At 69.8% G+C, this 111,451-nt stretch carries 115 protein-coding genes and 2 riboswitches (1 of these 117 cut by a window edge); of the genes, 40 read left to right on the top strand and 75 right to left on the bottom strand.

Annotated elements, in window-relative coordinates; translation table 11 throughout:
• Together ispG and FXF51_RS34930 are read right to left on the bottom strand one after the other, a co-directional pair.
• Positions 1-448 carry the beginning of a flavodoxin-dependent (E)-4-hydroxy-3-methylbut-2-enyl-diphosphate synthase gene (gene ispG / locus FXF51_RS34935; protein WP_148438973.1) on the bottom strand. The gene continues 698 nt to the left of window position 1, outside the view, so the window shows 448 of its 1,146 coding nt (coding positions 1-448); it begins with the start codon at positions 446-448; the stop codon falls past the left edge of the window.
• Positions 436-2,184 carry a 1-deoxy-D-xylulose-5-phosphate synthase gene (locus tag FXF51_RS34930; RefSeq protein ID WP_148438972.1) on the bottom strand — a complete coding sequence of 583 codons (1,749 nt, stop codon included), beginning with the start codon at positions 2,182-2,184 and terminating at the stop codon, positions 436-438. Before FXF51_RS34930 ends, ispG begins: the two co-directional genes overlap by 13 nt.
• A 124-nt stretch (positions 2,185-2,308) precedes the next feature.
• Between FXF51_RS34930 and FXF51_RS34925 the strand changes: the two genes are divergently transcribed.
• From FXF51_RS34925 to FXF51_RS34910, 4 genes are all read left to right on the top strand, one after another.
• A complete protein-coding gene (locus FXF51_RS34925; protein ID WP_148439046.1) occupies positions 2,309-3,358 on the top strand; it encodes a polyprenyl synthetase family protein in 1,050 nt (349 codons plus the stop codon).
• Positions 3,359-3,373: 15 nt separating this feature from the next.
• On the top strand, positions 3,374-4,315 hold the full coding sequence (locus tag FXF51_RS34920; RefSeq protein WP_148438971.1) for a 4-hydroxy-3-methylbut-2-enyl diphosphate reductase: 942 nt from the start codon (positions 3,374-3,376) through the stop codon (positions 4,313-4,315).
• Positions 4,316-4,345: 30 nt separating this feature from the next.
• On the top strand, positions 4,346-5,755 hold the full coding sequence (locus tag FXF51_RS34915) for a family 2B encapsulin nanocompartment shell protein (protein WP_148438970.1): 1,410 nt from the start codon (positions 4,346-4,348) through the stop codon (positions 5,753-5,755).
• Between the two features lie 173 nt (positions 5,756-5,928).
• Positions 5,929-8,169 (top strand): terpene synthase family protein, encoded by a 2,241-nt coding sequence (locus FXF51_RS34910; protein ID WP_222871595.1) that lies wholly within the window; start codon positions 5,929-5,931, stop codon positions 8,167-8,169.
• On the opposite strand, the gene FXF51_RS34905 is transcribed toward FXF51_RS34910, so the two are convergent.
• Entirely contained in the window at positions 8,093-8,437 is a 345-nt protein-coding gene (locus FXF51_RS34905) for an STAS domain-containing protein (RefSeq protein WP_148438969.1), read from the bottom strand. The two genes, FXF51_RS34910 and FXF51_RS34905, sit on opposite strands and share 77 nt — an antisense overlap.
• 455 nt (positions 8,438-8,892) lie before the next feature.
• On the opposite strand from FXF51_RS34905, the gene FXF51_RS34900 reads away from it, so the two are divergent.
• Complete coding sequence (locus FXF51_RS34900) at positions 8,893-9,378, top strand: C40 family peptidase (RefSeq protein ID WP_187414728.1); 486 nt, start codon at positions 8,893-8,895, stop codon at positions 9,376-9,378.
• Between the two features lie 135 nt (positions 9,379-9,513).
• Here the strand turns inward: FXF51_RS34900 and FXF51_RS34895 are convergent, their stop codons facing one another.
• From FXF51_RS34895 to FXF51_RS34875, 5 genes are all read right to left on the bottom strand, one after another.
• The gene (locus FXF51_RS34895; protein WP_148438967.1) at positions 9,514-9,816 is read right to left on the bottom strand and encodes a hypothetical protein; all 303 of its coding nucleotides are present in this window, start codon (positions 9,814-9,816) and stop codon (positions 9,514-9,516) included.
• Positions 9,817-10,284: 468 nt separating this feature from the next.
• Positions 10,285-10,587: a hypothetical protein gene (locus FXF51_RS34890; protein WP_148438966.1), complete on the bottom strand. Its 303-nt coding sequence runs from the start codon at positions 10,585-10,587 to the stop codon at positions 10,285-10,287.
• 285 nt (positions 10,588-10,872) lie between these two features.
• Complete coding sequence (locus tag FXF51_RS34885; RefSeq protein ID WP_148438965.1) at positions 10,873-11,175, bottom strand: hypothetical protein; 303 nt, start codon at positions 11,173-11,175, stop codon at positions 10,873-10,875.
• A 333-nt stretch (positions 11,176-11,508) separates the two neighbouring features.
• A complete protein-coding gene (locus FXF51_RS34880; RefSeq protein ID WP_148439045.1) occupies positions 11,509-11,925 on the bottom strand; it encodes a MarR family winged helix-turn-helix transcriptional regulator in 417 nt (138 codons plus the stop codon).
• A 26-nt stretch (positions 11,926-11,951) separates the two neighbouring features.
• Complete coding sequence (locus FXF51_RS34875; protein WP_148438964.1) at positions 11,952-12,569, bottom strand: type 1 glutamine amidotransferase family protein; 618 nt, start codon at positions 12,567-12,569, stop codon at positions 11,952-11,954.
• Positions 12,570-12,630: 61 nt separating this feature from the next.
• Between FXF51_RS34875 and mads6 the strand changes: the two genes are divergently transcribed.
• Positions 12,631-13,977, top strand: coding sequence for a methylation-associated defense system protein kinase MAD6 (gene mads6, locus FXF51_RS34870; RefSeq protein ID WP_148438963.1), 1,347 nt, complete (start codon positions 12,631-12,633; stop codon positions 13,975-13,977).
• A 53-nt stretch (positions 13,978-14,030) separates the two neighbouring features.
• Here mads6 and FXF51_RS34865 read toward each other — a convergent pair whose 3' ends face one another.
• The gene (locus tag FXF51_RS34865; protein ID WP_148438962.1) at positions 14,031-14,837 is read right to left on the bottom strand and encodes an FKBP-type peptidyl-prolyl cis-trans isomerase; all 807 of its coding nucleotides are present in this window, start codon (positions 14,835-14,837) and stop codon (positions 14,031-14,033) included.
• A 93-nt stretch (positions 14,838-14,930) separates the two neighbouring features.
• Here FXF51_RS34865 and FXF51_RS34860 point away from each other — a divergent pair, with 93 nt between their 5' ends.
• Positions 14,931-15,974, top strand: coding sequence for a DUF2293 domain-containing protein (locus FXF51_RS34860; protein WP_148438961.1), 1,044 nt, complete (start codon positions 14,931-14,933; stop codon positions 15,972-15,974).
• Between the two features lie 10 nt (positions 15,975-15,984).
• Positions 15,985-16,359, top strand: coding sequence for an MmcQ/YjbR family DNA-binding protein (locus FXF51_RS34855; protein WP_148438960.1), 375 nt, complete (start codon positions 15,985-15,987; stop codon positions 16,357-16,359).
• Here FXF51_RS34855 and kynU read toward each other — a convergent pair.
• The 7 genes from kynU to FXF51_RS34820 all read right to left on the bottom strand — a co-directional run bounded on the left by kynU (position 16,352) and on the right by FXF51_RS34820 (position 22,114).
• The gene (gene kynU / locus FXF51_RS34850; protein ID WP_148438959.1) at positions 16,352-17,560 is read right to left on the bottom strand and encodes a kynureninase; all 1,209 of its coding nucleotides are present in this window, start codon (positions 17,558-17,560) and stop codon (positions 16,352-16,354) included. The genes FXF51_RS34855 and kynU overlap by 8 nt on opposite strands.
• Complete coding sequence (locus FXF51_RS34845) at positions 17,557-18,672, bottom strand: ABC transporter substrate-binding protein (protein WP_148438958.1); 1,116 nt, start codon at positions 18,670-18,672, stop codon at positions 17,557-17,559. Before FXF51_RS34845 ends, kynU begins: the two co-directional genes overlap by 4 nt.
• A gap of 13 nt (positions 18,673-18,685) precedes the next feature.
• Positions 18,686-18,817: a hypothetical protein gene (locus FXF51_RS62935; protein ID WP_262380040.1), complete on the bottom strand. Its 132-nt coding sequence runs from the start codon at positions 18,815-18,817 to the stop codon at positions 18,686-18,688.
• A gap of 151 nt (positions 18,818-18,968) precedes the next feature.
• Positions 18,969-19,484, bottom strand: coding sequence for a 3-hydroxyanthranilate 3,4-dioxygenase (locus FXF51_RS34835; protein WP_148438957.1), 516 nt, complete (start codon positions 19,482-19,484; stop codon positions 18,969-18,971).
• Positions 19,481-19,918, bottom strand: a complete 438-nt coding sequence (locus FXF51_RS34830) for a RidA family protein (protein WP_262380039.1) — start codon at positions 19,916-19,918, stop codon at positions 19,481-19,483. Before FXF51_RS34830 ends, FXF51_RS34835 begins: the two co-directional genes overlap by 4 nt.
• Positions 19,915-20,712 carry a 2-keto-4-pentenoate hydratase gene (locus FXF51_RS34825; protein ID WP_148438956.1) on the bottom strand — a complete coding sequence of 266 codons (798 nt, stop codon included), beginning with the start codon at positions 20,710-20,712 and terminating at the stop codon, positions 19,915-19,917. The genes FXF51_RS34830 and FXF51_RS34825 overlap by 4 nt, the downstream gene beginning before the upstream one ends.
• Entirely contained in the window at positions 20,705-22,114 is a 1,410-nt protein-coding gene (locus tag FXF51_RS34820; RefSeq protein WP_222871594.1) for an aldehyde dehydrogenase family protein, read from the bottom strand. The genes FXF51_RS34825 and FXF51_RS34820 overlap by 8 nt, the downstream gene beginning before the upstream one ends.
• Before the next feature lie 142 nt (positions 22,115-22,256).
• On the opposite strand from FXF51_RS34820, the gene FXF51_RS34815 reads away from it, so the two are divergent.
• From FXF51_RS34815 to FXF51_RS34800, 4 genes are all read left to right on the top strand, one after another.
• Complete coding sequence (locus tag FXF51_RS34815; protein ID WP_148438954.1) at positions 22,257-22,961, top strand: dienelactone hydrolase family protein; 705 nt, start codon at positions 22,257-22,259, stop codon at positions 22,959-22,961.
• A gap of 56 nt (positions 22,962-23,017) precedes the next feature.
• Entirely contained in the window at positions 23,018-23,572 is a 555-nt protein-coding gene (locus FXF51_RS34810) for a VanZ family protein (protein ID WP_148438953.1), read from the top strand.
• Between the two features lie 141 nt (positions 23,573-23,713).
• The gene (locus FXF51_RS34805) at positions 23,714-24,466 is read left to right on the top strand and encodes a GntR family transcriptional regulator (RefSeq protein WP_148438952.1); all 753 of its coding nucleotides are present in this window, start codon (positions 23,714-23,716) and stop codon (positions 24,464-24,466) included.
• 123 nt (positions 24,467-24,589) lie between these two features.
• The gene (locus tag FXF51_RS34800) at positions 24,590-24,832 is read left to right on the top strand and encodes a hypothetical protein (RefSeq protein ID WP_148438951.1); all 243 of its coding nucleotides are present in this window, start codon (positions 24,590-24,592) and stop codon (positions 24,830-24,832) included.
• Positions 24,833-25,060: 228 nt separating this feature from the next.
• On the opposite strand, the gene FXF51_RS34795 is transcribed toward FXF51_RS34800, so the two are convergent.
• A complete protein-coding gene (locus FXF51_RS34795; protein WP_148438950.1) occupies positions 25,061-26,131 on the bottom strand; it encodes a hypothetical protein in 1,071 nt (356 codons plus the stop codon).
• A 150-nt stretch (positions 26,132-26,281) separates the two neighbouring features.
• Between FXF51_RS34795 and FXF51_RS34790 the strand changes: the two genes are divergently transcribed.
• Entirely contained in the window at positions 26,282-26,803 is a 522-nt protein-coding gene (locus tag FXF51_RS34790) for a gamma carbonic anhydrase family protein (RefSeq protein WP_411268402.1), read from the top strand.
• Here FXF51_RS34790 and FXF51_RS34785 read toward each other — a convergent pair.
• Positions 26,775-27,677, bottom strand: coding sequence for a DUF1349 domain-containing protein (locus FXF51_RS34785; protein ID WP_148438948.1), 903 nt, complete (start codon positions 27,675-27,677; stop codon positions 26,775-26,777). The genes FXF51_RS34790 and FXF51_RS34785 overlap by 29 nt on opposite strands.
• A 53-nt stretch (positions 27,678-27,730) precedes the next feature.
• Here FXF51_RS34785 and FXF51_RS61125 point away from each other — a divergent pair, with 53 nt between their 5' ends.
• Both FXF51_RS61125 and FXF51_RS61120 read left to right on the top strand, forming a co-directional pair.
• Positions 27,731-29,047, top strand: a complete 1,317-nt coding sequence (locus FXF51_RS61125; RefSeq protein WP_222871593.1) for a hypothetical protein — start codon at positions 27,731-27,733, stop codon at positions 29,045-29,047.
• A gap of 214 nt (positions 29,048-29,261) precedes the next feature.
• Positions 29,262-29,423, top strand: a complete 162-nt coding sequence (locus FXF51_RS61120) for a hypothetical protein (RefSeq protein ID WP_020540796.1) — start codon at positions 29,262-29,264, stop codon at positions 29,421-29,423.
• 122 nt (positions 29,424-29,545) lie between these two features.
• Here the strand turns inward: FXF51_RS61120 and FXF51_RS34775 are convergent, their stop codons facing one another.
• From FXF51_RS34775 to FXF51_RS34745, 7 genes are all read right to left on the bottom strand, one after another.
• Positions 29,546-29,827: a metal-sensitive transcriptional regulator gene (locus FXF51_RS34775; protein WP_080044376.1), complete on the bottom strand. Its 282-nt coding sequence runs from the start codon at positions 29,825-29,827 to the stop codon at positions 29,546-29,548.
• A gap of 29 nt (positions 29,828-29,856) precedes the next feature.
• Positions 29,857-30,924, bottom strand: a complete 1,068-nt coding sequence (locus tag FXF51_RS34770) for a glycosyltransferase (protein ID WP_148438947.1) — start codon at positions 30,922-30,924, stop codon at positions 29,857-29,859.
• Complete coding sequence (locus FXF51_RS34765; RefSeq protein WP_148439043.1) at positions 30,921-31,715, bottom strand: hypothetical protein; 795 nt, start codon at positions 31,713-31,715, stop codon at positions 30,921-30,923. The genes FXF51_RS34770 and FXF51_RS34765 overlap by 4 nt, the downstream gene beginning before the upstream one ends.
• A 147-nt stretch (positions 31,716-31,862) precedes the next feature.
• The gene (locus tag FXF51_RS34760; protein WP_148438946.1) at positions 31,863-33,968 is read right to left on the bottom strand and encodes a (Fe-S)-binding protein; all 2,106 of its coding nucleotides are present in this window, start codon (positions 33,966-33,968) and stop codon (positions 31,863-31,865) included.
• A 139-nt stretch (positions 33,969-34,107) separates the two neighbouring features.
• The gene (locus FXF51_RS34755; RefSeq protein WP_148438945.1) at positions 34,108-34,689 is read right to left on the bottom strand and encodes a TetR family transcriptional regulator; all 582 of its coding nucleotides are present in this window, start codon (positions 34,687-34,689) and stop codon (positions 34,108-34,110) included.
• Positions 34,686-35,459 carry a class I SAM-dependent methyltransferase gene (locus tag FXF51_RS34750; protein ID WP_262380038.1) on the bottom strand — a complete coding sequence of 258 codons (774 nt, stop codon included), beginning with the start codon at positions 35,457-35,459 and terminating at the stop codon, positions 34,686-34,688. Before FXF51_RS34750 ends, FXF51_RS34755 begins: the two co-directional genes overlap by 4 nt.
• On the bottom strand, positions 35,456-36,265 hold the full coding sequence (locus FXF51_RS34745; RefSeq protein ID WP_148438944.1) for a sugar phosphate isomerase/epimerase family protein: 810 nt from the start codon (positions 36,263-36,265) through the stop codon (positions 35,456-35,458). Before FXF51_RS34745 ends, FXF51_RS34750 begins: the two co-directional genes overlap by 4 nt.
• A gap of 56 nt (positions 36,266-36,321) precedes the next feature.
• Between FXF51_RS34745 and FXF51_RS34740 the strand changes: the two genes are divergently transcribed.
• From FXF51_RS34740 to disA, 5 genes are read left to right on the top strand one after another with little or no spacing between them, the layout of a single operon-like run.
• Positions 36,322-37,020: a class I SAM-dependent methyltransferase gene (locus tag FXF51_RS34740; RefSeq protein WP_148438943.1), complete on the top strand. Its 699-nt coding sequence runs from the start codon at positions 36,322-36,324 to the stop codon at positions 37,018-37,020.
• A gap of 43 nt (positions 37,021-37,063) precedes the next feature.
• Entirely contained in the window at positions 37,064-37,432 is a 369-nt protein-coding gene (locus FXF51_RS34735) for a MerR family transcriptional regulator (protein WP_148438942.1), read from the top strand.
• 3 nt (positions 37,433-37,435) lie between these two features.
• The gene (trxA, locus tag FXF51_RS34730; protein WP_148438941.1) at positions 37,436-37,741 is read left to right on the top strand and encodes a thioredoxin; all 306 of its coding nucleotides are present in this window, start codon (positions 37,436-37,438) and stop codon (positions 37,739-37,741) included.
• A 30-nt stretch (positions 37,742-37,771) separates the two neighbouring features.
• Entirely contained in the window at positions 37,772-39,178 is a 1,407-nt protein-coding gene (radA, locus tag FXF51_RS34725; RefSeq protein WP_148438940.1) for a DNA repair protein RadA, read from the top strand.
• A 39-nt stretch (positions 39,179-39,217) separates the two neighbouring features.
• Positions 39,218-40,294, top strand: coding sequence for a DNA integrity scanning diadenylate cyclase DisA (disA, locus tag FXF51_RS34720; protein WP_148438939.1), 1,077 nt, complete (start codon positions 39,218-39,220; stop codon positions 40,292-40,294).
• A 555-nt stretch (positions 40,295-40,849) separates the two neighbouring features.
• Here the strand turns inward: disA and FXF51_RS34715 are convergent.
• On the bottom strand, positions 40,850-41,143 hold the full coding sequence (locus tag FXF51_RS34715; RefSeq protein ID WP_148438938.1) for a hypothetical protein: 294 nt from the start codon (positions 41,141-41,143) through the stop codon (positions 40,850-40,852).
• 115 nt (positions 41,144-41,258) lie between these two features.
• Entirely contained in the window at positions 41,259-41,552 is a 294-nt protein-coding gene (locus FXF51_RS34710) for a hypothetical protein (RefSeq protein WP_148438937.1), read from the bottom strand.
• Positions 41,553-41,687: 135 nt separating this feature from the next.
• Between FXF51_RS34710 and FXF51_RS34705 the strand changes: the two genes are divergently transcribed.
• A complete protein-coding gene (locus FXF51_RS34705; RefSeq protein WP_187414726.1) occupies positions 41,688-42,923 on the top strand; it encodes a helix-turn-helix domain-containing protein in 1,236 nt (411 codons plus the stop codon).
• A 254-nt stretch (positions 42,924-43,177) separates the two neighbouring features.
• On the opposite strand, the gene FXF51_RS34700 is transcribed toward FXF51_RS34705, so the two are convergent.
• On the bottom strand, positions 43,178-43,867 hold the full coding sequence (locus tag FXF51_RS34700; protein ID WP_262380037.1) for a hypothetical protein: 690 nt from the start codon (positions 43,865-43,867) through the stop codon (positions 43,178-43,180).
• A 229-nt stretch (positions 43,868-44,096) separates the two neighbouring features.
• On the opposite strand from FXF51_RS34700, the gene FXF51_RS34695 reads away from it, so the two are divergent.
• Positions 44,097-44,858, top strand: a complete 762-nt coding sequence (locus FXF51_RS34695; RefSeq protein ID WP_411268409.1) for an A/G-specific adenine glycosylase — start codon at positions 44,097-44,099, stop codon at positions 44,856-44,858.
• Between the two features lie 39 nt (positions 44,859-44,897).
• On the opposite strand, the gene FXF51_RS34690 is transcribed toward FXF51_RS34695, so the two are convergent.
• Positions 44,898-45,317 (bottom strand): cupin domain-containing protein, encoded by a 420-nt coding sequence (locus FXF51_RS34690; RefSeq protein ID WP_148438935.1) that lies wholly within the window; start codon positions 45,315-45,317, stop codon positions 44,898-44,900.
• Between the two features lie 13 nt (positions 45,318-45,330).
• Positions 45,331-45,708, bottom strand: coding sequence for a cupin domain-containing protein (locus FXF51_RS34685; RefSeq protein ID WP_148438934.1), 378 nt, complete (start codon positions 45,706-45,708; stop codon positions 45,331-45,333).
• Positions 45,709-45,769: 61 nt separating this feature from the next.
• Here FXF51_RS34685 and FXF51_RS34680 point away from each other — a divergent pair, with 61 nt between their 5' ends.
• Complete coding sequence (locus FXF51_RS34680) at positions 45,770-46,240, top strand: MarR family winged helix-turn-helix transcriptional regulator (protein ID WP_148438933.1); 471 nt, start codon at positions 45,770-45,772, stop codon at positions 46,238-46,240.
• Positions 46,241-46,308: 68 nt separating this feature from the next.
• Positions 46,309-47,496, top strand: coding sequence for a serine hydrolase domain-containing protein (locus FXF51_RS34675; RefSeq protein WP_148438932.1), 1,188 nt, complete (start codon positions 46,309-46,311; stop codon positions 47,494-47,496).
• Here the strand turns inward: FXF51_RS34675 and FXF51_RS34670 are convergent.
• The 8 genes from FXF51_RS34670 to FXF51_RS34635 all read right to left on the bottom strand — a co-directional run bounded on the left by FXF51_RS34670 (position 47,493) and on the right by FXF51_RS34635 (position 57,330).
• The gene (locus FXF51_RS34670) at positions 47,493-48,431 is read right to left on the bottom strand and encodes a sugar phosphate isomerase/epimerase family protein (RefSeq protein ID WP_148438931.1); all 939 of its coding nucleotides are present in this window, start codon (positions 48,429-48,431) and stop codon (positions 47,493-47,495) included. The genes FXF51_RS34675 and FXF51_RS34670 overlap by 4 nt on opposite strands.
• Before the next feature lie 484 nt (positions 48,432-48,915).
• Positions 48,916-49,146: a hypothetical protein gene (locus FXF51_RS34665; RefSeq protein WP_148438930.1), complete on the bottom strand. Its 231-nt coding sequence runs from the start codon at positions 49,144-49,146 to the stop codon at positions 48,916-48,918.
• A gap of 168 nt (positions 49,147-49,314) precedes the next feature.
• On the bottom strand, positions 49,315-51,816 hold the full coding sequence (locus tag FXF51_RS34660; RefSeq protein ID WP_148438929.1) for an ATP-dependent Clp protease ATP-binding subunit: 2,502 nt from the start codon (positions 51,814-51,816) through the stop codon (positions 49,315-49,317).
• Between the two features lie 523 nt (positions 51,817-52,339).
• Positions 52,340-52,960 (bottom strand): Clp protease N-terminal domain-containing protein, encoded by a 621-nt coding sequence (locus tag FXF51_RS63895; protein ID WP_222871592.1) that lies wholly within the window; start codon positions 52,958-52,960, stop codon positions 52,340-52,342.
• A gap of 775 nt (positions 52,961-53,735) precedes the next feature.
• Positions 53,736-54,068 carry a histone-like nucleoid-structuring protein Lsr2 gene (locus tag FXF51_RS34650; protein WP_148438928.1) on the bottom strand — a complete coding sequence of 111 codons (333 nt, stop codon included), beginning with the start codon at positions 54,066-54,068 and terminating at the stop codon, positions 53,736-53,738.
• A 513-nt stretch (positions 54,069-54,581) separates the two neighbouring features.
• A complete protein-coding gene (locus FXF51_RS34645) occupies positions 54,582-55,070 on the bottom strand; it encodes an RDD family protein (protein WP_148438927.1) in 489 nt (162 codons plus the stop codon).
• Positions 55,071-55,181: 111 nt separating this feature from the next.
• Entirely contained in the window at positions 55,182-56,663 is a 1,482-nt protein-coding gene (locus tag FXF51_RS34640) for an RDD family protein (protein WP_148438926.1), read from the bottom strand.
• A gap of 85 nt (positions 56,664-56,748) precedes the next feature.
• A complete protein-coding gene (locus FXF51_RS34635; RefSeq protein WP_148438925.1) occupies positions 56,749-57,330 on the bottom strand; it encodes an amino-acid N-acetyltransferase in 582 nt (193 codons plus the stop codon).
• Positions 57,331-57,596: 266 nt separating this feature from the next.
• Positions 57,597-57,748: riboswitch (cyclic di-AMP (ydaO/yuaA leader) on the top strand.
• A 6-nt stretch (positions 57,749-57,754) separates the two neighbouring features.
• Between FXF51_RS34635 and FXF51_RS34630 the strand changes: the two genes are divergently transcribed.
• Positions 57,755-58,798: an NlpC/P60 family protein gene (locus FXF51_RS34630; protein WP_262380036.1), complete on the top strand. Its 1,044-nt coding sequence runs from the start codon at positions 57,755-57,757 to the stop codon at positions 58,796-58,798.
• Between the two features lie 74 nt (positions 58,799-58,872).
• Here FXF51_RS34630 and FXF51_RS34625 read toward each other — a convergent pair whose 3' ends face one another.
• Positions 58,873-59,085: a LuxR C-terminal-related transcriptional regulator gene (locus FXF51_RS34625; protein WP_043615366.1), complete on the bottom strand. Its 213-nt coding sequence runs from the start codon at positions 59,083-59,085 to the stop codon at positions 58,873-58,875.
• Between the two features lie 184 nt (positions 59,086-59,269).
• Here FXF51_RS34625 and FXF51_RS34620 point away from each other — a divergent pair, with 184 nt between their 5' ends.
• The gene (locus FXF51_RS34620; protein ID WP_262380035.1) at positions 59,270-60,466 is read left to right on the top strand and encodes a cytochrome P450; all 1,197 of its coding nucleotides are present in this window, start codon (positions 59,270-59,272) and stop codon (positions 60,464-60,466) included.
• A 101-nt stretch (positions 60,467-60,567) separates the two neighbouring features.
• Here FXF51_RS34620 and lysX read toward each other — a convergent pair whose 3' ends face one another.
• Entirely contained in the window at positions 60,568-62,049 is a 1,482-nt protein-coding gene (gene lysX / locus FXF51_RS34615) for a bifunctional lysylphosphatidylglycerol synthetase/lysine--tRNA ligase LysX (protein WP_148438923.1), read from the bottom strand.
• Positions 62,050-62,207: 158 nt separating this feature from the next.
• Here lysX and FXF51_RS34610 point away from each other — a divergent pair, with 158 nt between their 5' ends.
• Positions 62,208-62,678, top strand: a complete 471-nt coding sequence (locus FXF51_RS34610) for a hypothetical protein (RefSeq protein WP_148438922.1) — start codon at positions 62,208-62,210, stop codon at positions 62,676-62,678.
• Between the two features lie 60 nt (positions 62,679-62,738).
• Here the strand turns inward: FXF51_RS34610 and FXF51_RS34605 are convergent, their stop codons facing one another.
• The 6 genes from FXF51_RS34605 to FXF51_RS34580 form a co-directional block, all read right to left on the bottom strand.
• Positions 62,739-63,521, bottom strand: coding sequence for a type III pantothenate kinase (locus FXF51_RS34605; protein ID WP_148438921.1), 783 nt, complete (start codon positions 63,519-63,521; stop codon positions 62,739-62,741).
• A 3-nt stretch (positions 63,522-63,524) separates the two neighbouring features.
• Positions 63,525-66,050 carry an L-aspartate oxidase gene (locus tag FXF51_RS34600; RefSeq protein ID WP_148438920.1) on the bottom strand — a complete coding sequence of 842 codons (2,526 nt, stop codon included), beginning with the start codon at positions 66,048-66,050 and terminating at the stop codon, positions 63,525-63,527.
• Between the two features lie 111 nt (positions 66,051-66,161).
• Positions 66,162-66,668, bottom strand: a complete 507-nt coding sequence (locus FXF51_RS34595) for a DUF6624 domain-containing protein (RefSeq protein WP_148438919.1) — start codon at positions 66,666-66,668, stop codon at positions 66,162-66,164.
• Positions 66,669-66,688: 20 nt separating this feature from the next.
• Positions 66,689-67,525: a pantoate--beta-alanine ligase gene (gene panC, locus FXF51_RS34590; RefSeq protein ID WP_148438918.1), complete on the bottom strand. Its 837-nt coding sequence runs from the start codon at positions 67,523-67,525 to the stop codon at positions 66,689-66,691.
• Positions 67,526-67,547: 22 nt separating this feature from the next.
• The gene (locus tag FXF51_RS34585) at positions 67,548-68,438 is read right to left on the bottom strand and encodes a Rossmann-like and DUF2520 domain-containing protein (RefSeq protein WP_148438917.1); all 891 of its coding nucleotides are present in this window, start codon (positions 68,436-68,438) and stop codon (positions 67,548-67,550) included.
• A 310-nt stretch (positions 68,439-68,748) separates the two neighbouring features.
• On the bottom strand, positions 68,749-68,979 hold the full coding sequence (locus tag FXF51_RS34580; RefSeq protein ID WP_148438916.1) for a chaplin family protein: 231 nt from the start codon (positions 68,977-68,979) through the stop codon (positions 68,749-68,751).
• Positions 68,980-69,171: 192 nt separating this feature from the next.
• On the opposite strand from FXF51_RS34580, the gene FXF51_RS34575 reads away from it, so the two are divergent.
• A complete protein-coding gene (locus tag FXF51_RS34575) occupies positions 69,172-70,134 on the top strand; it encodes an SAM-dependent methyltransferase (RefSeq protein WP_148438915.1) in 963 nt (320 codons plus the stop codon).
• Here the strand turns inward: FXF51_RS34575 and FXF51_RS34570 are convergent.
• A complete protein-coding gene (locus FXF51_RS34570; RefSeq protein WP_262380034.1) occupies positions 70,118-71,281 on the bottom strand; it encodes a cytochrome P450 in 1,164 nt (387 codons plus the stop codon). The genes FXF51_RS34575 and FXF51_RS34570 overlap by 17 nt on opposite strands.
• A 29-nt stretch (positions 71,282-71,310) precedes the next feature.
• Positions 71,311-72,054: a TerC family protein gene (locus FXF51_RS34565; RefSeq protein ID WP_148438913.1), complete on the bottom strand. Its 744-nt coding sequence runs from the start codon at positions 72,052-72,054 to the stop codon at positions 71,311-71,313.
• A 121-nt stretch (positions 72,055-72,175) separates the two neighbouring features.
• Positions 72,176-72,291, top strand: a riboswitch (SAM riboswitch).
• A gap of 45 nt (positions 72,292-72,336) precedes the next feature.
• On the opposite strand from FXF51_RS34565, the gene FXF51_RS34560 reads away from it, so the two are divergent.
• On the top strand, positions 72,337-73,629 hold the full coding sequence (locus tag FXF51_RS34560; RefSeq protein WP_148438912.1) for an aminotransferase class V-fold PLP-dependent enzyme: 1,293 nt from the start codon (positions 72,337-72,339) through the stop codon (positions 73,627-73,629).
• A 113-nt stretch (positions 73,630-73,742) separates the two neighbouring features.
• Here the strand turns inward: FXF51_RS34560 and FXF51_RS34555 are convergent, their stop codons facing one another.
• Positions 73,743-74,462, bottom strand: a complete 720-nt coding sequence (locus FXF51_RS34555; protein WP_148438911.1) for a DoxX family protein — start codon at positions 74,460-74,462, stop codon at positions 73,743-73,745.
• Positions 74,463-74,585: 123 nt separating this feature from the next.
• Here FXF51_RS34555 and FXF51_RS34550 point away from each other — a divergent pair, with 123 nt between their 5' ends.
• From FXF51_RS34550 to FXF51_RS34540, 3 genes are read left to right on the top strand one after another with little or no spacing between them, the layout of a single operon-like run.
• Entirely contained in the window at positions 74,586-75,731 is a 1,146-nt protein-coding gene (locus FXF51_RS34550; protein ID WP_148438910.1) for an NADH-quinone oxidoreductase subunit D, read from the top strand.
• Positions 75,728-76,855, top strand: coding sequence for an acyltransferase family protein (locus FXF51_RS34545; protein WP_222871591.1), 1,128 nt, complete (start codon positions 75,728-75,730; stop codon positions 76,853-76,855). The genes FXF51_RS34550 and FXF51_RS34545 overlap by 4 nt, the downstream gene beginning before the upstream one ends.
• Positions 76,848-77,030, top strand: coding sequence for a hypothetical protein (locus tag FXF51_RS34540; RefSeq protein WP_148438909.1), 183 nt, complete (start codon positions 76,848-76,850; stop codon positions 77,028-77,030). The genes FXF51_RS34545 and FXF51_RS34540 overlap by 8 nt, the downstream gene beginning before the upstream one ends.
• Here the strand turns inward: FXF51_RS34540 and FXF51_RS34535 are convergent.
• From FXF51_RS34535 to dacB, 11 genes are all read right to left on the bottom strand, one after another.
• Positions 77,027-77,482, bottom strand: coding sequence for a DUF3180 domain-containing protein (locus tag FXF51_RS34535; protein WP_148438908.1), 456 nt, complete (start codon positions 77,480-77,482; stop codon positions 77,027-77,029). The two genes, FXF51_RS34540 and FXF51_RS34535, sit on opposite strands and share 4 nt — an antisense overlap.
• Positions 77,479-77,982 carry a 2-amino-4-hydroxy-6-hydroxymethyldihydropteridine diphosphokinase gene (gene folK / locus FXF51_RS34530; protein ID WP_148438907.1) on the bottom strand — a complete coding sequence of 168 codons (504 nt, stop codon included), beginning with the start codon at positions 77,980-77,982 and terminating at the stop codon, positions 77,479-77,481. Before folK ends, FXF51_RS34535 begins: the two co-directional genes overlap by 4 nt.
• Positions 77,979-78,344: a dihydroneopterin aldolase gene (folB, locus tag FXF51_RS34525; protein WP_148438906.1), complete on the bottom strand. Its 366-nt coding sequence runs from the start codon at positions 78,342-78,344 to the stop codon at positions 77,979-77,981. The genes folK and folB overlap by 4 nt, the downstream gene beginning before the upstream one ends.
• Positions 78,334-78,780 (bottom strand): nuclear transport factor 2 family protein, encoded by a 447-nt coding sequence (locus FXF51_RS34520; protein ID WP_148438905.1) that lies wholly within the window; start codon positions 78,778-78,780, stop codon positions 78,334-78,336. Before FXF51_RS34520 ends, folB begins: the two co-directional genes overlap by 11 nt.
• On the bottom strand, positions 78,777-79,583 hold the full coding sequence (gene folP / locus FXF51_RS34515) for a dihydropteroate synthase (RefSeq protein WP_187414739.1): 807 nt from the start codon (positions 79,581-79,583) through the stop codon (positions 78,777-78,779). Before folP ends, FXF51_RS34520 begins: the two co-directional genes overlap by 4 nt.
• A gap of 120 nt (positions 79,584-79,703) precedes the next feature.
• Positions 79,704-80,282, bottom strand: a complete 579-nt coding sequence (gene folE, locus FXF51_RS34510; protein ID WP_148438903.1) for a GTP cyclohydrolase I FolE — start codon at positions 80,280-80,282, stop codon at positions 79,704-79,706.
• Positions 80,279-82,273, bottom strand: coding sequence for an ATP-dependent zinc metalloprotease FtsH (gene ftsH / locus FXF51_RS34505; protein WP_148438902.1), 1,995 nt, complete (start codon positions 82,271-82,273; stop codon positions 80,279-80,281). Before ftsH ends, folE begins: the two co-directional genes overlap by 4 nt.
• A gap of 238 nt (positions 82,274-82,511) precedes the next feature.
• Complete coding sequence (gene hpt, locus FXF51_RS34500) at positions 82,512-83,063, bottom strand: hypoxanthine phosphoribosyltransferase (protein WP_148438901.1); 552 nt, start codon at positions 83,061-83,063, stop codon at positions 82,512-82,514.
• Between the two features lie 10 nt (positions 83,064-83,073).
• The gene (tilS, locus tag FXF51_RS34495; protein ID WP_148438900.1) at positions 83,074-84,075 is read right to left on the bottom strand and encodes a tRNA lysidine(34) synthetase TilS; all 1,002 of its coding nucleotides are present in this window, start codon (positions 84,073-84,075) and stop codon (positions 83,074-83,076) included.
• A 271-nt stretch (positions 84,076-84,346) separates the two neighbouring features.
• Positions 84,347-85,423 (bottom strand): zinc-dependent metalloprotease, encoded by a 1,077-nt coding sequence (locus tag FXF51_RS34490; protein ID WP_187414724.1) that lies wholly within the window; start codon positions 85,421-85,423, stop codon positions 84,347-84,349.
• 45 nt (positions 85,424-85,468) lie between these two features.
• Positions 85,469-86,869, bottom strand: a complete 1,401-nt coding sequence (dacB, locus tag FXF51_RS34485) for a D-alanyl-D-alanine carboxypeptidase/D-alanyl-D-alanine-endopeptidase (protein ID WP_262380033.1) — start codon at positions 86,867-86,869, stop codon at positions 85,469-85,471.
• Positions 86,870-86,976: 107 nt separating this feature from the next.
• Here dacB and FXF51_RS34480 point away from each other — a divergent pair, with 107 nt between their 5' ends.
• Entirely contained in the window at positions 86,977-87,468 is a 492-nt protein-coding gene (locus tag FXF51_RS34480; protein WP_148438898.1) for an inorganic diphosphatase, read from the top strand.
• Between the two features lie 6 nt (positions 87,469-87,474).
• On the opposite strand, the gene FXF51_RS34475 is transcribed toward FXF51_RS34480, so the two are convergent.
• The 4 genes from FXF51_RS34475 to FXF51_RS34460 form a co-directional block, all read right to left on the bottom strand.
• Positions 87,475-88,575, bottom strand: coding sequence for a C40 family peptidase (locus FXF51_RS34475; RefSeq protein ID WP_148438897.1), 1,101 nt, complete (start codon positions 88,573-88,575; stop codon positions 87,475-87,477).
• 79 nt (positions 88,576-88,654) lie between these two features.
• The gene (locus FXF51_RS34470; RefSeq protein WP_148438896.1) at positions 88,655-90,073 is read right to left on the bottom strand and encodes a sigma-70 family RNA polymerase sigma factor; all 1,419 of its coding nucleotides are present in this window, start codon (positions 90,071-90,073) and stop codon (positions 88,655-88,657) included.
• A 124-nt stretch (positions 90,074-90,197) separates the two neighbouring features.
• Positions 90,198-90,998 carry a hypothetical protein gene (locus FXF51_RS34465; RefSeq protein ID WP_148438895.1) on the bottom strand — a complete coding sequence of 267 codons (801 nt, stop codon included), beginning with the start codon at positions 90,996-90,998 and terminating at the stop codon, positions 90,198-90,200.
• 64 nt (positions 90,999-91,062) lie between these two features.
• A complete protein-coding gene (locus FXF51_RS34460) occupies positions 91,063-92,673 on the bottom strand; it encodes an ABC-F family ATP-binding cassette domain-containing protein (RefSeq protein WP_148438894.1) in 1,611 nt (536 codons plus the stop codon).
• Positions 92,674-92,786: 113 nt separating this feature from the next.
• Between FXF51_RS34460 and FXF51_RS34455 the strand changes: the two genes are divergently transcribed.
• From FXF51_RS34455 to FXF51_RS34435, 5 genes are all read left to right on the top strand, one after another.
• Positions 92,787-93,920, top strand: coding sequence for a DUF4185 domain-containing protein (locus FXF51_RS34455; RefSeq protein ID WP_148438893.1), 1,134 nt, complete (start codon positions 92,787-92,789; stop codon positions 93,918-93,920).
• Positions 93,917-94,924, top strand: coding sequence for a DUF4432 family protein (locus FXF51_RS34450; RefSeq protein WP_148438892.1), 1,008 nt, complete (start codon positions 93,917-93,919; stop codon positions 94,922-94,924). Before FXF51_RS34455 ends, FXF51_RS34450 begins: the two co-directional genes overlap by 4 nt.
• Positions 94,921-95,709 carry an SDR family NAD(P)-dependent oxidoreductase gene (locus FXF51_RS34445; RefSeq protein WP_148438891.1) on the top strand — a complete coding sequence of 263 codons (789 nt, stop codon included), beginning with the start codon at positions 94,921-94,923 and terminating at the stop codon, positions 95,707-95,709. Before FXF51_RS34450 ends, FXF51_RS34445 begins: the two co-directional genes overlap by 4 nt.
• A 251-nt stretch (positions 95,710-95,960) precedes the next feature.
• On the top strand, positions 95,961-96,380 hold the full coding sequence (locus FXF51_RS34440; RefSeq protein WP_148438890.1) for a peptidase inhibitor family I36 protein: 420 nt from the start codon (positions 95,961-95,963) through the stop codon (positions 96,378-96,380).
• Between the two features lie 74 nt (positions 96,381-96,454).
• Complete coding sequence (locus FXF51_RS34435) at positions 96,455-97,291, top strand: hypothetical protein (protein ID WP_148438889.1); 837 nt, start codon at positions 96,455-96,457, stop codon at positions 97,289-97,291.
• Between the two features lie 35 nt (positions 97,292-97,326).
• On the opposite strand, the gene FXF51_RS34430 is transcribed toward FXF51_RS34435, so the two are convergent.
• The 10 genes from FXF51_RS34430 to FXF51_RS62920 all read right to left on the bottom strand — a co-directional run bounded on the left by FXF51_RS34430 (position 97,327) and on the right by FXF51_RS62920 (position 108,073).
• Positions 97,327-98,763: a S10 family peptidase gene (locus FXF51_RS34430; protein WP_148438888.1), complete on the bottom strand. Its 1,437-nt coding sequence runs from the start codon at positions 98,761-98,763 to the stop codon at positions 97,327-97,329.
• A 9-nt stretch (positions 98,764-98,772) separates the two neighbouring features.
• On the bottom strand, positions 98,773-100,005 hold the full coding sequence (locus tag FXF51_RS34425) for an enolase C-terminal domain-like protein (protein ID WP_148438887.1): 1,233 nt from the start codon (positions 100,003-100,005) through the stop codon (positions 98,773-98,775).
• The gene (locus FXF51_RS34420) at positions 100,002-102,935 is read right to left on the bottom strand and encodes a glycoside hydrolase family 38 C-terminal domain-containing protein (RefSeq protein ID WP_148438886.1); all 2,934 of its coding nucleotides are present in this window, start codon (positions 102,933-102,935) and stop codon (positions 100,002-100,004) included. Before FXF51_RS34420 ends, FXF51_RS34425 begins: the two co-directional genes overlap by 4 nt.
• Positions 102,932-103,744, bottom strand: a complete 813-nt coding sequence (locus tag FXF51_RS34415; protein ID WP_148438885.1) for a carbohydrate ABC transporter permease — start codon at positions 103,742-103,744, stop codon at positions 102,932-102,934. Before FXF51_RS34415 ends, FXF51_RS34420 begins: the two co-directional genes overlap by 4 nt.
• Entirely contained in the window at positions 103,741-104,589 is an 849-nt protein-coding gene (locus tag FXF51_RS34410; RefSeq protein WP_262380032.1) for a carbohydrate ABC transporter permease, read from the bottom strand. The genes FXF51_RS34415 and FXF51_RS34410 overlap by 4 nt, the downstream gene beginning before the upstream one ends.
• On the bottom strand, positions 104,586-105,836 hold the full coding sequence (locus FXF51_RS34405; RefSeq protein WP_148438884.1) for an ABC transporter substrate-binding protein: 1,251 nt from the start codon (positions 105,834-105,836) through the stop codon (positions 104,586-104,588). Before FXF51_RS34405 ends, FXF51_RS34410 begins: the two co-directional genes overlap by 4 nt.
• 18 nt (positions 105,837-105,854) lie before the next feature.
• Positions 105,855-106,553: a FadR/GntR family transcriptional regulator gene (locus FXF51_RS34400; protein ID WP_148438883.1), complete on the bottom strand. Its 699-nt coding sequence runs from the start codon at positions 106,551-106,553 to the stop codon at positions 105,855-105,857.
• Positions 106,554-106,616: 63 nt separating this feature from the next.
• Entirely contained in the window at positions 106,617-107,147 is a 531-nt protein-coding gene (locus FXF51_RS34395) for a DUF305 domain-containing protein (RefSeq protein ID WP_148438882.1), read from the bottom strand.
• A gap of 79 nt (positions 107,148-107,226) precedes the next feature.
• A complete protein-coding gene (locus FXF51_RS62925; protein ID WP_262380031.1) occupies positions 107,227-107,514 on the bottom strand; it encodes a hypothetical protein in 288 nt (95 codons plus the stop codon).
• A complete protein-coding gene (locus FXF51_RS62920) occupies positions 107,507-108,073 on the bottom strand; it encodes a hypothetical protein (RefSeq protein ID WP_262380030.1) in 567 nt (188 codons plus the stop codon). The genes FXF51_RS62925 and FXF51_RS62920 overlap by 8 nt, the downstream gene beginning before the upstream one ends.
• Positions 108,074-108,285: 212 nt before the next feature.
• Here FXF51_RS62920 and FXF51_RS34385 point away from each other — a divergent pair, with 212 nt between their 5' ends.
• Positions 108,286-109,188, top strand: a complete 903-nt coding sequence (locus FXF51_RS34385; protein WP_148438881.1) for an LLM class flavin-dependent oxidoreductase — start codon at positions 108,286-108,288, stop codon at positions 109,186-109,188.
• Between the two features lie 53 nt (positions 109,189-109,241).
• Here the strand turns inward: FXF51_RS34385 and FXF51_RS34380 are convergent, their stop codons facing one another.
• The gene (locus FXF51_RS34380) at positions 109,242-110,840 is read right to left on the bottom strand and encodes a sulfatase (RefSeq protein WP_148438880.1); all 1,599 of its coding nucleotides are present in this window, start codon (positions 110,838-110,840) and stop codon (positions 109,242-109,244) included.
• Between the two features lie 138 nt (positions 110,841-110,978).
• Between FXF51_RS34380 and FXF51_RS34375 the strand changes: the two genes are divergently transcribed.
• Positions 110,979-111,451, top strand: a 473-nt coding sequence (locus FXF51_RS34375; RefSeq protein ID WP_148438879.1) for a YcxB family protein, incomplete at its 3' end; no start/stop codon positions are given.

Below are 111,451 nucleotides of genomic sequence, written 5' to 3'. Positions count from 1 at the left end.
GGTCGAGCGAGCCGGCGTTGACCCCGATCCTGATCGGCACGCCGCTGGCAGCCGCCGCCCGGGCGATCTGCCCCACCTTGTCGTCGAACTTCTTGATGTTGCCGGGGTTGACCCGCACGGCCGCGCAGCCGGCGTCGATCGCGGCGAAGACGTACTTGGGCTGGAAGTGGATGTCGGCGACGACCGGGATCTGCGATCTGCGCGCGATGCCGGGCAGCGCGTCGGCGTCGTCCTGCGACGGCACCGCCACCCTGACGATCTGGCAGCCGGCCGCGGTCAGCTCGGCGATCTGCTGCAACGTGGCGTTGACGTCGGAGGTGACCGTGGTGGTCATGGACTGCACCGAGACGGGGGCGTCGCCGCCGACCGGCACGTCGCCCACCATGACCTGGCGGGAGGTTCTGCGGGGACGGCGGACGGACGGCAGCCCCAGCTCTACAGCGGCCATCGGTTCAGCTCCTTTCTGATGGCGTACGCGATGCCCTGGCCGGTCAGCCCGGCCTCGGCGAGCAGCTCGGCGCGGCTGCCCTGGCCGATGAACGCACACGGCAGGCCCAGGTTGAGCACGCCCTGGCCCTGCGCGCAGACCTGCCGGACCAGGGCGCCTGCTCCGGAGGCGGCGATGCCGTCCTCGACCGTGACGACCAGCCGGCTGCCGCAGACGACCTTGCGCAGGTCGGCGGAGACCGGGATGACCCAGCGCGGGTCGACCACGGTCACGCCGAGGCCGGCGGCCGACAACATCGCGGCGGCGCTCAGGCACGGCTCGGCCATCGGGCCGACGGCCACGATCAGTACGTCCTGCCCGCTGGAGGAGAGCACGTCCACCTCGCCGACGCTGCCCGCGGGCGGGATCTCCACCCCGGCCGCGGCCTTGGGGAAGCGCAGCGCCGTGGGGCCGTCGTGCTCGACGGCCTCCTCCAGCAGCTCGGCCAGCCGCACCGCGTCGCGCGGCGCCGCCACCCGCATGCCGGGCACGATGGACAGCGCCGCCAGGTCCCACATGCCGTGGTGGCTGGGCCCGTCGGGGCCGGTGATGCCGGCCCTGTCGAGCACCAGCGTGACGGGCAGCCGGTGCAGGGCGACGTCCATCAGCACCTGGTCGATGGCGCGGTTGAGGAACGTGGCGTAGACGGCGACCACCGGGTGCAGGCCGCTCATGGCCAGGCCCGCCGCCGAGGCCAGCGCGTGCTGCTCGGCGATGCCCACGTCGAAGGTGCGCTCGGGGAAGCGCCTGCCGAACTCGGCCAGCCCGGTGGGGCCCGGCATGGCGGCGGTGATGGCGACCAGGTCGCGGCGCCGCTCGCCGAGCGCGCACAGGTGGTGAGCGAAGGCGTGCGTCCAGGTGCTGGTGCGCGGCGACACCGGCCGGCCCGTCGCCGGATCGGTGACGGGGATCGCGTGCAGGTGCTCGTCGAGGTCCTGCTCGGCAGGCTCGTAGCCGAGGCCCTTGCGCGTCAGGCAGTGCACCACCACCGGCGCGCGCAGCTCGCGGGCCGTGCGCATGGCCTGCTCCAGCGCCTCCATGTCGTGCCCGTCCACGGGGCCGAGGTAGCGCAGGCCGAGGTTCTCGAAGACGGTGACGCCGGGGCCGGCGCGCAACCGGCCCAGGTGGTCGGCGCAGCCGCCGATCGTCGGCGCGTAGGAGCGGCCGTTGTCGTTGAGCACGACGATGACCGGCCGGTCCCTGGCCGCGCCGAGGTTGTTGAGCGCCTCCCAGGCCACGCCGCCGGTGAGCGCGCCGTCGCCGACCACGGCGACCACGGCCCGCGCGTCGCCGCCGAGCAGCCTGCGGGCCTTGGCCATGCCGTCGGCGTAGGCCAGCGCGGTGGAGGCGTGCGAGCTGGCCATGTGGTCGTGCGGCGACTCCTCCCGGCTGGGATAGCCGCTCAGGCCGCCGCGGCAGCGCAGCGTGTCGAAGCCGTCGCGGCGGCCGGTGAGGATCTTGTGCACGTACGCCTGGTGACCGGTGTCGAACACGATCACGTCGTCGGGCGAGTCGAACACCCGGTGCAGCGCGATCGTGATCTCCACGACGCCGAGGTTGGAGCCCAGGTGACCGCCCTTGGCGCTCACCTTGTCGATCAGGAAGTCGCGGATCTCGCGGGCCAGCCCGGGAAGCAGCTCGGCGGGCAGCGACCGCAGGTCATCGGGGGTGGAGACGTAGGGCAGCAGGGTCTTCATGACATCCCCAAATGGTGGGACTGCTGTGGCAAAAGAAAGCTTGAGCCGCAAAAGACACTTTACACGCTCCGTATTCAATGAGTAACTAGGGGTAGTGACCGACTGACCAGAAGGAGCCGTGCGTATGCCGGTGGGCTTCACTCAGCACTCCCTTGGTTCACGCATTGACAGGCGGCTGAGCGGGTTCCTCGACTCGTGGCGGAATCCGGTCTCCGACCCGGGCGTCGAAGCCGCGTACACGCTGCTGGCCGACTTCATCCTCGGCGGCGGCAAACGCGTGCGCCCGCAGCTGTGTTACTGGGGTTGGCGCGGCGCCGGCGGCGACGACTGTGAGGAGATCATCAGCGCCGCCGCCGCCCTGGAGCTGTGCCACGCGGGGCTGCTCATCCACGACGACATCATGGACGGCAGCCTGCTCCGGCGCGGGCAGGCCACCGTCCACAGGAGTTTGACGGACCTGCACCAGGGGCCCGGCGCGGAGGCGTTCGGGCGGGCGGGCGGCATCCTGCTCGGCACGCTCAGCCTGGCCTGGTCGGACACGCTGCTGTCGTCGTGCGGGGTGGAGGCGCCGCGGCTGCGTGCCGCCCACCACCTGTTCGACGCCATGCGCACCGAGGTCATCAGCGGCCAGTACCTCGACGTGCTGGCCCAGCTCCGCACGGGCGCGACCGAGGCCGAGGCGCTGACGGTGATCCGCTACAAGAGCGCCAAGTACACGGTCGAGCGGCCGCTGCAGATCGGCGGCGCGCTGGCCGGGGCTCCGCTGGAGCTGCTGGACGCGTACTCCAGGTTCGGCGTGCCGCTGGGTGAGGCGTTCCAGCTCCGCGACGACGTGCTGGGCACGTTCGGCTCGTCGTCGGAGACCGGCAAGTCGGCACTGGACGACCTGCGCGAGGGCAAGCAGACCGTGATGTACGCCTACGCCGTGCAGCACGCCTCCCCCGCGCAGCTCGACCACCTGAGGGCCTGGCACGGCAACCCGGAGCTGGACGAGGAGCGCGCCGCCGAGGTGCGGCAGATCCTCGCCGACACCGGGGCGCTGGCACGGGTCGAGCAAATGATCGAAGAACGCGTGCGCGAGGCCATGACCGCGCTGGCCGAGGCCCAGTTGAAGCCCGAGGCCGCCACGGTGCTGGCCATGATGGCCGACCGGCTCGCGCACCGCACCAAGTGAGGGGCGTCTTCCACCATGGGACAGGTACTACTCGCGGCTCCGCGCGGTTACTGCGCGGGCGTCGAACGCGCGATCATCACGGTGGAGGAGGCGCTGAGGCGCTTCGGGTCCCCCGTCTACGTGCGTAAACAGATCGTCCACAACACATTCGTGGTCAACGACCTGAGCCGCCGCGGCGCGATCTTCGTCGACGAGCTCGACGAGGTCCCCGACGGCGCGCTGGTCGTCTTCTCCGCGCACGGCGTCTCACCCGCGGTGAAGGGGGAGGCGGCGCGGCGCGGCCTGCGCACCATCGACGCCACCTGCCCGCTGGTGACGAAGGTGCACAAGGAGGCCGTGCGGATGGCCGAGGCGGGCTACGAGATCGTGCTCATCGGCCACGCCGAGCACGAGGAGGTCGAGGGCACACTCGGCGAGGCGCCGGAGCGCATCCACGTCGTGGACCCCGCCAGGCCCGGCGACCTGAAGGCCGCCGAGTCAGGGCGGCTGAGCTGGCTGTCGCAGACCACGCTGGCCGTGGACGAGACGCTGCAGGCCGTGGAGAAGCTGCGCGAGCGCTATCCCGGCCTGGTCGACCCGCCGAGCGACGACATCTGTTACGCCAGCCAGAACCGCCAGGAGGCGGTCACCAGCATCGCGCCGCGCTGCGAGCTGGTCATCGTCGTCGGCTCCGCCAACTCCTCCAACTCCCAGCGGCTGGTGGACGTCGCGCTGGCCGCGGGCGCGGGCGCGGCGTACCTGGTCGACAGGGCCGCGCACGCCGACGAGCGCTGGCTCGACGGCGTGTCCACCGTCGGGGTCAGCTCCGGCGCCTCGGTGCCGGAGGGGCTGGTCAGCGAGTTACTGGACTGGCTGGCCGCCCGCGGATACGCCGACGTGGAGCCGGTGACCCTGACCGAGGAGACCCTCACCTTCTCCCTTCCGCTCGAACTCCGATCCAACCGAAAGCCGGGCTAGAGCCCACACCGAGATTGGTGGTGCAGCACGATGACCGAATCGACCCACTCAACCGCGCCCGAGAACGGCAACGGGCAGCTCAGCCTCAGTACCGATGCCGCCAAACAACTCGCGACCACAACCAAGACAGCACCGCAGATGCAGGAGATCACCACACGGTGGCTGCTCAAGCTGCTTCCGTGGGTGCAGTGCTCCGGCGGTGTGTTCCGGGTGAACCGGCGGCTGACGTACACCTTGGGAGATGGCCGGATCACCTTCACGACGACGGGCTCCGAGGTGCGGGTCATCCCCGCCGAGTTGACGGAGCTGCCGATGTTGCGCGGCTTCGACGACATGGAGGTGCTCGAAGCCCTGGCCGACCGCTTCACCCAGCGGGAGGTGGAGCCGGATGAGGAGATCGTCTCCGAGGGCGGCCAGGTGGACCAGCTGGTGCTGATCGCCCACGGCCGCGTGGCCAAGGTCGGGCGCGGCGCGTACGGCGACGACCAGAACCTGGGCGTCCTGGCCGACGGCGACTACCTCGGCGAGCAGACCCTGGTCCAGGGCGGCGAGTTCCAGTACAGCGCGCGCGCCAAGACGGCGACCACCTTGCTCACCCTGTCCAAGGCGGACTTCGAGGAGGTCGCCGAGCAGGCTCAGGCGATGCGGGAGCACATCGAGGCCTGGCGCACCAGCGGCGACCGCGACCAGAACGACCACGGCGAGGCCGCGATCAACATGTCGGCCGGACACGTCGGCGAGGCCGTGCTGCCCGGCACGTTCGTCGACTACGAGCAGGCCCCCCGCGAGTACGAGCTGAGCGTCGCCCAGACCGTGCTGCGCGTGCACAGCCGGGTCTCCGACCTGTACAACCAGCCGATGAGCCAGCTCGACCAGCAGCTCCGTCTCACGATCGAGGCCCTGCGCGAGCGCCAGGAGCACGAGCTGGTCAACAACAAGGAGTTCGGCCTCCTGCACAACGCCGACTTCGGCCAGCGCATCCGCACCCGCTCGGGCCCGCCCTCCCCGGACGACCTCGACGACCTGCTGTCCACCGTGTGGAAGGACCCGTCGTTCTTCCTGGCGCACCCGCAGGCCATCGCCGCGTTCGGCCGCGAGTGCAGCAAGCGCGGCATCTACCCGCAGTCCACCGAGGTCGGCGGGCACCGGGTGCCGGCCTGGCGGGGCGTGCCGATCTTCCCCTGCAACAAGATCCCGGTCTCCAGCTCCCGCACCACCTCGTTCATGCTGATGCGGACCGGGCAGGAGAACCAGGGCGTCGTCGGCCTGCACCAGACGGGCATCCCCGACGAGTACCAGCCCGGCCTGTCGGTCCGTTTCATGAACATCAACGAGCGGGCCGTCATCTCCTACCTGGTCAGTGCCTACTACTCGGCCGCCGTCCTGGTACCGGACGCGCTCGGCGTGCTGGAGGACGTCGAGCTCGGCAGAAACGGCTGACGCAGCGCTCCTCTCGTCCGTCCGGCCCTCACGGTGCGGGCCGGGCGGCGGGGGGATGACGCGGGCGCCGACCTGCCCGCCGAGCGTCCAGGCCGTGCGCGAGCAGCACCATCCTCGTCATGCGGCCCTCGGAGCCCTGGAGAACGTCGAGGTACACGTGTGAAGGAGTGACGATGTCCCAGCCGTTTGAACTGCCGGATTTCTACCAGCCCTACCCTGCCCGCCTGAACCCGCATCTCGACGCGGCCCGCGTGCACTCCAAGCAGTGGGCGCGCGACATGGGAATGCTCGAAGGCTCGGGTGTCTGGGAGGAGGCCGACCTCGACGCCCACGACTATCCGCTGATGTGCGCCTACACGCACCCCGACTGCGACGCGGTGGAGCTCGGCCTGATCACCGACTGGTACGTGTGGGTCTTCTTCTTCGACGACCATTTTCTCGAGGTCTTCAAACGCACCGGCGACCTGCGGGGCGGGAAGGAGTACCTGGGCCGCCTGGCCCGCTTCATGCCGATGGGCGCCGACCTGTCCGTGCCGGAGCCGGCCAACCCGGTGGAGGCCGGATTGGCCGACCTGTGGCCGCGCACGGTGCCCAGCATGTCCCTGGACTGGCGGAGCCGCTTCGCGGAGAGCACGCGCAACCTGCTGAACGAATCTCTCTGGGAGCTGGCCAACATCAACACCGGCCGGGTGGCGAACCCGGTCGAGTACATCGAGATGCGCCGCAAGGTCGGCGGCGCCCCCTGGTCGGCCGGGCTGGTGGAGCACGCCGTGCGCGCCGAGGTGCCGGCCGGGCTCGCGGGCACGCGGCCGCTGCGGGTGCTCAAGGACGCTTTCTCCGACGCCGTGCACCTGCGTAACGACCTGTTCTCCTACCAGCGGGAGGTGAGCGACGAGGGCGAGCTGAGCAACGGGGTGCTGGTGCTGGAGAAGTTCCTCGGCTGCGGCACGCAGCAGGCGGCCGACGCGGTCAACGACCTGCTGACCTCGCGCATGCAGCAGTTCGAGCACACGGCGGCCTTCGAGCTGGGGCCGCTGTTCGCCGAGCACGCCGTCGATCCGCTGAGCGCGGCCGACGTGCTCGCCTACGTCAAGGGGCTGCAGGACTGGCAGTCTGGCGGGCACGAGTGGCACCTGCGCTCCAGCCGCTACATGAACGAGCGGGCGCGGGCCACCCGGCCGCTGGGCATGCGCTCGATGGTGGACCTGTCGGGGGCCAAGCGGCTGCGGAACTTCGCGCACGTGCCCTACCGGCGGGTGGGGCCGTCGGTGATCCCTGAGCTGTCCGCGCCGTACGACCTGAAGCTCTCCCCTCACCTGGACGCCGCCAGGCGCAACACCGTGCGCTGGGCCGCGGCGATGGGCATGCTCGAACCGCAGAGCGGGGTGGCCGGCTCGGCCGTGTGGGACGAGGCCAAGCTCATCGACATCGACCTGCCGCTGTGCGCGGCGGGCCTGCACCCCGACGCCTCGCCCGAGGAGCTGGACCTGGCCTCCTTCTGGCTGACCTGGGGCACGTACGGCGACGACTACTTCCCCGTCGTCTTCGGCCGGACCCGCAACCTGGCGGCGGCCAAGGTGACCGTGGACCGGTTCGGCCTGTTCATGCCGCTCGACGGCACACCTTCGCCGCCTCCCGCGAACGCGCTGGAACGCGGCCTGGCGGACATATGGGCGCGGACCACCCGGCCGATGCCGCCCGAGGACCGGGGCAAGCTGCGCGCGGCGGTCGAGGAGATGTGCGCGAGCTGGCTGTGGGAGCTGGCCGGCGAGATCGCGCACCACATCCCCGACCCGGTGGACTACGTGGAGATGCGCCGGGCGACCTTCGGCTCCCAGCTCACCATGAGCCTGTGCCGGTTGCGGCACTCCAAGGGGATCCCGGAGGAGTTCTACGCCAGCGGGCCCGTGGTGGCGCTGGAGAACGCGATGATGGACGCCGGGACGCTGATCAACGACGTGTTCTCGTACCAGAAGGAGATCGAGTTCCAGGGCGAGGTGCACAACTGCGTGCTGGTGGTGCAGAGCTTCTTCGACTGCGACTACCCGGCGGCGCTCGGCATCGTCAGGGATCTGCAGGAGTCGCGGGTGCGGCAGTTCCAGCACATCGTCGACAACGAGCTGCCGATCGTCTGCGACGACTTCGGCCTCGACGCTTGCGCGCGCCGCGACGTGGACGCGTACGTGACCGAGCTGCGCAACTGGCTGGCCGGGATACTCAACTGGCACCGCGACTGCTTCCGCTACGACGAGCCGACGCTGCTGCGCCACCACCTCCCGCCGCGGTGGCGGCTCGGCGGGCCCAGCGGCCTGGGCACCTCGGCCGCGGTGATCGGCCCTACAGGGGCGCGGGGTGGTCCCTGGGCTGGTAGAACCAGCCCATCATGCGCAGCAGCCTCCGCTGGTACGGCGTGACGTTGTGCAGCCGGATCCAGCGCTGTGAGACGGGCACGGTGGGCATGACGAGCACGCGCAGCCCCGAGACGTCGATGAAGCTCAGCTCGCCGATGTCGACGACGAGGTAGGCGCCTTGCCGGCAGCCGGCCAGCGTGGTGGCCAGCACGGGGCTGTTGGAGGCGTCGATCTCGCCGATGAGCGCGACGGCCGGCACCCCCGGCGGCGCCGCCGACATCACGATGGTCAGCTGCTGGTCCTGGTAGAGCAGCCGCTCCTGGACGCTCACGCTTCCTCGCACCCCCCAACACGCGCTCTGGGGGTCGTCTTGCCGAACAGGGATGACCGCCGGCACGGACCGGCGGTTTGACCCGAAATCCAGGCTACACGACAGATGTTTGCCGATGGATTTTTGCTAGGAAAATGACTGATTTTTCGGACAATCCTGAACATCTCCGTCAGGCCGGTTCTGTCACGCACCGACACGCCGTGCGGGGGCGCGGCTGCGGCGAACTTGCCGTGGATCTCCCGAGGCGCGACCGCCCCCATCCCACGCATCCAAATAGCACGAAATATCCGCTTATTGTGCGAGCCGTTCAATGGCGTTTTATCGCAATAGAAGCGAGAAAAGGACGCAGATAAGACAACTGCGTACAGGTCGGCGGTCATGCCCCCGGACGCCGCTCAAAACGGGAGCGCTGATGTGCCATGAAGGAGAAAGGGACACGACAGGTAAGAGCCGCGGTGTGCGCGATCGTGTTCGCGCTGATGTCGGGGACGTGCGCGTCACCGGCCGCGGCCGCGGCATCGGGCGGCATCGCCCTCAGGGCCGCGCTGGAGATGATCGGGGTGCCCTACTCGTGGGGCGGAGGCGGGGTGCACGGGCCCGGGTACGGCATCGGGCGGGGCGCGAGGACGAAGGGGTTCGACTGCTCAGGCCTGGCCGAGTACGCCTACGCGCGGGCGGGGATCTCCATCGGCACGACCACGACGGAGCAGTGGCGCTCGGGCGTCCGGGTGCCGGAAGAGCTGCTGGAGCCGGGCGATCTGGTCTTCTTCGACAGCGACGCGAAACGGCCGGGACCTGAGCACGTGGGGCTGGCGCTGGACGCCGGGCAGATGGTGCACGCGCCGTACACCGGCGCACTGGTGCGGGTCGATCCGCTGGACAGGCCCGACCTGCTCGGCGTGGTGCGGCCTGACATGGGCCGCGGTGACGTCGCGAGGTGAGCGTCCGTCATGCCGCCTGCCGTACGTCCCCCGGAAATGCCGGGGGACGTACGGCCGAATGCTTCGGTGTCCGGGAAGGCCGGGCCGCGGTCTCGCGAGTCACCACGGCCGGCGTTCCCACTCACCAGGAACGAGCTACTCGGCGCTGGCCTGGCCGTTCTCGATCTCGGTGTCCTTGTTGTGGTCACCGACGGAAGGCTGGTTGTTGTTCAGCAGCTGGACATCGACCTCGTCCAGGATGTTGATGATCTCGACCTCGAGGTTGTTGACCGAGTGGTTCAGCACGTCGTTCAGCGCGTCATCGATGATCTGGAACTGGGACAGCAGAGCCTGGCCCTTGTTGCTCGGGTTGGGGCCGACGTCGGCGATCGCGGCGGACGCGGAGAACCCGAAGGCGGCGGCCGCGATAGCGGCACCGGCCAGAATACGACGGATCATTGTTTGCTTTCCTCCATGGATCGGCGCTGGAGTACCGGCGCCGGGTTCATACGTGCATAGCTGTGAGGTGCCGTTGTCAACGATCGTGGCGGACATCGGAGATGGCAAACTCGAAATGCCCTCATGGAGGTCAAGGAGGCGCTTGGATTCTTTGGCACTGGATTTCGGCGACCGGAGAAGTCGTCGTTGAGTATCGGTGTCCGTGGATATCGGCGTCCGTGTCACTCACGATTCTTCCGGCGGTCCTGCACAAGGCTGGAAGCGTCTGCCGCACGTCCCCGGCGGACCTTCTTCAGGTCACGCCGGGGACGTACGGCCCCCGAACGCTTCAGTGCCCAGAAAGCCGCCCCGTGGCCTCGCGAGTCTCCACGATCAAGTTCTTTCGCGCACCTGGACGAAGGAGGGCGGTTGGCCACGCGGCCCGCTGCGGTGCGGTGCCGCCGCACTCCCCCGTCTGCGTCTCAAGCCTTAGTTGGACTTGGAGAAGCCGTTTTCGATCTCGGTGTCCTTGTTGGCGTCGCCGACCGAGGGCTGGTTGTTGTTCAGCGCCTGGACGTTGACCTCGTCGAGGATGTTGATGATCTCGACCTCGAGGTCGTTCAGCGAGTGGTTGGCGACGTCGTTCAGGATGTCGTCGATGATCTGGAACTGGCTCAGGATGGCCTGGCCGCCGTTGTACGGGTTGGGGCCGACGTCGGCGGACGCGGCGGACGCGGAGAACCCGAATGCCACGGCCGCGATAGCGGCACCGGCCAGAATACGACGGATCATGATTGCTTTCCTCCATGGATCGGCGCGGAATTCCAGCGCCATAGTCGTTCGTGCAGGGCTGTGAGGTGCCGCCAATAACAATTGCGGCGGGCGGCGGAACCCGCAACCCGGAAAGGCCTCATGGAGGTCAAGAAGCCGCCTCGATTTTTTGGTGACGGTACTTAAGTCTTTCCATGGCCTCGCGGATCGCCACCGCCGGCTCTTTCGCGTGCGCACGGGCAGGGGCAGGGGCAGGCCGGGTCACGGGGCCCGGCCGCCGCCTGCTTCGCCCGTGGACGCCCCGGCCTACTCGGCGCTGGCCTTGCCGTTCTTGATCTCGGTGTCGCTGTTGTGGTTGCCGACCGTCGGCTGGTTGTTGTTCAGCAGCGGGACGTTGACCTCGTCCAGGATGTTGATGATCTGGACCTCGATGTTGTTGGCCGAGTGGTTCAGCACGTGGTTCAGCGCGTCATCGATGATCTGGAACTGGCTGATGACGTCCGCGCCCTCGTTGCGCACGTTGGGGCCGACGTCGGCGGACGCGGCGGTCGCGGAGAACCCGAAGGCGGCGGCCGCGATAGCGGCACCGGCCAGAATACGACGGATCATGGTTGCTTTCCTCCGTGGATCGGCGCGGAATTCCGGCGCCATAGTCGTTCGTGCAGGGCTGTGAGGTGCCGCGAATAACCCTCACGGGATGCGACGAAAACCGCAACTCGGAAAGGCCTCGGCTAGGTCAAAGTGCCGCCTCTATTTTTTGGCCTCGGGTTTTCCCGGGCCATCGCGGCGCCGTCCTGCACAGGACTTCGACGATCTGCATTCAACCGGTGTTCCGCGCCGGCCAGACGTCCACGGGGAATTCGTTCACCGCTCTTTGGACAAAGATCGACCGGCTCTTTGACGACTCTATCTGCGCCGGTGTGTTTGCCGGCCGGAGGCGCGTTACGATTCTTCGGTCAGGCGGTCGAGGGCCGCCGACAGCCGCTGGAGCGCCGCCAGGCATTGCCTGGCGTCCTCCACTCCCAGCTCCCGCACCAGCCGGTCCGCGAACTTCTGGTGGCCGGGGTCGATCGTGGCGATCGCCGCCAGGCCGGCGGGCGTGGGCCGCAGCAGCTTGGCCCGCCGGTGCGCGGGGTTGGGCCGATACTCGGCCAGCCCCCGTTCCACGAGCAGGTCCGCGATTCGCTGCACGCCCTGCCTGGTCATGCCCATCACCCTGGCGATCCCCGCGACGGGCAGCGGCTCACCCAGGACCGCGCCGAGCACCTGCCACCACGCGGCTGTCATTCCCGACGGCCGCGCCAGCTCTTCCGCGACGTGCAGGAACTGCCCGTTGAGCCGGAAGGCGCCCAGCGCCATTCCCGACAACAACTCGCCGCTCTCGCTCACGCCGCCATCAACACCTCGAAAGCCGAGGCGTCGCTCCTGGCGAACAGCCGGAACCAGGCGTCCAGCACCTCGGGACGGAAGACGTCGAGCCTGCGGAAGACCTCCCTGGCGAAGGCGACCGGCTCGGTCGGGCCCGCCGTGATCAGATCGCCGTCGAGCACCGCGTCCCGGTCGAGGTAGCGGGCGGCTCCGCCGTACCCCTCCTGGGCCTGGAGGTACTGCGCCACGGCGCTGGTGTGGTCGCGCTCGTCGAGCAGCCCCTCGCGGGCCAGCCCCGCCGTGGCGCCGCAGATCGCGGCCACGGGCACCCCCGCGTCGAGGAACGCGCGCGCCTTGCGGGCGAACGGCACCAGCGAGTCTCCCGCGTCCCAGAGGTCGGCCCCCGGCAGGACGAGCAGCGCGCTGTCGGCCGGGGAGAGGTCGGCCAGGGCGAGATCGGGGGTCAGGCGCAGGCCGCCCATGGTGACCACCGGGTCGGTGGTGAGGCCGACGGTGACGATCTCGTAGCCGCCCGGTTCGCGCTGGTAGTTGCCATTGCGCAGGTGTGCGGTGAGGTGACCGGTCTCCCAGTCGGCGAGCGTGTCGTAGACGGCGTGATGAACGATTTTCTGCATGACAACATCTTGTCATTACGACAACATGCTGTCAATCCATTCCCATGGAAGGATAGACCGCATGGCAGAGATCGTCGGCGGAGGACGTCCGGTCAACGACGCCGAACGGCGCGTGATCGCTTATCTCCGTGACCGCGCGCCCGCCGACTGGTTGCTGCTGCACAACGTCGAGGTCCCGCGCGGCCACGACGTCTTCGAGGTCGACCTGCTCGTGCTGACGGGCCACTCCCTCGTCGTGGTCGACGTCAAGGGCACCAGGGGCCGCATCGAGGTGTCCGGCACCCGCTGGTTCCCGCCCCGCAGGGAGGCGTTCGGCTCGCCGGTCACCAAGCTGCGCGGCACCGCCAAGGCGCTCAAGGGCCTGCTGGTGTCCAGGGCCACCCAGCTCGAACGCGTCTACGTCGACAGCCTCGTCGTGCTCACCTCGCCCGACGCCGAGCTGGTCGACCCCGCCGGGCGCGACGCCGTCAACGTCACCGACCTGCCCGGCCTGCTGGCCACCCTCAGCGACACCTCCCGGGTCAGGCGCGGCTGCAGCCCCGACGCGCGGCCGTACCTCACGGCGATCCTCGACGCGCTCAACCAGACCGTGCGCCGCAGCACCGCCCCGCCCCGCTACGGCAACTGGGAGGTCGAGGAGCAGCTCGGCGGCGACGCCAAGGTCACCGAGTACCGCGCGTTCAACGTCACGCTGCCCGGCAGCGAGACCGTCCTGCTGCGCGTCTACCAGGCCGACCCGCTGGCCGACCAGCAGGCGCGGGCCGCCGAGCGGCAGCGCATCGCCAACGCCTACCAGACGCTCGCCAGGATCCCGCCGCACCCGAACGTGGTGCGCTCCCGCGACTTCTTCGCCATCGACGACGAGAGCCGCTTCGTGCTGGTGCTCGACGACGTCCACGGCGAGGCGCTGCACCTCGCGCTGGGCAAGTACGCGCCGCTCGGCCTGATCCAGGACCTGCTGCGCGGCCTCGCCCACGCCCACGCCCACGGCGTCGTTCACCGGGCCCTCACCCCGGCCGCCGTCCTGGTCACCGACGACGGGCACGCGGTGCTGACCGGGTTCGACTACGCCAAGCCCGGGCCGCGCAACTACACCGTGGCCCACGAGCTGGGCATCGTGCTCGACGCCGCCTACGTGGCGCCGGAGTGCCAGGAGCGGCCCGACCTGATGACGACCGCCTCCGACGTGTACTCGGCCGGGGTCATCGCCTTCCAGCTCCTCACCGGTCACCTGCCGACCAGCGGTGACGCCCATGGGCCCGACGTGCCCGAGGTGGTGCGGCGCATGCTCGACCACTCCCCCGCCAAGCGGCCTTCGGCGGGCGAGTCGCTGGAGCTGCTGCGCGGCACGCCCCCTCCGGCCTCCCGGCTCAGGCGCTTCGTCCGCCGCATCGTGTCCCGCCCCTGACCGCCCTGGCCACACCCTGGGGGCAGGCCGGGCAGCGAGAGGTGCCGCCCGGCCTACGCGCGCGTGATCGTGTCGAGGATGTCGATCACGTACAGCATGGGCTTCTGTCCGGGCGCGGGCACCGCGACCCGGCTGCCGACCCGGCGCCCGGCCAGCGCGCCGACCCAGGACTCCGGCACCGACCCCGCCTCCAGCGTGAACGCGCTGGGCCCGCCCCGCCGGTAGGAGGAGTCCTCGACGGCCCGGGACGGCCACGACGCGGCCACGTACTGGATGACCACCCGGGACCCCGCCACGACCGGGTGGCCGGACCCGTCGATCAGGGTGCGCGGCGGGTCGGCGGGGGTGAGGTCGGCGGGGATGACCGGCAGCGTGCGGCCGACGAGCCGGGCGTCGGCCGGGTAGCCGCCCAGGATGTCGAAGACGAGCACCAGCGTGTCGGCGGGCGAGACGCCGGTCAGCGGCACGTTCGGCCCCATGGCCTCCCCCGCCGGGCTGACGAGCATGACCCGGCTGCCGGCGGGCCGCCCGATGAGCGACTGCCGCCACGTCTCCGCCACCTGCCTGCCGTCGAAGACGACGGTGGTGGGCTGGTTGCCGTCGTGCGTGCTCAGGTAGGGCCGGTTGCCGGACCAGCGCCGGATGTCCACGTCGGCGAGCACCACGTCGCCCGGCACCGTGCGGCGCCCGTTCCCGACGGACAGCACGGTGATCCGCGGCGTGCGGCCGGGCTTGCCCTGGGGTATGGAGACGTTCGGCTTGCTGCCGAACCTTCCCGTCACGACGGGTTGCGAGCCGCCCTCCTCGGCCACGCCGCACGAGGCGGTGAGCATGAGCAGCGCAGGCCAGAACAGACGCACGATTTCCTCCAGGGCCCGAATCCAGAGGAGTTACTTGCCGTAAGTGTCCCAAGGGAAGCTTCGGGGCTCGCCATCTCACGACAAACTTGGACGGTGAGCAAGCCGAATCTGGCGAGGCGGGTCGCGGAGGCGGCCGAGATCGCGCTGACCACCCGCAAGTACGTGACGTTCATCGACGTGGTGACGGGCCTGCGCTGGCTGCATTCCAGGCACGTGGACACCTGGCGGCAGGGCAGGGCGGCCACGCTGGCGGAGCTGGCCGCCGTGGACGAGGACCGCCTGCTCACCGCGGCCGGCCTGTTGCGTGACTGGGCGCGGGCCAAGGGGCTGCGGCCGGTGGACACCCCGTACGTGGCCGGCACCCGCGACCGCCGCGAGCTGCGCTTCACCGCCGGGCCCGAGCAGGAGCCGTTCCGGGTGCACTGGCTCTCGCCCGACCTGAGCGAGGCCAGGGTGCGCAGGCTGACCGAGGCGCAGAGCAAGGCGCCCGACCTGGTGGCGGTGAGCCCGCTGGAGGCGTGGACGTGCGCGTCCTGCGGCGACACCGGCCCCTACCTGATCGTGGAGGAGGACCGGCCGCACTGTCTGACCTGCGCGGACATGGACCATCTGGTGTTCCTGCCGTCGGGCAACGCGGCGCTCAGCCGCCGGGCCAAGCAGGAGAGCGGCCTGTCGGCGGTGGTCGTCCGGTACAACCGGCGGCGCAAGGTCTACCAGCGGATGGGCCTGCTGGTGGAGGAGGCGGCGCTGGCCGCGGCCGAGGAGCGCTGCCTGGCCGACGAGGAGGTGCGGCTGCGCCGCCGCGAGCGCGACCGCGAGCGCAGGGCGGAGCAGGACGTCGAGTACCAGTCGGCGATGGCCGCCGAGATCGCGCGGCTGTTCCCTGGCTGCCCGCAGGCGCGGGCGCGAGAGATCGCCGAGCACGCGGGCCAGCGCGGCAGCGGCCGGGTGGGCAGGTCGGCGGCGGCCAGGGCGCTCGACGAGAACGCCATCACGCTCGCCGTGATCGCCTCCATCCGCCATCTCGACACCGACTACGACAGCCTGCTCATGGCGGGCGTCCCCCGGATGGAGGCCCGCGACCGCATCAGGGCCGCTATCGAACGCAGGCTCGAAGAGTTCCGCCGGCCGGGTTAGGGTCGGGAGCATGAGCGACGACTGGCACGACGTCAGGCAAGAGTTGCGCGCGTTCGCCCTCGGGCTGCCCGAGACCCACGAGGATCATCCCTGGGGCGAGACCGTCATCAAGGTCAACAAGAAGGTCTTCCTCTTCCTCGGCCTGGACGAGCGGACGGAGAAGTGGGATCCGACGTTCGGCGTGAAGCTGCTGTCGGAGGCGCACGGCCACGCGCTGACCGTCGAGGGCGCGGCGCCCAGCGGTTACGGGCTGGGCAAGGCGGGCTGGGTGACCGTGCCGTTCCTGTCCCGCCTCCCGGAGACCGAGGTGCTGCTCGACTGGGTGGAGGAGAGCTACCGGGCCATCGCGCCCAAGCGGGCGATCAAGGAGCTCGACCTCAGGTGACGGCCAGCCTGGTCGCGTACCTGTCGTCGCGCCACAGCTCCTTGTCGAGCACCTCCAGCAGCGTGGTGGCGGCGTCGTACACGTCCGCGTAGCCGATGTAGAGCGGCGCGAAGCCGAACCTGAGCACGTCGGGCGCGCGGAAGTCGCCGTGCACGCCCCGGTCGATCAGCGCCCGCATCACCGGGTAGCCGTCCGGGTGGCGCAGCGACACCTGGCTGCCCCGCGCGGCCGGGTCGGCGGGCGAGGCCAGTTCGAGCCGGTCGCCGACGAGCTGCACGAACAGCTCGCCCAGTGCCATGCTCTTGGCCCTGACCTGCGCCATCGGCACCCGCTCCCACACGTCGAGCGCCGCGTCCAGCGCCGCGAACGACAACACGTGCGGGGTGCTCACCGCGAACCGCCGCACCCCCTCGGCGGGCCTGTAGCCGGTCTCGAACGCGAACGGCTCGGCGTGGCCGTGCCAGCCGGGCAGCACGTTCTCGGCGGCGGCCTGGTGGCGCGGGTTGACGTAGAGGAAGGCGGGCGCGCCCGGGCCGGCGTTGAGGTACTTGTAGGTGCAGCCCACGGCGAAGTCCGCGCCGGAGACGTCCACCTCCATGGCGCCCACACTGTGGCACAGGTCCCACACGATGAGCGCGCCGGCGGCGTGCGCCTCGGCGGTGACGGCGGGCACGTCCTGGCGGGCGCCGGTGCGGTAGTCCACCTCCGACAGCAGCACCACGGCGGCGTCGTCGAAGCGCCGCTCGCCGATGTCGCGCAGCTCGTAGTCGCCCAGCAGTGCGGCCAGCCCCTGCACCATGTAGTGGTCGGTGGGGAAGTTGCGCGTGTCGGAGACGATCACGCGCCGTTCCCGGCGCAGCCGCAGCGCCGCCGCCACGGACTGGTAGACCGCGATCGAGGTGCTGTTGCCCACGACGACCTGGCCGGGGCCCGCGCCGATCAGCGGGGCGATCCGGTCGCCCAGGGCGAGCGGCTGGTCGTACCAGCCCGCGTGGTTCCAGCCGCCGACGAGCTGCGCGCCCCACTCGTCCTCGACCGTCCTGCGCACCCGCTCGGCCGTGCGCCGGGGCAGCGCGCCGAGCGAGTTGCCGACGAGGTAGATCACCCCTTCCGGCAGCACGAACTCGTTCTTGAACGGCCGCAGCGGGTCCGCTGCGTCGAGCGCGAGGCACTGGTCGCGATCCAAGGTCACTCCCGTCATGGAGGGATGGTGGCTATCACCCTGTTCACACCATTCTCGTACTGACGGGCGTACCAGTTCTGCACCGGGTTGTGCGTCTCGTCCAGACGGAAGCTGCCGCGCGGGCCCGCCAGCTCGCCCACCTCGCCCAGCGCGCGCGTCAGGTCGCCGCCCCTGGCCAGGGCCGCGTCGATGAGGCGCATGGCGTCCCAGCTCTGCAGGGCCACGGCCGACGGGTTGCGGCCCGTCCTGGTCCGCCACCTGGCGACGAACGCGGCGTTGTCCGGGTTGTCCAGCGCGGGCGAGTACATGCCGACGCTCGTGATGCCCTCCGCGTCGGGGCCGACCGCCCGCAGCACGTCCTCGTCGGTGAGGTTCATGCAGGCCAGCAGCTCGATCCTGGTGTCGTAGCCGAGCTGCTTGTACGACCTGGCGAACGCGACCGCCTCGCCGCCGGCGTAGAACGCGAACAGCAGCCGGGCCTCGGGCGGGATCTGCTCGAAGTACGGCTTGAGGTCCGTGACCCGGCCGTAAGGGGTCAGGATGCGCTTGAGCGGCTCGGCCCCGTACCCCTCGGCGAAGCCGTCGAGCGTCTCGACGCCGGCCGAGTAGTCGGAGCCCATGAGCACCACGCCGCGCCGCCCGTACCGCTCGGCGGCGTAGCGGCCGGCGGCGCGGCCGTGGTCGTGGTTGCGGTAGGAGACGCGGAAGACGTTCGGGCCGTCCAGCTCGTCGGAGCCGGCGTTGGCGACCACCACCGGCGTCCGGCCCGCGGCCTCGTCCACCACGGACACGGCGACGGGCGAGGCGATCAGGCCGGTGAGCAGGTCGACGCCGGCGTCGTCGATGAGCCGCCTGGCCTCCTTCCTGCCCTGCTCCGAGTTGCCCGCGTCGTCGGCCACCAGCAACTCGGCCGCCCTGCCGCCCAGGCGGCCGCCGTGGTCGTCGAGGTAGAGCCGCATGGCGGTCTCCATGTCGTCGCCGAGCATGGCGTACACGCCGGTCTGTGAGATGATCGCGCCGAGCTTGACCGGGAGCGTGTCCTCGTCGGGCGGCGGGACGGTGCCGCCGCAGCCGGCGGCCATCAGCACCGCCAGTCCAACCACGGGCAGCCCCAGCACGGGTGCGCGCATGGGGGAGCTCCCTTCAGCCCGGGAACGCCTCGGCGCCGGCTGCGAGCAGCTTCGCGCGGGCCGTACCGGACAGGAAGCCGGCTCGCCGGATCAGGTCACCCGAGGGTGACTCGCCCAGCGGGTAGGGAAAGTCGCTGCCGAGCATCACATGTTCCTCCCCGAGAGTGTCGGCGAGCAGCCGCGGCGCGCTCGTCGAAGGCGGCAGAGTCGACGCTGAACCTGCCGAGGTGCGCCTTGGACCGGCCCCGCCCGGGCCGGCCCTCGGGCGCGTGGTGCGGGTGGACGCCGATCACCATCTAGCCCTTGCCAGGGTGCAGCGCGCCGCATCCGCCACAGGTACGGGCCTTCTCGTCGCCGTAGAAGGCCTCGAACACCGGCGGCAGGTCCTTGACGATGTCGCGCACCTGCAGCTCGACCTCGTGGACCAGCGCGCCGCACTCCATGCAGTACCACTGGAACTTCTCCAGCTCGCCCTCCGGCCGGATCCGCTCGACCACCAGCCCCATCGACCCGGCCTCAGGCCGCTGCGGCGAGTGCGGCACGCGCGGCGGCAGCAGCCACATCTGACCCTCGCGGATGTGCACCGTCTCGGGGCCGTTCCCGGTGACGACGTTGACGTGCATGTTGCCGCGCACCTGGTAGAACAGCTCCTCGTACGGGTCCACGTGGAAGTCGGTCCTGGAGTTGGGCCCGCCGACCACCATCACGATGAAGTCGTTCGCCCCTTCGAAGACCACCTTGTTGCCGACGGGCGGCTTGAGCAGGTGGGCGTGCTCGTCGATCCACTTGGTGAAGTCGATGGGCGGGATCATGACAGCTCCTGAGGATGGTAGGCGACGGCTTGCATCTCGATGAGGAGGTGCGGATGCGGGAGCTGGTGCACCGCGACCGTGGTCCTGGTGGGCCCCTCCTCGTCGAAGAACTCGGCGTAGACCTCGTTGTAGCCCTTGAAGTCGTTCATGTTCACCAGGTACGTGGTGATCTGCACCAGGTCGGCGAGCGAGCCGCCCGCGGCCTTGAGAATGTCGCCGATGTTCTCGATGACCGCCCTGGTCTGGGCGCGGATGTCCAGGCTGGTCGCGCCGTGCTTGTCCACCTCGACGCCGACGAACGTGTCGTCGGGGCGCCGGCAGCTCGTGCCCGAGACGTACAGGAAGTCACCGGCCCGCTTGACGTGAGGGAACCTGCCTCGCGGGGTGGCCTTGCCGGGCACGCGCATGGCCTTCGGCCGTACTTGCGGGCTCACTTGCCGAACACCGCCCGCACCGGGCCGAGGCCCTCGATCCGCGCCTCGAACACGTCTCCCGGCTCCACCGGCACCACCGGCCCGAGCGAGCCGGTCAGCACCACGTCGCCGGCCCGCAGCGGGTAGTCGGTGCGTCCCAGGCGGGTGGCCAGCCAGACGGCGGCGTTGAGCGGGTGCCCGAGTACGTCCGCGCCGGAGCCGGCCGACACCTCCTGGTCGCCCCGCGTCATCGTCATCCGCGCCGCCCGCAGGTCGAGCCCGAGCAGCGGGACGGGCGTGCAGCCGAGCACGAACGCGCCAGAGGAGGCGTTGTCGGCGATCGTGTCGACCAGCCTGATGTCCCAGCCGGCGATCCGCGAGTCGGCGATCTCGATGGCCGGCAGCGCGAAGTCCACCGCCCTGATCACGTCGGCCACCGTGAACGGGCCGCCCTTCAGGTCCGCGCCGATCACCAGCGCGACCTCGGCCTCGGCCCTGGGCTGCAGGAACCGGTCCGGCGGGATGGGCTGGCCGTCGACGTAGCAGATGTCCGCGAAGAGCATGCCGAAGTCGGGCTGGTCGATGCCGAGCTGCTGCTGCAGCGTGGTGTTCGTCAGGCCGATCTTCCTGCCGACGAGCCGCCGCCCCGCGCCGAGCGCCTGCTTCGTGCCCAGCTCCTGCACGGCGTACGCGTCGGCCGCCGTGCCCACCAGGTCCCTGATCGGAGCGCAGGGCAGGCCCGTGCGCGCCGCCTCCGCCAGCCGCTCGGCCGCCTGGGCGTGCGCGTCCACTGCCTGGGACCATTCGTCATGCATCGGGTTGCTCCAGTTTGATGGTGATCGTGGTGGGTTCTGAGTAGAAGTCGAGTGACCTGGTGCCGCCCTCCCGGCCGATGCCCGACAGCTTCACGCCGCCGAACGGGGTGCGCAGGTCGCGCAGGTACCAGGTGTTGACCCAGACGAGCCCGGCCTCCAGGCGCTGGGCCACGCGGTGGGCGCGGTCGAGGTTCGTGGTCCACAGCGTGGCGGCCAGGCCGTACTCGCTGCCGTTGGCCAGGTCGACGGCCTCGGCCTCGCTGTCGAAGGGGGCGACGTGGCACACGGGACCGAAGATCTCTTCTCTGTTGAACCTCGACCATTCAGACAAGCCTGTCACCACCGTCGGCTCCACGAAATAACCGGAATCGCGATGATCGCCGAACACGGGGACACTGCCTCCTGCGAGCACCTTGGCTCCCTCCGAGCGGGCCAAGGCGTAATAGGAGAGCACCTTCTCGCGGTGCTCCGCCGAGATCATCGGCTGGGGCTCCACCTCCTGGGCGCGGACGGCCAGCCGGACGCAGAAGTCCTCGAAGATCGAGCGGTGCACGTACATGCGCTCGGTGCACAGGCAGACCTGACCGCCGTTGGTGAAGACCGACCGCACCGTGCCCTCGACCGCCTTGTCGAGGTCGCAGTCCTCGAAGACCAGGCCCGCGTTCTTGCCGCCCAGCTCGAACGAGATCGGCTTGACCCGGTCGGCCACCGACTTCATGATCGCCGTGCCGGTGCCGGTGGAGCCCGTGAACGTCACGGCGTCCACCCCGGGGTGCTCGACGAGGAGCTGGCCGGCGGAGCCGTACCCGAAGATGATGTTGACCACGCCGGGCGGCAGGCCGGTCTCCTGGCAGATCTCCGCGAAGACGGCCGCCGAGCCCGGCGTCTGCTCCGACGGCTTGACCACCACCGTGTTGCCCGAGACCAGGGCCGGCGCCAGTTTCCAGGTCATCAGCAGGAACGGCAGGTTCCACGGGACGACCACCGCGACCACGCCGAGCGGCTTGCGGATGGTGTAGCTCAGGATGCCCGACAGGTGGAAGGCGTCCTCGGGGCGCTGGGCGGCGATCTCGGCGAAGGCGCGGAAGTTGGCGATGCCGCGCGGGATGTCGAGGGTGCGGGTCTGGTCGAGCGGCTTGCCCGTGTCGGCGATCTCCGCCGCCACCAGGTCGTCGAAACGCGCCTCGATGCCCTCGGCCAGCCGCCGCATCCACCCGGCGCGCTCGCCGACAGGCATCGCCGCCCAGTCGCGGGCCGCCTCCCTGGCAGCCCGCACCGCCCGGTCGACCACCTCCGGGTCGGCCTCGTGGACCTGCCTGATCACCGCGCCGGTGGCCGGGTCATGGACGGGGAACGCCTTGCCCGCGGCCACCGGCTGGCCACCGATGAAATGGGTCAGCACAACGGTCTCCTCATCTCTCCCTCGCCTCCCGGTATAGATCGCGGAGCCGCTCGTGGACAACAGGGAGTTCCGGGGACACGGAACCTGTCGATCGCATCGTCTCGCCCTATCGCGGCGCGCGCTATGAGCGATGCTGGTGGACATGCAGACCCGTACAGATCAGATCACCGCCCACGACGGCTCCTTCGACGTCCGCGTCTGGCTGCCCGACTCGGGCTCCGGCCCCGGCATCCTCCTGGTGCAGGAGATCTACGGCGTGGGCCCGTACATCGAGAAGGTCGCCGCCGACTTGGCCTCGCGAGGCTACGTGGTGGCCGCGCCCGACCTGTTCTGGCGCCTGCGGCCGCACTGGGTGGGCGAGCACACCCCCGAGGGCACCCAGGCCGCGCTGGAGCTGGCCCAGGGCTTCGACCTCGCGCAGGGCGTGGCCGACTGCGCGCTGACCGTCTCCCATCTCGGCTCGCTGCCCGAGGTGCGCGGCGGGGTCGGCGCGGTCGGCTTCTGCTTGGGCGGCTCGGTCGGCTACATGCTGGCCACCCAGCTCGACCTGGCCGCGGTGCTGTCCTTCTACGGCTCCGCCGTGCCCGACGCCATCGGGCTGATGGAGCGCATCCAGGCGCCGCTGCTGCTGGTGTTCGGGGGCAGCGACCCGTACATCCCGCGCGAGAGCGTGGCCGCCGTGGAGAAGGCCGCCGAGGGCCGGGCAAACGTCGTCATGCACGTCGAGGAGGAGGCGGGGCACGCCTTCCACAACAGTGAGTCGCCGATGTTCCACCAGCCGGAGCCGGCGGCGCGCGCGTGGGAGGTGGCGACCACGTTCCTGGACCGGCATCTGCCCTCCCGGTGAGACCTGTCCAATTCGACAGCTTCCGGTATCCCTAGATCAACCGCCATCATGAGCGAATGGCGCGGACGTGGGAATTGTGGGGAAACGTCATTATTGCTGGTACCTTTGCGCTCCCCCTGGCCTGGCTGGCAATCGTGCTTCTCTCCCGTCACCGCTCACGCGCCGGCCATCCCGCGCCCCTGCGCGCCTCCCTCGCCGACGTCGGCATCGTGGTCGGGACGGCGCCGTGGATCTGGATGATCCTGACACCGTCGGACGGCCCGTCAGGGGTGAACCTCATACCGTTCACCGACCTGGCGGACCTGGCCGCGGCGCCGTGGGAAGCGGTGTCGGTGCAGGTCGGAGGCAACCTGCTGGTGTTCGCCGCGCTCGGCGCGCTGCTGCCGGTGCGCAGCGCCGCGATGTCCTCGCCCGGCCGCGTTGCGGCGGTCGCCGCGGCATTTTCGGTCCTGGTCGAGACACTCCAGTACGTGTGCCGTCTGGGGCGTCTGTCCTCCGTGGACGACGTCATCCTCAATGCGACGGGCGCCGTGATCTTCGCATTGGTTACTCGCCGCTGGTGGGCCCGGGCACATACCGGCGGGGACCGTTCCATGGTTACGGACCGCTAAAACATCGCGGAATTCACCACTCGGGCACGATCCTCTCAAAATCAGCCCGCGACCAAGGCCCGCTTCTGTGCGATCGTGGACAAGGCGGGGCAAGTTCTCTGGAGACGCCACTACGCGGTTGGTGACAGAGGGTGATCAAAGTTGTCTGAATCCCCGGTACCCCACGAGCCCCCTATCTATCGACGCATCGCCGACGGTCTCCGCGCCCGGATTCTGTCCGGCGAGCTGCGCGACGGGGACCGACTACCGGGCGAGAACGCGCTTATGGCCGAATACGCAATCGCACGAGCCACCGCCAGGCAGGCGCTTGCCGTACTGATCAACGAAGGGCTGGCGGTGCCCAGACGAGGTTCGGGGGTTTACGTGCGGCTGTTCAAACCGATCCGCAGGCACGGCTCACGCCGCCTGTCACGAGAGCAGTGGGGTCAGGGACGCGCCATCTGGGACGCCGACACGCGTGGCCGCCCTTTCACCGTCGACGCCTTAGAGGTGGCGTTGGAGCGAGCCACCGAGGATGTGGCCGCCGTGCTGGAGAGCGGCGAGATCTGGGTACGCAGGCGCCGCTACTCCGTCGACGCCAGACCCGTGCAACTGGCCACCTCCTCCTTCCCCGCCCGCCTGGTCGAGGGCAGCGCGATCACCCTCGCCGACACCGGACCAGGCGGCGTCTACGCCAGGCTCAGCGACCTGGGCCTGCCCCCCGCCCACTTCACCGAGGAGGTCAGGGCCCGCATGCCCACCCCGCGCGAGAGCAGCCTGCTCGACCTGCCCGCCGGGACGCCCGTCATCGTGATCGCGCGCACGGCGTACACGTCGGGCGGGCTACCGGTCGAGCTCAACGAGATGGTGCTGGACTCCGCGGCTTACGTACTCCAGTACGACTTCGACGCGTGAATCAAGCCGATCTGTCAAGCGATAGGTTGACCTGTCCATTACGATCATTGAATTCTCTAGAGAGGTACCGCATCTTCTAAGGAGATGGAACCTCGCCTGGGGGCCCGGGAAAGGTGGACAGCGATGTCCTTTGATCGGCATCTCGCCGAGATCGCCCGGGAGTACCCCCAGTGGACCATCTGGCGGAGCGACGCGGGCCGCTGGTGGGCCACGAGACACCATCCGCTGAGCGCGGCGCAGCGCGATGCCGGATGTGCGATGACCATCGACGCGGACGACCCGGACGGCCTGCGCGACCGGCTCCGGGACCAGGAAAGGCGGGCCGGCGAGCAGCACACGTGGCGAACCGGCCCCGCACCACCTTGACGCAGGCCGTGGAGCGTTCCCCGGCCCGCGTCCACGAGCAGCCCGGTGCCGGGTCCAGCGTCTCGGCGGCCCCGGTACCGGGCCCCCAAGGTTTACGGAGGGGCCACGAACGCGGAAGTCTCCGACCCGATCGGGGGCGGGGGCTTCCGCTCCCCCAATCCCGACGGCCTCCCGGAGCGATGGCCGAGGTCACCTCGGTGGCGGTGACCTCGGCCTCTCGCGTCCGGGCTACTTGCGCGAGTCCGACAACCGGCCGATGTTCACGTCCGTGTCGTCGGAGATGACACCCTCCCGCTGCTGGTCGGCGTTCTCGTCCTTGACGATGACCCGGACCGTCCGCTCGGGGTCCTCGGCGTCCTCCTGCGCCGGCACCTCGGCCTGCTCAGCCTGGGCGGCCTCAGCGGGCGGCTCCGGCTGAGCGGGCGCGTCGGCCGGCGCAGGCGGAGCGGAAGGAGCTGAGGGGGCGGGCGGGGCGATGGCCTCGGGCACCAGCGGCCCGGCGTTCGACTCGGCGCGCATGAGGTCGCCCAGCACCGAGCTGATCTCGGTCAGCCGCCGCACCACCTCCGTGTGCGTGTTGCCGAGGTACTCGACCCGGCGCCCGGCCTGCTCGTCCAGTGCCGTGGCCCGCTGGTGCGCGGTGGCCAGCATGTTCTCGGCCTCGGCGTGCGCCTGCGACACCATCTGCTCGGCCTGGGCGTTGGCCGACTGCATCGCCTGCTCGGACTCTGCCCTGGCCATCGTGAGCGTGCGCTCAGCCTCGGCCCTGGCCTCCCGCACCGTCTCCTCGGCCTCGCTGCGGGCGGAGGTGAGCTGCTCCTCCGCGTCGCTGCCCGCCTGGGCCAGCATGCGCTCGGCGGCCTGGGTGGCCTCGCTCACCCGCCGCTCGGCCTCGGCCTGCGCCGAGGTGAGGATCTTGTCGGCGGTCTCACGGGAGGTGGTCACGAGCCGCTCGGCCTCCGACTTGGCGGCGTCGCGGACGCTGGCGGCCTCGGCCTCCGCGTCCTCGCGTTTGGCGGCCGCCTCCTCCTCTCCGAGCCGGAGGATCTGCGCCAGCCTGGGGCTCAGGTCCTCGTAGCTCTGCGGCGTCTCGACCATGCGGCGCCTGGCCTCGGCCAGCTCGATGCGGCCCTGCTCCGCCTGCTCGATGGCCCGTGCCAGCCGCTCTTCCAGATCTCTGATCTGGTTACGGGTGCGGATGATGTAGTCGTGAACCTGGCGGCGGTTGTAGCCGCGCATCACGACCTCGAACGTGTCCTCTTGCATCAGATCGGGAATGCTCTCGTGCTGGTTCATCATGGCGATTACCTGGGGTTTTCGTCGTGAGGCGGGGGAAAACTAGCGGGTTGTGAGGGTTCGGCGACGGGACGTCAGGAAACGACTTTCCTGCCATCTGCCCACGTCCGCAACCCGAACGCCATACCCCGAGCTGGAATTACGATGTCTCGAATGTACATAGCAGCGTTGGACAACGGAGCAGTCCCGGACATACATCCTGAAGCGTACATAGCCCCTGGTGCGGTCGTGGTGGGCCGCGTCCGGGTGGGTCGCGCGTCCAGCATCTGGTACGGCTCCGTGCTCCGCGGGGACGACGAGCGGATCGAGATCGGCGCGGAGTGCAACGTCCAGGACCTGTCGTGCCTGCACTCCGACCCGGGCGAGCCCGCGATCCTGGAGGACCGTGTCAGTCTGGGCCACAAGGCCATGGTCCACGGCGCCCACGTGGAGGCCGGCGCGCTGATCGGCATCGGCGCGATCGTGCTGGGTGGCGCCCGCGTCGGCGCGGGCACCCTGGTGGCGGCCGGAGCCCTCGTGGGCCCCGGCAAGAAAATCCCGGCGGGCGTCCTGGTCGCGGGGGTGCCCGGCAAGATCGTGCGTGAGCTCACCGACGACGACCGCGACTCCTTCGCCCGCACGCCGGACAACTACATGGCCAAGGCGCTCAGGCACCGGCAGGCGTCATCGCTTTGATCAGTACGTCGTCCGACACCGAGGCCGGGTTGAGCGGGTCGGCGTAGTCGGGCAGCTCCGGCCTCAGGAAGCGGACGTAGTCGACCGTGAGCTTGAGGTCGGGAGTGCCCTTGACCTGCTTGGCGTTGCCCTTGGCCGCGTCCTTCTTGAGCGTGCTGTAGCTGTCCCAGTCGGTGTAGGCCGTCACGCCCCACTGGAGCACGTCGGGCAGGTTGGACGGCCAGCGCTGGGCCACCTTCCACTTGCCCTTGTCCTCCTTGTAGATCGCGACGAAGACGCGGCCCACCCTGGCCAGCACGAGCTCCACCCAGCCGCTCTTGACGGCGACCTCCTTGGGCTTGGAGCTGCCGTCCTGGGTGTACTTGGCCTCCACCTGGCCGCTCTTCTCCGCGGTGCCGATGGTGACCGACACCCAGTTCGGCTTGACGTACGAGCCGGGCTGGCGGGCCATGAGACCGCCGAGGGAGAACTTGCGCTTGGGCTGGCCGCCGCTCTTGCCCTCGACCTTGACCCGGGCGTGCATGACGATGTCGCCGGCGAGGTCCTGGTACACGAAGGGCCCGCGGAAGCCGTCGAACCAGGCCGAGACGTTGGGCTCCAGGTACATCGCGCCGTTCACCGTCTTGTTGACGTCGTACTTGGCCAGCCGGTCGATGTCCTTCTCGGTCTCGCTGAGCTTGGTCCACATCTTCAGGTCGGCGGCGTCGTCGAACTCGGTGGAGGCCTCGCCCACCTCCCCGCCGGGTGCGGGCGGGGTGGCGTTCTGTGCCGTGAGAATGCCCGGCCCGGTGGGTGTGGGCTGCGCCGCGGTCGTCGTCCCGCAACCGGAGAGCACGCTCACGACCGCCAACGTCCCTGCTACCTTCGCCCTCATGTCGGACATTCTGCCGTGAAATGCCGATGGATGATCCGAGTACGCCCAGTACGATGACCGCCGTGCCACCCTGGGATGCGTTCACCGCCGCAGAGGCGGAGGTCCGCGCGATGGTCGCGGACCCGCGCTGGCAGGGTCTTTCCGTGCCCGACCGCGCGCACGTCCTGGCGGCCAGAATTCTTGTGACCCCAGACGGCGACCGGTGGCTGTTCGGCGCGCACGCGCGCTGGCACCTGCTCGACCCCGCCGACGGCCGCTGGCATCCGGCTCCGCCGCCGCGCGGCACGCGGGTGCGCCGGGTGACGCACGCCGCGGCGGTGCTGCCGGACGCCGTGGTGCCGCCCGGCCACGACTTCCACGCCGAGCCGGGCTCCACCCAGTCGTTCGTCGGCCCCGACGTGCCCGGACGCCTCACCGAGCAGCTCAGGGTGCTGGTGCGGGCCTCCGGACGCAAGTCGGAGCTGGACTATCCGCTGTCCGCCTTCGATGAGATCTTCGCCACAGACGTGCCGAGCACGGTCGCGGCTGTCTGGGGCACGACCATGTGGTGCGCGTACGCGCCCGCCTTCGACGGCAACGAGCGGCTGATCACCGTCTTCGGCGAGTACCTGCGCCGCTCGCTGCCCGGCGACGAGTGGGTGCGCTGGCTGCCCGCGCCGCCCCTGGTGGACCTCGTCACGCTGGTCGCCGAGCGGATGCGGGCCGGGCGCCACCGCGCCGCGCTCAGGCTGGCCGCCGTGATGGCGGACACGGCCCAGATCCTGCTGCTCGACACCCGGTTCAGGCCGCGGGCGCTGGCGCTGCTCACGATGGTGGAGCCGCTGCTGCGCCGGCCCGGGTTCGGCGACCCGTACGACGATGACGCGGTGATGCGCGGCGAGTGGCTGGAGCGCTGCCCCGCGCGGCTGTGCCGGGCCCTGCTCGTCGAGAACGACCCCGAGGCGCACTTCGCCCACACCGTCTACGACCTCGTGGACGCCCTGTCGTTCGCGCCGGAGCCGCGCCGGGCGGCGGCCACGTTCCTGGCCGACCTGTCCGACTCCAGGGGGACGCTGCCGGGGCGGCTGGACCACCGGCTGCGGATGGCGTACGAGGAGTTGCGTGAGGCCGGCCTCACGGGCACGTCCGCGGCCGAGACGACGCAGCCGGACGGCTTCCCCGTCCGTACGGGCGAGGCGGCTCCCGCGTCGGAGGTGGCGCCGCCCGACAGGGGCAGCGCGGCCGCGGTGCTGGGCGCCGCGTACGCCATGGGGCTGGCGTGGGGCAGGCTCACGGGGGCGAAGCTCCCGGAGCGCGGGCTGGCGGGACAGTCGGCACTCGTACGCCGGATCGTCCATGAACGGGACGACCACCACACAGACCACATCTAAACCACTAATGCCGCTATTTCCCCCTTACTCCTCCTATATCGTTCTAACGCCTGAGATAACAGCAATTTCGCTGAATTGTGATCTCGGATTCGGGAAATGATCCTGACGGGGCCCCCGAGGCGCTGAAAGGAATGACTCCGATGGGCCATGTCGCCGGAAGGGCCTCCGCCGTAACCTCGTAGAGGGTGTGGGCTGCGGAAGGAAGGACGACGCGGTGGGGCACGACGACCTGGACTCTCGGGTCCATGACCGTGTCGCGTTGGACGAGATTGCGCTCTACGCCGAGGTGCTCACCGCCGTGGCAGTCAGTGAGCGGCGGCTGACCTTGGACGAACTCGACGACGCGCTCGGATTGCGGACTTCGGCGAGTCGCTGAAGAACCAACTCGATTACCAAGACCCCGGGGACCTAGTTCCCGGGGTTTCACATAACTAGTCAATCCACGGCTGGATCATCCGACTTACGGATGAGGCCCTCAGGTAAGAGGGCTAGACCCTTCTAGGAGCGCACCAGGCGGGCGATCGCCGCCGACGCCTCCTTCACCTTCGCCTCGGCCTCGGGGCCACCCGTGTTGATCGCGTCGGCCACGCAGTGCGAGATGTGCTCCTCCAGCAGCCCCAGCGCGACCGCCTGAAGGGCCCGTGTGGCGGCGGAGACCTGGGTGAGCACGTCGATGCAGTAGGCATCGTCGTCGACCATGCGCTGCAGACCCCGGATCTGGCCCTCGATTCGCCGCAGGCGCGTCAGATATGCCTGCTTGTCTCCGCTGTACCCATGCATGCTTCTACGGTACCCGTAAGGAGTATGCGCTAGCGGAGATCGGCGATGAGCTTCTCCCACTGCTCGACCACCTCGTCGGCCGAGTGCCGCACCGCCGTGTCGAGCGCGCCGGCCGCCAGCGAGCGCCGCCTGCGCTCGTCGTCGATCAGCGCCAGCAGCGCCGCCGCGAAGAACTGCAGGTCACCCTCGGCCTCCGGCACCAGCACCCCGTTGTAGCCGGTCGCCACGAACTCCCTGGGCCCCTTGGCCCCGTCGAAGGCCACCACCGGCACCCCGCACCCCATGGCCTCCAGCACGGCCATGCCCAGGTCCTCGCTGTGCGAGGTGGTGGCCACGATCGAGGCCTTGGCGAACTCTCCCGCCAGATCGGGCGTGGTGCCCATGAAGTAGACGTGGTTGTGCAGGTCGAGCTCGCGCACCAGCGAGCGCAGCCGCCGCTCCTCGGGGCCGCCGCCGTAGAGCCTCAGCCGCCAGTCGGGCCGCTTGTCCGCCACGATCGCGAACGACCTGATCAGCCGGTCGTACGCCTTCACCGGCACCCATCGGCCGCCGGCGGCCACGATCCTGTTGTCCATCCGCGAGCGCGGCCACGGGCCGCCTGGCAGCGCGTCCAGCACGCTGTGCACGACGGCCGCGTCGCCCAGGAGCCTGCTCCACTCCTCCTGGGCCGACTCCGTGGCCGTCACGACGGCGCTCAGGCGCGGGTAGAAGCGTTTGACGGGCCCCGGCACGGCCGGCCTGCTCCACTCACGGGCGATCTTGATCGTGTCGCGCGGTGCGTGCCTGGCTGCCTGCACGCCGAGCCCCGGCCTGGTCGTGATCAGCACGTCGGACCTGAGGTTGCGCAGCACCCGCCACAGCGCCACCTCGGTGCGCACCTGGCCGCGCGGCAGCAGATGCCTGACGCCCGGACGCACGTCCACCACGCTGCGCATGCTGACCTTGGGGCCGACGGGGAAGAACGGCTTCTCCTTCTGCCGCCTGACGCTGATCACCTCGACGTCGTGCCGCTCGGCGAGCGCGGTCGCCAGGTTGAGCGTGGCGCGCACGTCGCCCCGCATGGCGTACGCGGAGGCGAGCACCAGGCTGACCTTCATCCGCCGACCTCGATCCGCAGCTCGTCGTCGGCGGTGTAGCAGGGTTTGATCAGGACGCCGTCCACGCGGGCCGACGGGTAGTGCAGCCGTCGGCGCTTGCCGTCCACGTCGTCGAGCCGCGCGCCGAGCCGCAGCGTGGCGGGCACGCCGTCCACGTGCAGCGCGGGCTCCCAGGTGCCGGAGCCGTCGGGGTCGGCGGCGAGCACGTCCACGAGCGACACCGCCGCGTGGAAGCGCACGCCCTGCACCGTGGCCGTGCTCTTCAGGTGGGCGCCCGTCTGCCTGCGCTCCAGCGTCATCACGGCCTCGTGGCGGGAGTCGTCGTCCTCCAGGCCGGTGAAGGCCAGCAGGCCCATCACCTCGAAGCGGCCCTCCCTGAACCAGATGGAGCGCACCTCTGCCACCGGCTCGGCGTCGGAGATCTTCAGCGCGAGGAAGCCGTTGCGCGTCCGGTACGAGCGGTAGGCGAGCGTGCGCCTGCACAATGCATACGCGTCGAGATGGTCGAGTGAGAACCCGGGATCGACGCTGCGCAGCCGGCTGCGCTTGCCGTCACGCCGCAGGTACGCGTCCCACCGGCCGGTGCTGAGCTCCAGCGGCGCGAGCGAGACGGCCAGCGTGGCCTCACGCGCACGCGCGCCTGGGCTGCCGAGCAGCACGTCGCGTTCCACCCCCGTGGTGCGATGCCGGAGAACGAGTTCGGTGCCGTCTTCCAGTGGTTCGTCGATGGCGAGTCGCAGGGAGAGCACGTCGGCCAGGGTGACTTCGGCGTCCGTGACGACGACGCCCATCACGAGCCCCCTCCCCGTCGAATAAGGCCATGCGACGTTGAGGTTACCGTGATTTTCCCGTTATGTGGATGCCAGATTTCTTCCGGTCACACCGATTGACAGGCGAAACTCCTCCACACCGGGTGTGGAGGAGTCCGACATCTCGCGTCAGGACGCGCCCTTGACCGACTTGATCAGAAGCTGCGCCACGTCCACGACTTCCAGCGATTCCTTGGCCTCGCCGTTGTTCTTCTTCTCGTTGATCGCGTCGCCCAGCATCACCATGCAGAAGGGGCAGGCGGTCGAGACCGTGTCCGGGTTCGTGGTCAGCGCCTCGTCCACCCGCTCGGTGTTGATGCGCTTGCCGATGCGCTCCTCCATCCACATGCGCGCGCCGCCGGCGCCGCAGCAGAAGCCCCGGTCCTTGTGCCGGTGCATCTCCTGCGTCTGCACGCCGGGCACCTTGGACATGATGTCGCGCGGCTGGGAGTAGACCTTGTTGTGCCGGCCGAGGAAGCACGGGTCGTGATAGGTGATCTTCTCCTCGATCGGGGTGACCGGGGTCAGCAGCCCCTCGTCCACCAGCTTCGACAGCAGCTGCGTGTGGTGCACGACCTCGTAGGTGCCGCCGAGCTGCGGGTACTCGTTGGCCAGCGTGTTGAAGCAGTGGGGGCAGGTGGCCACGATCTTCTTGACGCCGGCCTCGTTGAGCGTCTCGATGTTCTGCTGGGCCAGCATGTTGAACAGGTACTCCATGCCCAGGCGGCGGGCCGGGTCACCGGTGCACGCCTCCATCGGGCCGAGCACCGCGAACTTCACGCCCGCGATGTGCAGCAGCTCCGCGACGGCCTTGGTGGTCTTCTTGGCCCGGTCCTCCAGCGCGCCCGCGCACCCGACCCAGAACAGGTACTCGGTGTCCTCGGGCATCTTGTCCTCGACCATCGGGACCTCGAAGTCGAGCTCCTCGATCCAGTCGGCCCGCTTCATCTCGGACATGCCCCACGGGTTGCCCTTGTTCTCCAGGTTCTTCACCATCACCCCCGCCTCCGACGGGAACGACGACTCCACCATCACCTGGTAGCGGCGCATGTCGAGGATGTGGTCGATGTGCTCGATGTCCACCGGGCACTGCTCGACGCAGGCGCCGCAGTTGGTGCAGGACCACAGCACGTCCGGGTGGATCACGCCTTCCTCGCCGACGAGCGGTTTCTCCAGCAGCGCCAGCACGTCGGTGTCCTTGTGCTCCACGCCCGCCGAGGCCGCCAGCAGGTACGGGGCCACCTTGAAGGCGTGGTCACGCTGGTCGAGGATGAGCATCTTCGGCGACAGGGGCTTGTCGGTGTTCCACGCCGGGCACTGCGACTGGCAGCGGCCGCACTCCGTGCAGGAGTAGAAGTCCAGGAAGCCCTTCCACGTGGTGTCGCCGATCTTGCCCCGGCCGAGCCGCTCGGGGTCGAGGTCCTCGTCCTCGAAGTCGACCGGCTTGCCGTCCACCCGCATCTCGGGCGCGCCGCCGAGGCCGTCGGGCCGGCGCGAGAACAGCACGTTGAGCGGGGCGGTGAAGATGTGCAGGTGCTTGGAGTTCACCACGATGACCAGGAACACCAGCATGAAGCCGATGTGCAGGAGCAGCGCGATCTCCTCCAGCAGCGCGTTCTGCGGCAGCAGGTCGCCCAGCGCCAGCGAGACGAACGCGCCGGAGGAGTAGGGGAAGTTGCCGTTGGCCGCCGCCGCGCCCCTGGCCAGGAAGAGCGTCCAGATGATGTTGAAGATCATGAACAGCACGAGCCAGGCGCCGCCGAGGTGCGAGCCGGAGAAGCGGGAGCCCCGGCCGAGCGTCTTGGGCGAGTTCCTGACCCGGATGATCGCGAAGGCGACCAGGCCGAGCAGACACGCCACCGCGATGAAGTCCTGGAGGAAGCCGAGCACGCCCCACGTCCCGATGAGCGGGATGTGGAAGTCGGGCGTGCCGGTGATCGCCCCCTGGATGATCGCGCCGTACGCCTCGATGTAGACGGTCAGCAGGATGAAGAACGCCCACATGACGAAGAAGTGCGCGACGCCCGACGGCGTCCACTTGAGCAGCTTCTTCTGCCCGAACACCTCGACGAGCTGCGCCTTGACCTCTTCGCCCGCATGCGTCCTGGCGTACTCGACGCGTTCGGGCGCGGGTGGCCCGACCGTGGCGAGCTTGAAAAGGAACATGGCCCTGCGGCCGGCCACGGCCACCGCCGCGACGGTCATGACGAGCCCGATGATGGCTACCCAGAGCACGGGGTCCTCCCACAGACGACGTTGGCTGTCAGCGTACGGTCACCCGCTGCGCAGGCATGGTGCCGCAATCCTACCCACGAGTAACTTCACTCGGTTACGCGACATACCCTAAGGTCATCGCCGTCTCTAGAACAATGCTCTAACCGGTGAAGTACCGTTGGATGGTCGGCGCCAGGATCTCCACCAGCTCGTCGTGACCGGCGCTGGCCAGCGGCTCCAGCCTGAGCACGTACCGCGCCATCACCACGCCCAGCATCTGCGCGAAAGCCGCCTCGATCCGCAGATGAGGCACCCCCAGCCGGTCGGCCACCTGGAAGAGCAGCGCCGAGGTGAAGAACTCCCTGACCATCCCGACCGCCTGCTCGTTGCTCATGGCCGAGCGCATCAGCGCCAGCACCGGAGCACGCGTCTTCTCGTCGGCGGTCAGCCGCAGGATCAGCCGGACCAGCCGCTCCCCCGTCTCCTCGCGCGGCCCGTCGAGCAGCACCGGGATGATCTGCTGAGGGTTGATCGGCAGCTCCATCGCCGCCGCGAACATGCCCTCCTTGGTGTCGAAGTAGTGGTGCACCAGAGCCGGATCGACCTGCGCCTCCCGCGCGATGCCGCGCACCGTCGCCTTGTCGAACCCCTTCTCCGCGAACACCCTCCTCGCCGCGGCGAGAATCTCCCCGCGCGTGTCGGCCGACCCGGGCCTGCGCCCGGGCCTCCGCTTGACCGTCACCTGCCCACCGCCAGGTAGACCCGCATCGGCACGGACAGCACCCCCTCGGGGAACGCCTCCCGCAGCGCCTCCCGCTGCCGCTCCACGACCTCGTCCGCACGTTCGGGCGACAGCGCTGCCATGTACGAGTGCGAGCGCAGATCCAGCAGGAAGTCCTCGATGCCGATCAGCCTGGTCCACGGGATCCAGCGCTCCTCGATCACCTCGAACGACGACGCGATGGGCGGCACCGACCACTGCTCCACCGCCGGCCCCCAGTACGCGGGCACCTCCTGCGCCAGCCGCGCCTCGTAGGCGGCCAGCCAGTCGGCCTGCGCCGCGTGGTTGAGGTTCCAGCAGCCCACGATGGCGCCGCGTGGCCGCAGCACCCGCCTGGCCTCGGTGATCGAGACCACGGGGTCCAGCCAGTGCCAGGACTGGGCGTACATGACCAGGTCGGCCACCTCGTCGGCCAGCGGCAGCGCGTTGCCGTCGGCCAGCACGGCGCCCACCCGCCTCCCGTTCGAGCCGCCGGTCTTGGAGACCAGGCGGGTCAGCATCGCCTCGCCCGGATCCACCGCGATGACGTGGGAGCCGCGCGCCCTGAGCGCGTGCGACATGATGCCGGTGCCCGCCCCGACGTCCACCGTCGTGGCCCCGTCGAGCTCCACCCCGGACACCTCCGTCAGCGCCCGGTACACCTCGTCCGGATACCCGGGCCTGCCCGCGTCGTAGGCGTCGGCCACCCGGTCGAACGTCCTGCCCAGATCCTTGATCGGCCCGGTGCTCATGTGGACGCCGCCAGATGCAGCCTGGCGAAGGCGAGCGCCTCCGCCAGGTCGTCGATCCGCTCGGTCCTGCTGGCCGCCTTACGGGTGTTGATCTCCAGGACCACCAGCCCCGAGTAACCCGTGCCGGCCAGCCGCTCCAGCATCTGCGCGCACGGCTGGTTGCCCCTGCCGGGCACCAGGTGCTCGTCCTTGTTCGTCACGCCGAGACCGTCGGCCAGGTGCAGGTGCGCGAGCCTGTCGCCGAGCTTGACGGCCATCTCCATCGCGTCGGAGCCCGACACCGCGGTGTGCGACAGGTCCAGCGTGACGTGCGGGAAGTCGTAGTCGATCGGGTTCCAGTCGGGTGAGTAGGGCACCACGTCGTTGCCCCTGGCGCGCAACGGGAACATGTTCTCCACCGCGAACGTGACATCCGTCTCGTCCCGCATCCTGGCCAGCCCGTTCTCGAAGTCACGGGCATAGTCGCGCTGCCAGCGGAACGGCGGATGGACCACGACCGTCGAGGCGCCCAGACGCTCGGCCGCCTTCTGGGCCTTGACCAGTTTCGCCCACGGGTCCCGACCCCAAACCCGCTGCGTCACCAGCAGGCAGGGCGCGTGGATGGCCAGAACGGGCAACTCGTAGTGCTCGGAAAGACGCTCGATCACATCGATGTCCTGGCTCACCGGGTCGGCGCCGACCATGATCTCGACGCCGTCATAACCGAGGCGCGCGGCCAGCTCGAACGCGTCAGGAGTACGTTCCGGATATACCGAGGCGGTGGACAATGCGATCTTCGCATTGGGCACGCGGATGACATCAGCCACGTTGCCAGCCTAAGCCGGAGAAGCCGATATGGCGCGTCAGCCCCTAGCGTTGGGGCATGACACGGATAGCGAAAGGTGCGATCCCCAGCCCGAATATCTGGAACACGCCCCAGATCTACGAGCTGGAGAACCGCGCCGTCGATCCCGATGGCGCGGCCGACGCGGCCATGCGCGCCCTGCGCCCCTGGGACGGCGCCACCGTGCTCGACATCGGCTGCGGCACCGGCTACCACCTGCCCGTCCTGGCCGCCGAGGCGTCCCAGGTGATCGGCGTGGAGCCGCACGGCGACCTGGCCGCCCTCGCCCGCCGCCGCTGCGCGGCCCTGCCCAACGTGACCGTGCACGCCGCCACCGCCCAGGACCTGCCGCTGCCCGACGCCGGGGTGGACGTGGCCATGGCGCGCTGGGCGTACTTCTTCGGGCCCGGCTGCGAGCCGGGCCTGCGCGAGCTGACCCGCGTCGTCCGGCGCGGCGGCGCGGCCTTCGTGCTGGACCTCGACGCCACCCGCGGATCGTTCGGACGCTGGTTCTCGCGCACCGTGCCGACGTACTCCGTCCGCGAGGTCGAGGCGTTCTGGGACCGTAACGGCTGGCAGCGCCGCGAGCTCGACCTGCGCATGGTCTTCCAGCGGCGCGCCGACCTCGAAGCCGTGCTGCGCATCGAGTTCACCCCCCAGGTGGCCGAGCAGGCCATCGCCGAGACACGCGGCCTGGAGCTGGCCTATCCGAACGTGCTGCGCTGGCGCTTCTTCTGAACCCCTTGACCTTGACACCGACGTCAACGTTTACCGTGGGGGCATGCGCATCGGTGAGCTGGCGGAACGCACCGGAGTGAGCACCCGCTCGCTCCGCTACTACGAGCAACACGGGCTGCTGCGCGCCCGGCGCGCCTCCAACGGCTACCGCGCCTACAGCGAGGACGACGTCAGGCTCGTCTCCGAGATCCGGGCCCTGCTCCAGATCGGCTTCACCCTGGAGGAGACCCGGCCGTTCGTCGACTGCCTGCGCCAGGGGCACAGCACCGGAGGCTCCTGCGCCGAGTCGGTCGAGGTCTACGAGCGCAAGCTCAGCGAGATCGACCAGGAGATCCGCGTCCTGCTCAACCGCCGCGCCGAGGTGGCCGCCCAGCTCGCCCAATCGTGCCCAGGTTGCTTTGTGAGGGGATGAAAGATGATCACTTTGACCACGGACAACTTCGAGGAGCAGGTACTCAAGAGCGACAAGCCGATCCTCGTGGACTTCTGGGCCGAATGGTGCGGGCCGTGCCGGATGGTGGCGCCCGTGCTGGAGCAGATCGAGTCCGAGCACGGGCTGACCATCGGCAAGCTGAACACCGACGAGAATCCGGAGATCATGGCGCGGTACGGGGTGATGGGGATTCCGACGCTGCTGCTGTTCGAGAACGGGGAGCCGGTCAAGCAGGTCGTCGGCGCCAAGCCGAAGCGCATGCTCGTCTCGGAGCTCGGCCTGGCGTGATTGTCGGTCCCAGCCGCTAGCCTGCACCACATGGCCAAGACTGCCCCGAAGCCCGGATACCGCTGCGCCGAATGCGGCTGGCGCACCACCAAGTGGGTCGGCAGATGCGGAGAGTGCCAGGCGTGGGGCACGGTCGACGAGGAAGGCGCGAGAGCGGGCGTCAACGTCGTCCAGGCCGGCGCCACCACCGCCCCCGCCCTGCCCATCGGCCAGGTCAAGGCCGAGGTGGCGACCGCCCGCACCACCGGCGTGGCCGAGCTCGACCGGGTGCTGGGCGGCGGCCTGGTGCCCGGCGCGGTGGTGCTGCTGGCGGGTGAGCCCGGCATCGGCAAGTCCACCCTTCTGCTGGAGGCGGCGGCGCGCATCGCCGAGCGCGCGACCGTCCTGTACGTGACGGGCGAGGAGTCGGCGGCCCAGGTGCGCCTGCGGGCCGACCGCATCGGCGCCATCCAGGACCAGCTCTACCTGGCGGCGGAGACCGAGCTGTCGGCGCTGGTCACGCACGTGGAGAAGGTCCAGCCGAGGCTGCTGGTCGTCGACTCGGTCCAGACGATCGGCTCCGCCCAGGCGACCGGCGTGCCCGGCGGGGTGACGCAGGTGCGCGAGGTGGCGGCCAACCTCGTCCGGATGGCCAAGGAGCGCAACATGGCCACCGTCCTGGTCGGCCACGTCACCAAGGAGGGCTCGATCGCCGGCCCCCGCACGCTGGAGCACCTGGTGGACGTCGTGCTCAACTTCGAGGGCGACCGCCACTCCCGGCTGCGCATGGTCCGCGCGATCAAGAACCGGTTCGGCCCCACCGACGAGATCGGCTGCTTCGACCTGCACGAACGCGGCATCGAAGGCATCACCGACCCCAGCGGGCTGTTCGTCTCGCGGCGCAGCGAGCCGGTCCCCGGCACCTGCGTCACGGTCACCGTCGAAGGCACCCGCCCGCTGCCCGCCGAGGTGCAGGCCCTGGTGGCGCGCACCGACGCGCAGCAGCCCCGGCGCACGTCTTCCGGGCTCGACACCTACCGCGTCCAGATGGTCCTCGCCGTCCTGGAGCGCCGGCTCAACGCCCGCCTGGGCGGCTGCGACGTGTTCACCGCGACCGTCGGCGGCATCAAGCTCGCCGACCCCGCTGTAGACCTGTCCGTCATGCTCGCCGTCGCCAGCGCCGCCGGCGACAAACCCCTCCCCCCTGGCCTGGTCGCCCTCGGTGAGGTCGGCCTGGCGGGCGAGCTGCGCCCCGTCAAGGACGTACGCAGACGGCTCACGGAAGCGGCCCGCCTGGGCTTCAAACGCGCCCTCGTCCCCGCCGGCTCCCTCGAAGAAGGCACGGGCAGGCGGGGCGGCCAGCGCGCCCTGGTGCCGGTCGGGCCGGTCGCGTTCACGCCGGGGTTCGAGGTGGTCCAGGCCGAGAACGTCTGGGACGCTCTCACACACGTCACATAGCACGGCTAAGCTGAGGTGACCGATCGACACGGGGGTCAGGTGGATAGGAGTCTGGACGACCGTCGTCGCGAAGCCCTGGCCGCGGTAGCGCCGGGCACACCTCTGCGCGACGGCCTGGAACGGATCCTGCGCGGGCAGACCGGCGGGCTCATCGTGCTCGGCTACAACAAGGTCGTCGAAGAGGTCTGCAGCGGCGGCTTCGAGCTCGACGTCGACTTCTCCGCCACCCGGCTCCGCGAGCTGGCCAAGATGGACGGCGCCATCGTCCTGAGCGACGAACACAAGATCGTGCGCGCCGCCGTGCACCTCGTCCCCGACCCCGTCATCCCCACCGACGAGTCCGGCACCCGCCACCGCACCGCCCAGCGCGTCGCCAGGCAGACCGGCCTGCCGATCATCGCCATCAGCAAGTCGATGCGCATCATCGCCCTCTACCTCGACGGCATCCGCTACGTCCTGGAGGAGTCGGCCGCCATCCTGTCCAAGGCCAACCAGGCCCTGGCCACCCTCGAACGCTACAAACACCGCCTCGACGAGGTCTCCGGCACCCTGTCGGCCCTCGAAATCGAAGACCTGGTCACCGTCAGAGACGTCGCCGCCGTCGCCCAGCGCCTGGAAATGGTCCGCCGCATCTCCGACGAGATCAAGGGCTACGTCGTCGAGCTCGGCACCGACGGCCGCCTCCTGTCACTGCAACTCGACGAACTCGTCGCGGGCGTCGACTCGGAACGCGAACTCGTCATCCGCGACTACCTCCCCGCCCCCGCGGGCCGCCGCCAGAAACGCCTCCTGGAGGCGATGCACGAGCTCGACAAGCTCTCCGGCGCCGACCTCCTCGACCTCTCGGCCGTCGCCCACGTCCTCGGCCACAACGGCACCGACCAGCTCGAAACCCCCGTCAGCCCGCGAGGCTTCCGCCTCCTGGCCAAGGTCCCCCGCCTCCCCGCCACCGTCGTCGACCGCCTGGTCAACCACTTCGGCGGCCTGCAGAAACTCTTGGCGGCCAGCATCGACGACCTACAGGCGGTGGGCGGCGTGGGAGAATCGCGAGCCCGCAGCGTCCGAGAAGGCCTCTCCCGTCTGGCCGAATCCTCCATCCTCGAGCGCTACGTCTAAAAGCAAGGTCCTCGCTGGTCGCTCGGGCGTTTCTCCCAACCCCCACCCGCCCCAATCCCATTTACCGGGTTGGCCGTTGGGAGCCCGCCCCGAAACAAGGGTCCTCGCCTTCGGCTCGGGCTGTGCCTGTCCGGTGCTCGCGGCTTCGCCACGAGCCCCGGGGCGAGGGGCTTGCCAGCCCCTCGCGCTCCCCGGACGCGACACCATCGCCTTGCCCCTCTAAGGAACAGGCTCACCGAGCATCACCCAATAGCAGCGATCTCCACCAACGCCCAGCCACAGCCACTCTCACCCATGCGGTCTCATGGACCACCCACCCTCCCTCCTGAACGAGCAGCCGCCTGATGAGACCAAGGCCCCCGGCCTGGCACAGCTCGAATACGACGTCATCCGAGGCACAGGTGTGGGCGAGAACGCGTACACCATGGCTGCGGTCCGTCGGACATTTCCATTCCAGCACTTCATGACCATCCCGAGCGGGCGCGGCATGCAACCCGGGGCAGGACTCCGGCTCCATCAGGGCGGCCTCCCGATGACCAGCCGAGATGTTCTCCATCAGAGCCCCCGCCCAACTTCAGCCAGTACCTTCTCGATCACATCTGCGGCTCCCCGCACATCGGCGACAGGCGCGATCGGTTCCGGCCAGGGAAACCAGAACCAGATCTTCCCATCGGCCCCAGGCGAGGTCATCACGCTGTCGGTCAGGACAGGCACGTGCACGTTGGTCACCACGAGAATGGGCGAGCATCCGTCAGGTCGTCCGAGACGGGCGTTGAAGCCACGGCGGACGAGCTCTTCCCCAAGCTCCACCAGTTGTCCGGCGACGGCTGGTGCGGTGTTGGCCTTCATCCTGTCCCCTTCTTCGACGATCAAGACTGCCGTGGGTGGGACCTCCGGCTTCGTGCCCGGAGGAGCAGCGCCGTTCCATGCCCGGCCTGTCGTGCAGGCCAGGAAGAGTTTCGTGTCAGGGTGTGCGCGAAGCAGCGCGAGCGATGAGCCACGCCTGGTAGGTCAGCGAGGCCATCAGGTCCACGGGGCTGTGACTCTGCACCTCGCGCCGCACACCGGCGGCGGCCGTCTCAAGCGAGTCAGCGGTGGCCACCCAGATCCAACGCCCGTCCGGGCCGGGCTCGTAGTCGATCCGGTAGCTCGGGAAGGCGTTGCGCAGCACCGAGAGCTGGCGGTCCTTCACGTCGAGTCGGAGCCAAGCGTCGATCGCATCGTCCCTGCTGGTGGGTAGTCCTCGCGGGGCACTCAACGGGTCTCCACCTCCGCGTGCTTTCACTATCTGTTGCGGACTGCGTTCGTGCAGCTACCGTGAAGCTTGTTCCAGCGATGCGCGTCACACGAGGGGTTGCCCGGACAGGGCAACAGGCAACGGGAAGAGGCAACCGTGGGCTTCGGTGAAGAGCTGCGACACTGGCGCGAGCGGCGCAAGGTATCGCTGTCGGGGCTCGCACAAGCCACGCACTACTCCAAGGGCTATCTCAGCCGGGTTGAGCGAGGACAACGCAACCCCGAGCGTCTCCTCGCCGAGTTGTCCGACGACGCCCTCGGTGCCGACGGGAAGCTCGTCGAGGCGTGGGTGTCGGATTTCGGACCGGAGCCTATGCTTGGGCCAGGCGCAGGAGGTGAGGCAACGAAAAGGCGCACGTTCCTCAAGAGCGCGAGCACCGCACTGGTGCTGCCAGGGCTGCCAGAGGCAGATCCGCACGCCAACGCGGTCGCGCGACTCAGGGACGCCCTCGTTCCCGACTCGCCCGTCACCGGCGAGGACATGTCCCTCACTGCCTTCGGACGCGCTGTCACCCGGGCACGTCGGGACTTCGCGGCAGCGCGATATGCGGGTCTCGCTGACGATCTCGCCGACCTCGTGCCCGTTGCCCGCGCCGCCACCGGCCCGGGCGGGAACGCGCTCGCCGCGCAGGTGTACCACCTCGCGGCCCGCACGCTCATCAAGCTGGCCATGCCGCCCTACGCATGGGTGGCCGCCCACCAGGCCGAGCAGGCTGCTCAGGCAAGCGGCGACATCCGCGCCATCGCTGAAGCCCGCCGCGACATGGTCAGCCTCTTCCACCGTGCCGCCGACTACGGCAAGGCGCGGAATCTCACAGCACGCGCCGCGGACACCCTGCGGCCAGCGCTGCCGAACGCGGATCCGGCAGCGTGGGGCGCGTACGGCACGCTCATGTCCACCGGAGCCATCGCCGCGGCTCGCCTGGAGGACCGGCACACCGCCCTCAGCATGCTTCAGGAGGCCGAGGAGGCGTCACATCGCTCTCCCAAGCTGGTGTTGTCCGCCGGCCACGTGGTGACGTACCAGATCGGCGTGTTCATCATCTTGGGGGATGCGGGTACGGCCATCGAGCGGGCGCGACGCATCGCCGCCGAGGAGATCCCCACGCTGGAGCGGCGGGCCGGCTACTTCACGGGCATCGCCGAGGCGTACACCCTCTGGGGAAAGACGGACCGGGCCGTCCGGGCACTGCTCGTCGCCGAGAAGATCGCACCAGCCGAGATCCGGCGATCCAACCCCCGGCGGGTGATCGAGGACCTGCTGCATCGGGATCCGCACAGCAACCTGTCGGGGCTGAGGGCGCTCGCCAGGCGTGCCTCCGTCGCACTGTAGGCGCATGCGCGTTCGGCTGCGGGCCACGCCCCGGGAGGGGGCGAGGCCACGGCACATGCGCCACCCTCGGAGGGTCGCTCCGCGCTGCCAGCCCACACCGCACCGGCGCCCGGAGGCGCAGCACCTCCGCCTGCTGCACAACTAGGCAGCCGGCCCTTCGTACGCCGATGAGCCGGACGCGCCGGGCGTCCCGAAGACCCGCGACCGCGCCTCAGCCAGCAGGCTTTCACCAGCAGTTCCTCAGCAACCCATCCTCAACGCAGATGGAAGACACCCTTCTCGGTACGCATCTTCCCCATCCGCGCCACAGCCACATAAGTCCCCGGCAGCGCGACCGGCGACGCGGACCGGCAGTCGGAGCTGGACCGTCGCCGATCCCACTCCAGCGACCGCACGTACGGCACCCCCCGTTGCAACTCCGCGACCTCGATCCCCGCCCCGCTCACGCAGTCGGCCGTGGACCAGATGCGATCGGCGCCCGAGGTGATCCGGACCTCCATGGCGCGCGGCCCTATGTCGGCCTTGCACATCACCGAGCCGGTGTTCACCAGGGTGACCAGGAAGGTGGGGCGGGAGTCGCCGGCGTAGATCTGCTCCTTGCCACCTTGGAGGCTGAGCACGAGGTCCTTCTCCTGGCACGGCTCTCCAGGCTTCCTGGGCCGCTCGGAGGGGGCCGCCTTGGGGGTGGGCGTGGGGGACGGGCTGGCGGTGCCCATGGCGAGCGTGCGCAGGCCGGCCAGCAGCGGGTCCGCGGCCGGTGTCGGCTGCGCGCTGGTGCTCGCGCTCGGTGAGGACTGCGCGCTGGACGAACGTTCGGGGCCGCTGCCGCCGGTGGAGCACGCCCATGCCACAACGGCCACCACGACGAGCACCGCCACCAGCACGCTCATCCGGCGGCGCCAGTAGATGTCACCGCCGTCGCCACGCATCGTATCCGGGTCCATACAGCACAGGATGGTGAGCGGGCAACGACGGTGAGTGACGACACGCCGATGGATGGCATCTCCTGGAACGTCGGCGCGCCAAGGGTTGTCATCGCCCCATACGCTTGACCGCGTGGTTGAGCCGAACGTCCTGCACACCGCCGTTCTCGACTGGTACGAGGACAACGCCCGGGATCTGCCGTGGCGGGCGCCCGACGCGACGCCGTGGGGCGTGCTCGTGAGCGAGATCATGTTGCAGCAGACGCCGGTCGTCCGCGTGCTGCCGATCTGGCACGAGTGGATGGAGCGCTGGCCCACCCCTGAGGCGCTGGCCGCCGAGCAGCCCGGCGAGGCCGTCCGCCACTGGGGGCGGCTCGGTTATCCGCGCCGGGCGTTGCGGCTGCACGCGTGTGCCCGCGCCATCACCGACGAGCACGGCGGCGAGGTGCCGTCCGACCATGCGACGCTGCTGGCGCTGCCCGGCATCGGCGAGTACACGGCGGCCGCCGTCGCCAGTTTCGCGTTCGGCGGGCGGCACGCGGTGCTGGACACGAACGTGCGGCGGGTGTTCGCCAGGGCGGTGCGCGCCGAGGAGTACCCGCCGGTCGCCACTTCGGCGGCCGAGCGGCGGCTGGCGGAGAGCCTGCTGCCCGAGCTGGGCGCGGCCCGTTGGGGGGTGGCCGTGATGGAGCTGGGGGCACTGGTGTGTTCGGCGCGTGCGCCGCGCTGTGCCGACTGCCCGATCACGCAGGTGTGCGAGTGGCGGCTGGCGGGCAAGCCGCCGCACGCCGGGCCCGCGCGTAAGGGGCAGACGTACGCGGGGACCGACCGTCAGTGCCGGGGGCGGTTGCTGGCGGTGTTGCGCGAGGCGCACGGGCCGGTGCCGAAGATGGCGCTGGACGTGGTGTGGGATGACGCGGTGCAGCGGGAGCGGGCTCTGGACGGGCTGGTGGCCGACGGTCTGGCCGAGGCGCTCGACGACGGCACGTACCGCCTGCCGCACTCCTCCTGACGGCCTCCGCGCGCCCGAGAGTCCCGCTGCCCCCGCCCCCTAACGGACCCAGGGCGGCACGAGCCGCTCGTCATCCTTCGGAGCCAGATCGCAGGCATCCGCCTCCGACACCCCGCCCGGGTTGTAGACCTGAGCCCCAGGCGGAGCCACCACGACGGAAACGAACCCCCGCTCCCCATCGGCGAACATCTGCCGGCTCACATCCGCGGGCAACACCATCGTGTCGCCCGCGCCCACCTCGTACCGCTCACCACCCAGCTCGACCACGGCACTCCCGTCGAGCCACGTCCACACCAGCTCGGCGTCGAACGCGTGCACCGGCCCCACCATCCCGGGCTTGGCATCCACCCGCCACATGGCGACCTGCCCGGCGGCACCCTGCGAGGGGGACGCGAGCGTGGTCATGACCCCGTTCGGGGTCTCGATCCTGCGGGAGTCGGCTCCCAGAACAACGGTCATCGTCGATCTCCTCTCAAACGATCCACGGCGGAACGCCGAACTCGACGCCGTCGGGGCCGAAGGCCTGTGCCCCGCCCGGCGCAGTGACGAGTGCGGTGTAGCCGGTGCCGGGGTCGGCCAGGACCCGCCGTACCGTGCGGGCGGGCATGACGACGGTGTCGCCGGCCGCGACGGTGTACGTCCGCCCGCCCAGCTCGACGGTCGCCGCCCCCGCCACCCAGCTCCACACCTGCTCACTGTCGAAGTCGTGCACGGGCCCCACGGCTCCCGCCTTGGCCTCGACCTTCCACAGGGACCGCGTGGCCCCTCCCTGCGCCGGCGAGGCGAACGTCGTCATGACGCCCCCTGGAGTCTCCGACCGGCGCGCCTCGGCGTCACGTATGACGGTCACTGCGCTGCACCCCCTAAGATAGGCAACTACGTTGTCCATATAGTTAACCAGGTTGTCTATCGTGTCAAGTTACGTGCCCGGTTTCGAGCTGCCCCTGCGCCTGCTGCTCGCGTTCAGGCTGCTGATCGACGAGCTGCACACCGAGCTCGGCAGGCAGGGCCATCCGGACCTGCGGCCCATGCACGGCTTCGTGATGCAGGCGATCGGCCCCGACGGCACCACTGCCGTTGAGCTGGGCCGTACGCTGGGCGTCTCCAAACAGGCGGCGGGAAAGACGATCGAGACGCTCGAACGCATCGGCTACGTCGAACGCACCACCGACGCCCGCGACACCAGACGCAAGATCGTGCGCCTGACCCCCTACGGCATGGACGCCCTCGACCGCTCGGCCCACATCTTCGACGCCCTGCGCGCCCGCTGGTCGGCCGAGCTCGGCGAGGAGCGGCTGCGCGAGCTCGAAGCCGACCTGCGCAGGATGACCCCGGGCAACCCGTGGCGCCTTGACATGCCCGGCTGGTTCGGCAACCTCTGACCATGCCGGGAGGAACTTCTGTGCCGGGGCGCACAGATTCCCCATCAGCCGGGACTCATCCTGGCGGCATGACCCGTCCAAGCTCCAGCACGTCAGCCGCGCGGCTGGGAGCCGCGCTCCTGGCGGGCGTGCTGCTCGCGACAGCACCTGTGGCAGCGACAGCCGCCGACAAGAAGACCACCGGCAGAACGGACGCGCGGGAACTTCGCCGCACCCTGGACGCCATCCACGAAGCAGGCATGTACGGCGTCTACTCCCAAGCCACCAACGGCTCCTGGCACTGGCAGGGCGCCGCCGGCGTGGCCGACACCCGCACCCAGCGCCCGGTACGCCCTGACATGCTCCACCGAGCCGGCAGCACCACCAAGACCTTCACAGCGGTAGCCGTCTTACAACAGGTCCACCACGGCAGGATCGACCTCGACTCCTCCATCGGCCACTACCTGCCGGACCTGATCCCAGGCGACCGAGGCACCCGGATCACCGTCCGCATGCTGCTGAACCACACCAGCCACATCGCCAGCTACACCGACACGCTGTTCCCCACGCTGGAGCACCTGGACGAGTACCGCTTCCACGAATTCACCCCGGAGGAGCTGGTCCGCAGAGGGCTGGAAGCCCCCGCCAGCGGGCAACCCGGAGCCTTACCCGGCCGCTACTCCAACACCGGCTACATCGTCCTGGGCCTGCTGCTGGAGAAGGTGACAGGCGTACAGGCGGAGCGCTACATCACCGACCACGTGATCCACCGGGCAGGCCTGCGGCACACGTTCTTCCCCCGCACCCCGCACCTCCCAGGACCGCACTCCAGAGCGTACGAGTCGGCGGGCGGAGCGCTGGACCCGCCCAAGGACTACAGCGTCTACGACATGTCCTGGCTCTGGACGGCAGGCGCGCTGGTCTCCACGATGGACGACCTCAACCGCTTCTACCGCCTCCTGCTGCGCGGCGAACTGCTCGACCCCGCCCTGCTCACCGAGATGAAACAGACCGTCCCCATCATGGACGGCCCGCTCCCCCGCCAGTACGGCCTGGGCCTCTTCCACGAGCGGCTGGCCTGCGACTTCTGGGGCCACGACGGGCGCGTGCTGGGCATGGAGACGGCGTCCTGGTCCACCCCGGACGGCGCCCGCCAGGTCTCCTTCGGCTACAACCGCAGCGGGTACCCCTTCGTCACCGAGACCGGCGAGCTGAACCCGATCATCGTGGCCGGTCTCGAACACCTCTCGACGGCGGTGTGCGGAGCGGCAGGCTAGGCGGCGAGCTGCAGCCCCAGGCTGGTGAGGTTGGTCCGCGCCCAGGCCAGCTCCTCGGCCAGCATCGACACGAGCGCCCCCGGCCCCTTGGCCCGGCCGGGGACGAGCAGGTTGTGCGTCTCGACCTCGATGTGCGCGCTGCCGCTGACCGCGCCCGACAGCATGGCCGTGAGCGTGTCCTGGAGGACGCCGCCCGTGCCCGGCGTCTCGCCCGTGTGGTTGTGCACGTGGCCCAGCTTGACCACGGGCGCCCCGGCCTCGGCCAGGCCCTTGAGCGCCGCGCCGGGCTCGCCGGCGTCGCAGGCGAGGTGGCAGGCGTCCAGGCAGACGCCGAGGTGCTCGGAGTCGATGCCGCACACCCGCTCCAGCGCCTGCTCGGTCGTCTCCAGCACGCAGCCGGGCCACGGCTCGAAGCCGACCCTGATCGTCTTGCCGGTGGTGCTGTAGATGCCGCGCAGCTCGCGGGCCAGCCGCTCCAGCCGGCGGGTGGCGATGGAGTGCAGGTCGGCGGGCCAGTCGCGGCGCCAGCCGATGGGGATGGTGGAGATGCTGCCGAAGCGCACATCCTCGGGGAGCAGGAACGCCAAGATCTTGGCGAGCGCCATCGTGTAGCGGTAGCGCTCGGGCTTGGCCCAGTCGGGGCCGGGCACGTCCTGGTTGCGGCCACCGGTGCCGTTGAGGCTCACGACCTCCAGGCCGCGCTCCTCCAGGGAGCGGCGCAGGCGTACCAGCTCGATGCGGTCGGCCGTGAGGTGGTCGGCCACGGTCGGGGACAGCCACAGCCCGATCCCCATCCGCTCGACGCCCAGCCGCTTGCGCACCGGCACCGCGTAGCGGGTCAGGTGCGCGATGAGGTTCTCCAGGTCCTCAGCGGGGTGGACGCCTGCGTTGTAGGCGAGGTGCACGAGCGTTCCGTCATCGTGACGCAGGCGCATCGGTTTCCTCCAGGGCTTGCATTAGTGTTCCCGTCGCCCGCCTCGGACGTGCGATCCATGTGAGCATGCCTGCCGGCGCCCCACACGCACGTCCGCCCTGAGTTGACTTCCTACTACTCCCCAGGGAGCAGGCCCCCAGCTTGGGAGCGCGCTCTTGTGGCTCACTTGGATGAGACTTGGCGAAGCTCTACGCAGTGTAGTACTACTCGCGGTGGTGGTATACCCGCCCACCCAACAATTACGCAACGACGGCAACCTTCTCACTTCTCCCCATCCGGGATGTGATGATCTCCAAAGATGCCGTACGTGCCACACAGGGCCCCGTCCGGGCGCTTTCGGGCACCCAGGTGATTGCTCCCATCCGAGACCTCCCACGGGCTTCAGCGGCGGCCTCAAGCCGCCCCGTCCACAGCTATGACTGATCAGCCCGCCGAAATGTGACATCGGCCCGGCCCCTGGATCGGGACCGGGCCGTGAGGCGGCGTCAGGACAGCACGCCCTTGGCGCATTCCCCGAGGTTCTGCGGGCCGAGGACCTCGACCGGAATCGCCAGGACGTTCACTCCACTGCTGCACATCGGGATGGTGAGACTGGTGGCGGCGTCCACGTCCAGGGGCGGCTGCACCCGCGCCCGGGCGGCAGGGGCGGGCGCGGCGACAGGCAGGACGGCGGCAGCGGCGAGGAGCGCAGTGAGACGACGGGGCAAGCGGCGCATGCGTGAGCCTTCCGTTGAGGATGTTCCGCATGGGGTGATCCCCGCACGGGACCGTCACTTCCCGTCATTGACGGTCACGCTAGGTTTGCCTGGCAGGTGGGCGCACATCACCTTCTGACACGCGAAAAGCCCCCGCGCCAGGCGCGGGGGCTTTTGTGGGACCCAGGGTCAGTTCTGGATCGGAGCGGCGATCGCGGCGGCCGAGTCCGGGATCTTCGAGGCGGACTCGCCCTTGAAGATGAACTTGGCGTTGTCGCCCTCGCCCTCGATCGTCACCTTCACGACCTGGCCGGGCCGGAGCTCGCCGTACAGGATCTTCTCCGACAGAGAGTCCTCCAGCTCGCGCTGGATCGTACGGCGCAGCGGCCGGGCGCCCATGACGGGGTCGTAGCCGCGGTCGGCCAGGAGCTGCTTGGCCTCGGGCGAGACGTCGAGCCCCATGTCGCGGTCCTTCAGCCTGGCGTCCACCTGGGCGAGCATCAGATCCACGATCTTGATGATCTCGTTCGGCGTGAGCTGGTGGAAGACCACGATGTCGTCGACACGGTTGAGGAACTCGGGCCGGAAGTGCTGCTTGAGCTCCTCCTGCACCTTGGACTTCATCCGGTCGTAGTTGGAGTCGGCGTCGTTGGACTTCGCGAACCCGACCCCGATGCCCTTGGAGATGTCGCGGGTGCCGAGGTTGGTGGTCATGATGATGACCGTGTTCTTGAAGTCGACCACGCGGCCCTGGGCGTCGGTCAGGCGACCGTCCTCCAGGATCTGCAGCAGCGAGTTGAAGATGTCGGGGTGGGCCTTCTCGATCTCGTCGAACAGGACCACGGAGAACGGCTTGCGCCGCACCTTCTCGGTGAGCTGGCCGCCCTCCTCGTAGCCGACGTAGCCGGGAGGCGAGCCGAACAGCCTGGAGACGGTGTGCTTCTCCATGAACTCCGACATGTCCAGGCTGATCAGAGCGTCTTCGTCGCCGAAGAGGAACTCCGCCAGAGCCTTGGACAGCTCGGTCTTACCGACACCGGAGGGGCCGGCGAAGATGAACGAGCCACCGGGACGGCGCGGGTCCTTCAGACCGGCGCGGGTACGCCGGATGGAGCGCGACAGGCCCTTGATGGCGTCGTCCTGGCCGATGATCCGCTTGTGGAGCTCGTCCTCCATGCGGAGCAGGCGCTGCGACTCCTCCTCGGTCAGCTTGAAGACCGGGATGCCAGTGGCGGTCGCCAGGACCTCGGCGATGAGCTCCTGAGTGACCTCGGCCACGACGTCCATGTCGCCGGCCTTCCACTCCTTCTCCCGCCGCTCGCGCTTGAGCTGGAGCTGCTTCTCCTGGTCGCGGAGGGCAGCCGCCTTCTCGAAGTCCTGCGCGTCGATCGCGGACTCCTTGTCGCGACGGACGTTGGCGATCTTCTCGTCGTACTCGCGCAGGTCCGGCGGAGCGGTCATCCTGCGGATGCGCATCCGGGAGCCGGCCTCGTCGATGAGGTCGATCGCCTTGTCGGGCAGGTAGCGGTCGCTGATGTAGCGGTCGGCCAGCTGCGCGGCGGCGACCAGCGCGTCGTCGGTGATCGACACGCGGTGGTGCGCCTCGTAGCGGTCGCGCAGACCCTTGAGGATCTCGATCGTGTGGCTGAGTGAGGGCTCGGCCACCTGGATCGGCTGGAAGCGCCGCTCGAGCGCCGCGTCCTTCTCCAGGTACTTGCGGTACTCGTCGAGCGTGGTCGCGCCGATCGTCTGCAGCTCGCCGCGGGCCAGCATTGGCTTGAGGATGCTGGCGGCGTCGATCGCGCCCTCGGCGGCGCCCGCACCCACGAGCGTGTGCAGCTCGTCGATGAACAGGATGATGTCGCCGCGCGTGCGGATCTCCTTCAGCACCTTCTTCAGGCGCTCCTCGAAGTCACCGCGGTAGCGGGAGCCGGCGACCAGGGCGCCGAGGTCAAGCGTGTAGAGCTGCTTGTCCTTCAGCGTCTCGGGCACCTCGCCCCTGACGATCTTCTGCGACAGGCCCTCGACGACGGCGGTCTTGCCGACGCCGGGCTCGCCGATGAGAACGGGGTTGTTCTTGGTCCTGCGGGACAGGACCTGCATCACCCGCTCGATCTCCTTCTCACGGCCGATGACCGGATCCAGCTTGCCCTCGCGGGCGGCCTGGGTCAGGTTGCGGCCGAACTGGTCGAGCACCAGGGAGGTCGACGGGGCCGACTCCTGCGGACCGCCCGCCGCGGCCGGCTCCTTGCCCTGGTAACCGTGGAGCAACTGGATGACCTGCTGCCGGACACGGTTGAGATCAGCTCCAAGCTTGACCAGCACCTGGGCCGCCACACCCTCACCCTCACGGATGAGCCCGAGCAGGATGTGCTCGGTGCCGATGTAGTTGTGACCCAGCTGCAAAGCCTCACGGAGCGACAGCTCGAGGACCTTCTTGGCCCGCGGGGTGAACGGAATGTGCCCCGACGGAGCCGACTGGCCCTGGCCGATGATCTCCTCGACCTGCTGGCGCACACCCTCAAGGCTGATGCCGAGGCTCTCCAGAGCCTTGGCGGCCACGCCCTCACCTTCGTGGATCAAGCCAAGAAGAATGTGCTCAGTGCCGATGTAGTTGTGGTTGAGCATCCTGGCCTCTTCTTGGGCCAAGACGACAACACGCCTCGCTCGGTCGGTGAACCTCTCGAACATCTCGTCGCTCCTCACAGAGCGGTCAGTCAGGCCGGTAAATCCGGTCCCGTCCTCCCGCATGCTAGCCCTGGCTCGGCGAACCGTGCCCACTGCCGCTGACACGCTCTATAACAGAGACGTTCCCCGAGAGCAGGGCGTTCACCCTCCATCCAACTACTGTTCGGGGGTGACGTGTTCCCGATACGCCGCAAGCGAACGATGTTTAGGACGCTTCACGGAAGCGGCTGTAATTGCCCCCCGCGACGCACGCGGACCCACACGGATCGTCCTCCGGACGCCTGGCGCGGAGCCGGCGCGGGGACGCCACTTTCGCCCCTGCATCTGAGATGCCGCGTCCGTATCTATTACGTCATCATCTTATGTCGCGGGCCGGACCAAGGCCAAGCGAGCACGCTACGCCCTGAGCACAACACGGCACACACCGCACATCGCCACAAGCGCCATGCGAAAGCGGTATCCCGGGGATCGCGGCCGCGGCTACTGGGAGCCGCGGGCCACGGTTGCTGCGAGCCGCGGGCCACGGTTACTGCGAGCGGGCGGCCTGATACCGGGCGACGAGCTCGTCCACGGCCTGCGCGACCTTCAGCGGGTCGGCCCCGAGCCTGACCAGAGCCTGCACAGCGGCCCCTCCAGCCTCAGGCGCGGTTCCCGGCACCCCGGGCGCGGTTCCCGGCACCCCGGGCGCGGTTCCCGGCACCCCGGCGTGAGCCCCCGCGCCCGGCATCCCGGCGTGAACCCCGGCACCCGGCGTCCCCGCGTGGGCCCCGGCGTTCCCGGCCTGGACCTGAGTTCCCGTGCTCTCGCGCACGAGCCCCAGCAGCAGGTGCTCGGTCCCGATGTAGTCCAGCCCCCGCTCCAGCGATTCGCGGTTGGCCCGCTGCATCGCCTGCTGCGCCCCCGGAGAGAACGGCAGATGCCCCGACGGCGCCTGCGCCCCCGGCCGGACGATCTCCAAGACCTGACGGCGCGCCCCGTCGAGCCCGACGCCGAAGCCCGCCAGAACCTGAGCGGCCACGGCCTCACCCTCGCGAACCAGCCCGAGCAGGAGGTGCTCGGTCCCGATCTGGGGATGGCCGAGTGTCCTGGCCTCTTCCTGAGACAGGACGACCACCCGCCGCGCCCGGTCGGTGAACTTCTCGAACAACTCGCCGCTCCTCACTAGCAGTCGGCAGGGCCGGACAATGCACCCATCCTTCCGCATCCAGGCGAGCGGACGACAATTCGCGATCTTGGCGGCACCGGATCACCTGCGGCGCCGGCTCGCGCATCCCGTACAGACGGTAATCAGTAATCCCGCGCCCCATCCGGTCAGCCGGGTTACCGGACCGGTCGGCGGCATAGCCTCTCAAGGACGACGGCATTGTGCGCTGGAACCGGCATTGTGCGAGGGATACGGGCTACTTGCCGGTTATGCCCGGCTCCCCGCATGCGGTGAGCGGGTAATCGGGGAGCCGGAGGCGATGAGGTTTTCCGCGACCGCCGGGCCGGCCAGAGCCCGGCTTAAGCGTTACAGCGAGTGAAGAGCTCCACGGAAATTTTCGTATGGCCCGTTCCATGGGCGCGGCATCTGCTCGGTGCGACGGGTGACAACCTCCGCGCGGGACCTCAATGCCCGCCGCACGAGCCAATGCGGGCGGCCGACGCCCGGTTCGTACGCGCGAGCGTACGTTGAATGAGGCATGGCCGCCCCACACGGCATTCGCGCCCGCCGCCATCACATAAGCCGGCGACCCGCCGGTGAAACGGCGCCGTGGACGGGGCAGGGAACGCGTGCGTCCAAAACGCCCACATATGGGCGCTCAGGAGATCATCTTCCGGAACGTCCCGCATTCTGGGACGCCGAAGAAACGATCATGCGCTTATGGCGGTCGCCGGGGTCCGAGGCGAGCATCATAAGCGCATGGTCGAGAGCCGGCCCTTTAGTGAGCGGCTTCGTACTTCTCCACGACGGTGGAGGCGATGCGGCCGCGCTCGCTGACCGGCAGGCCGTGAGCCTTGGCCCACTGCCGGATCTCGGAGCTCTTCTCGCGGCTCATCGCACGGTTGCCGCCCCGGCCACGCCGGCGCGTGGGTACGGCGCCCGCCCTGCGCGCATGCTGCACGAAAGGCGTCAGAGCGTCCCTCAGCTTCTTCGCGTTAAGGTCGCTGAGGTCAATCTCATAGGTGGAGCCGTCAATAGCGAAGCTGACCGTCTCATTGGCCTCGCCCCCATCGAGGTCATCGATGAGAATCTCCTGGATCTGCTTGGCCATGTACGCAATCCTTTCGCGGAGCATTGTTTCATTCGCCTGCCCAAACATATACCCGGAAAGGCGTGGAGACAATTCAACGCTACGGGGATTCGGCTGACTAGCCGATCAGTTCTGGCGCTCGGGCTGATCCTCGCGGTTTCGCCGGCCCCCCAGGGCCTCGGATCGGACCAACTTCACTACGCCAAAGATGAAGGCGCCGCCCACCACCACCGGGGGGATGAGCGCTGACAATACGTCTGTTAGGGCTTCCATTCGTCCTCGCCTCCACGGCTTGCGGGGTTTCGGGGGCGCAAAAAGCGCTGGGAGCGTGACCACGGGGATCCCGGTCCCTCATGACGCCCAGGGCGACAACCACCCGTACCCGACCATAGCGCCACACAGATGCCCTGCGCGTCGCAGGGGCGCCAACATCCGGCAACCCGGACGCCCCATAGCCTAATGCCAGTCTCTCCAGGCTCCTTACCGGATCAACCGAAAATTTGGCGAAAAGGCGTAGCCCCAGGTACGGGCAGCTCAGCGAAGATCTTTTACCACCCGCGTTCCCGCTGCCCTGTCGTGCGGGCCCCGCTCCAGCGGCTTGTCGATGAGGATGAGCAACCCCACCCCGAACAGCAGCATTCCGGCCAGCAGATTGACGACCGGAATGCCCATGAGCATCACCGGAGCGGGATAGACCAGGGTCCGCTTGAGCAGATCGCGACGCGGCAGGCCGTCCGGCGCCAGCCGAATCTTCATGATCGCCTTACCGAACGTCCGCCCGCGCCGGGAATGCGCCCACCAGTCGTAGCCCGCATATGCCAGCCCGGCAAGCAGCCACGCGAAGACTCCCGGCAGCCGCCCGCCGAAGACCTCGGCCATCCCGACAGTCCGGAAGAAGCCCCACAGCGCGATGAACAGAATGTAATAGAAGACCCCGAAGACGAGCGCTTCAATCAGCCGGGCGCCGAGTCGTTCCCACCATTCGGCGGGGAGCGTGTCCAGCCGCGGGGCCGTCCCGGCCATAACTGCCACCTCGTGTCGTCGGGGCTCGGGTCGCTAACTAATTCTGGTACAGGTCCGCACACAAAACATAGGGGCCGGCGAGGCCGGCCCCTATGTCGCGTCCGCGGAAGGTTACTTGATCTTGACCACCACGGTGCCCGCGAACTTGTCCGCGAACGTCTGCTGCAGCGGCTTGTCCCAGAGGTGGGAGGCGCCGTTCAGTGCCACCAACGCCCAGGCCAGCAGGCTGGGGATGAAGGTGAACGGGATGGCGTTGAAGATCCAGCCGCCCCAGGTGACGCCGGCGCGCTTGAGCGCCGCGTCGGAGGGCAGCCCGCCGGGGTGCATCGCCTGACCCACCTGGACGACCTTGATGCCCATGACCATCTTGCCGACGGTCTGGCCCTTGGCCTTCAGCAGGAAGAAGTCGAAGGCCACCCAGAGCGCCGTCACGATGATCCCCGAGAGGACCGTCACCAGCGTCAGTGACAGGAATCCGCTGCTGCTTCCGTCCAGCGTGGAGTAGCTGGCGACCGCGAACAGGCCGAAGATCACGCCGACGACGATGTTGACGATGAACAGGATGACGAAGTCGATGATCCTCGCCACCAGGCGCTGCCACCACTCCGCGAGCGGCGCCGGCGCCCCGGGGGGCTGCACGCCGACCGGCTGGCCGTAGGCCTGCCCGTAACCGGGCTGCTGGCCGTAGCCGCCCTGCCCGTACTGCTGCGGCTGCTGGCCGTAGCCCTGCTGACCGTACTGCTGGTCGTAGCCCTGCTGGCCGTAACCGGGCTGGGCGTAGCCGGGCTGGGACTGCTGCTGCTGGCCGTACTGGCCCTGCTGCTGCTCGTAGCCCTGCTGGCCGTAGCCCTGCTGCTGGCCGTACTGGCCCTGCTGGCCGTAGTCCGGCTGGGACTGCTGCTGCTGGCCGTACTGGCCCTGCTGCTGGCCGTATTCCTGCTGGCCGTAGCCGGGCTGCGACTGCTGCTGCTGCTGCCCGTACTGCTGACCGTAGTCGGGCTGCGACTGCTGTTGCTGCCCGTACTGCTGGCCGTAGTCCGGCTGGGACTGCGGCTGCTGGCCGTACTGGCCCTGCTGGCCGTAGTCGGGCTGCGACTGGGGCTGCTGGCCGTACTGCTGGCCTGAGGGAGCCTGCTGGCCGTAGCCGTGCTGCTGCCCGTAGCCCTGCTGGTCGCCGTACTGCTGGCCGTAGCCGGGCTGGGACTGCTGCTGCTGCCCGTAGCCCTGCTGCTGTTGCTGCCCATAACCCTGCTGCTGGCCGTGCTGAGCCTGCTGGCCGTAGCCGGGCTGGGACTGCTGCTGCTGCCCGTAACCCTGCTGCTGGCCGTACTGGCCCTGCTGCTGGTCGTAGCCCTGCTGGCCGTAGCCCTGCTGCTGGCCGTACTGGGGTTGCTGGCCGTAGCCCTGCTGCTGACCGTGCTGGCCCTGCTGCTGGCCATACTGGGGCTGCTGGCCGTAGGCGTCGTCCGCCCGGTAGCCGACCACAGTCACGTCCGGGTCGGGCTCGCCGGGGTGGCGGCCCGCGTTCTGCTGCCCGTAAGGGGGATTCTCGCCGGATTCGTCCTGTGGATACGGCGGCTGTCCGGTGCTCACCGTGTCACCTCGCTTCGAGTGCGCATGTGGCACGTGTCAGGACACATGCCTGTGCTGCCCAACGTATCGACATAGGAATCAACAATCACCTTTCCATCTGGTCAAGGTCCGCGTCACCCGATGTCAGATGGAGCAGCATGCGGGTGTTGCCCAGGGTGTTCGGTTTGACGTGTTCCAGGTCGAGGAACTCCGCCACGCCCTCGTCGTACGAGGCCAGGAGTTCGGCGTACACCTCTGGTGAGACCGGCGTGCCCTGAATCGGGCGAAAGCCGTGCCTCGCGAAGAAGTCGACCTCAAAAGTCAGACAGAATACACGTCGCAGACCCAGATCCTTCGCGTGCTGTATCAGCGCCGAGACGATCCGATGGCCGACGCCCATGCCGCGGCACGCGGGATCCACGGCCACGGTGCGGACCTCCGCGAGGTCCTCCCACAACACGTGGAGCGCGCCACAGCCGACAACCTGCCCGCCCAGCTCGGCCACCCAGAACTCCTGCACGTCCTCGTACAAGGTCACGGTGGCCTTCTCCAGGAGCCGCGGGCCCGCGCCCGCGTAGGTGTCGACCAGACGCCTGACCGTCCGCACGTCGGGCGTGCGGGCACGCCGGACCACCACCGCGGTCTCGGGCCCGGTCTCGGACGTTCTCAGTTCGGCCACCTGCTCCATGGCTCTCCAGAGTACAGATGTCATTACGGCTCAGACTTAACTCCCATGTCTCGCCCCATCCTGTTACATCGGGTTGCCATATGAGCACGCATCCCGCATCCGGCAGAAGCCACAACGAAGGTGACATAAAGCCCGTTCTGCCCAGCCAGGCACGAGATCACCTTGTGACCCTTCGGTTGTGAAACCTCTATGAACTCGGCAGTTCCGGTTGAGCACGAACTCGGAGTGCATTAGTGTCCAGCGACGATGTTCCCCGCGTGTCGCGCGCGCGGGGCACGCCCAATCCCCGCGAGGGGAGCCGGGGAACCAGCGGCGGCGACCCCCATCGCCGCCACCCGGGGTGAATCCGAGTCGGTTCGGTAGGGCTGCTCCGGCCCGAACCCGTCAGCTAACCCGGTCGGCGTCGAGGAAGGGAGCATGGTTGGTGCGCACGCGCAACGGCGGGGAGAAGGTGGCGGGCAGGCACGCCCGTCCTCAGGAACGACTCGGGCGATCACGCCGCCTGGGCGGTGTGGTGAGTCTCACACTCGCCGCCCTCCTGATAGCCATTCCCGTCGGCCCCGCCTCCGCCGACCCTGAGCCCTCGCTCCAGGACCTGGCCAAGCAGGTCGAGAAGATGCACAACGAGATCGAGACGCTGACCGAGGAGTACAACGGCCAGCGCGAGAAGCTCAAGACCGCCAAGAAGGCCGCCGACGCGGCGCAGAAGACGCTCTCGACCAGTGAGGCCGATCTGGAGGCCAAGCGCGCCAAGGCCGCGCTGCTGGCGCAGAACGCGTACATGACCGGCGGGATGAACCGCATGCTGGCGTTCGCCACCTCCGGCGACCCCGACACTTTCCTCGACCGCGCCGCCACCATGGACGTGCTGGAGCAGCAGCAGGGCGCGGAGGTCAACCAGGTCACCGCGGCCAGGGAGGCCGCCGAGCGTGCCAGGGCGGGCGCCAAGGCCCGCATCGACGAGGTCCAGGAGATCGTCTCCGACCTCGACGGCAAGCGCGACAAGATCACCAAGCTGGTCACCAAGGTCGAGAGCAACCTGTTCAGGCGGGCCCTGGGCGAGGCCGGCCGGCCCGGCACCCGGGCGCAGCGCGTCAACCTGCCGATCGTCGGCGGCGGCAAGGCCGCGCAGGCCGCCCGCTGGGCGCTCACGCAGCAGCTCAAGCCGTACGTCTGGGGCGCGGAAGGCCCCAACTCCTACGACTGCTCCGGCCTGGTCATGGCGGCCTACCAGAAGGTCGGCATCTCCCTGCCGCACTACACCGGCAGCCAGTGGACCGCGGGCAGGCACATCTCACGCGAGGAGATGCGGCCAGGCGACCTGGTGTTCTTCTACAACGACCTGCACCACGTCGGCATCTACCTCGGCGGCGGCATGATGGTGCACGCGCCGCAGACCGGAGACGTGGTGCGGATCGCCTCGCTCGCCAACAGGCCGTTCGCGGGCGCGGTCCGCATCGCCGACTGACCTGCCGGCCGCCGCCGGTGCGGTGCGCGTCGCCCGTTCGACCTGGCCGTGCCCCTCTCCGTGCCGCCCCGCCGCTAGATCAACTGGCGGCGGGCCGCCCAGGCCACGGCTTCGATCGCCGTGGCGACACCGATGCGGTCGCAGATGCCGCGTAACCTCCTGCGTACCGTCCGCCCGCTGATATCCAGACGTCTGCCCACCCGGTCTACCGTGACTCCCTTGGCCAGCTCCGCCAGCAGCGCAAGATCCGCATGGCTCAGCTCAACGCCCTCAGTGAGCACATCCATCGGGAGCCCTCCCCCCCAACAGCTGAACAGTGGCCTCGGGACCGGGCCAAAGTCGCTCCTCGCAGACGGTAAACGCATCGTGGAAAGGTCGTCAAGCATGACAATCTCTGCTCTTGACGAGCACTATTGACATGATCCGATATATGTGACCTACTCGCGATATGTCAGCACCGATCAGCCCGCGATGAGCGACCTCATGGAGCCTTCCGGCGCTCCGGAACCCGCGGTTTCCGACCCCGTTGACATCCTGGGTTTTGATCCGTTCGATCGCGAATTTCTGCGTGATCCTTATGCCCGCTACCGCGAGCTGAGCGCGCGCGGCCCCCTCTTCCGTACGCGTGCGGGCCTGCTCGTCGCCACCACGCACGAGCTCTGCTCGACCCTGCTGCGCGACCCGCGCTTCGGCCGCGGCTCCGGCAGGCCGACCGGCGGAGAGCCAGGTCAGCCCGCGCCCTCGTTCCTGTGGCTGGACCCGCCCGACCACACCAGGCTGCGCGCCCTGGTGAGCAGGGCGTTCACCCCGCGCATGATCGAACGGCTGCGCCCGCGCGTCGAGGCGATCACGTCGTCGCTGATCCGCGAGCTGCCCGAGGAGGCCGACCTCGTGTCCGGGCTGGCCTACCCGCTGCCGGTGATGGTGATCAGCGAGATGCTCGGGGTGCCTCAGGAGGATCACGAACGCTTTCGCGGCTGGAGCGAGAAGCTGGCCCGCGGCCTTGACCCGATGCTTACAGAAGACCTCTTATCGGAAACCGGCCGGGCCAGAAGGGAGTTCGGCGACTACTTCCGCGAGCTCGCCGCGATCAGGCGGGAGCGGCCGGGCGACGACCTCCTGAGCGCCCTGACGCGCGTGCGGGAGCTCACCGAGGCCGAGTTGCTGGCGACCTGCGTGCTGCTGCTCGTGGCCGGCCACGAGACCACCGTGAACCTCATCGCCAACGGCGTCCTGGCCCTGATCCGGCACGGCCTGCTGCCGCACGCGGCCGAGCGGCCGGGCCAGGTGGTGGAGGAGGTGCTCCGGTACGACCCGCCGGTCCAGCTCACCTCGCGGGTCGCCCTGGAGGACGTGACGCTGGGCGGCACGCCGGTGCCCGCGGGCACCCCGGTGATGGCCGTGATAGGCGCGGCCAATCGCGACCCGGCCGTCTTTCCCGATCCCGACCGCTTCGACGTGACCCGCTCGCCGGAGCGGCATCTCGCCTTCGGGCTCGGCATCCACTTCTGCCTCGGGGCCACGCTGGCGCGGATGGAGGGCGAGATCGCGCTGTCGGCGCTCGCCTCGGCGGCGCCCGGGCTGGAGCTGGGCGATCCGGAGCCGCCGTACAAGGAGAACCTGGTGCTGCGCGGGCTGGCCGCGCTGCCCGTACGGGTGAAGAGGTAGGTCACCCACCTGGGCGGGTGACGGCGCGCGTACCTACTGGAGAAGGCGGCGTCCGCGCACCCCGCCTGGCCGCAGGCGGGCGCGCGGACGTTTACCGGCGTTTACTGAGTGGGCTTGACCAGCGGGAACAGGATGGTCTCGCGGATGTTCTTACCGGTGAACGCCATGATCAGCCGGTCGATCCCCGCCCCCATGCCCCCGGTGGGCGGCATGGCGTACTCCAGCGCCTGCAAGAAGTCCTCGTCGAGCTGCATGGCCTCCGGGTCGCCCCCGGCGGCCAGCATGGACTGCTCGACCAGGCGGCGGCGCTGGTCGATCGGGTCGTTCAGCTCGGAGAAGGCGGTGCCCAGCTCGGTGCCGAACCCGATGAGGTCCCACTTCTCGGTCAGCAGCGGGTCGTCGCGGTGCACGCGGGCCAGCGGCGAGGTCTCCACCGGGTAGTCCATGACGAACGTGGGCTGGATCAGCGTGTGCTCCACCAGCTCCTCGAACAGCTCCTGCACGAGCTTGCCCGCGCCCCACTTGGCGTCCCAGTGGATCTCCCGCCGGTCGGCGATCTTGCGCAGCTCCTCCAGGCTGGTGGCGGTGGTGATCTCCTCGCCCACCGCCTCGGAGACCAGGTGGTGCAGCGGGACGCGCGGCCACTGGACGCCGCCGAGGTCGACCTCGGCGCCCTCGTGCACGACCACCGTGGTGTCCAGCGAGGCCAGGGCGGCTCGCTGGATCATCCGCTGCGTCAGGTCGGCCATGTCGTGGTAGTCGAGGTAGGTCCCGTAGGCCTCCACCATGGTGAACTCCGGGTTGTGCGTGGAGTCCGCGCCCTCGTTGCGGAAGGTCCTGCTGATCTCGAAGACCTTCTCGATGCCGCCCACCACGAGCCGCTTGAGGTAGAGCTCGATCGCGATGCGAAGGTAGAGCTCCATGTCGTAGGCGTTGATGTGGGTCTTGAACGGCCGGGCCGCCGCGCCGCCGTGGATCGGCTGCAGCATCGGCGTCTCGACCTCGAGGTAGCCCTCCTCGTGCCAGAAGTCGCGCACCGCGCGGACCGCGGCGCTGCGCACGCGGGCCATCTTCCTGGCGTCGTCGTTGACGATGAGGTCGACGTAGCGCTGGCGGACCCGCGCCTCCGGGTCGGTGAGCCCGATGTGCTTCTCCGGCAGCGGGCGCAGGCACTTGGCGGTGATCTGCCAGCTCTCGGCGAGGATGGACAGCTCGCCGCGGCGGGAGGTGATCACCTCGCCGGTCACGCCGATGTGGTCGCCGAGGTCGACGTCGCGCTTCCAGCGGGCCAGCGAGTCCTCGCCGACCTTGTCGAGCGAGATCATCACCTGCAGATCGGCGCCGCCGTCGCGGATGGTGGCGAAGCAGAGCTTGCCGCCCACGCGGTTGAGCATGACGCGCCCGACCACGCCGACCTGGTCGCCGGTCGCGGTGTCGGGCTCCAGGCCCTGGTATTTCTCCCTGACCTCGGCGTTGGTCGCCGTGCGTGGGAAATTCACCGGGTAAGGGTCGACGCCTTCGCTGCGAAGGCGGTCGAGCTTCTCCCTCCGGATGCGCATCTGCTCGGGAAGTTCGTCGCTCACAACAACAAAGGGTAGGGGATATGGCGAACTGCAAGGGCTCGTCGGCCCCCTGAAGGGTGGCTGAAGGAACGCTGCAAGAGCCCCGATTTACAACTTTCTTACGAGCTCGGGGGGGAGCCGGTAGGGAACCGGTCCAAAGGGAGCTCGAGGAGAGAAAGATGTTCAAGAAGATCGCGACCGGCCTCGCCGCTGTCGCCGCCACCACCGCCGTCGCCCTGTCGCTGCCGGCCTCGGCCCAGGCCGGCTCGTACGACTACTCCGACTACTGGGGCCCCGTCACCGCCAAGCACGACCTGGCCAGGGCCCAGGGCTGGATCGGCGTCGACTGGGACCACCACGGCGAGTCGAACGAGGTCACGGTCAGGGGCAAGCTGTGGGACCGGGACGCGCGCACCTACGAAGAGGGCGGCAAGTGCGCGTACGTCCAGTTCGAGGCCAGCGACTTCGACTACGACTGGTCTCCCGTCTACGCCAAGAAGTACTGCGGTTACCCCGGCTACAAGAAGTTCGGCTTCGAGGAGCACGACGTCTACAGCCTGCGGGTGAAGGTGTGCCAGATCGGCCCCAACGGCGGCTACCCGAAGAAGTGTGGCCCCTGGGAGTACCTCTACACCGCCGAGAGCGAGTAAGGCGAGGGCGGGAGAGGTACGTGATGGCGGGCGGTCCCCTGAAGGGGGCCGCCCGCTTTTTCACGCGGTGTTGCGGTGGTAGATCAGCCGGAGCCCGATGAGCGTGAGCCAGGGCTCGTGCACGTCGATCGAGCGCGACTCGCCCACCACCAAAGCCGCGTGGCCGCCGGTGGCCACCACGGTGACCTCGTCGGGGTCGTCGGCCAGCTCGGCGGCCATGCGTTCGACGATGCCGTCCACCTGGCCGGCGAAGCCGTAGATGATGCCGGCCTGGAGCGCCTCGACGGTGTTCTTGGCGATCACCGAGCGCGGCCTGACCAGCTCGACCTTGTGCAGTTGCGCGCCGGCGGCGGCCAGCGCGTCGACGGAGATCTCGATGCCGGGGGCGGTGACGGCGCCGACGTACTCGCCCTTGGCCGAGACCGCGTCGAAGGAGGTGGCGGTGCCGAAGTCGACGATGACGCAGGGGCCGCCGTACTGGTCGATGGCGGCCAGCGCGTTCACGATGCGGTCGCTGCCGACCTCCTTGGGGTTGTCCATGCGCACGGGCACCCCGGTGCGGATGCCCGGCTCCACGATCACCGCGGTCACGTCGCCGTAGTAGCGGCGGCACATCTCACGCATCTCGTTCAGCACACTGGGCACGGTTGAGCAGATGGCGATGCCGTCCACGTCGGCCCCCTTCAGCAGCGGCGACTGGGCCAGCAAGCCTTGCAGGACGACTGCGATCTCGTCGGCGGTGCGGCGGGCGTCGGTGGCGAGCCTCCAATGCTCGATGACGTCCTCGCCCTCGAACAGCCCCAGCACTGTGTGCGTATTGCCGACGTCGATCGTGAGCAGCATCAATTACCCCCGCAGATCCAGTGCGATGTCAAGGGCCGGCGCTGAGTGCGTTAGCGCTCCCACCGCAAGGTAGTCAACGCCAGTTTCCGCCACATCACGGGCCGATTCCAAGGTCAATCCCCCGCTCGCCTCAAGAGCAACCCTGTTTTTCGCCCGATTTTTCACGACGTGTACAGCGCGAGCTGTGTCCTCGACCGTGAAGTTGTCCAGCAGGATCAGCTCGGCGCCCTCCTCCAGAACGGGGTCGAGCTGGTCGAGCCGATCGATCTCCACCTCGATCGGCAGATCCGGGTAGCGCTCCCTGACCGCCCTGAACGCCTCGGCCACGCCACCGGCGGCCACCACGTGGTTGTCCTTGATGAGCGCGGCGTCCGACAGCGACATGCGGTGGTTGACGCCGCCGCCGCAGCGCACGGCGTACTTCTCCAGGGCGCGCAGGCCGGGCAGCGTCTTGCGGCTGTCGCGCACGCGCGCGGTGGTGCCGCTGATCGCCTCGACCCACCGGCCGGTCAGCGTGGCCACCCCGGACAGGTGCGTGAGCAGGTTGAGCGCGGTGCGCTCGGCCGTCAGCAGCCCGCGAACCGGCCCTTCGACGGTCATCAGCACGTCACCGGCCCTGACCTGCTCGCCGTCCTTGGACACGCGCTCGGCCCTGGCCGCGCCCAGCCGCACGAACACCGCCTCGGCCACCGCCAGCCCGGCCACGACGCCGTCCTTGCGGGCCACCACGTCGGCCACCGAGCGCTGGCCGGCGGGGATGGTGGCCAGGCTGGTGACGTCGCCCGCCTCCTGGAGGTCCTCGGCGAGCGCCCGGTCGATCAGCGCGTCCACCTCGGCCGGGTCCAGCCCGGCGGCGGTCAGCTCGTGCGCCAGGCGCGCCGGCATCGTGTCGCCGTGCGGCGTGTACGTCATGCGCAGGCCCTCCTCTGTCAGGGTCACGTCCAGGTGCCCCAGCCATTCGTTGTCGTCGCGGCTCTCGTAATCCTCGCGCCAGTGTGAACCGCGCGTCTCCAGCCGGGCCGCCGCCGCGCCGGTGAGGGCGGTGGCGACGGTCAGCAGGTTCGTGGCCTCCCAGGCCTCGGTGCAGGGGGCCACCTGGATCGGGGTCCAGCGCGCGTCGCGCAGCGCCCTGGCGGTGGCGATCAGCGACTCGCGGCTGCGCAGCACGCTCGCCCCGGTGCTCATGTGGGCCTGGATCCTGGGCCTGACCCTCGGGTCCACCAGGCCGGGCTCGGCCCCGCTCGCGACCGGCTCACCCGGCGCCGGGTCGGTGGCGTGGATGTCCTCGGCGATGCGCTCGGCGAAGACCAGCCCTTCGAGCAGGGAGTTGGAGGCCAGCCGGTTCGCGCCGTGCACGCCGGTGCAGGCGACCTCGCCGCAGGCGTACAGGCCGTCGATGGAAGTACGGCCGCGCAGGTCCGTGTGGACGCCGCCGCTGGCGTAGTGGGCGGCGGGCGCGACGGGGATCGGCTGGGTGACCGGGTCGATGCCGTGCTCGCGGCAGACCGCGTAGATCGTCGGGAAGCGGGACTCCCACTTGTCGCGGCCGAAGTGCCGGCCGTCCAGGTACACGTGGTCGCGTCCCGTCTCGCGGATGACGCGCAGGATGGCCTTGGCGACGACGTCGCGCGGCGCGAGGTCGGCCAGCTCGTGCACGTCGGCCATGAACCGGTTGCCCTCGTGGTCGGTGAGGTAGGCGCCCTCGCCCCTGACCGCCTCCGAGATCAGCGGCTGCTGGCCGGTCGAGCCCTCGCCGAGCCACAGCACGGTCGGATGGAACTGGACGAACTCGATGTCCCTGACCACGGCCCCGGCCCGCAGGGCGAGCGCCACGCCGTCGCCGGTGGATACGGCGGGGTTGGTGGTGGCGGCGTAGACCTGGCCCATGCCGCCGGTGGCCAGCACCACCGCCCTGGCGCGCACCGCGCCGACGCCGTCACGCGCGCCCTCGCCCATGACGTGCAGCGTCACTCCGGTGGCCCGGCCGCCGGCGTCCTTGAGCAGGTCGAGCACGAGCGCGTGCTCAATCACCTCGATGCCGCCTGCCCTGATCGCCTCGATGAGGGCCCGCTGTACCTCGGCGCCCGTGGCGTCGCCGCCGGCGTGCGTGATCCTGCTTCGCCGGTGGCCGCCTTCCCTGGTGAGCTGGAGCTCCCCCTCGGGGGTTCGGTCGAAGCGGGCGCCGCGCGCCATGAGCCGCCGCACCGCGCCGGGGCCCTCGGTGACCAAGGTGCGCACCGCCCGCACGTCGCACAGGCCCACTCCGGCGATCAGTGTGTCGCTCAGGTGTTCGTCAGGGGTGTCTCGCGGGTCGAGCACGGCCGCGATGCCGCCCTGGGCCCAGCGGGTGGAGCCGGCCGACAGCACGTCCTTGGTGACGACCAGGATCTTGGCCGCCGGATCCAGCTCGGCGTAGTGCAGGGCCACGGTCAGGCCCGCGACGCCGGAGCCCACGACGACCACGTCCGCCTCGACGGTCCAGCCCGGCTCGGGCGCCGTCAGCCGCAGGGGAATCAGCGGTGCGCTCATTGGGGGTCTCCTCACTGGGTGATCTCGTCAGCATGACGATAACCCCTGGAGTGCCTATTTCGTCAATATGACGATAACGCCTGGAGTGAGAGGAACATGCCCCGGGGTTGCTCAGTCGCCTTCGCTCTTCCTGATGAACGCCTCGTAATCGGCGAACGGCTCCAGCCCCATGGCCCTGCGGCGCTCGTCCAGCAGCTCCCGATCCTCGATCGGCATGGGCTCCAGCCCGTCGCCGCCGTTGTGGAACTGGGTGCCGTAGAGCTGGGGACGGCCGGAACGCACGCGTACGCGGTCCTCCAGGTAGGCGAAGTCGCGCGCCGAGGCCTCGTCGGAGTCCACCGCGTCGGCCATCACCTCGCGAAACAGGCGCTGCACGTCCCTGGAGGTCGCGTGCAGCGCCAGCAGCCAGGCCGCCCGCGCCGCCCGCTCCCCCACCTGGGAGATCAGCGGCCAGCCCCGGGTCGCGACGACGGAGTAGAGCCAGGCCGTGTTGCCCTCGTCGAGCCGCTGCAGGCGCGCGAGCCGCTTGTCGCCGGGAACGCCCTTGGCCGGGTCGCGCATGGCCTGGTCCATCTCCATGCGCCGGAGCAGCTCGTCCCTCAGCTCCTCATCCGTCATGCTCCCGACGGTAAACCGCCTCAGGCGGGATTCAAGGTGAGTGTGACGTTGTCGATCAGCCGCGTGCTGCCCACCTTGGCCGCCACCGCGAGCACGGCCAGGCCCTCATAATCCTCGCTCACCTCAGCGAACGTGGCCGGGTCGACCAAGGCCAGATAGTCGAGGTCAAGCCCGGGGCCCGCCTCGTCGAGCACCGCGCGCGCGGTCTGCCTGATCTCGGCCGGGGTGAGCCGGGCCGCGCCCGCGCGCAGGGCTTGCGACAGCGCCACCGCCACCTGGCGGTCACCGTCGGACAGGTAGCGGTTGCGGCTGGACAGGGCCAGCCCGTCGGGCTCGCGTACGGTCGGCGCGCCCAGGATCTCGACCGGCAGGTCGAGGTCGGCGACCATGCGGCGGATCAGGGCGAGCTGCTGGGCGTCCTTCTGGCCGAACACCGCCAGGTCGGGCTGCACCAGATTGAACAGCTTGAGCACGATCGTGAGCACACCGTCGAAGTGCCCCGGCCTGGAGGCGCCCTCGACGACCCGGCCCATCTCGCCGGCGGAGACGCTCACCTGGCGGTCGGCGGCGTACATGTCCTCGGCCGCCGGGTGGAAGACGACGTCCACGCCCTCCTCCCGGCACACCTCGAGATCGGCATCGAATGTACGGGGATAGCGTGAAAAATCCTCGTTTGGGGCGAATTGCAGGGGGTTGACGAAGATGCTGACCACGACCTGATCGGCGCGGACCCGGGCCTGCCTGATCAGCGACCGGTGGCCCTCGTGGAGCGCGCCCATGGTCGGCACCAGCGCCACCGTTCCGGTACGGCGCGCCTTGACCAGGTCCTCCCGGCCCCTGGCGACGATCAGATCCATAACAGCCCTCCCAACGCGACGGTCAGGTCCATATATTGCCCCCCAGTGCGTCGAGCAGCCGCTCCGCCTCCTCCGGTTTGAGCAACCCCGCGGCGAGCGCCCGATCGGCGGTGAGCCGGGCCAGCGCGACGTAGGCGTCGGCCGCCTCGGGAGCGGCCAGGATGAGCGCGTCGACGTGCTTGCGCACGGTGCCCGCGTCGCCACGGACCACGGGGCCGGTCAGGCCCGCGATGCCCAGCCGCAGCACGTTGTCGAGGGCCGCGCCCAGCAGCGGGCCCAGCATCCGGCCCGGATGATCGACCCCGATGCCGCGCAGCAGGTCGGAGGACTCGGCGATGAGCGTGACCATGTGGTTGGCCGCGTTGGCGAGGGCCGCGTGGTAGAGCGGGCGGTCGGCGTCGGCGATCCACACCGGCTCGCCGCCCATCTCGATCACAAGGGCCTCGGCGACGGGGCGCAGCAGCTCGGGGGCGGTGACGCCGTACGAGATGCCGGTGAGCTTGTTGAGGTCGTCGTCCCTGCCCGTGAACGTCATCACCGGGTGCAGCGCGAGCGGCAGCGCTCCGGCGCCGGCCGCCGGTTCGAGCACCGACAGCCCGTACGCGCCGCTGGTGTGCACCAGCATCTTGCCCTTGAGGTCGGCGCCGGTGCTGGCGAGCCCGCTGACGAGGTCGGGCAGCGCGTCGTCGGGGACGGTGAGCAGGACGAGCTGGGCCGCCGCCACCACCTCGTCGGGCCTGGACGGCGTGACGCCGAGCCTGTCGGCCGCCCATCGCTGCGAGTTGTCCGACACGCCGCTGGCGGCCACGACCCGGTGGCCCGCCTGGGCCAGCGCGGCGCCGAGAGCGGAGCCGACCTTGCCCGCTCCCAGCACGCCGACGGTCAGCCGTGCCGGGCGATCCCCTGCGTCCATGACGTCTCACCCCTGTCGACCGTGATGGCACTGCCGACCAGCGTAACGGCCTCTCAGGGTGGCGAGCGTGACCGGTGTTTTGCCGCGCGTTGAGTTATTCGCAAAAGCGACAAGGGCATACAAAGCGTGCACCCCCTGTCGGAAGAGATGAGGAGAGGGGTTCATCGCATGGCAGCGGGCGCCGAGCCCCGGATCGAGGCGCGACGCCCGCGCGATGCGACCTCTTGGAGGTGCGCCGGTCGGTCACCCGCCGACTGACCGACCGGAGGAAGAGCCCGGGCCGACCTGCGTCGGCCCGGGCTCTTTCCCATCAGTAGTGGTGGGGGCCGTTCACGACCGCGCCGCCCTTGCAACCGGCGACCGCGACGCCGATGACGGCCACGGCGTTGCCGCAGATGTTGATCGGGGCGGTGATCGGGGCGACCACCTGGTTGCCGGAGAGCACACCGCCGCCGCCGTTGGTGACGATGTCGGCGTGCGCCGGGACGGCCAGCGACATCATGGCGACAGCTCCGGTGACGACCAGGACCTTCTTCAGCACGAGGGCTTCCTCTCGGTTCTGCGGCACAGGGGCCGCTGGTGCGTGTTCGGGAGCGGCCGGCTTCGGCCAATTGGGGGTTGGCGGAACGCGACCACTCGGTGACAATGGGTAAACGTTACCTCAAGCACGCGACCTTGAGTAGCCATATGATGACAGTGCGTGTGCGTCGTCAGTCATGAGATAGTCCAGGGCATGTGGCTCACCTGGCGCGTCGCAACGGAGCGCGCGCTGTACGGCGAGGAGGGCTTCTACCTCCGCGAACGCCCGTCAGGCCACTTCCGCACCTCGGTCAGCGCCTCGGCGGCCTTCGCCGACGCGGTGCTGGCGCTGCTCGCGGAGGTGGACGCCGACCTGGGCGAACCAGACGTGCTCGACCTGGTCGACATCGGCGCCGGTGAGGGGGTGCTGATCACGCAGATGCTGGACGCGGCCGAGCCGCGCCTGCGCGACCGGCTGCGCGTCACCGCCGTGGACCTCTCGCCGCGACCGGCCGGCCTGCCCGACCGGGTCGAGTGGTCGCCGAGCCTGCCCACGGAGATCCAGGGGCTGGCCATCGCCAACGAGTGGCTGGACAACGTGCCGCTCGACGTGGTCGAGCAGACCTCGGAAGGGCCGCGGCTGGTCATGGTCAACGCGCACACCGGCGAGGAGCGGGTCGGCGGCGCGCTGCGGCCGGCCGACCGGAGCTGGCTGGAACGGTGGTGGCCGCTCGGCCGGGTGGGCACCCGGGCCGAGATCGGGCGGCCTCGCGACGAGGCGTGGGCGTCGGTTCTCGTGCGCCTCACCAGGGGGCGGGCGATCGCCATCGATTATGCACACCCTGTGGACAACCGGCCGCTGCACGGCACGCTCACGGGGTACCGCGACGGGGCGGTCGTCAGCCCCGTACCCGACGGGACCTGCGACATCACCGCTCACGTGGCCCTCGACGCGTGCGCGGAGGCCGGGCGGCGGGCCGGCGCGATATCCACAACCTTGTCCACACAGCGGGAGGAGCTGCGGGGGCTGGGGCTCACCGGGGAGCGGCCTCCGCTGGAGCTGGCCCGCAGCGATCCGCGCGGCTACCTCCGGGCCCTGGCGCGGGCCTCGGAGGAGGGCGAGCTGATCGACGCGTCGGGGCTCGGCGGCTTCGGCTGGCTCAGCCAGTCGCGGTGAGCTCCAGCGCTTCCAGCCCTCGGATGACGTAGCCGGGCTTCCACGACGGCTGCGCGCGCAGTTCCAGCGTGGCCGCCCGGTCCAGCAGCGCGCCGAACGACTCCAGCAGCTCGATCCTGGCCAGCGGCGCGCCCAGGCAGAAGTGGATCCCGGCGCCGAAGGAGATGTGCGGGTTGTCGGCGCGGCCCACGTCGAGCCGGTCCGGGTCCTCGAACACCGCGGGGTCCCGGTTCGCCGAGCCGAACAGCAGCGCCACCTCCGAGCCGCGCGGGATGCGCACGCCGTGCACCTCGATGTCCTCCAGCACCCACCGCTCGAACATCTGCAGCGGCGTGTCCCACCGCATCAGCTCCTCGACGGCCGTGGGCAGCAGGGACCGGTCGGCGCGCAGCCTGGCCAGCTCGCCGGGGTTCCTGAACAGGGACCACCAGCCGTTGCCCGTCACGTTCACGGTGGCCTCGTGGCCGGCGTTGAGCAGCAGGACGCAGGTGCCTACCAGCTCGTCCGCGGTCAGCTCGTCGATCTGGGCGAGGGCGCTGACGAGGTCGTCGCCCGGGCTCCTGCGGCGCCTGGCGGCCAGGGCCCTGAGGTACTCGGAGAACTCCGAGGCCGCGCGGACCGCGGTGTGCTGGGCGTCGGGGGACGGGTTGAGCTCGTACATGCCGCAGATGTCGGCGGACCAGGGGCGCAGCAGGTGGCGGTCCTGGTCGGGAATGCCGAGCATCTCCGCGATGACGGTGACGGGCAGCGGCTCGGCCACCTCGGCGATCAGGTCGCCGCCGCCCTTGTCCACGTACGCGTCCACGAGGCTCCCGGCGATGGCCCGGACGCGGGGACGCAGCGACTCGACCATGCGGGGGGTGAACGCCTTGGAGACCAGCCGGCGCAGCCTGGTGTGCACCGGCGGCTCCACGTCCAGCATGCCCGCTCTGATCACGCGCCAGAACGGCTCCTGGAACTCCGGCTCCGGCGGCTTGCCGAACTCCTCGTGGGTGGCCACGTGCAGGTAGGAGCGGCCCAGCCGTCGGTCTCTGAGCAGCGCGTTCACGTCGGCGTGCCGCGCGATGAGCCACTGGCCCGTCGGCTCGAAGTAGCTGACGGGCGCCTGGCGTCTCAGCTCGTCATAGACCCGGTAGGGATAAGCCACAAAATCCGGATTCCAAGGATCAAAGCCCACTAATCCATCTTAGGAGCGGCTTCCTCCTGCTTTGTGTGCCTGCTCCGCATCCGGATGTTGAGCAGCTCCACGATGACGGAGAACGCCATCGCGAAGTAGATGAAGCCCTTGTTGATGTGCTGCTCCAGGCCCTCCGCCACGAGCACCACGCCGATCAGCACCAGGAAGGCCAGCGCCAGCATCTTGATGCTGGGGTGGCTCTCCACGAACCTGCTGATCGGCCCGGAGGCGAACAGCATCACCAGCACGGACACCACGACGGCCGCGACCATCACGCCGATGTTGTTCACCATGCCGACGGCGGTGATCACGGAGTCCAGCGAGAACACGATGTCCAGCACCATGATCTGCAGGATCACCGAGCTGAAGGAGGCCGCGGCGGCCTGCTTGCCGTCCTTGCCGGTGGGGCCCTCCATGGCATGGTGGATCTCGGTGACGCTCTTGCCCAGCAGGAAGAGGCCGCCGAGCAGCAGGATCAGATCTCGTCCCGAGATCTCGTGGCCGAGAACGGTGAACAGCGGTTCGGTGAGCTGGACCACCCACGACAGGCCGAGCAGCAGGAGCAGCCGGCTGATCAGGGCGGCGGCCAGACCGAGCACCCGCGCCCGGTCCCGCTGCTCAGGGGGCAGCTTGCCGGCCAGGATGGAGATGAAGATGATGTTGTCGATCCCCAGGACGATCTCCAGGGCGACAAGGGTGAAGAAGCCGATCCAGATGTTCGGGTCGGTCACCCAATCCAACATCTGCTCACCTCCATGACTCAGGGGGACATTTCAGGGGTTTCCCGGTAGCAACGAGTCACGGGTGGCATTAGTTCGCGGTCTTGCGTTTCATGCCCGGCTGTCGGTTATAGTTCACGACGTAGGTCATGAGTGCCAGCGACAAGCCCCGGCTAGCTGGCCGGCAACCCTCGCGTCCGCGGCGGGGTGCCCCGGGTGAAGACCTGGTCCGCCACGAGGTGTGGCGGGCAAGCGCGGGCTCCGTGGCTGCTCCCAGGGGTCCGATGACCCTTCAGGAGGCATGCCGTGTCCACGCTGACGATCTTCCACTCCGCTCATGACGCCGCCGAGGCCGCTCCCGCCGCCACGACGAGCCGGCCGATCCCCGCCGTGCTCGGCGCCGACCTGGAGGTGCCCGTCAAGGGCGGCAGGCTCGTCGGGTACGCCAACCTGGACTACGCGGCCAGCGCCCCCTGTCTGGAGCCGGTCAGCGCCGCCGTCGCCGCCGCGCTCCCGGCCTACTCCAGCGTCCACCGCGGCGCCGGCTACGCCTCGCAGCTCACCACCGCCAGGTACGAGCAGGCCCGCCACACGGTCAGAGCGTTCGTCGGCGCCCGCCCCGACGATGCCGTGATCTTCACCCGCAACACCACCGACGCCACGAACCTGCTGGCCGGCTGCCTGCCCTCGGGCACCACCACCGTCGTCTTCGACACCGAGCACCACGCCTCCCTGCTGCCCTGGCCCGAGGCCGTCCGGCTGGCGCCGCCCGCCTTCCCCGGCGAGGCCGTGCGCGCCGCCGACGAGGCGCTGGCCGCGATCGACGGGCCGAAGCTGCTCGTCGTCACCGCCGCCTCCAACGTGACCGGCGAGCTGTGGCCGATCGCCGCCCTGGCCCACATCGCGCACCGGCACGGGGCCCGCATCCTGGTGGACGCGGCGCAGCTCGTCCCGCACCGCAAGCTCAACCTGACCGCGCTCGACCTCGACTACGTGGCCTTCTCCGGGCACAAGCTGTACGCGCCGTTCGGCGCCGGCGTGCTGATCGGCCGGCGGGACTGGCTGGCCGAGGGGAAGCCGTACCTCGCGGGCGGGGGCGCGGTGCGCTCCGTCGCGGAGGACGTCGAGTGGCACGACGACCCCGAGCCGCGGCACGAGGCGGGCACCCCGAACGTGCTGGGCGCCATCGCCCTGGCCGCCGCCTGCGACGCGCTGACCGCCACCGGGTGGACGGAGCTGGTGGCCGAGGAGGAGCGGCTGATCGCGCGGCTGCGGGCCGGGCTGGCCTCGATCGCGGGCGTACGGGAGCTGTCGCTGTGGGGGGACGACCACCCGCGGGTCGGCATCGTGTCGTTCACCGTGGCCGGGTACACCGCTCGCGAGGTGGCCGAGGCGCTGTCCGGCGAGTACGGCATCGGGGTGCGTGACGGCAAGTTCTGCGCGCACCCGTTCGTGCGGCATCTGCTCGGCAGCGCCGACGGCGGGTGCGAGGACGACACCGCCTCGGCGGTGCGGGCCTCGATCGGGATCGGCAGCACGCAGGAGCACGTGGACCGGCTGATCGAGGCCGTGCGCGACCTGGTCACCCGCCTCGCGTGACTAGCGGCCGGGTCACCCGCCTCGCGTGACTCCGCGGCCGGGTCACCCGCCTCGCGTGACTCCGCAGCCGGGTCGCCCGCCCGGCGCGGCCCGGGCTGCGGCGGCTCCGAGCGCTACCCGTTCGGCGGCCTGCGGTGCTGCGGAGGCTCGTCGGAGACGAGGGCGTCGATGTCCCGCATGTCCTCGTCGTTGAGCCTGCCTGAGCCGGGTGTGCTGGGCGCCGTGGGCTGCCTGGGCACCTCGGGCGTCTCGCCGGGCGTGTGAGCGGGCGTCGTCGGGCCCCCGGCGGGCGTCGTGCCGGCAAGACCGCCTGCCGTGGTCGTCCCGCCTGTGGTGGTCGTCCCACCGGGCATGCCGCCCGTGGTGGTCGTCCCGCCAGGCCGGTGTGCGGTCAGCTCCTCCTCGGCCGCGCGCCGGTCGGAGCGCCTGCGGAACATCGCGCCGAGGATGCCGTCCAGGCCGATGCGGCCGCCGCCCAGCGCCAGGAACAGCAGGCTGAGCGCGCCGAGCGCGCCGGTGAGCTCCCAGCCGCCCTCGCCGACCATCACCCCCTTGCTGCCGTGCACGAACGCGATGGCGCCGAGCATGTTGATCAGCAACAGCAGCGCCACCGGCCGGACCAGCAGACCCAGGATCAGGAAGATGCCGCCGACCGTCTCGACGACGGTCGCGAACCCGGCGGCCAGCTCGGGCATCGGGATCCCCATCTCCCTGAAACCCTGTGTGGTGGCGCCCAGCCCGCTCTGCCACTTCTGCCAGCCGTGCGCCACGAAGATCACGCCGGTCGCCACCCGCGCGATCAGGGCCGCGACATCAAAAAGAACTCTCTTCATGGTGTTTTCTCCCCCCGTTCCTGGTATTCCTCCCCATGTCCGGCTTCACGATGCGTTCCCATACCATCTCTTGACCCGGCCCCGCGCTGGATCACCACCGAGGTCGGTGGCAGCATGGCCCGTATGACGGAACGTGTGGTCGGAATCGGCGCGGGCGCGAAAGAGCTGGCCACCGAGGACATGATCCTCAACATCGGCCCGCAGCACCCGTCCACCCACGGCGTGCTGAGGCTGCGGCTGACGCTCGACGGCGAACGCATCGCCACCGCCGAGCCGATCATCGGCTACATGCACCGCGGCGCGGAGAAGCTGTTCGAGGTCCGCGACTATCGCCAGATCATCATGCTGGCCAACCGGCACGACTGGCTGTCCGGCTTCGCCAACGAGCTCGGCGTGGTGCTCGCCACCGAGCGCATGCTGGGCATGGAGCCGCCGGTGCGGGCCGTGTGGGCGCGTACACTGCTGGCCGAGCTCAACCGGGTGCTCAACCACCTCATGTTCCTCGGCTCCTACCCCCTCGAACTGGGCGCGATGACGCCGCTGTTCTACTCCTTCAACGAGCGCGAGCGCATCCAGGCCGTGATGGAGGAGATCTCCGGCGGGCGCATGCACTACATGTTCAACCGGGTCGGCGGGCTCAAGGAGGACCTGCCGTACGGCTGGCTCGACCGCGTCGGCGCCGCCGTCGCCGAGACCCGCCGCCGCGTCCCCGACATCGAGAACCTCATCCTGCACAACGAGATCTTCGTCGCCCGCACCAAGGGCGTGGGGGTGCTGACGCGCGAGCAGATCATGCAGTACGGCGTCAGCGGCCCCATCTCCCGCGCCTCCGGCGTCGACTTCGACCTGCGCCGCGACGACCCGTACCTGGCCTATCCCGAGCTGCCCGTCAAGGTCGTCACCCGCGGCGGCGGCGACTGCCACGCCCGCTTCGAGGTGCTGCTCGAACAGCTCAAGGTCTCCCTCGACCTGGCCGAGATCTGCGTCGACCGGCTGCGCTCGCTGCCGCCAGGGCCGATCAACCAGCGGCTGCCCAAGGTGCTCAAGGTGCCCGAGGGCCACACGTACGCGTGGACGGAGAACCCGCTCGGCATCAACGGCTACTACCTGGTCTCCAAGGGCGACAAGACGCCGTGGCGGCTCAAGCTGCGCTCGGCCTCCTACAGCAACATCCAGGTGCTGCGCGAGATGCTCCCCGGGCACCTCGTGGCCGACATGGTGGCGATCCTCGGCTCCATGTTCTTCGTGGTCGGTGACATCGACAAGTGAAAGCACAGGAACGCGACAAGTACGTCGACTGGCTGCGGGCGCTCAGCCTGATCGTCGTGGTGGTGTGGCACTGGGCGTTCACGATCCTCGACTGGAAGCCGTACGGCCCCGAGCCCACCAGCCCCCTGGGCTTCACCAGCGGGTTGTGGATCCTCACCTGGCTGCTGCAGGTGCTGCCGCTGTTCTTCTACGTCGGCGGCCACGTCCACCTGCTGTCCTGGCACCGGGCCAAGGCGCGCGGCACCGGCATCGGCTCGTTCGTCTGGCGGCGCATCCGCGCGCTGGCGTTACCCGCGCTGTTCCTGTCCGGCGCGTGGATCGCCATCGGAGCGGTGGTGACCTACACGTTCCAGGTCGACTGGATGTGGCGGGTGGTGCTGCTGGTGCTCAGCCCGCTGTGGTTCCTCGGCGTCTACCTGGTGCTGATCGCGCTGCTGCCCGTCGCGCTCTGGCTGCACCAGCGCTACGACGTGCTGGCCCTCATCTGGCTCGGCGGCGCCGCGCTGGTGGTGGACGTGCTGCGCTTCCGGTACGAGGTCGAGGGTGTGGCCTGGCTCAACATGATCATCGTCTGGGGGCTGGCGCACCAGGCCGGGTTCTTCTACGACCGGATCGTGGTGCTGCCCCGGCGCTACGACATCGCACTGCTGTGGACCGGCCTGTTCGCCCTGATCGGGCTGGTCTACTCCGGCATCTACCCCGGCTCGATGGTCGGGGTGCCCGGCGACAAGTTCTCCAACATGGCGCCGCCCACGTTCGTCATCGTGGCGCTGCTGCTGTTCCAGATCGGGCTGGTCGAGGTGCTCAGGCCCGCCATGGAGCGGGTGCTCGAACGGCCGCGCTGGCGACGGATCAACGACTTCATCAACCGGTACTCGCTGCCGCTGTTCCTCTTCCACACCACCGGGATGGCCATCTCCCTGGGGCTGTCGTGGTGGCTGTTCGGCACGCTGGGCGACCGCGTCCCGCCCGACTCCATGTGGTGGCTGGAGCGGCCGATCGCCATCATCGGGCCGCTCATCTGCACGGCTCCGGTCATCTACCTCTTCGGACGCCGGCGCACCCCCATCGGGCAAACGCAGGACAAGGGCGTCGGCGGGTCCATAAGCTCGGAGCATGGCTGACATCGCCTTCCGGGCCAACGCCGAGGACGAGCGGATCATTCGAGCCGCGCTGCGCGAAGGCGAGCGGCCCAGCGACGTCCTGCGCCGCGCGCTACGCCTGATGCAGCGCGAGATCTGGCACGACCGCATCGTCTCCGGCGCTTTCCGCACCCTCGAACTGCCGGACGAGCACTAGTCGCGGGCGCGGTCCTCCGGCTCCTTGGGGATGCGGCAGGAGTGCTCCAGGTAGAGCGCCGCGCAGATCAGCACGACACACGACACGAACGAGCCCGTCGCGACGAAGAACTCGCCGCGCGGCGTCTCCCGATCGAGGATCTGCACCGTGTGCAGGGCGAACCCGGCGAACACCCCGCCGAACACCGCCCCCGCGTACGCCGAGGCCTTCGCCAGCGCCGCCAGCCGGGCCACCGCCAGCGGCTCCACCGGCTTGGTGTCGGGCTTCCTGGCGATCCTGGCCCTGGTCGCCCAGCCGCTGTAGGCCTCGCCGATGGCCAGCAGCAGCACCGTGGGGATCGCCGTCCAGGGCATGAGCGGCAGGTCGGAGTAGATCGGCCTGATCACCATCCAGGTGAGCAGGGCCATGACGACGATGATGCCGACGAGGGGGCCGGCGTGGGTGGGCTTCAATCGGGCCTCTGCAGCTTCAGGTCCTCGCGCAGGCGTACGCCCTGCTCGCCGAGCCCCTCCAGCAGGTCGGCCACCCGGCCGCGGCCCGGCACCTCACCCTCAGGATCGGCCTTCGACCAGGGCACCAGCACGAACGCACGCTCGTGCGCCCGCGGGTGCGGCAGCGTGAGATCGGGGTCGTCGCAGACGGTCTCGCCCACCACGATCAGGTCGATGTCGAGCGTGCGCGGCCCCCAGCGCTCCACGCGTTCGCGGCCGAAGGCGTTCTCCACGCTCTGCGCCCGCTCCAGCAGCGTGCGCGGCGCGAGCGTGGTCTCGGCGACCACGATCGCGTTCAGGTAGGGGCGCTGCCCGCCCGGCCCGCCGACCGGGTCGGTCTCGTAGACCGGGGACGCCTGGACGAACTCCAGCCCCGGCGCGTCGAACAGCGTGTCCACGGCGCCCTGCAACGTCGTGAACCGGCGTCCCAGGTTGCTGCCGAGAGAGAGCACCACCTTCATGCGCGGCTCCGCTCGATGGTCACGACCACGTCGTCGAACGGCAGCGGGATCGGCGCCGCCGGCTTGTGCACACTCACCTCTACCCTGTGCACCCGCTCGCTGGCCAGGCACACGTCGGCCAGCCGCTGCGCGAGCGTCTCGATCAGCTCGACCGGCTCGCCCGCCACCACCTCGGCCAGCGCCTGCGCCAGCTCCCCGTAGTGGACGGTCTTGGTCAGGTCGTCGCCGGCCGCGGCCGGCGCGGTGTCGAGGAACAGCGTCGCGTCCACCACGAACTCCTGCCCGAGCTCCCGCTCGGCAGCGAGCACGCCGTGCCTGCCCCGGGCCCGCAGGCCCTTGAGAGCGATGCGATCAAGGCTCAAGCTCGCCTTCCTCCTCCTCGTCGTCGTCGCCCTGGAGGACCGGGGAGCCGTGGTGCATCCACAGCCGCCAGCCCTGCGGGGTGCGGAGGTAGACGTTGCTGGCCACCACCTTGCCGGCGGCGAAGCTGGACTCGCCCTCCTCCCCCGCGGTCAGGATGTTCTCCACGCAGGTGAGGACGGCCACGTCACCCAGCACCGTCGTGTTGACGTCGGTCAGCACGAACTGGATGTAGGTGGTGTTCGCCATGATCAGCGCCCAGGAGCGCAGCACCTCCTGGCGGCCCGTCAGCAGGGTCCAGCCCGGGTGCACGCAGCTCACCTGGTCGTCCGTGGTGTCCTCGGCCCAGATCTCGGTCATCTTGTCCAGGTCCGCGCTCTCGATCGCGGCGTAGAACTCCTGGTTGACCGTCTCGATCGCGGCGGTGTCGACGCTCATGTGCCTGCTCCGGCTCTCTTCCATGCGGCGGCCACGCGCACGGCATCGGCGTTGGGACCTACCTCGTGCACGCGTACGCACCAGGCGCCGGCCTGTGCCGCCAGCGCGGTCACCGCCAGCGTGGCGTCGTCGCTGCGGCTGAACGGCCGTGGCGTGCCGTCGGGATCGGCCAGCAGCCGCCCCAGGAATCGTTTGCGTGACGCCCCGACCAGCAGCGGGAAGCCCAGCTCGGCCAGGCGCGGGAGGCCCGCGAGCACGGCCCAGTTGTGCTCGGCGTTCTTGGCGAAGCCGAGGCCCGGGTCGAGCACGATCTGCTCCTCCGTGACCCCCTCGGCCAGCACCAGGTCCACCCGCTTGCTCAGCTCCTCGCGCACCTCCGTCACGACGTCGGCGTAGACGGCGCGGGAGTACATGTCATGGCTGTGGCCGCGCCAGTGCATCACGACGTACTTGGCCCCGGTCGCGGCCACCACGCGTGGCATCTCCGGGTCGGCCAGGCCGCCGCTCACGTCGTTGACGATGCGGGCGCCCGCCTCCACCGCGGCCTTGGCCACCTCGGCCCGCATCGTGTCGACGCTGACCACCACCCCCTCGGCGGACAGCGCGCTGATCACCGGGACGACCCGGGCCAGCTCCTCCTCCATGGAGACCCTGGCCGCGCCGGGGCGGGTGGACTCGCCGCCCACGTCGACGATGTCGGCCCCCTCACGCACCAGCTCGAAGCCGTGCTGGATGGCGGTCGCCTCGTCGAACCACAGGCCCCCGTCGGAGAACGAGTCGGGCGTCACATTGACCACACCCATGACGAGGCACCGCTCCGCACCTCCCGGCACGTTGATGGGCACGCTAGTCATGGGCCAAGCCTAGGCGCTTCCCCACTCCTGCTGACATCGTGGGTACCCCGTTCGGTCATCAGCCGCCGTTCAGCGGCCGAGGATCAGCGCCATGGCCTCGGATCGGGTCTTGTCGCTGGTGCGGAAGTCGCCGCGGACGGCCGAGGTGACGGTCTTGGCACCCGGCTTGCGCACCCCGCGCATCGTCATGCACAGGTGCTCGCACTCGACGACCACGATGACCCCGCGCGGCTCCAGCACGCGCATGAGCGCGTCGGCGATCTGGGAGGTCATGCGCTCCTGCACCTGGGGGCGGCGGGCGAAGACGTCCACCAGGCGGGCGAGCTTCGACAGGCCCGTGACCTGGCCCCTCGCGTTCGGGATGTACCCGACGTGGGCCAGGCCGTGGAACGGGACGAGGTGGTGCTCGCAGGTTGAGTAGACCTCGATGTCGCGGACGAGCACCATCTCGTCGTGGTCGACGTCGAAGACCTTGTTGAGCACGTCTTCCGGCGTCTGGCCGAGCCCGGAATACTGCTCGGCCATGGCCCTGGCGACCCGGGAGGGCGTCTCGATCAGGCCGTCACGGTCGGGATCCTCGCCGATGGCGTAGAGGATCTCGCGAACGGCCTTCTCGATCCGCCCCAGGTCGACGTCGTGCTGAGTCACGCACTGTCCCCGGACGGGAGGGCGTCCTGGCGGCCCGTGGTGAGCGAGCCGTTGGCCGACTGCTCCTTCGGCGTCAGGATCGGCGGACGGTCGGAGGGGAGGCGCTTGCCGTAACCCGCGTAGGACGGGCGGTGCTCCTTGACGATCACCGGGGCGAAGATCTGCAGCACCTGCTCGCGGGAGAGCGTCTCCTTCTCCATGAGCTCCAGCACCAGGTTGTCGAGCACGTCGCGGTACTCGACCAGGATGTCCCACGCCTGGTCGTGCGCCGTCTCGATCATCCGGCGGACCTCCTCGTCGATCGTGGAGGCGATCTTCTCGGAGTAGTCGCGCTCGTGGCCCATCTCGCGGCCCAGGAAGACCTCGGCCTGGCCGCTGCCGAACTTACGGGCGCCGAGCTGCTCGCTCATGCCGTACTCGACCACCATGCGGCGGGCGACGGCCGTGGCCTTCTCGATGTCGTTGGAGGCGCCGGTGGTGGGCTCGTGGAAGACGAGCTCCTCCGCCGCGCGACCGCCGAGCAGCATCGCGAGCTGGTCCATCATCTCGGACCTGGTGGCCAGGAACTTGTCCTCCATCGGCAGCGTCATCGTGTAACCGAGGGCGCGGCCGCGGGACAGGATCGTGATCTTGTGGACCGGGTCGGAGTTGGGTAGCGCGTGCGCCACCAGCGCGTGACCGCCCTCGTGGTAGGCGATCATCTTCTTCTCCTTGTCGGACATGACCCGCGTCTTGCGCTCGGGCCCTGCCATGACACGGTCGATCGACTCCTCCAGGACGTCCATCGTGATCAGCTTCTGGTCGGCGCGCGCGGTGAGCAGCGCGGCCTCGTTGATCACGTTGGCCAGGTCGGCGCCGGTGAACCCGGGGGTGCGGCGCGCGATGACGTCGAGGTCGACGTCGGGCGCGAACGGCTTGCCGCGGCCGTGCACCTTGAGGATGCCCTTGCGGCCCTCCAGGTCGGGACGGTCGACGGTGACCTGCCGGTCGAACCGGCCGGGGCGCAGCAGCGCCGGGTCGAGGATGTCGGGCCGGTTGGTGGCCGCGATGAGGATCACGCCGCCCTTGACGTCGAAGCCGTCCATCTCCACGAGGAGCTGGTTCAGCGTCTGCTCGCGCTCGTCGTGACCGCCGCCCAGGCCGGCGCCGCGGTGGCGGCCGACGGCGTCGATCTCGTCGATGAAGATGATCGCCGGGGCGTTGGCCTTCGCCTGCTCGAACAGGTCACGGACACGCGAGGCGCCGACACCGACGAACATCTCGACGAAGTCGGAACCGGAGATCGAGTAGAACGGCACGCCGGCCTCACCGGCGACCGCGCGGGCCAGCAGCGTCTTACCGGTGCCGGGCGGGCCGTACAGCAGCACACCCTTGGGGATCTTGGCGCCGATCGCCTGGAACTTGGCCGGCGCCTGGAGGAACTCCTTGATCTCCTGGAGCTCCTCGATGGCCTCGTCCGCGCCTGCCACGTCGGCGAACGTGGTCTTGGGAGTGTCCTTGGTGATCAGCTTCGCCTTCGACTTGCCGAAGTTCATCACCCGGGAGCCGCCGCCCTGCATCTGGTTCATGATGAACAGGAAGATCAGCACGATGATGACGATCGGCAGGAAGCTCACCAGCAGGCTGAGGAGGATGTTCTCCTGCGGCACCTCGGTGGTGAAGCTCGTGGTCTTCTTGGCGGTGACCTGAGCCTGGAGCTCGTCGGTCAGCTTGCTGCCGTAGCCGGTGACCCAGCTCGACTGGATCAGCTTGGTCGGCGCGTCGCCCTTCTTGACCGAGATCGGGCTGTTGAGCGTGACCTCGATCCGGTTGTCCTTGTCGATAATCTTGGCGTTGCTGACGTTACCGGCGCGAATCTGCTCAAGGACCAAGGACGTGTCGGCCGTCTTGAAATTGCCCCCGCCACTCCAGAGCTGGGTGACGAGGAGGAGCAGCACGACGATGCCCAGGATCCACAGCAGTGGCCCACGTGTAAATCGCTTGAGATCCATCCGATGCGGAACCCCTTGCGGGCCCGTCCCTTCCTGACCATGGCCTGGAACCCCGGGCACGCCCGGGGCCGCGGCATCCGACACCGCGACTTCTGACTACCCGAAGGGGACGCGTGGTCACCCTCCCGGAGTCTGAAGGTACACCGGCAGAGCGCACGGAGGGACCCGCCCGCTACACCGGTCTTGCCCTATCAACGTACGTCACGTTGCGCGATGTTCCCGGCCATGACGGAGATTGCTACTTGTAAACGTGTGGGGCGAGAGTGCCGATGAACGGCAGGTTCCGGTATCTCTCGGCGTAGTCGAGGCCATAACCGATGACGAACTCGTTGGGAATGTCGAAGCCCACGTATTTCACGTCGATCGGCACCTTCACCGCGTCGGGTTTCCGCAGCGCGGTGCAGATCTCCAGCGACGCCGGATTACGCGACTTCAGGTTTTCCAGCAGCCAGTGCAGGGTCAGGCCCGAGTCGATGATGTCCTCGACGATCAGGACGTGGCGGTTCAAGATGTCGGTGTCGAGGTCCTTCAGCACGCGTACGACGCCGGACGACTTGGTGCCCGCCCCGTACGACGACACCGCCATCCAGTCCATCTGCACGGGCACGTGCAACGCCCTGGCCAGGTCGGCCATCACCATGACCGCGCCTTTCAACACACCTACGAGCAGGACGTCCTTGCCCGCGTAGTCCTCGTCGATCCGGCCGGCGAGCTCTTTGATCTTGGCCTGGAGCTCGTCCTCGGGAATGAGCACGTTTTCCAGGTCATTGCCCATGTCGGCAGCGTCCACCTGTGGTTCCTTACGCGATGGGACTGATGGCGAATATCAGGGTGCCATACCGCCGGACGGCGGACAGACCCCCGGGCAGGTCAACGGCTTTCTGGCCGCGCCAGTGCGTGATCAGCCGGTCCACGGACAGCACGTGGGTGGCCGACAGGGCTCCGGACGGTGATCCCGCCGCGATCGCCGCCCGCCGCAGCACCCGCGTGCGTACGGCGGGGGGCAGCTTTTCCAACTCGGTAACCGTCAGCTTCACCGACTCGCCGATATCGCTAAGAGCGCAATTCTGGAACGCCGACCCGGCCCACTCGTCCAGCGCGTCCGCGTCCTCCCGCGCCATCGCCGCCGTCCGCGCCAGCGCCTCCGCCACCCCCGGGCCCAGCTCCCGCTCCAGGACGGGCAGGACCGTGTGACGGACTCGGACCCGGGTGTACCTGGTGTCGTCGTTGTGAGGGTCGTCCCAGGGGCTGAGGTTCTGGGCGTGGCAGGCGGCCACCGTGGTCGTTCTGGGGAGGTGGAGGAGAGGTCTTCTGTAGCGGCCCGATCTGGCCGCCATGCCGGAGAGTGAGCGGGGGCCGCTGCCTCTCGCCAGGCCCAGGAGGACGGTTTCCGCCTGGTCGTCCCTGGTGTGGCCGAGGAGGACGGCTTCCGCTCCCAGCCTGTCGGCTGCTTCGTCCAGTGCCGCGTATCTCGCTTCTCTGGCTGCTGCCTCTGGGCCGCCTTGCCTGCCTACCGTGACCGTGAGGATCTCCGCCGGGGTCAGGGCCATCTCGTGGGCCAGGGTGATGACCGTTTCTGCGCGGTGCCCTGAGCCGGGCTGGAGTTGGTGGTCGACGGTCAGGAGGCCGGCGCGGAGGTTGGCGCGGGGGGCTTCGAAGGCCAGGGCGGCTGCGAGGGCCAGGGAGTCGGCGCCGCCGCTGCAGGCCGTGAGGATCAGGGCGTCGGCTGGTACGCCGGTCAGGGCGTCGCGGACTGCTCGGCGGATGTCGGCTACGGCTGGATGGGGGCCCACGGGTGTCATCGTCGCACCTGGGGGGGCATGCGTGCGCCAACGCGTCCGACTCGCCGCCCGTGCCAGGCACGCCACTCACGCCGCCCGTGCCAGGCACGCCACTAGCGCCGCGTGGCTGGGCTCCGTGCACGGGCGCCGGGCTCCGCCGCACCACGTCCCGCCGACGCGGCGCGGTGAGCAGGCGCGGGCCGGGTGCGCTTCTGACCGCCGACGCGGCGCTCGCGACGGGAGGGCGCCGAACGGGCCCGGCCCGCCGGAGCGGCGAATGGCGGGCGGTGGGTCAGGCGGGGAGGGCCGGGGTGCCGATGACGCGGCTGATCCAGGCGTCAGGGTCGGCGATCTCCGGGGTCGTGGGCAGGGTCTGCGGCGACGTCCACACCTTGTTGAAGCCGTCCATCCCCACCCGGTCCACCACGGTGCGCACGAAGGCCGACCCCTCCGCGTACTGCTTCATCTTGACCTCGATGCCCAGCAGCCGCCGCACCGTGCGGTCGAGGCGGGAGCCGCCCTCGCGACGCTGGGCGAACTTGGAACGGATGTCCGCCACCGACGGCACCACGGACGGGCCGACGGCGTCCATGACGAAGTCGCCGTGCCCTTCCACGAGGGTCATGACGGCCGTGAGGCGATCGAGGATCTCCTTCTGGCCGGGTGACTGGATGGCGTCGATGAGGTTGCCCTCGCCGCCGCGCACCACGTCGGCGACCGTGTCGGCGGCGTTGCGGAGACGTTCGAGGAGGGTGGGCAGGTCGAGGTCGGAGGCGAGCAGGAACTCGGTCATCTGCGACCGGACGTACTCGCGCAGCCACGTCACGCCCGTGAACTGCACCCGGTGCGTCTCCTCGTGGAGGCAGACCCACAGGCGGAAGTCGTGGGGGTTGACGTTCATCTCGCGCTCGGCGTGGACGATGTTGGGCGCGACGAGCGTCAGCCGGCCGACCGGCTCCTGGCCGGTGGGGTCGGGCGGGAGGAAGAGCTCGTACTGGCCGAGCACGCGGGAGGCGAGGAAGGCCAGGACGGCGCCGACCTCGACGCCCGTGATGCGGGAGCCGACGGCGCTGACGATGGCCGGCGCCTGGTTGGCGCTGGAGCTCATGCGCTGCGTGAGCGGCTCGAGGACCACGCGGAAGCCCTGGACGTTGGCCTTGATCCAGCCCGGCCGGTCGACGATGGTGGCCGGCTGTGGCGCGGCCTCTGTGTGAATCTTGGTGAACTGTCGTACGTGGCCCTCGGCCTCGCGCGACAGGGTACGGAGCTCGGTGACGGCCTGCCTGGCCTCCTCCCGGCTCACCTGAGGGCCGGGGCGCACGAGGCGCGTGCCGGTCGTGACGGCCAGATCCCAGTCGATCACCTGCATAACGTCCACCGTACGTGGTTCTGGCCGCACCTGCGAAGGAGCGCGTCAGGAGCGGGCGACGATGGCGGCGAGCCGGTCGAGTACGGGCTCGGCGTTGACCGGCACCCGGTCGGCCATGAACGCGTACGTGACCAGCCGCCCGTCCTTGGTGGTGGACAGCCCGGCCAGGGTGTTGACGTGGTTGAGGGTGCCGGTCTTGGCGCGGACGAGGCCGACCTGGCCCTTGCTGTCGCTGCCGACGAAGCGGCGGCCGTTGCCCAGGGTGCCGGAGAAGCCGGCGATCGGCATGCCGGAGGCGATGGCGTGCAGGCCGGGGTGGCCGGCGGAGCCGGACAGGGCGATGGCCTTGGCCAGGGCGTTGGGGCTGATGCGGTTGCGGATGGACAGGCCGCTGCCGTCGTCGAGCGAGACGCCCTGGGCGATGCCGAGGCGCTGCATGACGGCGGCGACGGCCTTGCCGCCGCCCGCGAAGGACGCCTCCTGGCCCTCCTTGATGGCGACGTGCCGCATCAGGGCCTCGGCCATGTCGTTGTCGCTGTGGGTGAGGGTGTGCTCGACGAGGGCGTAGAGGGGGGCGGAGTCGACCCGGCCGAGTTCGGCGGCGCCGGCGGGGGCCTTGGCCTGGCGTACGGACTTGCCGACCTTGACGCCCTGCTTGGCGAGCAGCCTGGCGAAGGCGTCGGCGGCGTACTGGGCCGGGTCGGGCACGCGGGGGCTGCGGAAGCGGGGGTCCTGCCGGCCGACGTCCATGGTGAGGGCGTGGACAGGGGCGACCTCGCCGTCGGGGATGTAGTTGGGCTTCCAGCCGGACGCCTTGGTGGGGCCGGTGAACAGGGAAGTGTCGTAGGAGAGCGTGACCTTGCGGACGCCCTGCGACTTGAGGGTCGCGGCGGTGCGGGCGGCGAGCGTGGCCAGACTGGCCTGCTTCGGGTAGCCGTCCTGCTTGGCCGAGGGGCCGGCGAGGAGGGGGTCGCCGCCGCCGACGAGGACGACCGTGCCGGGCGCGGAGCCCTGCACGACCCTGGTGGAGAAGCGGGTGTCGGGGCCGAGCGAGGCCAGGGCGGCCGAACAGGTGATGATCTTGGTGGTGGAGGCGGGGGTGACGGCGGTGTCCGGATCGGCGGCGAAGAGCTGCTCCCCGGTGACGGTGTCGATGACCGAGACGCCGACGCGGTCGCCGAGCGCATCGTCACCCAGGGCACTGGCCAACTGCTTCGTCAAAGTACCCTTAGTCGGGAGAGGTCCGTCTCCGGGCTTCACCGGGAGCTGGGCCAGCACAGGCCCCGCGGTGACGACGGGGACGGAGGGAATGCCTTCCGCCGGTGACGCCGTCGGCTCGGTCGGTGAAGACCCGCTCGTGAGCGCGCTCAGGCTGAACTCGGTGGTCATCGCATAGATGCCGGTGACGATCGTGAGGGCTTGGAGCACGGCGAGAGTGGTCAGCATCACCAACCGGTCGCGCCGCGCCACGTCGCCTGCCCTCTCTCTGTGTTCGCCTACGAGACATTAACGCCCAGCCGGGGGTGCCCGGGGGCCTGAGCGGAGGAACCGCGGTGGAGTTCGACGTTGTCGTTGAGATTCCCAAGGGGCAACGGAACAAGTACGAAGTGGATCACGAGACCGGGAAGATCAGGCTTGACCGGCTCCTGTTCACCTCCACGCAGTATCCCGCCGACTACGGCTTCATCGAGAACACCCTCGGCGAGGACGGCGATCCGCTGGACGCGCTGGTGTTGTTGCAGGAGCCGACGTTCCCCGGGTGCTACATCACGTGCCGGGCGGTCGGGATGTTCCGGATGACGGACGAGAAGGGCGGGGACGACAAGGTGCTCTGTGTGCCGTCCACCGACCCCCGGATGCACCACATCCAGGACATCCACCACGTGTCGGAATTCGACCGGCTGGAGATCCAGCACTTCTTCGAGGTCTACAAGGACCTTGAGCCCGGCAAGTCCGTCGAGGGCGCCAACTGGGTGGGCCGCATCGAGGCCGAGGCCGAGATCGAGCGTTCGTTCCGCCGCCTCAAGGAGTCCGGCCACCACTAGGCCTCCTCAGCGGGGCCTGGTGGCGCCCACCAGGTCCCCGCGCCAGATCGAGGCGACCCGCACCACGTCGCCGGTCTGCGGGGCGTGCACCATCTGGTCGCGCCCGACGTAGATCCCGACGTGGTGGATGGTCGACGGGTCGCCGGTGTGGGCGAAGAACAGCAGGTCGCCGCGGCGTAGCTGGTCGAGCGGCACGTGCGGGCCCGACGTCCACTGGGTGCCCGTCCAGTGGTCGAGCCGGACGCCCGCCCGCTCCCACGCCCGCATCGACAACCCCGAGCAGTCGTAGGTCCCGGGCCCGTCGGCGGCCCACACGTACGGCTTGCCGAGCTGGGTGAGCGCCCAGTTCGCGGCCACGTCGCCCATCGCCGAGCCCCCGCCGACCAGCCCGGACAGCGCCGTCTGGCGCCGTCTGGCCAGCAGCTCCGCGCGGCTGCGGGCGGCGTCCACCGCGCGTTGCAGGCTCTCCTTGCGCGCCGTGAGCTGCTTGGTCTCGCGCCGCTGGCCCAGTACCGCCTCCTCGGCGGCCAGCTTGGCCCGCCGGGCGCGCTCCGCCGCCTCCTGCCTGGCCGCGTGGGCTCCGGCCGCCTGTGTGCGCAGGATCGCCGCGACCTCCTGCGCGTCGCGCATCCGGCCGAGGACGGCCGCCCGCTCCTCGTTCAGGTGCCCCAGCACGCCGGCCCGGTGCAGGAACCCGTCGGGACCGCCCTGGTCGGTCAGCATGCCGACGACCGGGTGCACCGTCCCGAGCCCGCCGTAGCTCTCCGCCGCCAGCACCGCCACGGCCTGCCTGGCCCGCTCCGCCTCGGCGTCGGCCGCCGCCAGCCGTACTCCGGCCTGCTGGTGGGCCAGCTCGGCCTGCCGCAGCCGGACGACCTCGCCGTTGTACGCCTCCACCAGCCGCTCCACCTCGGCCGCCAGCGTGTCGAGGCGGGACTGGGCGGTGGCCAGCTCGGCGGTCGTCCGGCTCAGCTCCTTGGAGCGCTCACGTACCGTCTCCCTGGCCTTCTGAACGTCGCGGGAGGAAGGCCCCCGATCGGCCTCCACCGGCGGGCACAGGCTCAGCAGGAGGCAGCCTGCGAGGACCCCTGTCGGGAATGCGCGCATAGGTCCCCCTGAAACCATTGGTTACTCTATGCACACGTTCCCCGCCAATTCGCGCACGTAACGTAAAGGTCCGGCAGCCTCAGGAGGTCGTCTGAGAGGGGGAGGGCTCCTCCGTGGGGGTGGGGGTGGCGGGCTCCGTCGGTGTCGCGGTCGGGGTGGGGGTCTGGGTCGGGGTCGGCGTGGGGGTGGGGGTCGGGGTCGGGCACGGGGTACGGGTGCTCGGATGGGAGGGCGTCGGCTCCTCTGATGGGTTCTCGGGCGGGTTCTCGGGCGGGGGCTCCGAGGGGCGGCCGGGCAGCTCCGTGGGCTCGGGCCCCTCGTGCTGGTCCGGGGGCTCCGACGGCGGCGGGCCGCTGGTGGGCGAGGACCGCACGCCCGAGGGCACGGCGGGGGGCGGCGCCTGCGTGCCGTGGGACGGCGTGCCGGTCACGCCGAGGGGGTGCGTGGTGGCGTTGTCGACGATGGGGACCACGGTCAGCGGCTCATCCTGCGGGTTCGCCTGCCAGGGCAGTCGAATGCCCGGCGGCTCGCCGGTCGCCGGGAACGCGGCTGTCGCGATGCCTGTGACCCCACCGTTGTCCCTCCCGATCCGATCGAAGATCACCGCTATCGCCACCACGGCCGCGATCGCCGCCAGCGCGCCTGCCACCGCCTGAGGCCACCGCCGAACGTGCCGCTCCCCTGAAACGGGAAACCCGGCGGCTCCCAGCACACCCGTACGCCTGGCGACGTAACGGCGGTAGGGGAGCAACTCGGGGTCGGCGAAGCAGCTCATCACCCTGATGCGCAGCGAGTCGGGCAGCACGGCCCCCGGCAGCAGCCCGTAGACCTTGGCGGCCGACACCTCGCGGCTGCGGTGCGGCGCGCAGGCCTCGCACCGGGACAGGTGCCTGACGAGGTGCTCACGCATCTCGGGGGTCAGCTCGCCGGCGAAGCCCGTCAGGATGCGGGCGCGGCGCGGGCAGTCGTACGGGCCCTTCCTGGCCAGCACCTCGGCCGTGACGGCGTCGCGCAGCAGCTCCGCCGCCCCCTCCAGGAGCAGTTCGAGCCTGCGCGGCGGCAGGCCGAGCACCTGGGCCACGTCGGCGGCGGGCAGCCCGTGCCGGTGGACCAGCTCCAGCGCCTCGCGCTCGGCCACGGGCAGGCTCTGGACGGCGTTCCAGGCCATGACGCGCAGGTCGGCGTCCGCGGGATCGTCCAAGGGCGGCGCCTCGGCCAGTCCTTCGGCGGCGCCCGGCGGGGCGGCGGCGCGGCGGCGCAGGCATTCGGCCCGGGCCAGCGCGTACAGCCAGACGCGCAGCCGATCAGGGTCGGCGAGCGCGCCGGCGTGCGCCTCGGCGGCGATCAGCGTGTCGCGGAGCGCCACCTGGGCGCTCTCGGCGCTCAGCAGCAGGGACCAGCAGTAGCGGTAGACGCTCTCCGCGTGGGCGTCATAGAGCGCGGACAGCGCTCCTGGATCACGGGCGCGGAGTGCTTCGACCAGGACGCGGTCATTCATGTGACTGAAGGTAATGGATCGGTAACTAGTAGTTCTACCTGTTCACGCCGATGGCATGGCTTGTCTGGCGACGTAGCCGAATTTCGTCCACATAAAGGCGCCTATTCTCCGAAATTTGCAGAAATCACTGCTTATATTCGGAGACGATCTGCGTGTTGCGGTCCACCGCGAACGGCTCGCTCGTCGGCTTGATCGTGTGCACGGGCACGGCGCCGCTGAGCGCCAGGTCCTCGTAGGGGCGGCCGGTGGATCCCCAGGTCCTGGCGGTAATCTCGGTCTTGGCCACCTCTGCGCCCTTCGGCAGCCCGCTCACCGTGAGGATGAAGCGCGGCGGGCTCCCCGCCTGCACCTCGTCCACGAACGTGCTGCCGCCGCCGAGGAGTTTGCCCGCCTTGTCGCGCAGCAGCGCGTTCACGACCAGGGTGCTCGCCGGAACCGAATAAGGATTGTCGACATATCCGGTGATGAGGAAAGCGCCGTCTTTCTGGCGCATCGTCTGGACCCGCGAGGTCGGGAAGCGCTGGAACGCCGAGGCGATCCGCGCCGCCTGCCGCCACTGCGCGGGGCGGTACTGGATCGTCACCTTCGCCGGCTTCTGGGTGGCGCTGGCCTGCCCGGTGAAGGCCAGCGAGCCGCCCGGCGGCACGGCGTCGAGCGGCTGGTCCATCCTGACCACCTCGGCGCCCTTGGCGTCGTGCCCGACGATCGTGGCCACCACGTGCTCGCCGAAGTGCCACGGGTTGGCGTTGCTGAGCACGCCCGCCCAGGTGACGGCGTACCCGTCGGCGGACTTGACGATGTTGGAGGCCTGCTCCTTGAGGGCCAGCGGCCGGAGCTTCTGTACGGGTTGTTCCTCACTCGAACACGCGGCAAGGCAGATCGCCCCGAGTACGAGCAGGCTGACGGTTCGGCTGCGCGGGATCACTTTGCCGTGATAACCCGAGCATGGGCCCGGCTGACGCGGGACACGCGCCAGCCGTACCGAATCTTTAACGGGGACGCACGACCCTGGACTCGTCCCAGACCGGATCGGGCGACTCGTAGACCGTGCCGTCGGAGCCGAAGACCAGGTACCGGTCGAAGTCGGCGGCGAACCAACGGTCGTGCGTGACCGCCAGCACCGTGCCGTCGAACGCGTCCAGGCCGACCTGCAGCGCCTCCGCGCTGGCCAGGTCGAGGTTGTCGGTCGGCTCGTCGAGCAGCAGCAGCGTCGCCCCCGACAGCTCCAGCAGCAGGATCTGCAGGCGCGCCTGCTGCCCGCCGGACAGCGTGTCGAAGCGCTGCTCGGCGATCAGCCCGGCCAGCTCGTAGCGGGCCAGGATCTTCATCGCCTCGTTCTTGAGCCTGGCGTGCTCGGTCATGACGATCTCGACCGGGGTGCGGCCCAGCAGGTCGGGGCGGGCGTGCGTCTGGGCGAAGTGGCCGGGGACCACGCGGGCGCCCAGCCTGGCGCCGCCCTCGTGGGCGACGGGCTCGCCCGCCAGCAGGCGCAGGAAGTGGGACTTGCCCGAGCCGTTGGAGCCGAGCACCGCGACGCGCTCGCCGTACCAGACCTCCAGGTCGAACGGGCTCATCAGGCCGGAGAGCTCCAGCCCCTCGCAGATCACCGCGCGCTTGCCGGTGCGGCCGCCGCGCAGGCGCATCTTGATGTTCTGGTCGCTCGGCGCCACCTCGGGCGGCCCCGCCTCCTCGAACTTGCGCAGCCGCGTCTGGGCCGCGTGGTAGGCCGGGGCCATGCCGTCGTTGTAGCGGGCCTTGTTCTTCAGCATGTTGACCAGGGCCTTGAGCTTGGCGTGCTCCTCGTCCCAGCGCTTGCGCAGCTCGTCGAGGCGCTCGTTGCGGGCCTTGCGCGCCTCGGCGTAGGTGGTGAAGCCGCCGCCGTGGATCCAGATGTTGCCTGACTCGACGGTGATGATGCGGTCGGCGGCGTTCGCCAGGAGCTGGCGGTCGTGGCTGACCAGCAGGACGGTCTTGGGCGTCTCCCTGAGCTGCTGTTCGAGCCACTCCTTGCCGGGGACGTCGAGGTAGTTGTCGGGCTCGTCGAGCAGCAGGGTCTGGTCGGGGCCGCGCAGCAGCGCCTCCAGGACGAGCCGTTTCTGCTCGCCGCCCGACAGCGTCGACACGTCGCGATATTTCACTCGTTCGAAGGGCACGCCGAGGGCGGCCACCGTACAGGTGTCCCAGAGCACCTCGATGTCGTAGCCGCCGGCGTCGGTGTAGTCGCTGATGGCCTGCGCGTAACGCATCTGCGTCTTCTCGTCGTCGCGCTCCATCATCGTCAGCTCGGCCGCGTCGAGCCGCTCGGCCGCCTGCCGCACGGCGGGCGGCGCCACGCCCAGCAGCAGGTCGCGCACGTTGCTGCCGTCGCGCACGCTGCCGATGAACTGCCGCATCACGCCCAGCCCGCCGGAGCTGGCCACGCTGCCCTCGACCGGCTGGAGGTCGCTGGCGACCAGGCGCATGAGCGTGGTCTTGCCCGCGCCGTTGGGCCCGACCAGCGCCGCCTTCACACCCTCGCCGATCCTGAAGGACACGTCGTTGAGCAGGGGCCGCCCGTCGGGCAGCACGTACGTCAGATGTCCTACTTCAACGTGGCCCATCCCGGCAGGTTAACGAACGAGTCAGCGGCGTGGCATCCCAATATCGCCGGGCCCTGGACAGTAAGTGATCTAATGACTAGAACTGTAGGGAACCCCTCCCCCTAGGACGTGTGATGACGCGATTCCGCACCGCCCTGGCACCCCTCGCCATCGCGTTGATCGGCTTCACAGCCGTGCCTCAGCCCGCCGCCTGGGCCGCCCACCAGCAGGTCGCCACGGCCGCCTGCGCCCCGACCGTACGGACCGCCACCACCGACGCCCGGCTGACCAGCCTGTTCACCAACTACGGCAACGACAACAGCCGCCTGGACGACTGGACGGGCGCCGACGGCACCTACTCGCTCAAGCTGCCCAGCGGCAAGGAGCTCTGGGTGTTCTCCGACACCTTCCTCGGCCAGGTCAACCCGGACGGGTCCCGGCCGCCGGTGGTCGAGGAGGGCGGCACGACGGTGTTCCTGAACAACTCCTTCGCCGTCGAGCGCGACGGGCGCCTGTCCACCATCCACGACGGCACCGCCGAGAAGCCGACGGCCGTGATGCCGCCGCGCGACGGCAAGCACTGGTACTGGGCCGGTGACGCGACCCTCGCCGGCGGCATGGTCGAGGTCACCTACCAGGAGTACGAGCGGTTCGGCACGGGCGCCTGGGACTGGCGCTGGCACCGCAACGTGGTGGCCAGGTTCGCGCCTGGGCGGCTCGAACGGCCGGTCAGCGTGCACGACCTGCCGAGCGGGCACGGCGTCGCGTGGGCCTCGGGCATCCTGAAGGACGGCGGCTACACCTACGTCTACGGCGTCGAGGACCTCGGCTCGCCCAAGTACATGCACGTCGCCAGGGTCAAGGGCCAGAGCCTGCTGGGCCGGTGGGAGTACCTCAAGGCCGACGGCGCCTGGTCGGCGAACGAGGCCGACTCCGCGCGGGTGATGAGCGGGGTGGCCAACGAGTACAGCGTCAGCCGCGTCGGCGACGGCTACGTGCTGATCACGCACGACACGACCGAGGTGCTGAGCCCGAACATCGTGGCCTACTCCTCCTGCTCCCCCTTCGGGCCGTTCACCGGCAAGCAGCACGTCTACACGACGCCCGAGACGAGCGGGAACGTCTTCACCTACAACGCGCACGCGCACCCCGAGATCGACGGGCCGGGGCTCGTGGTGTCGTACAACGTCAACAGCTTCGTCAACACCGACCACTACCGCGACGTCACCATCTACCGGCCGAGGTTCCTGGACGTGACGTTCGGATGAGGCGCAACTGGGCGGCCCGGCTGCGGCACGGCACCATCGACGGGCTGCGGGCGGTCACCCTGGAGAACGAGCGGCTGCGGGTGACCGTGCTGCCCGGCAAGGGCGGTGACGTGGTGGAGCTGCTGCACAAGCCCACCGACACCGACTTCGTCTGGCTGGCCCCGCAGGGCCTGCGCGACCCCCGCGACCACCTCCAGGGCGCCGCGGACGACGTCGCCCAGTTCATCGACCACTACGAGGGCGGCTGGCAGGAGATCTTCCCCAGCGGCGGCGCGCCCAGCGAGTACCGGGGCGCGCGGCTGGCGCAGCACGGCGAGGTGGCCGGGCTGCCGTGGGAGTGCGAGGTCGTGGCCGACTCCCCCGAGGAGGTCGCGGTACGGCTGAGCGTGCGGACGCGGCGGCTGCCGTACCGGATGGAGAAGATCTTCCGGTTGCGGTCGGGAACGGCGGCGCTGGAGGTCGAGGGGCGGGCCACGAACGAGTCGGGCCTGCGGCTGCACGCCATGTGGGGGCAGCACATCGTGTACGGCGCACCGTTCCTGCGCCCCGGAGCCCGGATCAGGCTGCCCGAGGGCGTCACCGTGATCCCGCACGAGAGCGCGATCAACCCCCCGGAGCGCAGGGTGCGGGCGGGCGGGCCATGGCCCGTGGTGCCCGCGCACGGGGGCGGTGAGACGGATCTGAGCGTGGTGCCGGAGCCCGGTGCGCCGAGCGACATCGTCTACCTGACCGGCTTCGGCGATGAGGGTTGGTACGAAATATCGGGGGATATCGGTATGCGGGTGACCTGGGATGCGACGGTGCTGCCGTACCTGTGGATGTGGCAGGAGCTCGGCGCGTCCACCGGCTACCCGTGGTGGGGACGGGCCTACACGGTGGGGCTGGAGCCGTTCGCGGGCATGCCGACCGACGGTTTGGCAGCCGCCGTCGCGAACGGCACGGCCCTCGTCCTGGAGCCCCGCGAGACGAAGGTGCTGAGGTTGCGCGCGGAGGTAGTGGAATGAGCGAGTTCGACGGCTTCGACGGCTTCGACGGCAAGGTGGCGCTGGTCACGGGCGGGTCGACGGGCATCGGGCGCGCAGTGGTGGACCGGCTGGCCGCCGGCGGCGCGCGCGTGGTGTTCTGCGGCGTGGACAAGGAGGCCGAGCAGGACGGCGAGCGCGTCACGGGCCGGATCGCCGACGTGCGCAGAGCCGGTGAGCTGCGCGACCTGGTGGACCTGGCCGTCACCCGGTACGGCGGCCTCGACGTGGTGGTGACCTGCGCCGGCGTGCAGCGTTACGGCACCGTCGAGGACACCCCCGAGGACGTCTGGGACGAGGTGATGGACATCAACCTCAAGGGCGTCTACCTCACCTGCAAGGCCGCCGTGCCGAAGCTGCGTGAGCGTGGCGGCGGCTCCATCGTGGTCGTCTCGTCGGTGCAGGCGTTCGCCTCGCAGGCGCAGGTGGCCGCCTACAGCACCAGCAAGGCCGCGCTGAACGGCCTGGTGCGGGCCATGGCGCTCGACCACGCCGCCGACGGCGTCCGGGTCAACGCGGTCTGCCCCGGCTCGGTGGACACCCCCATGCTGCGCTGGGCGGCGGACCTGTGGCGCGGCGAGCTGTCGCAGGACGAGCAGGTCGCGCAGTGGGGCAAGGCGCACCCGCTGGGCCGCGTCGGCCGGCCGGAGGAGGTGGCCGAGCTGGTGGCGTTCCTGGCGGGGCCGCGCTCGTCGTTCATCACGGGCGCCGAGCACCGCGTGGACGGCGGGCTGCTGGCCAGGAATCCGGCGGCGCTGCCCGAATAAACAAACTTCGAAATAACTGCCCCTCGAATGGGTCACGGGTTCCTCCGTGCGTCCACCCGAGGTGGCAACAGTTGCGTCAATGCGACGAACTCCCAGGTCACCGCACTGATACGAGTGGGTCTGGCGGGCCGGGCACGCGACCCTCACCCGGGCGCGAAGCCTTCAATGGATCGGCGAGTCACGACGACTCGTGTTCGATTCCGCACGCTAAGTTACGAGGTCGAAATGACTCACCGATCGAGGAGAGACCTGTGAGGCTATTCAAGAAGGCCGCCGGCTTCGTCGCCGCGGCCGCGATGCTGGCCGTGGTGGCGCCCGCCGCCACCGCGGCGGCGAGCCCCCGCTCGACCTGCTACGGAGGTCGCGTCTGCCTGTACGCCGGATTCGACTACAACCGCGGTCAGGTCGACCACTGGCGGGACTTCGTCAAGGACGACTCCAACCTCGAGGACAACAACTGGCTGAACTGGGACTTCAGCAACTCCTGGCACAGCATGAACAACGAGACCAGCTCGATCAGGAACCGCGTCGGCTGCAGCGCCACCCTCTGGCAGCACCCCGGTTACACCGGCGCCCACAGCACGTTCACCCACAATTCGAACGACGGTTTCCTGGCCAACAACGCCATCGGAAACAACCGCACCAGCGCGATCGACATCTGGTGCCACTGAGCATTAAGGGGAGTGCCGGTTTCCGGGCTTGGCCGCCGGAAACCGGCTGCCGCGGCTTTCTCGCGAGCACGCTGTTGCTGATCACGACGACCGCGGCCTGCGGCGCCGACCAGCCCGCGCCACCGGCGCCCGTACGGGGCGTCGCCTCCGTCTCGGAGCTGGTGCTGCCGTTCGACGCCTACAAGACCACTCCCCAGCAGCGGGCCGTCCTGGGCAACGCCCACAACCGTCTCGTCGTGCGGTGCATGCGCAAGCAGGGCATCGCCATCTCCCCGCCCGCCGAGGACCCGTCCATGCTGGCCGCGGTCGATCCGGGCAACTCCCGCCGCTACGGCGTCACCGACACCGGGGCGGCCAGGAGCAGCGGCTACCACCTGGCCAGGCCGCCGTCGCCCGACACCACCGGCACCTGGGCGGGCAAGCTGCCCAAACGCACCCGTCACCGCCTGTACGGCACCGCCGCCGACCGCGGCTGCCTGGACCGCGCGACGCTCTTCCTGGACAAGGGGGTGCGCAAGGCGGACTGGCCGTGGCTGGCCCTCCAGGACTCGCTCACGCTTGAGCAGGCCGCCAAGCACCCGTCGGTCACCGCCGCGGTCAAGCGCTGGTCGTCGTGCATGGGCCGGGCAGGGCATACGTATCCTGCGCCGGAGGCGGCCATCGCCGACAGCCGCTGGGACCTCGACGAGCCGGCCGTGACCGAGGAGGAGAAGCAGACCGCGACCGCCGACACCATGTGCAAGTGGTCGTCCGGCCTGGTCGCCGCCTGGTACGCGGCCGACGCCGATCTGCAGCGGGCCGTCGTCCGCGACAACCCCGAGCGGTTCGCCGCCCTGCGCGCGAACCTCAAGCAGCGCCTCGAACGGGCCGCACGCCTGCTCGCCGCGCACGAAGGCCGCCAGACAGGCTGAGTCTCAGGCCTGCTCGCCGCAGGACGGGCTGAGTCTCAGGCCTGCTCGCCGCGCACGAAGGCCGCGAGGTCGGCTGACTGCTGGAGCCTGCTGGGCTCGTGCACGTACATCATGTGGCCGGCCTCGTAGTACTTGAACTCGACGTTGCCGGCCAGCTCGGCGGGCACGGCAAGGTGGGCGAAGGTGTGCTCGGCCGCGAAGTACGGGGTGGCGCCGTCGTGGTAGCCGCAGGCCACGTGCACCCGCAGGTGCGGGTTGACCCGCATGGCGGCGGCCAGGCGGGAGGCCACCTGCACGTGCGCGTTCTCGAACTCCTGGTACGACCACGGCTGCACGCGCGAGGTGAGGATCTCGTACGGCAGGTCGTTGGCGTAGCCCAGCTCGGTGCGCAGGTAGTGGTTGAGTGCCGCGCTGTAGGGCCCCATGATGGCGTCCATGCTGGGGTCGGTGGTGAAGTGCTCGCGGCCCGCGTCGGGGTCCCAGCCGGTGAACCGCCCGTCGAGCCTGCCGACGATCTGGCGGCGCGGGCGCAGCACCTCGGTGAAGAAGCGGATGTGCTCGATGCGCAGGTTGACCCGGTCCACGTAGTCCTCGCTGAGCCCGGTCAGCGCCGCGACCCTGGCGACCGCGGCCGAGCGCTCCTCCGCCGACAGGCGGTTGCCGCGGGCCAGCGCCCACAGGTAGTCGCGGTCGGCGTACGCCTCGGCCTCGCGCAGCACGTCGGCCAGCGGCCGGTCCCCGTGCAGCCCGTGGTGGTGCGCGATGGCCGCGTACGTCGGCAGGTAAAGGGCGTAGGCCAGGTCGTTGCCCTCGTTGAACTCGCCGGTGATGTAGTCGAGCACCGAGGAGATCAGCATCACGCCGTTGAGGTACATGCCGTAGCGCGACTGCAGGTGCTCGGCCAGGCCGGAGGCCCTGACGGTCCCGTACGACTCGCCGGCCAGGAACTTGGGCGACATCCACCGCCCGTTCCTGGTGGTCCACAGCCTGATGACCTCGCCGATGGACTCCAGGTCGCCGGAGAAGCCGTGGTACGGCTCCGCCTTCTCCCCTTCCGCCACCCGCGAGTAGCCGGTGGAGATCGGGTCGATGAAGACCAGGTCGCTCTCCCGCAGCAGGCTCTCCTCGTTGTCCACCAGCCCGTACGGCGGCGGCAGCAGCGCCCCCGCGTCACCCATGACGACCCGGCGCGGCCCGAGCACGCCCAGGTGCAGCCACACGCTGGACGACCCGGGCCCGCCGTTGAACGCGAACGTGATCGGCCTGGTCAGCGGGTCGGCCCCGGCCATCGTGTACGCGGTGACGAACACCTCGGCCTTCGGGCGCAACCCCTCGAACTTGCCGTCCGTGGTCACCTCTTCGCGCAGCACCAGGGTGCCCGTCGTGGCGGTGTACGCCTCTCCCGACGGAAGGGTGTGGGAGGTGGTGACCAGGTTGTCGGCAGGGGTGGCAGGCTTCGACTCTTCAGACATGCCGCCCAATTATGGCCTGATTTCCACCGACATATCCGGATCGGCGAAACGCTCGTTGGGCACCGTCGCGTACCAGCCGGGCCGCCCCGGGTCTCGATCGTAGGGATAGCCGCCCGTCTCCCGGTAGAACTCGGCGTAGCGGGCGACCCGGTCGGGGTCCAGCCGCACCCCCAGCCCCGGCCCCTCGGGCACCGCGATGGCGCCCTCCGAGTACGCCAGCTTGCCGCCCTCGATCACGTCGTCCCTGAGCTGGTGGTAGTGCGCGTCGGCGGCGTAGGTGAGGTTCGGCAGCACCGCGCCCAGATGCAGCATGGTCGCGAGCTGGACGCCCAGCTCCCCCGACGAGTGCACGGCCACCCCGAGCTGGAACGTCTCGCACACGCCCGCCGCCTTCACGCACGGCCTGATCCCGCCCCAGAACGTCGTGTCGAGCAGCACCACGTCGGCGGCCCTGCGCAGCACGTTCGAGGCGAGCTGCTCGAAGTTGACCACGACCGTGTTCGTCGCCAGCGGCACCCTGACCTGCTCGCGCACGGCCCGCAGCCCTTCCAGCCCCCAGACCGGGTCCTCCAGGTAGTCGTTGTTCAGGTGCTCGATGGCCCGGCCGAAGCGCAGCCCCTCGGCGACCGACAGCACGGCGTTCGGGTCGTAGCGCAGGCGGTCGCCGGGGAACGCGGCGGCCAGCGCCCGGTAGCACTCCAGCTCGTGGTCCGGCGGGAAGACGCCGCCCTTGAGCTTGTGCACGGTGAACCCGTGCTCCCGCTTGAGCTTCCCGGCGTGCTCGACGAGCTGGTCGGGGGTGCGGATCTCGCCGTGGCCGTCGGCGGCGTACCGGAAGAACAGGTACGACGCGAACGGCACCGCGTCCCGCAGCCGCCCGCCGAGCAGGTCGCAGACGGGCACCCCGAGGTGCCGGCCGATGAGGTCGAGGCAGGCGAACTCGATGGCGGCCAGGAGCTGGGTGCGGTTGTTGTAGAGCGACGCCGTCGGGTTCGCGATCTTGAATCGCAGCGCTTCGAGCTGGAACGGGTCGTGGTCCTTCAGGTACGGCTTGAGCGCGCGGAACGCCGACTCCGCGCTCTCGCCCCCGCCGCCCATCTCCCCCAGGCCGACCAGCCCGTTGTCGGCCTCGACCTCGACGATCGTGCGGACGAACCGGCCCCAGTGCGCGCCGTTGCTGTGCCGCAGCGGCGCCTCCAGCGGGACCGCGACCGTGGTGGCCCGGATGTCGACGATCTTCACTGGCGCGTCCCCCTGACGACCGCCACCCCGCAGGCGGGCAGCGTGACCTCGGCTGTCTCGTGTCCCGGCCGCGTCACCCTGACCTCGACCGGCTCGGCGGCCAGCGACTGCAGCCGCACCCCCTCCCAGCCCAGGGACGTGACCAGGACGTCCGGATGATCGACGGACACGTACGTCTCCTCGCTCGCCGGGCTGTCGGTGATCAGCGCGCCGACGAACGGCTCGGTCAGCCCCGAGGCCGCCGCCGCGCCCAGGCGGCTCCCGGAGAGCCCGGCCTGCGAGGCGACCGCGTAGCGGAACGTGGTCTCGCCCTGCTGCTGGGCGGGGAAGTTGGTGTCCCAGATGTTGTTGAGCGCCCAGGAGTAGACGGTGCCGTCCTCCTGGTCGAGGGTCGGCGGGAACGGCGCGTACGGCATGTGGATGGTGCCGAGCTGCACCAGCGGCGCCTCCAGGGTGACCCAGGCGACGGTCAGCTCCGGGTCCTCGAAGGCGATCCAGTGCCTGATCGGCAGCATGTACTCGGCCGAGCCTGGCACCCTCGGCACGCCGGGGCCGCCGACGCCGCCGGTCAGCTCCCACGCGGTGGCCGGGCCGGCGGCGAAGGGGAAGGCCAGGAAGACGGCCTCCTTGGCGGGGGTGCCCTGCTTGGCGAGCTGGTAGGTCAGGTCGAGGCGCGGCACGCCGTAGTGCAGCTCGACCGTGGTGCGGATCCAGTCGACGCCCTTGCCGCGCAGCTCCACGACCAGCTTCTCGCCGACCGCCGTGCGCCTGGTCTCCTTGATGGTGGCGTGGGTGCCGATGGCGCGGTCGCCGAGCAGGGTGCGGTCGTGCGCGCCCACGTGCCCCGACAGATGGTTGAAGTGCGGGGCGGTGGCGTACCGATCGTAGACGTACTGGCCGAAGCCGGCGGCGGCGTCGGTGTTGACCAGCTCCCGGCCCGCCCGCTTGTCGAAGATCGAGGAGATGTAGCCCTCGCGGACGTCGTACGCCACCCGGTAGAACTCGTTCTCGATCACTCCGTCGAGATCGAGGTCCACCGGCTCCGGCGCCTGGCTCTCGCCCGGCACGACGTCCACCCGCACATAGCTGTATCCGGAAATATCCGGCACGACGGCGTGGATGTGCCGCCCGATCGGCCGGGTCGGCCAGTCGTCCGGGTCCACGAACTCCTCGTGATGCGGCAGCGTCCGCCCCGTCCTGGCGTCCACCAGCGCGATCGGCACCTCGACGCCCACCACGTCCCTCGGCAGGAACGTGCGCACGACGTCCGTCCGCGTCCGCGTGCCCGGGTTGAAGACGGCGAACGAGGCCAGCGCGCCGCCCTCGACGCCCGACTCCGACAGCGCGGCGGCGAACCTGCGGACCCCGGCGTGCAGCAGGTCGGCGGCGTCGTCCTGGGCGTCGTAGGCGCCGGAGGACTTGCGGGTCCACTGCAGGCCGCCGGAGTCGCCCGCCTCCTCGGCGTCCTCCCACGGGTTGGCCGCGCCCCAGGTGTGCTCGTTGAACAAGGCGACCTTGTCGTAGGCGGCGTCCACCTGCTCGGTGGCGTCCACCCCGGCGAGGGTGTGCAGCGTCTCGGCCACGCGCAGCGCCGACTGCGCCCGGCGTACGTAGCCGAGCGGACGCGCGCCCGAGCCGAGCCCGTCGGCCCACCAGTCGGTCCAGTCGCCCTCGTGCACGGCCAGCCGGTCGAGGTAGCGCTCCTCGACGTGCTCGAAGAAGTCGCTGTTCACGGCCGAGCGCAGGCGCGGGTAGGCCCACTGCTCGTTCCAGCGGCGGGCGATCGTCGCGGGCACGATCGACGGGCCCGCGTTGTCGGCGTGCGCGCCCTGCACGCGCAGGTGCAGCACGTCCAGCTCGTACGGCTCCTTCGGCGCGTCGGGCCCCTGCCAGCCAAACGTGCCGGGCCCGTACGGGTAGCCCCGCGTGGCCAGCGCCGACAGGTAACGCGGCAGCAGGTCGTCGGCCAGCTCGTAGGAGTCGGTGAGCCCGACCGTGTTGCCCTCCATGTACGCCATCCCGTGCGGCGTGTCCGTGAACCACACGAGGATCTCGTTCCCGCTCGGCGCCCGCCACCGGAACGGCCGGGTCAGCTTGTCGCCGCCGTGCAGGTAGGGCACGGACCTGCCCGCCCAGTTGTGCGCCGCCGCGAGGTACCGCACGCCCGCGTCGCTGAGCGCGTCCACCAGGCCGACCACGGCCCCCGGCACGTCGGTGTGCATGGCCGACCTGGTGGTGAAGCCGTAGCGCCGTTCGAGCTGCGAGGTGAAGCGGAGCTGCCTGCGCAGCTCCTCCGTGGAGCAGGCCTCGGTGTGAAGCTGGAACGGCAGCGCCGTCACCTCGATCGAGCCCGCCCTGGCCAGCGCCGCGAACGAGTCGACCATCTCCTGCGGCCGGGCGTCGAGCCATCGGAGCGCCGGCATCGACGACTCGACCGTCCACCGGAACCGCGCGTCGTCCGGCCAGGAGGCGGTCTCCTCGGCCAGCCGCAGCGCCGCGTCGAGATAGTCGAGGTGGTGGCGCAGCACCGTGCCCTGCGGGTCGGTGTAGCCGATGTCCAGGTGCGAGTGGTGCACCACGAACACGTGCCACTTGCGCTGCGGCGTCACCGTGACGCGTGCGCTGCCCACCACGCCCGCCTCGTCGCGGCACTCCAGGGTCAGCGCGCGCGGCGCGTCCACCTCGGGCACCAGCAGCGTCACGTCGCTGCCCGACGCGCTGTCCACGCCGACCAGCACGTGCGTCAGCGGCACCGTGCTGGAGACCCGGACCGCCTGGCGGCCGTCGTGGGTGAACAGCGGCAGCACCGCGACCCGCACCTCCAGCCCGCGCGCGCTGATCACGGGCGTCGAGGTGTCGTCGCGCAGCGCCTGCCTGATCCCGTCGTAGTCGGGGCTCCCCAGGCTGCGCTGGAGCAACCGGCTGGTCATTGAACACTCCCTAGAGACAGGCCCCTGGCGAACAGGCGCTGGGTGGCGAGGAACAACACGACGGTCGGCAGCGAGACCACCAGGCCCGCCGCCAGGCCGACGGGGACCGGGGTGCCGGCGTACACGTCGGTCATGAGGCCCGCGATGGCCGTCATCACCGGCCGCACGTCCTCGGTCGTGGTGAGGGTGAGGCCGAAGATCAGGTCGTTCCAGATGAAGGTGAACTCCAGGATGAACACGGCCGTCAGCGCGGGCACCGACATCGGCAGGTAGATGCGCCAGAAGACGCGGAAGGTCGAGGCGCCGTCCATGCGGGCCGCCTCGAAGATCGAGAACGCCACTCCGGCGTAGTAGTTGCGCAGCACGAACGCGGCCAGCGGCACGTTGATCGCCGTGTAGATGAGGATCAGGCCGAGGCGCGTGTCGTACAGACCGGCGTCGCTGTAGCCGACGAACAGCGGCACCAGCAGCATCTGCGAGGGGAAGACGGTGCCGCCGAAGATCAGCAGGAACCACCAGAACCCGTGCCGCAGCCGCAGCACCACGATCACGTACCCGGCCAGCGCCCCGATGAGCACGCCGAGCAGCGGCGAGACGACGCTGTAGAGCGCGGTGCTGACCAGGCTGCCGCCGAGGTCGGCGCCCTCCACGGCCCGCGCGAAGTTGTCCAGCAGCGCGAAGTCGCCCGACGGCACCCACGCGCTCGCCGGGTCGTAGGCGTCCGCCGGCCGCGCGGCGTTGACCAGCAGCAGGTACGTCGGCCCGAGCCAGACCAGCCCGAGCAGGACGAGCACGGCCCTCCTGATCATGTGGCGGTCACCTGCCTGCGCAGGTACAGGTACGACGCCAGCCCCGTCACCACGGTCAGCATCACCGCGACGGCCGAGCCGTAACCGTAGTCGCTGGCCACGAACGTCTCCTTGTACATCGTCACCGCCAGCGTCTCGGAGTTACGCCCTGGACCGCCCTGCGTCAGCACCCACACGATGTCGAACGTCTTCAGGCTCGACACCAGCGCCAGCCCCACCACGACCGCCGTCAGCGGGCGCATCAGCGGCCAGATCACGTGCCGGAACAGCCGCCATCCCGACGCCCCGTCCAGCCGCGCCGCCTCGATCGGCTCCCTCGGGATGGACTGCAGCCCCACCACGAACAGCAGCGTGTTCACGCCGAGCTGCTGCCACGTCCAGACCGCGAGCATCGCGAACGTGTTCGTCGGCGCCTCTTGCAGGAACGCGGTGTCCACGCCGAGCAGCAGGTTCGCGATGCCGTCGTGCGACAGGATCGGGCTCCACACCATCGCCAGGCCCGCGCCGCTGAGCGCGTACGGCAACATGAACGGCACCCGGAACCAGGCGCCGCCCCTGATGTCGTACGACAGCACCGCGACCAGCAACCCGAGCCCGACCGGCAGCACCATCGTGCCGACCACCCAGATGAGCGTGTTGCGGGTCGAGGTGAGCAGCGCGGGGTCGTCGAACAGCTTCGCGAAGTTCGCCAGGCCCACCCAGACCGGCGACTCCAGGCCGTCGTAACGGGTCAGGCTCAGGTACGCCGTCCACACGAACGGCGCGTACAGCAGCGCCGCGACCAGCAGCGCCGCCGGCGCGACGTAGCCGTGCCTGAACCGCCCGAGAATCGGCGCGCGGCTCACTGATGCGTGCTCCAGTACTCGTCGGCCGCCTTCTGGATCGTCTGCAGGACCTCCTGGTACGTGCCGGGCTCGGTCACGAACTTGCTGAACCCGTCGAGCGCGGCCGTCAGAATCGGTGGCGGCGTCGCCTCGAAGTAGCGGTTGACCAGGCGGTACTTCCCGCTGCCCGCGTCCTTGGTGACCGTGCCGAGCGCCGGGTCGGCGATCGCCACCTTCGGGTTGGCGCTCACGTCACCACGGCTCGTCGCCCACTTCTCCTGCGCCTGCGCCGACGTCCACCACTTGAGGTACTTCATGCTGGCGTCCGGGTCGGCAGCCTTGGTCAGCGAGCACAGCGGCCCGCTCTCGAAGATCATGGACGTCTTCGGCAGCGCCGCGTTGACGTTCGGGATGACGAAGAAGTCGTAGTCGGTGCCGGCCTTCATGCTGCGCGTCGTCATGCTCGTGTTGAACCAGGTGCCGAACGACACCATCGCCGCCTTGCCGGTTTTCAGCACGTCGCCCGGGTCGGTCTTGTCGCCCGGGTTGATGAAGTAACCGGCGTCGATGAGCTGCTTCCACCGCTCCATCACCTGCACCACGCCAGGATCGGTGTACTTGGCCTTGCCGGTGGACAGGCGGTCGTACAGGTCGGGGTCGGTGCCGGCCATGAGCTGCTCGAACCAGACGAACGAGAACAGCACGCTGGTGTGGTAGAACGCCTTGACGCCGTTCTGCTTGAGCGTGTCGGCGGTCTTGACCAGCTCGTCCCAGGTCTGCGGGGGCTTGAGGTCGTACTTGTCGAAGATCTTCTTGTTGTAGAACATGCCCCAGTAGGCGACGTTCATCGGCACGCAGTACTGCTTGCCGCCGATCGTGTAGTACGGGGCGAGGTCCGGCGACAGGTCGCCCGCCTTGATCGCCTCCTGCCAGACGGCCGTGGTCTCGGCCACCTGCTTCTGCTTGACGATCTCCTCCAGCATCCCCCCGGTCTGCCAGGTGAACAGGTCGGGCTTGACGTTCGTGCGGAACGAGGCCTTGATGAAGGCCTGGTACTGCGCCGAGTCCGTGTATCCCGTCGGCTTCATGGCCAGGCCGATGCTCTGCTTGGACAGGGCGCCCATCTCGTCGAAGTACTTCGTCCAGGCGCCCTTGTCGTTGTAGAGCGTCAGCTCGGTCTTGTTCTGGGGCGCGCCGGCGCCGTTGCCGCCACAGGCGGTCAGGACGAGCGCCGCCACGCCGAGCGTGGCCACACGTGACCGGTACATGGGCCGGCCTCCTTGGTTCTATTCGGGGGGTTGCATCCGGTGCTCGATAACCGTCTTCACGTCCGCCAGGTGGGCCCGCATGCGCTGCTCGGCCTGCGCCTCGTCACGCGCCTCGATCGCCTCCAGGATGGCCAGGTGCTCCTCGTGGTCCCGGCGGCGGTCGTCGAAGATCTGCAGGATCTCGCGCTGCTCCGGCCCGTGGACCGTGAGCAGCGAGTCGACCACCTCGTGCAGCACGCTGTTGCCCGCCATCCGGGCGGTGGCCCGGTGGAAGGTCATGTTCGCGTCGTGCAGCTCGGCGTCCTGGCCGCGCAGGTGCGTGCCCGCCTCGTCGAGCGCCCGCTTGAGCGCCCCGAGCTCCTCGCTGCCCGCGTGCCGGGCGGCCAGGGCCGCCAGCGGCGGCTCGATCAGGATCCGGGCGTCGAGCAGCTCCAGGAGCTGGGCGGCGTGGATCTCGCGCATGTTGGGGTTGGGCAGGACGAGCCGCTCGATGGCGGCGCCGACGTAGATGCCGGAGCCGTGCCGCAGCTCGATGGCCCCGGTGGCCTCCAGTCTGCGTAGCGCCTCGCGCAGGGTCGGGGTGGTGACGGCGAAGCGCTGGGAGAGCTCCCTGGTCGAGGGCAGCCTGTCGCCGGGCCGGTGCCCTCCCGTACGGATGAGCTCCAGCATGCGCTCGGTCAGAGCGTCGGAAAGCGTGGGCCGCGCTACCTCGGACATATCAAGTGATCTAATCACTTATTGGGCACGACGTCTATGAGTTCTTTCACCGAGGGCTTCTCGCTACTTCTTGATCAGGTCCATCATCATGTCGATCTGCCCCTTGCGAGAGCTCTGCACCTGCGCCGCCCACCGCTGCACCGTCGGGTTCACCCCGCCCGCCACCTCGGCGGCGGCCATCTGGACGGCGTCGTCCTGGTGGGAGATGAGCAGGTTGCACAGGTCGTACTCGAAGTTCTTGGACTGCCGCAGCGACTGGATCTGCTTGAGGTCCGTCTCCGGCATGCCGCCGTGGTGGTCGTGCGCGCCGGTGGCGGGGGTGAGCGGCTGGTCCCACGAGTGCAGCCAGCGCAGCATCATCTCCACCTCGCTCTGCTGGGTGCTCTCGATGGCGGCGGTCAGCGTCTTGAGCTGGGGGTCGGTGGCTCGGGACGTGCCCACCTTGGCGATCTCGATGCCCTGCCGGTGGTGCTGCACCATCATCTGGACGAACATCACGTCCTCGGCGTTGACCGGGGGTTCGTCGCTCGCCGTCTGGCCACAGGCGGCGGCCAGCAGGAGGGTCAGGCCCGCCAAGACACGACTTCCGCGCACCGGCCCTCCCGCGACTGTTAGGAAACCTTCCTAAGGGTTGACCACACCTACCGGCCAGCGCAAGAGCTTTGGCCGGTTCTCACCATACGTCTGATTTGCGGAGTATTTCGCTCGTATGGTGGCGGGCGATCCCCAACATGAACGAGCGGTCGGGGAAGTCGCCGTCCAGCAGGCGCAGCGGGCCCGCCACCAGCGACAGGTGCTGGGCGAGTGCGTAGAGCCGCATCCTGCGCTCGTCCAGGTCGCCGGCGCGCAGGCGGGCGTAGTGGTCGCCGAAGCGGATCCGCAGGAAGACGTGCTCCCACTCGACGTCGAAGAACATCGCGCCCTCGATGTCGATCAGCACCGGCCTTCCGTCGTCATCCATCAGGACGTGATCGGGGCAGCGCCACCTCCAGCACGATCTCCGGGGCGGCCCTGCCGACCGGCTGGCCGCTCTCGACCAGGGCGACCTTGCCCAGCTCGCGCTCACGGCACCCAGCCATCGCCCGCAGGTCCCGCGCAAGCCGTTCCAGGGCCTTCGCGTCCCCTGCGTCCAGCCGCGCCTCCAGCGTGCCGCCGCGTACGTCCTCGATCAGCGCCACGTCGGCCGGGTAGAGGCCACGGCCGTCGTCGGCGAAGTACAGGTCGGGAACCCGTACGCCCACCTCGGCCAGCCGCGCGTGCGCGGCCCTGAACAGCGCCAGGCCCGAGCCGTGCGCGAAAGGCTCGGGGCGCTCCAGGTGGGCTGCGTCCCAGTAGTCCTCGTCGCCGGACCAGATGTAGAGGACGGCGGCCGGGCCGCGGTCCTGGAAGGTCAGGCGGTAGACGCCCTTCTTGGAGCCGCCCTTGAGGCGGTCGACGTGGGCGAGGCGGCGATCGCCGCCGTACACCTCGCGCACCAGGGCGGCCAGCTCCTCGCGGCCCGCGAACCGCCGCACGCTCACAGTGCCTGCTCCAGCAAGTGCCGCATCAGCCCCCGTGCCGTTGAAGTCCCGCACCTCCGTGACGACGGCGGTGCACCTACGCGGCCGGTGAGCACGCCGCCCGGATTGCGGTGGAGCGTAGTCATCCAGCGATCTTCACGTGCGACGGTGGTCGGCCGCCAGCCGTTTTGTCCGTTGACATGAAGCTTGGTTGAGGTTGCATGGTTGATCTCATGGGAAGCTTCGAGATCGGCGTCATCCTGCCCGGGATCGCCGTACAGCGCCGGGACGGGCTCACCGTGGCGGAGGCCGCCAGACATGCCGAGCGGGCCGGGCTCGACGGGGTCTGGCACGGTGATCACCTCGCGGTCGGCGGGCCGGTGCTGGACGCGCCGATCGCCCTGGCCACCGCCGCCGCGGCCACCACCCGGGTCAGGATCGGCACCAGTGTGTTCATCCCGGCGATCCGGCCGCTGGCCTGGGCGGCCAAGCAGGTGGCGACCCTGCAGTACGTGTCGGAGGAGCGGCTGGTGCTGGGAGTCGGGTCCGGTGGGGGGCCGGGGCAGTGGGCGGCGGCGGGGGTGCCGTACGGGGAGCGGGGGCGGCGGACGGATGCCGCTCTGGAGTTGTTGCCGCGGTTGCTGGCGGGCGAGGCTGTGGTGCTGCCGGACACGGACGTCCAGCAGCCCGTGCAACTCGCACCCGCTGTCGCGATGCCGCCGGTCTGGGTGGGCAACGCGTCGGCCGCGGCGATCCGGCGGGCGGCCCGGCTGGGGGACGGCTGGTTCCCGTCCCTGATCTCACCCGAGGAGGTCGCCCGCGGCCGGGACAGGCTGGCCGAGTTGGCGGCCGGGCACGGGCGGCCCGCACCCGTCATCGCCATCGGCGGGGCCGCCCACGTGGGTGGTGGGGCCGCCGCCCAGGCGGAGATCGCAGCCGGCATCAGCGGTGGTTACGGGCGGCCGTTGGAGGAGGTGGCCGGGATTCCGCTCACGGGGCAGCCGGAGGAGGTCGCCGAGAGGCTGGCCGAGTACCGCGCGGCCGGGGCGGGCCACGCGGTGATCGGCGTCTCGGGCGGCGACTGGCGGGCGCAGGTGGACCTGCTGGCCGAGGTCAGAGCCCTCCTGCTGCCCTGACCAGCCGCATCCCCGCCTCGGCCCAGCCGCACCCTCCGACCAGCAGCTTCACCTCAGCCCAGTTGCGCCGCACTCCAGCAGTCCACCGCCCCGGGCTTGCCACACCCGGCCAGCCGATCGAGCACCGTCGCCAACTCCCCCGTCCGCGCATTCGCCGGATCGTTGGTCTCCTGGTGCGGGTCGGCCACCGTGTCGTAGTACTCCGGCCGCGCCTCCCCCTCGTACTCGACGTACAACTCACCAGCCGTCCGCACAGCGGCATAACTGGGCGGCCCAGGATTGGCGGGCGCCTGCGGTTCCTCGGCATCGGGATCCGGCTCACCAGGAGCATCAGGATCCGGCTTGACGTGCTCGATCAACGCCGCATCCCGCCACCCCTTCACCTTGTGCCCCTCGATGAGCCGCAACAGGCTACGCCCGTCACGCGGCTCACCCCTCACCCCCGCCATGTCGAGAAACGTCGCGAACAGGTCCACGTTCTGCGCGATCGCATCAACGGTGACATCCCCGGGCCGCCCCACCGCCGGCCGCTTGACCAGCAGCGGCACCCGAACGTCATGGTCATACGCAGTGCTCTTGCCTCGCAACAGCCGATGCTGCCCCAGGTGGAACCCGTTATCGCTGGTGAACACCACATAGGTGTTGCGCTGCTCCTCGGCACTCAATGCGCCGAGCACCCGCTCCACCATGTCGTCCACCGACTGCACCATCCGGATGCGATCCCGGAAGTCCTTACGCAGTTCCTTGATCACCCCAGCTCCGAGCGGCTCCCGACGCACCCAGGAGGGCTTGTCGGAGGTGTCCTCGTCGAACGCGGGCAACGCCGCCACATCGATGCCCGCACAATCAGGCCCGCCGCAGTCACCGTGCGGGAACTCCCCCGCCGGGAACTGGTTCTTCGGCCGGTCCCGCCGCGCCGGCGGAAATCGCGGCTCCTTGTCCCCCGTCTTCGCCCCGATCCTGGAATGCGGCGAGAACGGCGACACCTGAAGAAAGAACGGCTCCCCCGGCGCGTGCCGCCGCGACCTCTCGATGAAGTCGACGGCCCGCTGCCCCAGCTCGTCCGTCAGATACTTCCCACCGGAGGGATCGAGCGGCTTGTCCTGCGCCGTCTCCTCCTTGATGTACCGGGTGAGCTGATACTTGAACTCGCTGTATCCACCCCCGGCGGCCACATGCCATTCATCCCACCCCACCGGCACGTGGTATCCGGCCGGCACCGGATATTCGTTGATGTACTTGCCGAGGTACCCCGTGCGATAGCCGGCCTGATCCAGGGCGACCGCATACGTCCGCCCCTCGTGCTTCTCGAAAGCCTGATAACCACCGCCGTCGCTGCCCTTGTTCGTGGCCACCCCCGTGTTGTGCGGGAACTGGCCGGTGAACATGGAGGCCCGTGACGGGCAGCACAGCGAGTTGGAGACGTAGTAGTCGCTGAACGTCGCACCGTTCTTCGCCAGCCCGCTCACCACGTCCATGTACGGAAGCAGATCGGCCGACATGTCGTCCACCAGAAAGAAGATGATGTTCGGCCGCTTCTTCATCCCAGCCGCCCCGGCCCCGGCTCCGGCTTGTGACGCCACCGAACCCATGACCAGGACGACGGCCAACGCCACCGCCATGACCCTGCGTAAGTCCCGGACCACCGACATGACCACCCCTTTGACGCCACTGATAGATCGCAGTCACGAAAGACGCTAATTCCCGATCAGCACTCGATCAAGGTTTCGCCTTGCGCCGGGCCCACGACCTCCAGCAAGATCGTCTCTCCCGAGGAAGGCGGCACCCGCGTGGACTTCACCGTCGAGTACGAGCCCACTCCCGACGAAGTGGAGCGGGCACTGTCACAGGCCCTGAGGCATCAGCTCAAGTTCCTCTTCACCATGTTCCCGATCTTCCTGGTGGTGTTCGGCCTCATCTTCCTCCTGCTCGACGTGAACAGCGTCGGCTACGGCATGCTGGTCGCGGCGATCGTCGTCCCGTTCGTGCTGCCGTGGTCGCTGCGCCGTTCAGCGAGGAAGCAGGTGTCCCTCATCTGCGTCCCCACCACGCTCCACCTCACCGACGAGGGCTACCGGATCCGCTCGGAGAAACTCGGCCAGGAAATGCGCTGGTCGCTGTTCTCGCACGTCGTCGCCACCCCCGAGTTCTGGCTGTTCTTCGTGAACAAGCAGGCGAGCGGCTTTCTCCCGAGAAGCGCGTTCACGCCCGAGCAGCAGGCACAACTCGAGGCCCGGCTTTCCCCCCTGACCTCGAAGGGCTA

This window comes from Nonomuraea sp. PA05, from assembly GCF_008086045.1.
GTDB classification, from domain to species: Bacteria; Actinomycetota; Actinomycetes; order Streptosporangiales; family Streptosporangiaceae; genus Nonomuraea; species Nonomuraea monospora.
This window is presented reverse-complemented; position numbering and strand designations above follow the sequence as displayed.

Coding starts and splice junctions, on each gene's coding strand:
- FXF51_RS34540 (WP_148438909.1), top strand. CDS start 76,848: ATGGCTGACATCGCCTTCCGGGCCAACGCCGAGGACGAGCGGATCATT.
- trxA (WP_148438941.1), top strand. CDS start 37,436: ATGATCACTTTGACCACGGACAACTTCGAGGAGCAGGTACTCAAGAGC.
- FXF51_RS34490 (WP_187414724.1), bottom strand. CDS start 85,423: ATGCAGGTGATCGACTGGGATCTGGCCGTCACGACCGGCACGCGCCTC.
- FXF51_RS34880 (WP_148439045.1), bottom strand. CDS start 11,925: ATGGCGCTGGGCGCCTTCCGGCTCAACGGGCAGTTCCTGCACGTCGCG.
- FXF51_RS34815 (WP_148438954.1), top strand. CDS start 22,257: ATGCAGACCCGTACAGATCAGATCACCGCCCACGACGGCTCCTTCGAC.
- FXF51_RS34785 (WP_148438948.1), bottom strand. CDS start 27,677: ATGAGGGCGAAGGTAGCAGGGACGTTGGCGGTCGTGAGCGTGCTCTCC.
- FXF51_RS34895 (WP_148438967.1), bottom strand. CDS start 9,816: ATGATCCGTCGTATTCTGGCCGGTGCCGCTATCGCGGCCGCCGCCTTC.
- FXF51_RS34665 (WP_148438930.1), bottom strand. CDS start 49,146: ATGCGCCGCTTGCCCCGTCGTCTCACTGCGCTCCTCGCCGCTGCCGCC.
- FXF51_RS34735 (WP_148438942.1), top strand. CDS start 37,064: ATGCGCATCGGTGAGCTGGCGGAACGCACCGGAGTGAGCACCCGCTCG.
- FXF51_RS34620 (WP_262380035.1), top strand. CDS start 59,270: ATGAGCGACCTCATGGAGCCTTCCGGCGCTCCGGAACCCGCGGTTTCC.
- FXF51_RS34595 (WP_148438919.1), bottom strand. CDS start 66,668: ATGACGGATGAGGAGCTGAGGGACGAGCTGCTCCGGCGCATGGAGATG.
- FXF51_RS34825 (WP_148438956.1), bottom strand. CDS start 20,712: ATGCATGACGAATGGTCCCAGGCAGTGGACGCGCACGCCCAGGCGGCC.
- FXF51_RS34890 (WP_148438966.1), bottom strand. CDS start 10,587: ATGATCCGTCGTATTCTGGCCGGTGCCGCTATCGCGGCCGTGGCATTC.
- FXF51_RS34875 (WP_148438964.1), bottom strand. CDS start 12,569: ATGCAGAAAATCGTTCATCACGCCGTCTACGACACGCTCGCCGACTGG.
- FXF51_RS34750 (WP_262380038.1), bottom strand. CDS start 35,459: ATGAGCACCGGGCCGATCAAGGATCTGGGCAGGACGTTCGACCGGGTG.
- FXF51_RS34645 (WP_148438927.1), bottom strand. CDS start 55,070: ATGGCCGGGACGGCCCCGCGGCTGGACACGCTCCCCGCCGAATGGTGG.
- FXF51_RS34790 (WP_411268402.1), top strand. CDS start 26,282: ATGTACATAGCAGCGTTGGACAACGGAGCAGTCCCGGACATACATCCT.
- FXF51_RS34585 (WP_148438917.1), bottom strand. CDS start 68,438: ATGGACGCAGGGGATCGCCCGGCACGGCTGACCGTCGGCGTGCTGGGA.
- FXF51_RS34695 (WP_411268409.1), top strand. CDS start 44,097: ATGTTGCAGCAGACGCCGGTCGTCCGCGTGCTGCCGATCTGGCACGAG.
- FXF51_RS34650 (WP_148438928.1), bottom strand. CDS start 54,068: ATGGCCAAGCAGATCCAGGAGATTCTCATCGATGACCTCGATGGGGGC.
- FXF51_RS34770 (WP_148438947.1), bottom strand. CDS start 30,924: ATGAAGGTCAGCCTGGTGCTCGCCTCCGCGTACGCCATGCGGGGCGAC.
- FXF51_RS34605 (WP_148438921.1), bottom strand. CDS start 63,521: ATGCTGCTCACGATCGACGTCGGCAATACGCACACAGTGCTGGGGCTG.
- FXF51_RS34915 (WP_148438970.1), top strand. CDS start 4,346: ATGACCGAATCGACCCACTCAACCGCGCCCGAGAACGGCAACGGGCAG.
- FXF51_RS34420 (WP_148438886.1), bottom strand. CDS start 102,935: ATGACCAGCCGGTTGCTCCAGCGCAGCCTGGGGAGCCCCGACTACGAC.
- FXF51_RS34565 (WP_148438913.1), bottom strand. CDS start 72,054: ATGTTGGATTGGGTGACCGACCCGAACATCTGGATCGGCTTCTTCACC.
- FXF51_RS34415 (WP_148438885.1), bottom strand. CDS start 103,744: ATGATCAGGAGGGCCGTGCTCGTCCTGCTCGGGCTGGTCTGGCTCGGG.
- mads6 (WP_148438963.1), top strand. CDS start 12,631: ATGGCAGAGATCGTCGGCGGAGGACGTCCGGTCAACGACGCCGAACGG.
- FXF51_RS34845 (WP_148438958.1), bottom strand. CDS start 18,672: ATGCGCGCACCCGTGCTGGGGCTGCCCGTGGTTGGACTGGCGGTGCTG.
- FXF51_RS34575 (WP_148438915.1), top strand. CDS start 69,172: ATGTGGCTCACCTGGCGCGTCGCAACGGAGCGCGCGCTGTACGGCGAG.
- FXF51_RS34810 (WP_148438953.1), top strand. CDS start 23,018: ATGGCGCGGACGTGGGAATTGTGGGGAAACGTCATTATTGCTGGTACC.
- dacB (WP_262380033.1), bottom strand. CDS start 86,869: ATGCTGACCACTCTCGCCGTGCTCCAAGCCCTCACGATCGTCACCGGC.
- FXF51_RS34610 (WP_148438922.1), top strand. CDS start 62,208: ATGTTCAAGAAGATCGCGACCGGCCTCGCCGCTGTCGCCGCCACCACC.
- FXF51_RS34885 (WP_148438965.1), bottom strand. CDS start 11,175: ATGATCCGTCGTATTCTGGCCGGTGCCGCTATCGCGGCCGCCGCCTTC.
- FXF51_RS34795 (WP_148438950.1), bottom strand. CDS start 26,131: ATGATGAACCAGCACGAGAGCATTCCCGATCTGATGCAAGAGGACACG.
- FXF51_RS34520 (WP_148438905.1), bottom strand. CDS start 78,780: ATGAGCGTCGACACCGCCGCGATCGAGACGGTCAACCAGGAGTTCTAC.
- FXF51_RS34400 (WP_148438883.1), bottom strand. CDS start 106,553: ATGTCCGAGGTAGCGCGGCCCACGCTTTCCGACGCTCTGACCGAGCGC.
- FXF51_RS34450 (WP_148438892.1), top strand. CDS start 93,917: ATGAGGCGCAACTGGGCGGCCCGGCTGCGGCACGGCACCATCGACGGG.
- FXF51_RS34675 (WP_148438932.1), top strand. CDS start 46,309: ATGACCCGTCCAAGCTCCAGCACGTCAGCCGCGCGGCTGGGAGCCGCG.
- FXF51_RS34380 (WP_148438880.1), bottom strand. CDS start 110,840: ATGTCGGTGGTCCGGGACTTACGCAGGGTCATGGCGGTGGCGTTGGCC.
- FXF51_RS34700 (WP_262380037.1), bottom strand. CDS start 43,867: ATGGACCCGGATACGATGCGTGGCGACGGCGGTGACATCTACTGGCGC.
- FXF51_RS34925 (WP_148439046.1), top strand. CDS start 2,309: ATGCCGGTGGGCTTCACTCAGCACTCCCTTGGTTCACGCATTGACAGG.
- FXF51_RS62935 (WP_262380040.1), bottom strand. CDS start 18,817: ATGCTCGGCAGCGACTTTCCCTACCCGCTGGGCGAGTCACCCTCGGGT.
- panC (WP_148438918.1), bottom strand. CDS start 67,525: ATGGATCTGATCGTCGCCAGGGGCCGGGAGGACCTGGTCAAGGCGCGC.
- FXF51_RS34430 (WP_148438888.1), bottom strand. CDS start 98,763: ATGTCTGAAGAGTCGAAGCCTGCCACCCCTGCCGACAACCTGGTCACC.
- FXF51_RS34455 (WP_148438893.1), top strand. CDS start 92,787: ATGACGCGATTCCGCACCGCCCTGGCACCCCTCGCCATCGCGTTGATC.
- ftsH (WP_148438902.1), bottom strand. CDS start 82,273: ATGGATCTCAAGCGATTTACACGTGGGCCACTGCTGTGGATCCTGGGC.
- folP (WP_187414739.1), bottom strand. CDS start 79,583: ATGGGTGTGGTCAATGTGACGCCCGACTCGTTCTCCGACGGGGGCCTG.
- FXF51_RS34930 (WP_148438972.1), bottom strand. CDS start 2,184: ATGAAGACCCTGCTGCCCTACGTCTCCACCCCCGATGACCTGCGGTCG.
- FXF51_RS34635 (WP_148438925.1), bottom strand. CDS start 57,330: ATGGAGCAGGTGGCCGAACTGAGAACGTCCGAGACCGGGCCCGAGACC.
- FXF51_RS34625 (WP_043615366.1), bottom strand. CDS start 59,085: ATGGATGTGCTCACTGAGGGCGTTGAGCTGAGCCATGCGGATCTTGCG.
- FXF51_RS34800 (WP_148438951.1), top strand. CDS start 24,590: ATGTCCTTTGATCGGCATCTCGCCGAGATCGCCCGGGAGTACCCCCAG.
- FXF51_RS34470 (WP_148438896.1), bottom strand. CDS start 90,073: ATGAATGACCGCGTCCTGGTCGAAGCACTCCGCGCCCGTGATCCAGGA.
- FXF51_RS34715 (WP_148438938.1), bottom strand. CDS start 41,143: ATGAAGGCCAACACCGCACCAGCCGTCGCCGGACAACTGGTGGAGCTT.
- FXF51_RS34445 (WP_148438891.1), top strand. CDS start 94,921: ATGAGCGAGTTCGACGGCTTCGACGGCTTCGACGGCAAGGTGGCGCTG.
- FXF51_RS34660 (WP_148438929.1), bottom strand. CDS start 51,816: ATGTTCGAGAGGTTCACCGACCGAGCGAGGCGTGTTGTCGTCTTGGCC.
- FXF51_RS34775 (WP_080044376.1), bottom strand. CDS start 29,827: ATGCATGGGTACAGCGGAGACAAGCAGGCATATCTGACGCGCCTGCGG.
- FXF51_RS34670 (WP_148438931.1), bottom strand. CDS start 48,431: ATGCGCCTGCGTCACGATGACGGAACGCTCGTGCACCTCGCCTACAAC.
- FXF51_RS34855 (WP_148438960.1), top strand. CDS start 15,985: ATGAGCGACGACTGGCACGACGTCAGGCAAGAGTTGCGCGCGTTCGCC.
- folK (WP_148438907.1), bottom strand. CDS start 77,982: ATGAAGGTGGTGCTCTCTCTCGGCAGCAACCTGGGACGCCGGTTCACG.
- FXF51_RS34920 (WP_148438971.1), top strand. CDS start 3,374: ATGGGACAGGTACTACTCGCGGCTCCGCGCGGTTACTGCGCGGGCGTC.
- FXF51_RS61125 (WP_222871593.1), top strand. CDS start 27,731: ATGACCGCCGTGCCACCCTGGGATGCGTTCACCGCCGCAGAGGCGGAG.
- FXF51_RS34600 (WP_148438920.1), bottom strand. CDS start 66,050: ATGAGCGCACCGCTGATTCCCCTGCGGCTGACGGCGCCCGAGCCGGGC.
- FXF51_RS34835 (WP_148438957.1), bottom strand. CDS start 19,484: ATGATCCCGCCCATCGACTTCACCAAGTGGATCGACGAGCACGCCCAC.
- FXF51_RS34460 (WP_148438894.1), bottom strand. CDS start 92,673: ATGGGCCACGTTGAAGTAGGACATCTGACGTACGTGCTGCCCGACGGG.
- FXF51_RS34765 (WP_148439043.1), bottom strand. CDS start 31,715: ATGGGCGTCGTCGTCACGGACGCCGAAGTCACCCTGGCCGACGTGCTC.
- radA (WP_148438940.1), top strand. CDS start 37,772: ATGGCCAAGACTGCCCCGAAGCCCGGATACCGCTGCGCCGAATGCGGC.
- FXF51_RS34475 (WP_148438897.1), bottom strand. CDS start 88,575: ATGCGCGCATTCCCGACAGGGGTCCTCGCAGGCTGCCTCCTGCTGAGC.
- FXF51_RS62925 (WP_262380031.1), bottom strand. CDS start 107,514: ATGGATGACGACGGAAGGCCGGTGCTGATCGACATCGAGGGCGCGATG.
- tilS (WP_148438900.1), bottom strand. CDS start 84,075: ATGACACCCGTGGGCCCCCATCCAGCCGTAGCCGACATCCGCCGAGCA.
- FXF51_RS34740 (WP_148438943.1), top strand. CDS start 36,322: ATGACACGGATAGCGAAAGGTGCGATCCCCAGCCCGAATATCTGGAAC.
- FXF51_RS34910 (WP_222871595.1), top strand. CDS start 5,929: ATGTCCCAGCCGTTTGAACTGCCGGATTTCTACCAGCCCTACCCTGCC.
- FXF51_RS34405 (WP_148438884.1), bottom strand. CDS start 105,836: ATGTACCGGTCACGTGTGGCCACGCTCGGCGTGGCGGCGCTCGTCCTG.
- kynU (WP_148438959.1), bottom strand. CDS start 17,560: ATGACGGGAGTGACCTTGGATCGCGACCAGTGCCTCGCGCTCGACGCA.
- FXF51_RS34690 (WP_148438935.1), bottom strand. CDS start 45,317: ATGACCGTTGTTCTGGGAGCCGACTCCCGCAGGATCGAGACCCCGAAC.
- FXF51_RS34555 (WP_148438911.1), bottom strand. CDS start 74,462: ATGAAGAGAGTTCTTTTTGATGTCGCGGCCCTGATCGCGCGGGTGGCG.
- FXF51_RS34385 (WP_148438881.1), top strand. CDS start 108,286: ATGGGAAGCTTCGAGATCGGCGTCATCCTGCCCGGGATCGCCGTACAG.
- FXF51_RS34550 (WP_148438910.1), top strand. CDS start 74,586: ATGACGGAACGTGTGGTCGGAATCGGCGCGGGCGCGAAAGAGCTGGCC.